We start from the raw sequence: 115,343 nt of genomic DNA on the forward strand, positions 1-115,343 counted from the left end.
AGATGCAAACCTATCTGCAGCTGACTGTGGAGCAGGGCGCGTTGTATGAGAATATCGTATCCGAGCTGCTTGGCAAGCTGGAGTCCCTTGGCGCCATGCAGCGACGCGGACTTATTCTCTCAACGCTGACCCGTCTGAAGCAGGTTTGCGATCATCCCAATCTGCTCATCAAGGAGGACGGGGCATTGTCCCCCACGGCGTGGGATCCGGAACGGTCCAACAAGGTGCTGCGGCTGCTTGAAATGACGGAGGAAATCGCCGCCGAAGGGGAGCGCTGCCTCATATTCACGCAGTATGTGGAGATGGGGGCTATGCTGAAGCGGCTGCTTGAAGAACGGCTGGGGGTCCCGACTCCTTATCTTTATGGAGGCGTGCCCAAGGCCGGACGCGATGCGATGATTGCCGACTTCCAGGACGAGAAGACCCCGGGCTGCGCATTCGTATTGTCGCTGAAGGCGGGAGGGATCGGACTTAATCTGACCGCTGCCAATCATGTCTTCCATTTCGACCGGTGGTGGAATCCTGCGGTTGAGAATCAGGCGACCGACCGCGCATTCCGCATAGGCCAGACGCGCAATGTGCAGGTGCATAAATTTGTCACGCTCGGTACGCTGGAAGAGCGGATTGACGATATGATTACGCGCAAGCAGGTGCTTAACGACCAGGTCGTGGGGCAATCCGAGAACTGGATTACGGAGCTGTCCACCGACGAGCTTCGCGATCTGTTTTCCTTGAGGAAGCATAAATTGAAGGGCTAGTCCACAACTGAAAGCGGGGTGAGCGGAAGGCATGGCAGAACAGCCAGACAATGGGAAGCAAGAGCTTCCTGTAGAAGAACAAGCTACAGCTATGGAGAGATCGCTGGAAGATGAAGCCAAAAAGCGGCGGAGCCGCACGCCTGGATCGCTCCATGCCGGCGATGAGCCTGGCGAAGAGCCTCCGCAATCAGCGGATGAGGCGGAGGAGCAGATTGGGCCGCCTGAAGCATCGCCGCACTGGAAATCCTTCTACCGGTCAGTCAGCAGGGCAGTGGCAGACATGCGACCGAAGCCTTAGGGGGCTCGGCCTATTGTATGAAGAGCTGCCCTTGGTTAATGGGAATCAAATTATAATGCGAGCAGACTCTTAATTCCGGACGCTTCCAGCGGCGAAATGACAAGGCTGCTCGTGATTTCCGTTTAACAGTCCGCCCGACTATACCCGAGGGAACCAACTGAACTTAAAGTGCGTACTTTCTATTTAAAGCGTTATCATCTATCATTTAGAATGAATCTATTTGCGAGGGAGAGATGATATTCGTTATGAAGTACACGTATTTAGGACGATCGGGATTAAAGGTCAGCCGGCTTTGCCTTGGAACGATGAACTTTGGCGTGGAGACAGACGAGAAGGATTCGTTTCGCATAATGGACGCAGCGCTGGACGCTGGAATTAATTTTTTTGACACTGCCAACGGGTATGGCGGAAGCGGACATCAGGGCCGTACCGAGGAAATTATCGGGAAATGGTTCAGCCAGGGCGGAGGCCGCCGCGAGCATACCGTTCTCGCTACGAAAGTATATGGCAATATGGGCGACAAAAGCGACGGACCTAATGATGAACGGGGATTATCGGCTTACAAAATTCGCCGTCACCTGGAGGGCTCGCTGCGCCGTCTGCAAACCGACCATGTTGAGTTATATCAAATGCACCATGTTGACCGCAATGTCAGCTGGGAAGAGCTGTGGGGCGCTTTTGAAACAGCCGTTTCGCAAGGGAAAATCGGCTATGTCGGCTCCAGCAACTTTGCCGGTTGGGATATAGCCGTTGCTCAAGGCGAAGCCAAGGCGAGAGGGATTCTCGGTCTGGTCTCCGAGCAGCATAAATATAATCTGCTGTGCCGTCTGCCGGAGCTTGAAGTGCTTCCGGCGTCGAAAAGCCTTGGGCTTGGCGTGATTCCATGGAGTCCGCTGGATGGCGGCTTGCTGGCGGGCAACGCACTGCGCGGCGGCGGCGGCAACCGGAGCGGCAATATGGAGCGTTTCGAGAAGTTCCGTCCGCAGCTGGAAGCCTACAAAGGCTTCTGCGATGAGCTTGGCGAGCGCGAGGATGTCGTTTCCCTGGCCTGGCTGCTGGCAAATCCGGCAGTTGCCGCACCGATCACTGGTGTGCGCACGCTGGAGCAGTTCGAACGGACGCTCCGAGCAGTCGAGCTAGAGCTGGATGAATCGGCATTGAAGCGGATCGATGAGATATTCCCGGGACCTGGCGGCGATGCGCCGAAGGCCTACGCCTGGTAATTGAATAGTTAATCGAGCCCGGCCCGCAGGAGGTTGCCTCCTGCGGGCCGTTTTATGTTTGGAGAAGCAAAAGGTCAACTTTATAGATGAGTACCTATGCCGCATGATATGTTGTACAATGATTTCAAAATTGCTCATCTAAATATGCCGGGAAAGACAGGTGCTTAACCGCCGGATCAGACGGAAAATGTCTCTGTCATTTTACTGGTCCTTGTGCGGCAGCCGTGATACATATCTGGGGAGGTGCCGGAATGAAAAAGGGTTTTGCGGTTTATGCGGGTGCTGCCTTGTTGATCGTTCTTGTTCTGTCAGGCTGCGGCTCTGGCAAGGAAGCATCGAACGCCCAGGTTGAAGCCAATCCCTCGGTTAAGACAATCAAGCTTTCGCTGCGGCATACGCAAATCAAGGAGACAAGCAAGGTGCGGCTGAGGATCTTTCAGGATGTGGTCGCCAAGACCGAACGCGAGAATCCCGGGCTGCATTTTGAGCTGGAGGGCATTGACGAGGTCGTGAACCGGGACCAGAAGCTGAAGGGGGAAATGGCTGTCGGCAATCCACCGGACATATTCGAAGTGTTCGGGGGTGCTGATCTTCATCTTTATGTAAAAGCCAACCGGATGCTGGATTTGACTCCGATCATCAGGGAGCTGGGTATAGCCTCCAAGTTCTCCAGCCTGGATGAATTCACGGTCGATGGCCGGGTCTACGGCCTGCCCTTCGGAGGCTACAGCGAAGGCATTTTTTATAACAAGAAGATCTTTGCCGATCTGGGCTTGTCGATCCCAACGACATGGAATGATTTGATTGCAACAGCCGATATTTTAAAAGCAAAAGGCTTGACCCCGTTCGCACTGGCTGCGAAGGATCCCTGGGCGGCCGGGATGATGTGGAACACGATCATGGAGCGGAACGTCGGGATTGATGGATTCGAAAAGCTGCTCACCGGTGAAGCCAGGTGGACCGATCCCGATTTTGTCCGGGGCTTTGAGGATTACGCGCAGCTTGTCAACAACGATTATTTCACCAACGGCTCGCTTGGGCTTCCTTACGCAGAGCAAAGCTCGAGATTCCTCAAAGGGGAAGCGGCTATGATATTTACGGGCACGTGGGATGTGAACCGTTTCACCGGAGCGGAAGCGGGCGGTTTGGACGGCAGCATCGGCTATTTTGCCTTTCCGGCGGTCGAAGGCGGCAAGGGGGATCAAACCTCTATTAATGCCAGCTACTCCAACGGCTTCGGGTTCTCGGCCAATCTGGGCAGCGGCCAGAAGGAGATGGTGAAGGCGTTTATCAAAAATTTCTACACCGAAGAGGTACAGAAGCGCACGCTGCTCAAAGATAAGCTGCTGCCCTCCATGAAGCTTTCGGATTTGTCCGGTATAGACCCGCTGATCTCGGAGGTGCTGAAGGCCATGGTGAATGCCAGCTCGTCCTGGAGAGCCTTCGACGCGATTTTACAGCCGGGCGTCAGCGCGGATATCGGGGTAGGCCTGCAGGAGCTGATCGGTCAGGTGAAGAGTCCGGAAGAGGTCGCGCAGCAGCTCCAGACCGCGCAGGACAAAGCCAATCATCCCTGATTTATCGAAAAGTGTCAAATATTGCCCGGGAAATCATGGAAGCGCCAGATAGAATCGGAATTAAAGGAGCCTGCCTGCGATGAATTTGCGGCCCAAGCTGCTGCTAGCTTTTATCGGATTGATTGTTGTTCCGCTGGTCGCTCTGGGGATTGCCTCCTTCGTCAATTCGGAGCGTCTCCTGGAGAAGAAATACAGCGAGCAAACGGAAATTACATTGAAGGCAGTCGGGGGCAATATCCGATATTTTTTCAAGGAGCTTGACCAATTGACGGATTCAAGCGTCACCAGCTCCTATGTGCAGGATGCGCTCCGCAGCTCGCTTGATCCAAGGGGAGATGCCAGCAGTCTTATTGCAATCGGCCAATATGAAAAGTCGCTTGGGTGGATTTTGTTTCAGAATCCAGCACTCAGCATGATCATGCTGTATGGCAAGGACGGCTCGATTTTCAAATCCTCGCGCAATGATCCGACAAATTTCCGCCCGATTTCCTATGAGCTGCTGCAGATCCACCCCATCTACAAGGATGTGATGAAGAAGAACGGCCTTCCTGTCTGGATCGGGCCATATGAACAGCAGGAGCTGACGGGCAGTGATCTTTCTTTGTTCACACAGATGCGGTTGGTCAAAGACTACGAAACCTTGAATGACCGGGGGATTATGATCACACAGGTCAAAACCAATGAAATTGACAGCATGCTTCAGGATTTCGCGCTGCCGAGCGAGGAGCAGACCAAGACGCGTTACCTGATTGTGAACCGGGACGGCCTGGTCATGCTGGACAGCCTTCATGCTCTGGAAGGCAAAGAGACGGATTCGCAGACGACTCTCAAGCTGCAGGGAACAGAGCGTTATGCCAGCCAGCGGTCATCCTTTGGCGATGAGGATTCTCTGGTCTCGGCTTACAATCTGGACCGTAATGGTTGGGTATTGGTATCCGTGAAATCCTGGCAGTCCCTGACCAGCGAGAATGTCAGATTCGTGCAGTGGATCGGCGGCATTACCCTGCTCTGCTTGATCTCGGCGGTGCTGTTCAATATTTTCTTCGTCAGCCGCGTAGCCAAGGCTATTATTCGGGTTGTCCGCAAGATGCGGCTGGTGGAGCAGGGTATGCTCGATATCCGCGTGCCGGCCGCCGGCCGCGATGAAACGGTACTGCTGGCACGCAGCTTCAACAGCATGGTGGAGACGATCAGCCGTTTGCTGCGCGAGGTGCGGACTGAGCAGGAGAGGAAACAGCGGGCGGAGATGATGCTGATGCAGGCACAGATCAAGCCGCATTTTCTGTTCAACACCCTGGAATCGATCAACGCAATGGCCGCTCAGAATGAAGGAGCCAAGATTATGCAGATGGTCCGCAGACTCAGCAATCTGCTTCGAACAAGCATGCATCAATCGGAGGTTATTACCGTCCGGCAGGAGATTGAGCATGTGCGAAGCTACCTGGAAATTCAGACATACAGATTCGAGGAGATCTTTACCTATACCCTGGATGTAGAGGAGGAAGTGCTGGATTACGAGGTGCTCAAGCTGACTCTGCAGCCGCTGGTGGAAAACTGCATTCAGCATGGTTTTGAAGGGCTTGAAGGGGTCGGTTTAATTGCGATTGCCGTAAGGCTCAGGGAAGGAGCCGTGGAGTTCGAGATTAAGGATAACGGAATCGGCATGAATGAAGCGGCGCTCAGACGCTTGGGCGGCGAGGAGCAGGAGAATCCAGGTCTGGCCGATGCTGCCGAGCTCGGCGAGCGGCGCGGACTTGGGCTGCGGAATGTAGCCGACCGTCTGCGAATTCATTACGGCCCTGCATACGGGCTGCGTTTATGCAGTCAGGAAGGGTACGGCACAGTTATCCGTATCCGGATACCGCGAAGCAGAGGTGATGAGATGTGAACGGAAAAGTTCTTCTGGTGGATGACGAGCGCCATATTACCCGCAATCTGGAGAAGGTTATTCCTTGGGAAACGCTGGGCCTGAAGATTGCCGGCACGGCGAGGAACGGAGTAGAAGCGCTTAAACAACTGCAGGCGGAGCCTGTCGATCTCGTCCTGTGCGATATCCGCATGCCTGTTATGGACGGGCTTGAGCTGATCCGCCATATCAGGGAACAGGGGATGAACTGCGATATTATTATGCTGTCGGGTTATCAGGATTTTGCGTATACCCGTACCGCCATGCAGCTCGGGGTCAAGGATTATGTGCTCAAGCCGATCCCCTACGACGAGCTGACAGAAGTTATTGCCCGCGTCATGGACGGACAGCGCGGCAAACGGCTGCAGGAGAAGGAAGAAGAACAGGGGCAGGGCTCCGAGGCGGCGGGTTCTTCCGATAAGCGGAAGCAGACGCAGCGATTGATGATTGAGGCCCGCGCCTATATGGACCTGCATTTGTTCCGTGACCTGAGTGTCGAAGAGGCGGCTACCCATGCAGGACTTTCCTGTTCGCATTTCAGCCTGCTGTTCAAGCAGACCTATGGCGAAACCTTTATTGAATACGTGACGCGCCAGCGTATGGAGAAAGCCAAGTCGATGCTTGTGCATTCCCCCAAAAGCGTTGCCCAGATCGCCAAGGAAGTGGGTTATGCCGAGCGCCGTTATTTCACGAAGGTATTTATGAGATACACCGGGGAGAATCCGACGGAATTCCGTCTGAATCATCCCGTAGGCTAGAGGTCCGGACGAAGGATCATAATAAAATAAAAAGCCGGCTTCGCAAGGAAGTCGGCTGATAGTCAGGTTTGAAATTTATTGTTAGGAATTTGGTGGATATTATTGATTGAAAAAGGCGTTTGTGATACAATATCGGTTATGGTATCATAATAAACTCATGTAGATTTATGATAGCACTTTATCAATTCTCTGTCAAGCGCGAAAAAGTGCTCGGAGCGGCCGCAAAATGGTTTCCATAGAGAGGGAGCTGGATTATGGAGAACGATTATCTAAAGCAATCAGATACGGATCTTACGCTTGAACAGACGAAGGAATTATTGATCGAGCAAGGCAAGAAAGGCTCTTCGCTCAGCGACAAGACAATTATTGAGAAGCTCGCTCCTTTTGACCAGGACACGCAGGATATCGATGATTTTTTTGAACAGCTGTCCGAGCTGGGAATTGAAGTGGAGCATGAAGCCGTCGACGATGCGCCGAAGGAGCCGGGCGACCGGGATCTGGACGAGCTGAATTACGGCGATGACCTGACACTGCCTCCCGGCATCAAGATCAATGATTCCGTCCGCATGTATTTAAAGGAAATCGGTCGTGTTCCGCTGCTCTCGGCGCTTGATGAGGTGGACCTGGCGAAAAGAATCAACCTTGGAGATGAAGAAGCAAAGCGCAGACTGGCGGAAGCGAATTTGCGTCTTGTTGTCAGTATAGCGCGAAGATATGTAGGGCGTGGCATGCTGTTCCTTGATTTGATCCAGGAAGGTAATATGGGTCTGATCAAGGCAGTGGACAAGTTTGATTATACAAAAGGCTTCAAGTTCAGCACTTATGCCACCTGGTGGATTAGACAGGCCATTACCCGCTCCATTGCGGATCAGGCCAGAACGATTCGGATTCCTGTTCATATGGTGGAGACGATCAACAAATATGTACGTATCTCCAGACAGCTGCTTCAGGAGCTCGGACGTGAGCCTTTCCCCGAAGAAATTGCCAAGGAAATGGAGCTGACACCGGAGAAGGTCCGCGATATCATGAAAATATCGCAGGAGCCGGTATCGCTTGAAACTCCTATTGGCGAAGAAAATGATTCCAATCTGGGCGACTTTATTGAGGATCAGGATGCGCCCGCCCCAGCGGATGCCGCTGCCTTTGAACTGCTGAAGGATCAGCTGAAGGATGTGCTCGACACGCTCTCCGAGCGCGAGGAGAACGTGCTTCGCCTGCGGTTCGGGATTGATGACGGGCGTACGCGGACCCTTGAAGAGGTAGGCAAAGTGTTCGGTGTGACCCGCGAGCGTATTCGTCAGATTGAAGCGAAGGCGCTGCGCAAGCTCAGACATCCGAGCCGGAGCAAGCGGCTGAAGGAATTTCTGGATTAGCATACAGGAGCGTGTTTTCTGATCCATCATTAGCCTGAGGGAGGGAATCGTATGGAAGCAGGTTTTGTCATACGTTGTCTGAATTGCGGCGAGGAATATAAAGTGACTCCCGGCAAGCGTGCATTCCGGAACGAGCGGATCGTGTTTGGCACCGATAATTACGGCGCTGATCAGATCTCCTGCGAATGTGGCAATGCTATCGAGGAGCACAGCAAATATGAAGGTGAATCCTTCGAAGGCGAGTTCCTGGTGGAGTGGCGGGATAACTCGAAATAAGAAGGGTATTTTATAGTTTTGCGACTAAAAAGTTGTTCCTGGCCATTCTAATGGCTGGGGACAACTTTTTTATTATTGATGATGGACGGGGGGCAGTGTCTTCCGTTATGATATAATCAAAGTATTGGATTAATTAAAATAATGGCAGGGGGCTATAAGCGGATATGGCGATCCCATCTTCACAGCGGCAGCTAAAGCGGATTAATGAATCCATTGTCCTACACGCCATAAGGCAGCAGGCCCCCATTTCCAGGGCTGCGCTTGTGGACTATACCGGCCTAAGCCCACAGACACTTACCAATGTTGTCCGCCGCTTTATGGAGGAGGGGCTGCTGAAGGAGACAGGTACGGCAGGGACCGGAGGGCGCGGGCGAAACCGGGTGCAGCTGGAGCTTCGCGCCGAAGGAGCTTATGCCATCGGGTTTTGCATGGAGCGTGACAGCTTGTCCAAGGCACTGGTCGATCTCCGGGGTCATGTGATCCATTATGAATGCGAGCCGATTCCTGCGCAGGAATCTCCAATGCAAACGATGGACCGTATGACCGCTTATGCGTCGTCCATCCTGAAAGGGGCCGAATATGCTTCCATCCGCGACAAAATAGTCGGGGTTGGAATCGGCACGCCCGGTCCGATCGACTACGTCCACGGAGAAGTGGTATCACCTCCTGATTATGAAGCCTGGTCCCGTATTCCGATCCGGGACCATCTGCACGGGGAGCTTGGCTGTCCGGTCGTGATCGACAACAGCTCCACGGTAGCGGCCATCGGCGAGCATTGGGCGGGGAGATGGGGGACGGATTCTTTTTTGTATGCGTATTGGGGGATGGGGATTGGCGGCGGTCTGGTTGCCGGCGATGAAATATATCGGGGGCAGAGCGGGAATGCCGTTGAGCTGGGCCATATTATCGTAGAGAGCAATGGGCGGCCATGCCTATGCGGCGGATATGGCTGTCTGGAGGCCTATGCTTCGATACCTGCTCTGCTGCGTGAGGCTTCGGCCTACGGTGATTTTCCGGATATACGCCAGCTAGTCCAAGCGGCAAAGCCGGGCACCGTGTTCATGGAAATCGTAAGCCGCGCTGCCGGATATATGGCACAGGCCATGGTCACAGCGGTCAATCTGCTTGATGTGGATTTAATCGTGCTGGGCGGGGATCATTTTCACCTGGCAGAGGAGATTTTTTTGCCGGTCTTGAGGGAGAGGGTGGAGGCGCAGCCGCTTCGCGCCAGAGTTGCTCAAGTGCGCATCGGTGTTTCTGCCCTGAAGCAGGAGGCCGGAGCGATTGGAGCAGCTTCGCTAGTGTTCCACGAGCTGCTGCTTTAGCCAACGAAAAAAGAGAGGATGATAAAAGATGAGTCTTCTTGCCGGAATCGACATCGGAGGAACCAAATGTGCGGTCAGTCTGGGACAGGAGCGCATGGGCGGAATTGATATCATCGCCAAGCAGCGTTTTGCAACCCCTCCAAGCCCTGAGCTTGCTCTTGCGCGCATCGAAGAAGCGTTGAGGCAGCTATTGGGTGAACTGGCGGGCACCAATGAAGAAAGTCATAAAAGCGGACCGGCTCTTGCAGGTATCGGAATCAGCTGCGGCGGGCCGCTGGACAGCAGGCGGGGGATCATATTGTCTCCCCCTAATTTGCCTGGATGGGATGGCATTGAGGTCGTGGACTATTTTTCCAGGCAGTTCCAGGTTCCTGCAGGATTGCAAAATGATGCCAATGCTTGCGCCGTTGCGGAATGGAAATGGGGCGCAGGCAGGGGGCTCGAGAATGTTATTTTTCTAACCTTCGGGACAGGGATGGGCTCAGGTCTGATCCTGAACGGCCGTCTGTACTCGGGAACCAATGACATGGCTGGTGAAGTCGGGCATATGCGGATTGAAGACGAGGGACCGGTCGGTTATGGAAAAGCTGGCTCGTTCGAGGGCTTCTGCAGCGGAGGTGGCATTGCCCGGCTTGCTCAGGCGAAAGCCGTCGAAGCCCACGCAAGGGGAGAGCGTCCGGCATACTGTCCGCAAGCGTCGGATCTGGCCGGTGTAACAGCGGAGCGTGTCGGCCTGTCGGCGCGGCAGGGAGATCCGCTTGCGGTCGAGGTGTTCCGCCTGGTGGGCAGCAAGCTTGGAAAAGCCCTGTCTCTGCTGATTGATGTTTTGAATCCGCAGCTGATTGTCATAGGCAGCATCTATGCGCGCCAGCAGGCGCTGTTGGATGAGACGCTCTTCGAGGTGCTGAAGGCAGAGACGCTGCCGTATTCCCTGAATGTATGCCGCATCGTTCCGGCTGCGCTTGGCGAGCAGATCGGAGACTATGCCAGCTTGTCCGTAGCGGCTTATCAACTGGAACAACTAAGAGAGGGGTAAACCTAATGGTAATCAAACCCGTATTTTCTGCTTTGTCGTCAAAATATCCGGAGCTTGACAGCTGCCTGTCCGATATCGGGAAGGCTTATGAGCTGCTGGAAGGCAGCTACAGCATGGGCGGCCAGGTGCTTGTGTGCGGCAATGGCGGGAGTGCTTCCGACAGTGAGCATATAGTCGGGGAGCTGATGAAGGGGTTTATGCAGAAGCGGCCAGTTCCGACGGCCTTTCGTGAGGAGCTCGGGGCTTTATTCCCGGGCGAGGAAGCGGAGATTTGTGATAATCTGCAGGGCGCGTTACCCGCAATTTCGCTGGTCAGCCATACAGCGCTGATGACTGCCTTCATGAATGACGTTTCGGCGGATATGGTGTTTGCCCAGCAGGTTTACGGCTATGGCAGACCCGGTGACGCTCTGATTGGTCTGAGCACCTCCGGCAATTCCCGCAACGTGATCCGCGCTCTTCAAGTAGCCAAAGCCAAAGGGATGAAGACGATCGGTCTGACGGGAGGAACAGGCGGAAGAATGAAAGAGCTGTGCGATGCGGTCATTTGTGTGCCATGGGACAGCACTCCCGATATTCAGGAGCGGCACCTGCCCATCTACCACGCCTTATGCATCGCACTGGAGGATCGTTTCTTCAGCCCGTACCCAGAATGAGCAAAAGGGCGTCAGCCCTTGTTAAAGCCATTCTCATAAGCGGCGATAACGGTATCGGACCAATTATTCCATTCTGCATCGATGGTGCACTTCTCCGGACGCGCCTCAAACCATTCGACCGAGCGGCGGATGCCTTCGGCAAATGACAGCTTTGCGTTAAACTCGGGCACGAGGCGTTTGATTTTGCTGTTGTCAAAGACGCTGCTGACGGCTTTGTCGCCCAGCAGGCCGCCGATCAGGTCAGGGGAGTAGGTGCACAGAAAATCGGACGAGATATGGACGGCAGACAGCTCCGCTCCGGCAGCCGCGGCAATGGATGCATACAGCTGATTCCAGCTGATGACTTCATCCGATGTAATATGGAAGGCTTCGCCAATGGCTTCGGGATGCCCCAGCAGCCCCAGGAAGCCTACGGCGAAGTCTGTGTTATGCGTCATGGTCCAGAGCGAGGTTCCGTCTCCGTGAATGATGATTTTTTTGCCTTGGCGCATACGGTCCACAAGGGTCCATGGATGCTGCCAGCTGCTTATAGAAGCGGGAATCATCGTATTGCCATACGTAAAGGAAGGTCTGACAATCGTGTAAGGGAAGCCGCTTTGCTCAAGTTCCGCAGCCAGCAATTCCTCGCAGGCGATTTTATCCCGGGAATACTGCCAATACGGGTTGGTGAGCGGAGTTTCTTCCGTGATGATATAGTGCTCGGGCGGCTTCTGGTAAGCGGATGCCGAGCTGATATAGACATACTGGGCGGTTCTCCCCTTGAAAAGCTTGATGCTGGTCTGAACCTGGTCCGGTGTGTAGGAAATCCAGTCGACGACGCTGTCGAACTGATGCTCCGCAAGCAGCGATGCCGCCGCTTCCGGATCGCGGATATCGCCCTGGATGACCTTGGCTCCCTCGGGCACCAGCTCATCGCGCTTGCCGCGGTTGAACAAATACAGGTCATGGCCCCGTTCAATAGCCAGTCTGGAGACTGCCTCGCTGATAATGCCCGTTCCACCGATAAACAATACCTTCATCTTCACATTCTCCTCTCTGTTATCCAGAAGGTATTCCCCGTTTCTGCTCCCAAACCCTTCTTTTCCGATCAACTTTTGCTTCCGTTTTCATTCATCAGCAGAGAGCTCGTCCAGCGTCTTGCTGAAGCTTGGCGCCATATGGGTCAGGAACCAGTCGATCTCCGGCATTCTCAGGAGGGCCAGAGACTGCTCGATTTGACCCTTGGCAACGGCAAACTCCCGGTTGCCGGAGGACAGCTCGGACAAACATTTGATATAGGCGTCGAGCAGATCGGCCGCCTTGAGGATCTTCAGCAGCTCGCGCTCCTGCCCGGCGTCCGGCCGGGGCGGCAAGCCGGCGGTACTGTCGGCCTCTACGCCTGCTTCTCCGGCCTCTGCGCCTGCTTCTGCTGCGTCTGCCGCCATCGAAGTCACATGCGCCGCTTTGCCGCTGACGAGCGGCGCATAAGCCGGCTGCAGCGCCTGGGGAACCATGCCGAGCAGCCTCTCGGCAGCCATGGCCTCAAGCTCGCGGAAATTCGCGAGCATCCTCGGGTTGTGATGCTTGACCGGCGTAGGGATATCGCCGGTGAACACTTCAGTGGCGTCGTGGAAAAGCGCCATCGACGCCGCTCTGTCCGCATTCAGCTTGCGCCCGAATATGCGGTTGCCGATCTCGCACAGCATGTGGGCGAGCAGGGCGACATGGTACGAATGCTCGGCTACATTTTCACGCGTCGTATTGCGCATGAGGCTCCAGCGCTCGATATATTGCAGACGGTACATATAGGCGATGAAATGACTGTCCATAGCTTGGTTACACTCCTTGAGAAACGATATGCTGCCATAGGTTGTATATGTTATTATATAGCTAAAAAACATACGCGACCAGTGAGAGGAGACAGCACTCATTTATGCATCAGTTCGAAGAAAGCGTCTATAAACTTGTTGTGGAAACCTCAACCAATCTTCCCGGAGATGTGCGCAAGGTCATTCAGGCGGCCCAGGAGGCCGAGGACCGCGCTACACGGGCCGGCTTATCCCTATCCACCATCGCAACCAATATCGAGATGGCCGAAGCCAATGTTTCGCCTATCTGCCAGGATACCGGCATGCCGACCTTTATCGTTCATACGCCTGTCGGAGCCAATCAAATCATCATGAAGCAGCAGATCAAAAACGCTATTGCCCGCGCCACCAAGGACGGCAAGCTGCGGACGAATTCCGTCGATTCCCTGACAGGCGCGAATACGGGAGATAATCTCGGTCCGGGTACGCCCGTTATCCATTTCGAGCAGTGGGAGAAGGACGATATCGATGTCCGTCTGATTCTCAAGGGCGGCGGCTGCGAAAACAAAAACATTCAATACAGTCTGCCCACTGAGCTTGAAGGACTGGGCAAGGCGGGACGCGATCTGGACGGCATCCGCAAATGCGTCATGCACGCGGTGTATCAGGCACAGGGCCAAGGCTGCAGCGCCGGTTTCATCGGCGTCGGGATCGGCGGCGACCGCACAACGGGCTACGAGCTGGCCAAGCAGCAGCTGTTCCGCCACGTTGACGATATGAACCCCGATCCGGAGCTCCGCAAGCTGGAGCATTATGTGATGGAGAATGCCAACAAGCTGGGGATCGGCACAATGGGCTTCGGCGGCCAAGTAACATTGCTCGGCTGCAAAGCGGGCGTCATGAACCGGCTGCCAGCCAGCTTCTTCGTCTCCGTCGCTTACAACTGCTGGGCCTATCGCCGCCAGGGCGTGCTGCTGAATGCGGATTCCGGCGAAATCAAGGAATGGATCTATCCAAGCGGTTCGGATACCCCGATGGTATCGCAGGCGGCAGATGCCGCTGCCGAGGCGGTGACAGGGCAGGAGGAGCGCCGCGAGGTCGTTCTGAACACGCCTTTTACAGAAGAACAGATGCGCAGTCTGAAGGTCGGCGACATCGTCGTCATCAATGGCGAAATGCACACAGGCCGGGATGCGATGCATAAATATCTGATGGATCACGATGCGCCGATTGATTTGAACGGTGCGGTTATTTATCACTGCGGTCCGGTTATGCTAAAGGATGAGGAAGGCTGGCATGTGAAGGCTGCCGGACCGACAACGAGCATCCGCGAGGAGCCGTATCAAGGTGAAATTATCAAGAAATTCGGCATCCGCGCGGTCATCGGCAAGGGCGGAATGGGTCCCAGGACGCTCGCCGCTTTGCAGGAGCATGGAGCAGTTTACTTGAATGCCATCGGCGGAGCGGCTCAATATTACGCGGAATGCTTCAAGCAGGTGAACGGCGTTGATCATATGGAATTCGGCATACCGGAAGCGATGTGGCATTTGAAAACAGAGGGCTTCGCCGCAATCGTCACGATGGATGCGCACGGCAACAGCCTGCACGCGGATGTCGAACAGGATTCCTTTGCCAAGCTGGCACAGTTTAAAGAACCGGTTTTTGTATAAAATATAAGCAATCATAATTCTCATGTTTAAACCGGATATTTACCTGATCCCTGGATGCAGATCCGAGGGATTTCTTTTTCCCCAAGCACAGGGCTTTGTGTTTATTTACAAAAGCTTAACAATAGAACACTTGGCATGGGAGCTTCTGTACAGGTACGATGAAGCTTGGAAGAAAAGCTTGGGGGTATAACGGGATGAATAGCTTTCGCACAAGGCTGACCATAATAATGATTACATTGATCGGCCTTTCGGTATTGGCTGCCGGTCTCTTTATGGGCAAAACCTTTAAGAATAACCATCTGGATGCGCTGCAGGATAATATGGTGCGAGAGATGAGAATCATTTTGGATCAAATGGAGTGGCGAGACGGGACGCCGGAGGAGCTGTATGGCTACTATACGCAGGAAGCCCAGCGGCTGAAGAAGATTACGGACTCGCGGGTTACCTTCATCAACGGCAGCGGCGTGGTGCTGGGCGATTCCGATCATGATCCCGAGACCATGGACAACCATCTGCAGCGAGCCGAGGTACAGGAAGCGGAGAAGTCCGGTGTCGGCAGATCGATACGCCGCAGCGATACGATTGATCAAAATCTGCTGTACGTGGCCATGCTTGTCGATCCGAAACGGCCGGATGCGGGTATAATCCGTCTGTCGCTCAGCCTCAAGGAGGTCGATGAGAGCATTACGCGGATCTGGACCACGCTGCTCGTGGGTCTGCTTATTCTGTTCGTAGTGGCGGTATTTATCAGCTTCCGTGTGGCCAGAGGGCTTACAAGGCCGCTGGAGCAGATTACCCGCGTCTCCAAGCGGATCAAAAACCTGGATTACCGGGCAAGAGTATCCGTGAAGGGCCATGATGAAATCGGGGAGCTTGGTCTGGCTATCAATGCCATGGCGGATGGTCTGCAGGTACAGATGGAACGTATTCATCAGAACGAAAGCCAACTGGCAAGCGTGCTTGACAATATGATTGACGGCGTTATGATGATCGACCGGGATGGAAGCATTGTGCTGATGAACCGCTGCGCCGAGGAGATGCTGGGCATTTCCTCGAAGGAGCTGGTCGGGCGGCATTATCTGGAGGCGAAGCAGCAGTATGAGCTGCTGCAAATTATCCAGGACGGACTTGAACGAAAAGAGCATCTGCGCGAGGAAATTACATTTTATTTTCCCGAAGAGCGTTTGCTTGATCTCAATCTCGTTCCGATCTTTCAGGATGAAGAGTTCGGCGGCGTGCTGCTGGTGCTTCAGGATGTGTCGGCCATCCGGCGGCTGGAACGGATGCGCAGCGAGTTTGTCGCCAATGTTTCGCATGAGCTGAAAACGCCGATTACGGCGGTGAAAGGCTTCGCCGAGACGCTTCTTGGCGGAGCGGTGGACGATCCGGAGACGGCTCGCTCCTTTCTGCAAATTATTTTTGACGAGAGCGACCGCCTGAACCGTTTGATCGGCGATATTCTGGAGCTCTCGAAGATAGAGTCGCGCCGTATTCCGCTGCAGTTCTCCCCTGTGGAGCTCTCGTCCTTTATCGACAAATCCATCAAGCTGATGTCCGCGGAGGCCGCACGCAAGCATATCGTCGTTTCTCTGAAAGCGGAGCCTGGAATCTACGCGGAGGCCGATGAGGACAGGCTGCGGCAAATCATCATGAATTTGCTCGCCAATGGAATCAGCTATACGCCGGAAGGCGGGCATGTGACGATTGTCGTCAGACCGGTAGCGGGTACCAGATATGTATCCGACGGGGAAGACTACGATCATATCCGCATCTCTATTTCGGATTCGGGCATCGGTATTCCCAAGAAGGATCTGCCGCGCATCTTCGAGCGCTTCTACCGTGTGGACAAGGCAAGATCACGCGGATCGGGCGGAACAGGCCTTGGCTTGTCGATCGTCAAGCATCTGGTGGAGCTGCATAAAGGCTCCATAACCGTTGAAAGTACCGTTGGTGTCGGCTCGACCTTCACGATCGTACTGCCGGTGCTGCAGTGACCTCCAGTTAACAAGGCTGGACGATTCTTCTCCATGAATGATATGATTAAGATATATAAGAAAGTGGAATCGCGCGTGGAGTCATGCGCGGAGGCTGGGGGTCTACATGTCGCAAAGAGTGCTGGTCATTGAAGACGAACCGACACTGGCGAGATTGCTCTCCTACAATTTAACGCAGGAAGGGTATGACACGACAGTTATCGATCATGGTGCAGAGGGTTTGCAAGTCGCGCTGCAGCGTTCGTTTGAACTGATTATTCTGGATATTATGTTACCGGGGATGAATGGATTTGAGATCTTAACGAGGCTGCGTCAAAGCGGCAACCGGACACCTGTTATCGTGCTGACGGCACGCAACGCCGAGGAAGAGGTTGTTCAGGGGCTCAAGCATGGCGCTGATGATTATATGACCAAGCCGTTTGGCGTTGCGGAGCTTCTGGCGCGGGTCTCGGCCGTGCTTCGCCGGACAAGTCAGGAAGAAGGCAAGCCAAGCGAGACGACAGGCAAGGTCATTACGGCAGGCGATTTGTCCATTTATCCGGAGCGGTACGAGGTTGTGCTGGGCGGGGATTCCATCCCCCTGCGTCCGAAGGAGTTTGAAGTGCTGCTGTATCTGGTGCAGCGGCCGGGCATGGTCATCACGCGCGATGATCTGATGAACGTCGTGTGGGGCTTTGATTATATCGGCGGCCAGCGTACGGTGGATGTGCATGTCAGCTCCCTGCGCAAGAAGCTGGAGCTTGGGCAGCAATCGGTTCAGATTGAATCCATCCGCGGCGTCGGCTACAAGCTTGTAATGCCAAAAAAGCTCGGATCATCGAAATAATCGGTGATCCGGGCTTTTTTCTGCCTTATAGCCTTATCGAGAATAATGTCCCAATGGAAGAAATCAACTTTGCCGCCTGAGGACGGCGAATGACATTTCTTCCTTCCTGGCGTTTATCCCCGGTTCCAGGCGAGCATCCGCTTCTGGAACTGCTTGGGCGAGCAGTCGTTGTATTTCTTGAACATTTTATAGAAATGGGCCATATTGGGCATCCCAATATGGTCGCCTACCTCGGATATGCTCAGATCCTTGGTCAGCAGTATCCGCTCGGCCCATTTGATCTTGCGGTAATTGACATATTCGGTAAAGGACAGGCCAATGGCCTTCTTGAAAAACTTCACGAAATAGTAGTAGCTCATATTGGCCATCTTGCTGACTTCTTCCACCTGGATGCGGTCCGTGAGGTGATCCTCAACAAAATCCAGCACGTTGCGAAGGCGCGCCCGATCAAAATCCTCGCGTTCGGCGAGCATTTTTTTTGTGTCGCTGCGGATGAGCAGCAGCAGCAATTTCTTGATAATCATGCTGACGGCCAGTTCGTAGCCGGTCTGCTTGAACGTGACTTCCTTAAGGATCGCCCGGATGCAGTCCGCGGCCTCCTTGTTGGCCTGCTCGTTCTCCTGGAAAATGTAATTCGCCCGGCTGAGCGGATTCTTCGTCTCGGAGAAAAAACGCATATAGGGCATTGTGCTGTGATCAAAAAATTGCTCAATGTCGAATTGGAGCACATTATAATTCAGCGGGACTCCCAGGCTGCGGTCGCGGTGCAGCTGGCTGGAGCCGATAATGGCCACATCGCCCGCTTCGAGGCGTACCAATTCTTCATCTATATAAACATCCAGAACACCCTCGTTGACAAGAAGCAATTCAATCTCCCGATGATAATGCCAGTTTATGGTGAAATCATGATTTCGCTGGGACTGATACACCCGAATCGACAAAAGAGGGTTTTCATAGTCTACTTTTTCGTTATAAACTTCCACGCTACCATCCCTTCGACGACAAAATCACATAAAAGCAGCGCCATTCCGAAGCTGGTTTTTTGTAGTCGGAATCGTCTATACTTATTCTAGTGTTTGTTGTGTCATGAAACAAGCAGCATGCAATAAAAAATATATGAAGTTCACATTATGGAGGTAGAATCAATGTCGAAGTTACGTATTGGCATCATCGGCTGCGGAGGTATCGCAAACGGTAAGCATTTGCCAAGTCTTGCAAAGGTACAGGATGCAGAAATTGTCGCATTCTGCGATATCGTAGTTGATCGTGCAGAAGACGCCAAAGAGAAATACGGCAGCTCTGAATCAAAAGTATACAGCAACTATCATGAATTGCTCAGCGATTCCTCGATTGATGCCGTTCATGTTTGTACGCCGAATGATTCCCATGCGGAAATTTCGATCGCCGCTATGGAAGCCGGCAAGCACGTATTGTGCGAGAAGCCAATGGCAAAGATAGCTGCTGACGCACGCCGCATGCTGGAAACCTCGCAGCGTACAGGCAAGAAGCTGAGCATTGGCTACAACAACCGTTTCCGTAGCGACAGCCGCTACCTGAAGCAGCTGTGTACGGAAGGCGAGCTTGGCGAGATTTATTATGCGCGTGCGCATGCTATTCGTCGTCGCGCCGTTCCAACATGGGGCGTTTTCCTGGACGAAGAGAAGCAAGGCGGAGGTCCGCTGATCGATATCGGTACGCATGCACTTGATCTGGTGCTGTGGATGATGGACAACTACAAGCCTAAGGCTGTTCTTGGACGTACTTATCACAAGCTGTCCCAAACCGAGAATGCGGCTAACGCTTGGGGATCTTGGGATCCGGCGAAGTTCACCGTTGAAGATTCGGCATTTGCCATGATTACAATGGAGAACGGCGCATCGATCGTAATCGAAGCCAGCTGGGCGCTTAACTCGCTTGATATCGATGAAGCGAAAGTTTCGCTCTCCGGTACCAAAGCAGGTGCGGACATGAAGAACGGTCTGCGCATCAACGGCGAGAAAAACAGCCGTCTGTATGTCAACGATATCGAGCTGAACAGCGGCGGCGTCGCTTTCTACGATGGCGCAAGCGAAGAGCCTTCCGTGCTGGAAATGCACACATGGGTAGACGCTATCCTGAACGATAAAGATGTACTGGTTAAACCGGAACAGGCTTTGGTTGTTTCCGAAGTTCTTGAAGCCATCTACGAGTCGGCACGTACCGGCAAAGCCGTTTATTTCGACTAAGTTTATTGCAGCAGCAACATGCCAGGAATCACAGGTTAGGCAGGCAAGCAGGGCTGTGAACCAGCCGGATTGTCCGGATTTGTGAAGTAAATCAAAAAGAGCTGAACCGTTATTTCTCAACGGCTCAGCTCTTTTTTCATATGTGACACCTTAATTGAAGGAGCTTCATTCTGGACTGATTTGATCAATGATAAAGGGCTGCATTCCTCGTTATGGACAAAGTCAGCGTTTCTTGCGCTTGGCGATTTCCCCGCTTACGACAAAACCAAGCTCTTCATTATCAAACACCATTAAAATATGAAGCAGGGCATCATCATCGATCACAGGGGCTTCTTCCTTCGGGAGGGACAAGGAGACGGCCTGGTTCAAAGCCTCGTTAGCCGCTTGATTCGGATAGGCGCGTATGTATAATTCCACAGGATCAAGATCATGATTGATGCACCATTGGGCGAAGGCGTCCACCATCATCTGTTCGTCCCGCTGATAGTTCGCTGCAACCCATTCTTCTATTTCTTTGCTGTTCATGAGCACACTCTCCTAGTGAAACAGATGATCCCATTATAACGAAAGCAGCGGCCAATCCACAATTGCTTTTGACTTTCCATAGAAACAGGACTCTATCCGCTGCCATGAGCTGGTATAGAGTCCTGTAAGGCTGCTATGCGAAAATCACTGGTCTGGTTGCTTCGGCTTTCTCCCGAACAGCCAGAAGATAAATACGATCGCGAAGGCAACAACAAGAAAAGGGGCGACGAATATCAAAAAATCCTCCATATGATTCCCTCCTAAAGTTTTACGGAGTAAAACTGCATTGAAAGCATAGGCTAAGTTTTACACTATTTTTATTTTCCCCGTTTGCCCTGAACGTACTTGGCATCGAACAGGAACAGCCGCATGAGCAGGTATAGGGATGGAATCAGCAGCAGCAGTCCAAGAATAAATACGGCAATCAGAGCAAGGGCCATAGGCTCGCTTGTGAAATTATCATAGATGGTTAAGTAAGGATACAATATATAAGGTAAATGCGCTGCTCCGTAGCCGAAGAATGCGAACCCAAACTGCAGCATGACGAAGATAAAGGAAAGTCCCAATCTTTTGCGTGTATATAACAGATAGACGGCGATCAGAAAACAGGCGAAAGACAGGACAAACATCCAGGCATAGGACTGCATCTGATGGAAATGCTCCGGGTTGTGGTTGCGGATTGCGAAGAAAACAAGCAGGCTGCTTAGTATGGTCGGTCCGCTCCAGGCGAGCGCATACTTGCGCACCACTTCAAAAGCATTGCGGTCATTCGCGCGATTGGCATAGTAGCTCAGGAACATTGCCGAGATATACAGCACACTTACCAGAGCCAGCAGTACGACAGTCCAGGAGTAGCTGCTGGTGAGCAGCCTGCTGAACAGGAAGCTGACCTTGCCATTGGCATCGACTGCGATGTAGCCGCCCTCGGAAATGGTCATCACGGTAGATAATGCCGCCGGTATAAGCAGGCCGCTTGCTCCGTAAAGCATGATATAGAAGCGGTTATTCTTCTTGGAGCCGTAAGCGCTGAAGGCATAATAAGCGCCGCGGACAGCCAGCAGCACAATCGCAACGCTCCCGGGAACCAGCAAGGCGGTTCCGTAATAATAGGCGGTATCCGGGAAGAAGCCGACGATGCCGACGAAGAAGAAGACGAGAAAGACGTTGGTTACTTCCCACACCGGCGACAAGTACCGTTCAATGATGTTTTGGATCAGATGGCGTTTGCCCGTAATCGTGCTGTAATAGCTGAAGAATCCGGCGCCGAAGTCGATGGAGGCCACAATGAGATAGCCGAACAGAAAGACCCAGAGTACGGATATGCCAAGCACTTCATAGCTCATTGTCCATCGCCCTCCTCAATCCCTCTGGCTTTCATTTCATCTTCCACATGATTGCTTTTGAACATCTTGATCAGCACGCGCACGGAGGTGAAGCCGAGCACAGCGTACAAGGCGGTGAACACGATCAGCATCGTATCCACATGATCCGAGGTTGTGGCGCCTTCGGAGGTCTTCATGATGCCATGCAGAATCCATGGCTGGCGTCCGACCTCTGCGAATATCCAGCCATGCTCGATCGTCAGCATCGAGACCGGGGCGGCAAGAACAATGGCGCGCAGCAGCCATTTGTTCGTGTAAGCAAGATGGCGTTTGCGCCACAGCACCAACATGAATACAATCGAGATCAGAACCATCAAGGCGACAAAGCCCATTTTGATATCAAACAGATAATGGATCCACAGCGGCGGCTCCTCGTCATCGGGAATATCGTTAAGCCCCGTAACTTCCGCGTTAGGCAGTCCATGAGCCAATATACTGAGGGCATAGGGGATTTTCAGCCCGTATTTAATGTTATTATTCGCATCCAGGATACCGCCTAGCACAAGGGGGGCCTGCGAAGAGGTTTCAAAATGCCATTCCATGGCGGCCAGCTTCTCCGGCTGGTAGTTTGCCAGGTATTTACCGGATAAATCGCCAATGACTGCGCTGCCGATAAGGAAAACAAAGGCGGATACCATCGTTATCTTCAGCGCTTTTTTGTGATAGACGTGGTTGCGGCCCTTGAGCAGCGAAAAAGCGGCAATGGCGGCAAGCGCGAAGGCGCATGTCGTGTAAGCAGTGATCAGGACATGCGAGACTTTGGTCGGCATAGCCGGGCTCAACATAGCCCCGAACGGCGAAATATCGGTAATCGCGCCATCTATGACCGTTACGCCGGCTGGCGCATTCATGAACGCATTGACGACCGTAATGAAGAATGCCGATGCGGATGATCCGATCACAACAGGCACGAGCAGCCAGAAGTGAACCATTTTATTCTTGAAGCGGTCCCAGGTGTACAGGTAGATTCCAAGAAAAATCGCTTCGAAGAAGAAAGCGAAGGTCTCCATAAACAGCGGCAGCGCGATGGATTGGCCGGCTACGCGCATGAAGCTGGGCCAGAGCAGACTGAGCTGCAGTCCGATAGCAGTTCCCGTCACAACGCCGACTGCCACGGTGATGACGAACCCGCGCGCCCAACGTCTGGCCAGGAGCAGGTAGTGAGCGTCATTGCGTCTGATACCGATCCACTCCGCGAGTGCGATCATAAGCGGCACCCCGACGCCGACCGTCGCATAAATAATGTGAAAAGCGAGGGTGAATGATGTTAGTATTCGGCTGTACATGACCGGATCGTATCCGCTAAGCAGCATGGTCGAATCCCTCCTGTTGTTAATAAAATAAAAAGAATAGTTGCAGCCCCATGTTCAATTTCGTTTTAAAATATGCGCCGGGATAAAGCGAGCAGCATTATGAACGCTACAGCGATGCATAATATGATTAAGCGTTTCTCCTGTTTTGCTATACGTTCGCCCGATTTATTCTGATCCTTGTCAACCATAGGTATCCCTTCTTCCTTAGTGATCCAATTGACTTATATTTATAGTATAAGCTGATTTGTGATTATTTTCACAATGAATTGTGACCAGTGGTTGACTAATTGTTGTCAAAGTGTTGAATGAAGGTTGTGTGTGGTGTCACAACAACAAAATAAATCTGCCAAGGGATTACACCTTCTTTTCTAGGTGCTGGTTGAGAATTTTGAACAAAACATCGATGCTTGCTCAATTTGAGGGTCATCCGGGTCATGAAGACAGTGACGGGTTCGATACAGTCTTTCGGAATAAAAGTTTATAATTTCAACTGACTTGTTTAGGAGATCTGGCAAATCTCACGTTATGCTGGCTATACGCTGAAATAGAAAAACGGTTGACATCAAACGGAAAATATAATATCTTGAATTAAAGATATTTAAAATAAAGATTAAAGGAGGGGATTTCGGGGCCAACACAATTGGATGAAGAACACGAAACATCACTTAAGGTATTCGTGCATGCGGGTAGCAGAGTCGATTTACGTCATATATCTTAAAAATAAGATAATTAACATAAAAATAAATGATTTAAAATGTTAGCTTTTGGATTGTTAATAATACGTCTGATAGTTGAGCCGATTGGAGAGTTTGTCGTAAAGAACCGCTTCTGAACTGTAACCGTAAGTCCGCAACCAATAATTCGAATCATATAGGAGTGATTAATGATGTCGTTACAAACAACAGGGATTCACCATATTACGGCTTTTGCAAGAAATCCACAGGAGAACATTGATTTTTACGCAGGCATTCTTGGTCTTCGGCTTGTGAAGAAAACCATTAACTTCGACGCGCCGGAGGTGTATCATTTGTACTTCGGGAACAAGGCCGGCAGCCCAGGCACAATCATCACCTTCTTCCCGTGGCCCACTTCCCGGAAGGGACGGGTTGGCGGCGGACAAGTAGGGATTACCACATTTGTTGTTCCGGTAGGCGCACTCAGCTTCTGGGAAGATCGGCTTAAGCGCTTTGGCATCTCGGTGATGAAGGCTTTCAGATTCTCCGAGCAGTATCTTCAATTCGCGGATAAGGAAGGGCTTCGGCTGGAAATCGTGGAACGGGCGGAAGGAACGAATAGCGAATGGTCATTCGGCGGGGTTCCCGCCGATAAAGCGATCAAAGGATTTGGCGGAGCCGTCCTCTTTAGTATCGACCCGGCAAAAACAATGATCGCCCTGGAGCATATTCTTGGCATGAAGAAAGTCGGTGAGGATCAAGGTTATGCGCGTTTTCAAACGTCAGCTGATATTGGAAACCTCATCGACGTGGCGGTAACCAATATGGAGTCGGGAGCCGGCGGCGCAGGTACAGTACATCATATTGCTTGGCGGGCCAAGGATTTTGACGAGCATGTACAATGGCAAAACCATGTGCTCCAATCCGGTTACCAACCGACTGAAATTAAAGACCGTCAGTATTTCAATGCGATTTATTTCCGGGAAGCCGGAGGGATCCTGTTCGAGATCGCTACGGATCCACCGGGATTTTCCAGAGATGAGGATGCAGAATTTCTGGGAGAGAAATTGATGCTTCCATCCTGGTTCGAACCCCGCCGCGCGCAGCTCGAAGCGAATCTGCATCCAATCCAAGTCCGTGAACTGGAGGATGGCAAGCAATGAAGGGAATGAGAAGAAAATCTTGTTTTCCGAACAAAGAGCATTACGATTTTCTGAACCAGGGCAGCATATCCGTATATTATGTTTATCGGGAGGAACGATATGATTTCTATAGATCCGGAAGTGCAAAGCGACAGGGATAATTATAAGCTCCTCATCGGCAGCGTCGTTCCGCGCCCGATTGCATTCGTTACCACGCTGTCGCAGCAAGGGATATTGAATGGCGCGCCATTCAGCTACTTTTCAATCGTTTCCAGCAGTCCTCCGCTTTTATCCTTATCAGTGCAGCGCAAGAATGGCGAGATGAAGGATACGGCACGAAACGCCATTACAACGGGCGAGCTTGTTGTTCACATCGTTGACGAGGCCAATGTCGAACATATTAATCAGACCGCAGCAACTTTGCCTCCTGACGAAAGTGAAGTGGTGCTTGCAGGGCTAACGCCGAGCGATAGTGAAGCGGTTAAGGTTCGTGGGATTGCAGAGTCAAAGTTTCGGATGGAATGTGTTCTTGAACATGCTATTGAACTTGGAGGGACGGAAGAAACACCGGGTTGTGACCTGTTGATCGCGCGCGTGGTCCGTTTTCGGATCTCGGAAGACATTCTGCAAGACGGGAGAATAGATGCGGCGAAGCTGGCGCCCGTCAGCCGTATGGCAGGAAATTTCTATGCGACCTTGGGCAAAATATTTACCCTTGAACGGCCGGGATAACTTGGCACGAAACGCTTATGTTGGCCAAGTGCCCGTTATTCAGTGTTACAAACTCGCTTCGACAATATGCCAAGGTCGATGCAACAAGTCCTCGATAATGCGGGAGGACTCTGGTTCGGAGGACAAGCTTGCTAATTAAGTTGTGAGTACCAAGACATCCGCTCAGCTGGTGCAGAAAAGCCATATCTTCTGATCGGCTGACAGCGGATGTTTAAAATCAAATGGTTATTGGAGGAGAAACAAAGATGGCACTTGATTGGAAAACAAAGAAGGTCGGATTGATAGTAGGAAGTTTAAGAGAAAACTCGTTCAACCGCATGATTGCTGCTGCTATACCCGAGTTGGATGATTCGATCGTCTACGAGTCGATATCCATAGCGGATCTCCCCTTGTACAACGAAGATACAGATCATGGAGACGGCCCTGAGCCCGTCCAATTCTTCCGCGAAGCAATTAAGCGGGTCGACGGTATCATTATTGTTAGCCCTGAGTACAATTCGGGTATTCCCGGTGTCTTGAAAAACGCTCTGGACTGGGCTTCGACTCCGACCAAAACCGCCGCTCTGCGCAGAAAGCCGGTCGGGCTGGTAGGCGCAACTCCAGGGGTCAAAGGTACGATCCTGTCGCAGCAGCAGATCAGACAGACGTTGGAGGCGACTCAAGCATTTGTGCTTCCTTTTCAAAAGATGTACATTTCGCAAGTAATGGATAAGGTGGATCTGGAACGGCGCCTATTGACCGACGAAGCTACCCGCAAGTATCTGAAGCGCTACGTACAGCAATTTATCCTTTGGATCGATCAAGTTCCTTCTTTGGATTAAGGGAAAAGGACAAGTGGACGATGCATTGCAATATTATTCCGGCGAGTAACCGATCGGGCAACAGGGTAAATTACCAGAGATGAGCAAATACTGCTCAACAAATCGAACGCAGGAGGACCTTCAATTATGAACCTTCGTAAAGCCGTATTAGCCGTAACGCTCTCCAGTCTTGTACTCACATCCGGGTTAGCCGCTCATGCTGACGCCCAAGAAGCGTCAGAGACGATACGGCAAGCGAGCGCGGAAGATGCGGTAAGGGCGCTGAGGACGCTAAACAGCTTCTATAAGCCAGCGCTGAATGGTCGGTTCCCCGGCTCGGTGAACGGGCTGAAAATAGGGGTAAGCACCCGTCGGACCGTCATTGGCAAGATCGGCCAGCCGGACAAGCCAAGAACGAACGCGGATGCGTTCGACATGTATCATGCGGAGATGGGGCACCCCGGTTACGCCATCGCCTACAAGCGGAACAGGATTCGCGAAATGCGCTACTTCGGGACGAATATCGAACGGCAGACGAATATTGGAGGCATAACGAAGCGATTGCTCATCAGGCAGTGGGGCGCGCCTTCCTACTCGGTCACCATCCGGAACGGATCCTTGGTGCAGCAGAAAATCACCTATTACCGCGGCAAATACAAACTCGCGTTTATTTTCAACACCAGTACGAATCTCGATCATATCAACCTGCTTAAGCGCTGAACGGGGATTTGCACGCACACAATACAGACTCGTCGGCTGAAAAGACGAGTCTGTACCTGAAAAAACGGGCAAAAAAGGCTGTATTAACCGGTTTGAATGCTGCAGCGTTGTCAACGAACCGAGGACACTAATTACCGAGCACATTGCTTATAAGTCTGAAGCAGGAACTACTGTCGAGGGACAAGAACATATATCTTAACGGAGCCGCGTAAATCGCGGCTTTTTGTTTTAACGGCATATATTCTAGTCTAAAGCGCAAAGCGCGCCTAATGATTTTTCCGGTACACCTTCGGAGACATGCCGTAGGCTTTGGTAAACTGGCGGGTAAAATAGTTGCTGTCGTTGAATCCGCTATTATATGAGATCTCCGAAATGGGCAGGTTAGTCTTCTTAAGCAAAGTACAGGCGTGTTCCAGACGAAGCTGGTGAAGATAGGCGAAAGGCGTCGTTTGGTAATAGAATTGGAAAATCCGGTTCAAATGTCTGACCGAGATATTGGATTCGGCTGCGATTTGCTCGCGTGAGAGTTGTTCCAGATAGTGATCTTCTATAAAGGAAATGGCATTTGCCAAATGCATCAGGTTGCTTTGAATCCCTTGCCGTTCCTGATTCTCGTACTGCCTCGACAAATAAACGACGAGTTCCATAAACCTGGCGCGCAGCATCGTCTGATAACCCTGCAGCCTGTTCTCAAATTCCTCGATCATGACGGCAACGAGGGACGTAACATATTCCAGATTCGAAAGCGGTAAGCTCAGTTTGCTATTGAAATGCTGAATATTGCGGTAAAACGGTTCCAAAACGAAAAGTGCCTGATAACCATTGGATGTTCTCAGGTCAGGACCAGCCGATCTTAAAAACTCCGGACGGTACATAATGTTACAAATCCGAAAATCATGCGGATTCTTGTATGCGTGGGAGGCCAGACCGTCAATGACAAAAACATCTCCTTTTTTGATGAAAGATTCTTCCGTATTCACGATATGCGTGGCGTTTCCGTGCAAAACAATGACGAGTTCGGAGAAATCGGCATGATGATGCAAATACATGTCTTCGTCATGCCCGCCGTACTGAATGTAGAACTGAAATTGCTCGTCTGTCGTAAACCAATTCAAATGAACGCTTCTCATGCGGGTCCCCCTTTCTTTACGGCTTGCAATAGCTGTGTCCTTATCATGCTATTTTAAGACCCTAAAATCAAGGATTGGGCAAATAGCATGGACTATAATGCTAGATGGGAGTGATTATGCAGAGGAGTGATACTGATTTGTCTGTTATACCGTTAGAGCACAACAGGTCTTCTAAGACAACACGCGGTTTCTGGTATCGCCTGGTTCAGCAGAAATACCTATATTTCATGTCCATCCCTTTTGTGATTTGGGTGTTCGTATTCAGCTATTTGCCGTTGTGGGGTTGGACGATGGCTTTTCAGAAGTTTCGGGTAGGCCGATCGTTTTTCGAGCAGAAATGGGTTGGATTCGATAACTTCCGCACGTTGTTTCAGGACGATCAGTTCTTCAATGCGCTGCGCAATACGCTTGCGATGAGCTTCATGGGGCTGGTTGCGGGCTTTACGGTTCCGATTGTTTTCGCCGTTCTCTTGAATGAAGTGAGGCTCTCATTCTTAAAGCGATTCGTACAAACCGTCTCGTATCTGCCGCACTTTGTTTCTTGGGTGGTCGTGGCAGGTATTGTTACGAAAATGCTTTCAACGGACAACGGCGTCGTCAATCAGATTCTGGTCGGCTTGCACTTCATCCATGAGCCCATCCAGTTCACGGCGAAGGAGAATCTGTTCTGGTACCTGGTCACCAGCGCGGACATGTGGAAAGAAACCGGCTGGAACGCGATCATCTACCTGGCGGCGATTGCCGGTATCGGTCCCGAGCTGTACGAAGCGGCGCGGGTTGACGGAGCAAGCCGGGTACGGCAGATTTGGCATATCACGCTGCCGGGGATCCGTTCCACAATCATCATTTTGCTTATTATGTCCATCGGTCACCTGTTTAGCATCGGATTCGAGAAGCAGTTCCTCCTTGGCAACAACCTTGTGAAGGAGAAGTCAGAAGTGCTCGATCTGTATGCCCTTAATTACGGCCTGGGCATGGGACGTTATTCGTTCGGTACCGCGATCAACATCTTCAACTCCGTCGTCAGCTTGATTCTGCTCTTTGTGGCCAACGGCATTTTCAAAAAGGTCACCAAAGAAAGCATAATGTAAGGAGGGTTTCGGATTGGAAAAACATACACGAATACATGCTTCGATACCGGATCGCGCCTTCGATGTCGTCGTCTATCTTGTCGTCATTTTAGTTGCCGTTTGCACGCTCTATCCGTTCCTGAACGTGCTGGCCATTTCGCTGAACGATTCAACCGACACGGTGAGGGGAGGCATCACGGTTATCCCCCGTCATATCACGCTTGAGAACTATTCGCTGATCTTCTCGTTCGACGGGCTTCTTACCGGCTTTAAAATATCGGTTCTGCGGACAGTGGTCGGAACCGTGCTGGGGCTCATCAGTTCATCTATGCTGGCCTACGTGCTCAGCCGTGCGGATTTTCAGGGACGCAAATTCATATCGGTCTTCCTTGCGCTTACGATGTACATTTCGGGAGGTCTCATTCCTTTCTACATTCTGATGAGGGATATGCATCTTCTGGGCACTTTCGCGGTTTACGTGCTGCCGGGACTTGTAGGCGCATTCAACGTATTTGTCATCCGCTCGTTCATCGACGGGCTTCCCTATGCGCTGCAGGAATCGGCGAAAATCGACGGGGCCAACGATTTCACGATCTATTGGCGCGTCATACTGCCGCTGACGACCCCGGCGCTCGCTACGATCGCGCTGTTTCTGGCGGTCGGCCAATGGAATTCCTGGTTCGACACGTACTTGTACAACGGCTCGAAGGAGCATCTGACTACGCTGCAGTACGAGCTGATGAAGGTTCTGCAGAGCACGCAGGTTGGCAGCAACGGCAATGTGAACGGAATGAACATGAACCAAGTCATGAACCAAATCTCGCCCGAATCTGTCAAGATGGCCATTACGATCATCGTCACGTTGCCGATTCTGGTCGTCTATCCGTTCGTGCAGAGATATTTCGTCACCGGCATGACCCTTGGCGCTGTTAAAAGCTAGCCGGACGCAACGAGACTGATATCGGCAGGGCAGCCTGATCAGATATGCATATCCAGAAGTTTAAATAGGGGGTATTACAATGGGAAATTTGAAACAAATTGCAGGGTTAGGCATGGCGCTGACGCTCTCGCTTGGCCTGCTGGCAGGATGCGGAGGGAATAACGGCAGCAGCGGAAGCAGCGCAGCCGGCGCCGACGGAGCAAACGATACGTCTCCGGTCACCTTCTCGTTCTTCAGCAGCGATCCGAACCCGAACTGGCAGAACATGCAGGATGAGGTCAGCAAAGAAATCACGAAGGAGACGGGCGTAACGCTGGATGCCGAATTCGCGGTCGGCGATCCGTCGCAGAAGGTGGCGCTGATCGCAACCAGCGGCGATTACCCCGATCTGATCAGTCCCAAGGGAGATCTGAACAAACTGGTCGACGCGGGAGCCATGCTCGATCTTACCGATCTGATCGACAAGTATGCCCCGAACCTCAAAAAGCTGTTCGGCGATCAAATGAAACGCTTGCGCTACAGCAACGACGATGAGTCGATCTACGTCATCCCGACCTATTCGGCCGTCGACGGGGTTACCTTCGTTGCGGGAAGCGGATTCGAGCTTCAGCACGGCGCCGTGAAGGAAGCGGGCTACCCGCAGGTCAAGACGCTGCAGGATTACGAGAATGTCATTCAATCCTATATCGACAAGCATCCGACCGATAAAGACGGGAACAAGAATATCGGCCTGGCCCTCAGCGCGGATGATTGGCGGACGTCCATCTCGGTCACGAATCCGGCTGCCGAAACGACCGGCAAATCGGGAGACGGCGAATATTACATCGATCCGAAAACCAACGAAGCGACGTATCACTACCGCACCGAAGGGGAAAAGGATTATTTCAAATGGCTGAACCATATGTTTAACATCGGTCTGCTCGATAAGGAAAGCTTCGTCCAGAAGTACGATCAATATTTGTCCAAGATTGCTTCGGGACGGGTGGTCGGACTTATCGACGTGGATTGGGACTATGCGGACGGCGAGAAGGCGCTTAAGACCGCGGGCAAGCTTGATCAAACCTATGGGCATTACTCGGTCATGCTGAACGATAGCTACAAGGACAACCGCTTCCAATCGACAGGCTTCATGGCCGGATGGGGCGTAGGGATCTCCACGAGCTGCAAAGATCCGATCCGCGCCATCAAATTTCTGGACTTCCTCGCCTCCGAGCAAGGGCAGGTTCTCAACAACTGGGGCATCGAAGGCAAGGAATACACTATGCAAGGCGGCAAGCGTGTCGTGCCGCAGGACGTTCAACAGCGTATTACGAACGACAATACGGCTTTCAGCAAGGAAACCGGAATCGGCTTCTATACCAATCTGGGCGCTCATTACGGCGACGGCGTGAAGGATTCGACCGGCAACTATTACACGAAGAACTTCCCGGAACAAATCGTCGAGGCTTATACGGCCGCCGACAAGGAAACGCTCAAAGCATACGGCGCGACGACCTGGATGGACTTGTTCCCGAACGAGAAGGACTTCCCGGTTAAAGCATGGGGCTCAGCGTGGAATATAGCCGTACCCGGCGACGATGACGTTACGATTCTGGCGAGCAAGATGCAGGACATCACGTTGAAAAGAATCCCGCAAGCCGTTATGGCGAAGCCGGAAGACTTCGATAAGATTTGGGATGCGTATCAGCAGGAGCTGATCGATGCCGGCGTCGAGAAAATGGAAAAGGGCTTTACGAATTTCGTTCAGGATCGCGTTAAGCTTTGGAATGAGTAACAGACCTGGCATACCTTCGGCCATGAAATATACGATCAGCGAGCAGCATTAATACGTAAAGCTAAGGAGAGCCTAGTATGAATTATCACAATCCCGTCATCAGCGGCTTTCATCCAGACCCCAGCGTCTGCAGAGTCGGTGAGGACTATTATTTGGTAACCAGCTCATTCGAATATTTTCCGGGCGTCCCGTTGTTTCACAGTAAGGATTTGGTGAACTGGGAGCAGATTGGCCATGTCCTGACACGGCCGGAACAATTGGATCTGCGAAAGGCCTGGAGTTCGGGCGGGATTTACGCGCCAACGATCCGTTATCACAATGGGGTTTTCTACGTGACCACCACGAATGTTTCGGAAGGCGGCAACTTTATTGTATTTACGGACGATCCGCGGGGCTCCTGGTCCGATCCCATCTATGTGGATCAACAGGGGATCGACCCGGATATGTTCTTTGACGAGGACGGCTCGGTCTACTACACGACTTCCCATGATGCTTCCGGGCAGGGCGCTTACCAAAGCCGAATCGATCCGAGGACGGGGGCGCGTTTGTCGGATATTGCCTGCGTGTGGAACGGGACGGGCGGCCAATATCCGGAAGCTCCGCATATCTATCGGGTCGGCGAGTGGTATTATCTCATGATTTCGGAGGGGGGCACGGAATACGGCCACATGGTCACGGTGGCGAGAGGCAGGAGACCGGACGGTCCATTCGAGAGCTGTCCGTATAATCCGATCTTATCCCATCGAAGCCTGCAGAAACCGATTCATGCGACGGGGCATGCCGACTTGGTTCAGACGCCGGACGGCAGCTGGTGGGCGCTATTCCTTGGAGTGCGGCCGATCGGGTATCCTATGCAGCATAATCTCGGTCGGGAAACGTTCCTTGCACCGGTCACCTGGACAGAGGATGGCTGGCCGGTCATCGGGGACAACGGAACGGTCTCCGAAACCATGCCGGCGGGCGGCCTTCCGCTGCAGCCGGTTCACGCTCCCGCGGCGAGAGACGATTTCGATGGTGCCGCTCTTGCTCCATGCTGGAACTTCCTGCGTTCGCCGGACCCGGAGAATTGGTCGCTCTCGGCGCATAGCGGCAGCTTAACGCTGTACGGATCCCCGGTCACACTGAATGAAATTGGCGCTGTGGCCTTCGTCGGCAGAAGGCAGCAGCATTTTGCATGCCGTACAGAGGCGCACCTGACGTTTGTGCCGCAGCACGACGATGAGGAAGCGGGTATCACCGTGTTTATGAATGAACGTTTCCATTACGAGATTGCGTTAACGCGGATCGCGGGTGAGCGCAAGCTTATATTCCGCAGAAGGCTGGGGACGCTGTGGAAGGTCGAGAACGAAGTGCCATGGTCGGCAGATTCGGTCGTGCTGACGGTTCAAGCGGACAAAATGCACTACAAGTTCGGTTATTCCGGCAGCGGGGAAGAGCCGGCTCAGATGGGTCTCGGGGAATGCGGGCTGCTGGCCACGGAAGTGGCAGGCGGGTTTACGGGTGTATTTATCGCCATGTACGCGACGGGCAACGGCGCTCGCTCCGCCTCGCCCGCGCATTTTGACTGGTTCGAGTATCACGTCTCCGAGTAGATCGTAGATGATGGCAGACGTAATTTTCTGTATGATTGATCCGAGGAGCGTGATACGATGACAACCGATAAGAGCTACCCGTATTGGAATCCCGGCCTGCCGCTTGAGGACCGCTTGAACGACCTGATCGGCCGACTGACGCTGGAGGAGAAGATCGGGCTCATGCCGCAGTACCAGATTGCGGTTAACCGGCTGGGCGTGCAGGCGTACAAACACGGCACGGAGGCGGCTCACGGCATGGCTTGGCTGGGAGAGGCAACGAGCTATCCACAGCCGATCGGCCTCGCCTGTACGTGGGACAAAGAATTGCTTAAGCGAATCGGGGGTGCGATCGGCGACGAGGCCCGCGGCTTCTACAGGAAGAATCCGTCTCATAACGGCCTGACACTGTGGGCGCCAACGGTCGACATGGAGCGTGACCCGAGGTGGGGGCGGACGGAGGAAGCGTACGGCGAGGATCCGGTGCTGGCCGGCAAACTGACCGCTGCGCTTACGCAAGGCATCCAGGGCGACCATCCGTTTTACTTGAAGGCCGTTGCCACGCTGAAGCATTTTATCGGCAACAATAACGAGGCGGGAAGAGGCGACGCATCCGTCAGCCTCGATCCGCGCAATCTGCGCGAGTATTATTTGAAGGCATTTGAAATCCCGTTCAAGGAAGGCGGCGCCCAGTCGATGATGACGGCCTACAATGCGATCAACGGCGTACCGGCGAATCTCAGCCGGGATGTGATCGACATCGTCAAGCACGAATGGGGGATGAACGGCTTTGTCGTCAGCGACGCGTTCGACGTGACAGGCACCGTGCGGGATCACCATTACGTGGAGACGCTGAAGGAGGCGGTGGCCCGCTCCATCCGGGATGGCGGCATCGACAGTATTACGGACGAAGCTGCCGTGGTCACGGAAGCGATTCGCGAGGCTCTCGCGGATAGGCTTCTAACAGAAAACGATCTGGATACAGCCCTTCGGAACACGTTCCGCGTCCGGTTCAGGCTCGGGGAATTCGACCCGGCGGAACGAAATCCCTATGCTGCAATCGACGAGTCGGCGATTCTCCGTCCGGCGCATGCGGAGCTGGCAAGGGAGGCTGCGCAGAAGGCCGTCGTGCTGCTCAAGAACGTCGGCCGGACGCTGCCGCTGCAGGCAGACAAGCTGAGCAAGGTTGCCGTCATCGGCCCGCTTGCCGATGTCGTGTACCCCGACTGGTACAGCGGCACGCTGCCTTATGCGGTTACGCCGCTGGAGGGAATACGCGAGCGGCTGGCATCTTCCGGGGCCAGAGCCGAAACCGCACACGCGAGCGGCACTCATCGCGTGCGCCTGAAGGCGGTTCGTACCGGAAGGTATATCCGGGTCTGCAACGATGAGAAGGCCGGGCTCGCCGCGGACGCGCTGCGCGCGGAAGAAGGCGACGTGTTCGAGATAACGGATTGGGGCTGGGGCAGCCATACGTTGATTGCGGAGCGGACTGGCCGTTACCTGACGACGGACGACAAAACCGTACAGGCGTCGGCTAACCGGATTTGGGAATGGTTTACGAAGGAAGTGTTCCAGATTCGGATGACTGACCGTCAAGGTGCGATCACGACCATTTCGACCTGGAACGGGATGCCCGTAACGGTCGACGAGGAGACGGGCGCGCTGCTCGTTGGTGACGGCCGTGCGGCAGAGACTGCAAATGCCATCAACGTCGGCGGCACGGCGGATGTCGGCGGATCGGACACTGACATGCGGGCCGACATGTTCGAGCTCGAATTCGTATCAAACGGTGTGGATGCGGCTGTTGAAGCGGCTCGCGGCGCCGATGCGGCGATCGTGGTAGTCGGCAATCATCCCTTGATCAATGGCAAGGAGACGATGGATCGGCCCGACATTACGCTGGCAGATTCGCAGGAAAAGCTGGCCCTTGCGGTGCTTGCGGCGAATCCGAACACGATCGTAGTGGTCGTCGGCAGTTACCCGTTTGCCCTGAACGCTTTGCAGGAGAGGGTACCGGCGATCCTGTATACGTCCCATGCAGGCCAGGAGCTCGGCCATGCCGTGGCGGACGTGCTGTTCGGCGACATCAATCCGGCGGGCCGGGTAAACATGACATGGTACAAGTCCATCGACCAGCTGCCGCCTTTCATGGACTACGACATCATCCAGGGCGGACGCACGTACCAATATTTCGAGGGCGAGCCGCTGTATCCGTTCGGACACGGTCTCTCGTACAGCGAGTTCCATTATGAACGCCTGCGGCTGCCTGTGAACCGGGTCGAGGCCGGAACGGACACGGACATCGAGGTTGCCTGCCGCGTGACGAACGCAAGCGGACGCGCGGGTGAAGAGGTCGTGCAGCTTTATGTACGGGCAGGGGCTTCCCGGGTCAAGCGCCCGAGTCTTCAGCTGGCGGACTTCAGACGGATCGTACTGGCCCCGGGCGAGACGGCGGAGGTGATGTTCCGTCTGCCGCTTGAATCGATGGCGATTTGGGATGTGACGCGCGAGCGATTCTGCATCGAGAGCGGGGAGTACACGGTCCTGCTCGGCTCTTCCTCCGGCGATCTGCGGCTGGAAGGCCGTCTGGCGGTCGCTGGCGAGACGATCCCGCCGCGCGATCTCAAGCAAGTGACCCGGGCCGTGAACTACGATGCGTATCAAGGGATCCATCTCGGCGAATGCGTCGAGAGCGGCAGCGCCGCCGTCGTAAGCGGCAAGGCGGGCTGGCTCGCGTTTCACGACGTTGAGCTCGGTGCAGGTCTCTCAGCGATCGAGATGCGGGTAACCGCCACGGAGAAAGCGATTGTCGAGGTTCGGTTGGACGGACCGGACGGACTGCTCGCCGGCAAGTGCGCGATTCCGGCCGGTGCAGGGCAGGACTGGCGGAGCGTCTCCTGCGGGCTGACGGGCGCCTCCGGCCGGCGCGATGTGTACCTCGTCCTGGATGGGCCGGCGTCACTTGGCTGGTTCCGAATGCTGGCCGATTGACGACGTAGTTTTTGGTCCATTTCTATCGTGCGGAGTGGTTCACCTACACAACGAGTACTTTCAACAAAATGGGCTCGTTAAGAAGAAGGCATGCACAGAGACAGCCCGGACTACTTTTTGTGGTAGAATGCCTCTCTCTCTTTGCAAAGGTACTGCGTTATGGTTTCAAGTTCGTATTTACGAATCATAAAATGTATGAGTTTAAAGCGCTCGGGGGCTGCCGGTGATTCTGGTGGCGTGTCCTCTCGAGCGCTTTGTGCTTTTTATAGAAAAATCGTTCTCTGCCTCTCCCGATCATGTCCAGGTCAAATCCTGCTTCTCCGAAGATTTCCGACATGTCTTGCCGGGCTGCAAGGCTAATACCGAAGCTAACTAAGCATCTTTCTATTCGGCTATGTTGCTGGCATCAAACCGGAACGGCGCTCCAGGCATAATTTGAGACAGAAATTTCGATCCCAATAGTGTTGCAACGAGAGCAGAAGCAGCGGTTGCTCCTCAGAGCGTTGAGATATCAATCAAAAAGTGGATATTTCTTGAAGCGTCAGATCGCGACAAAAAGCCGCATGGCTGCGGCTTTTTTCTTATTTTTCGATATCAATTCGATGCGAAGGGTCTTCTGCGTGTTATGCCCGAACGCTTTGATCGAATTTTGCCCGCAATCGGTTGGTGTCTTCTCTAGGCGGAAACCCGAACATGCGGACATATTCGCGGCTAAACTGCGATGCGCTTTCATAGCCGAGCCGGAACGCCACGTCGGCTGCATCCGCGAACTCGGATAATAAGAGATGCCGCGCTTCCTGCAAGCGCAGCCGTTTTTGAAACTGGATGGGGCTCATAGCGGTCACCTCTTTGAAGTGCCGGTGAAACGTAGAGATACCCATGCCTGCAGTCTCTGCAAGCTCTTCAATTCGCAATGATTTATCGAAGTTGGCGATAATGAATTCGATTGCGTCCCTAATTCGATAGGTACTGCTTCCTTCCATCGCGATTTGGGCCAACGCCGCGCCATACTGCCCTTGCAGCAGCTTGTACAGGATTTCCTTGGTGTAGATGGGAGCCAGGTACGGAATGTCGTGGGGCTGTTCCACCAACCGGACCAATCGCAGTAACGCATCCAAGATCGAGGATTCAATCTGGCCGACGAACATTGCCCGGGCTGCATTTTCTTTCTGGGCGAATTGAATGTCGGTGTCCTGCAACACCTCTAAAATTTGATTCTGCGTCATTTCCATTTTCAAACTCAAGTATGGGGCATCGGAAGAAGCTTGGATGATCTGGCCGACAACCGGCAATTTTATCGATGAAATTAAATAGTCGGAAGGACCATACTCGAATCGCTCTTGCGCCAGAAAGATCTCTTTCGAACCTTGGGCAATGAAACAGAAGGCGGGTTTGTAAACGCTATGGATCGGCTCGGTCACGTTGGAACGGCGAATAATAAATAAAGAAGGGATCGCGGTTTCGAAAACCCCGTCCTGACCGGAATGCTTCTCGATTAATTTGGCGACCTCATTCCGCTGTCGTTCAGTTGGATTAGACATCAGATTCCTCCACCTCGGTTCTATTTTCGTTTAATTATAAGGCAACCTTCGTTCATGCGTAAGTAGCAACGAGAGAATAAGGCAATGATTTGCAACAAAAGGGATAACGGCTTCCTGTTCAATTGCTGCATAATAAAAAGGGGCCAATTTACAGATCATATTAAAAAATCGGAGGATTTTATATGCAAAAAGTAATTTTAAACAATGGTGTTGAGATGCCTGTACTCGGTTTTGGTGTTTTTCAGATTTCGGATCAAAATGAGTGTGACCAGAGCGTTTATGACGCTATTATGGCGGGCTATCGACTGATTGATACAGCCGCCTCTTATCTAAATGAAGAAGCAGTTGGCAGAGCGATCAAACGGAGTGGCGTGTCAAGAGAGGAATTATTCATTACAACGAAGCTCTGGGTTCAGGATACTGGTTATGAGCGCACCAAAAAAGCATTTGAAAAATCCCTGAGAAGATTGCAATTGGATTATTTGGATTTGTATTTAATCCATCAGCCGTATGGAGATCTGTTTGGCTCTTGGCGCGCTATGGAGGAGTTATATCGTGAAGGTAAGGTCCGTGCAATTGGCGTAAGTAATTTTCATGAGGATCGGCTGATCGATTTGATTATCCATAATGAAGTTGTTCCTGCCGTAAACCAGGTTGAAACACACCCTTTTAACCAACAAATTGAAAATGCAAACTTCATGAAAGAGAATAAAGTTCAGATCGAATCCTGGGCGCCTTTTGCTGAAGGAAAAAATAACTTGTTCCAGAATGAGCTATTGGTATCCATAGCTGAGAAGGTTAATAAATCCGTTGCCCAGGTGGTCTTACGTTGGTTGACACAAAGAGAAATCGTTGTGATTCCAAAGTCTGTTCGTAAGGAAAGAATGATCGAAAACTTCAATATCTTTGATTTTGAATTAAGCCAAGAGGATATGGAGTCAATTGCTGCGTTAGATACGAAAAAGAGTTTGTTCTTTTCACATCGCGATCCTGAAAAGGTGAAGTGGCTCGGTACTCGTAAACTTGATATCTAATCTTCTATATTCTAAGGGGACGAATGAAGTCAGAAAAATTTACAACTGATAGGAGAAGGGATTATCAAATGTCAAATTCACAAGAATTGACGCGTGCACAAAAACTGCTCGGCGATTTTGCACCGAAAATGGTGCAACTTACCGATGACGTTTTATTCGGTGACGTGTGGGCCCGCAAAGAACTTTCACCGCGTGATCGAAGCCTGATTACGGTTGCATGTCTACTCACATCGGGGAATACGGTACAGCTAAAATCCCATTTGGATTTAGCCAGGCAAAACGGACTTTCAAAAGAAGAACTGGTTGAAGCGATGACTCATTTGGCGTTTTACGCCGGTTGGCCAAAAGCGATGTCTGCGATCATGGTTGCAAAAGAACTATTCAACACATGATTGATAGAGTGCTTGGAGAGGAGTCAATCAAATGGAAATACGTTCGTTGGGACAAACGGGATTAAAAGTAACGAATCTATGTGTCGGCACGATGACATTCGGACAACAAGCGGACAAACGAACCTCCTACGAGATACTCGATAAGGCGTTTACTGCCGGTGTGAATTTCATCGACACTGCAGATGTGTACCCCATTGGGAGGCAATCGGTTGAATTAGCAGGTACAACCGAATTAATTATCGGGGAATGGTTGCAAGGAAAACGAGACAAAATGGTTCTCGCAACCAAGTGTTTTGGTTTGATGGGCACTGGTCCTAATGATCAGGGGCTGAGTAGGAAGCACATCATGACTGCCGTCGAGGACAGTCTTCGTCGTCTGAAAACGGACTATCTCGACCTTTATCAAGCACACCAATTTGACCCAAACACACCAATAGATGAAACGCTGCGTGCGTTTGACGATCTCGTTGAACAAGGAAAAGTCCGGTACATCGGCGTATCCAACTGGCGCGCTTGGCAAGTGGCGAAGGCAAATGGAATTGCCGACAGAAAAAATTACACCCGTATAGCAAGTGTTCAGCCGCGCTACAATTTATTGTTTCGAATGATTGAGGATGACTTGATTCCGATGGCACTCGACGAAGGAATTGGCATCATATGCTATAACCCGCTGGCGGGCGGTATGTTAACGGGACGCTATAATAAAAGTTCTAACATCGAAGAGGGAACTCGTTTCGGACTCGGGAACAGCGCAGGTTCGTTTTATCAGAAGCGGTACTGGCAAGAGGCAACGTTCGGCGCTGTTGATTTGTACCAATCTTGGTGCCAGGAGCACAACTTTGATCCCGTTACGGCGGCTGTGCGCTGGGTTATACAACAGCAGGGAATAACATCCGCTATCATGGGTGCGAGTCGTCCAGAGCAATTGGACATGACTCTGCGTGCTGCAGATATGGATGCATTAACGGAAGAGGAATTGGCATGGCTCGATGGGCTTTGGTTTTCATTGCCTCGTCGTCGTGAGTTTAGTTAAGCTTCGTTCCGGTTCCTGGGAAATGTAAAAATAACGATAGGAAGAGTGAGCATTTCTCTTGCTATATCTTTTGCTATATTGAACAACCGAATGAAGCAGCCAGGAGGTCATTATGAAGATGCTTAGCGGAATCGGCTGTACGGAGGACGAGGCATTATTTTCGAGTCACTCCATCAGAAGCGTTGTCGAAGAGGTGGTAGTCGATGGAGAAAAGTTGATTCGTATTCATACAGCTTGGCGGTTAGAGAATGGTTCAATCCTGGTCTATGAGTATTCTTCCAGAAACCATCCCACAAGCAGTTTTTGCTTATATGACACTCTGGATGAATATAACGAATTATGCGATGATCTTTATTGGGTTAAGAAGAATGAATGGAATGATGATTAATTAAAGAGGGACCTCTCGATCCTGCAGTAGGGTAGAAAACAGATTTACACATCTCGTTTTTCGCTTTATTTTATTTGCTGGCTGTTAGCTTGGAGTTAACTCCATGCGGTAAACTTTGCATGTAACATATTAATAACCAGAGGAGTGTAGTGCTTGATGGATTATGTAAAACTCGGAAATACCGGATTGGACGTATCGCGGCTTTGTCTCGGGTGTATGGGCTTTGGCGATGCAGCGCGCTGGACTCACCCATGGGTACAAAAGGAGGAGCAAAGTCGTCAGGTTATTAAGAAGGCACTCGATCTTGGCATCAATTTTTTCGATACGGCAAACGTATATTCGGCTGGGACAAGCGAGGAATATGTTGGACGCGCTCTGAAGGATTGCGCGAATCGGGATGAAATTGTCATCGCGACAAAGGTGCATTTCCGCATGCACGAAGGTCCAAATGGAGCAGGGCTTTCCCGTAAGGCTATTATGAGCGAGATTGATAAGAGCTTGAAGCGACTGGGGACCGACTATGTGGATTTGTATCAAATTCACCGCTGGGACTATAGTACCCCAATCGAAGAAACGATGGAAGCGCTTCATGATGTCGTAAAAGCGGGAAAGGCCAAATATATCGGCGCTTCCGCTATGTTCGCGTGGCAGTTCCAAAAGGCACTGCATGTTGCTGAGAGCCACGGATGGACCCGGTTCGTGTCGATGCAAAATCATTATAACCTCATCTATCGGGAGGAGGAGCGCGAAATGATGCAGCTCTGCAAGGCGGAAGGGCTCGGTGTTATTCCATACAGCCCGCTTGCATCCGGCCGCTTGACGCGCGATTGGTCGGAGACAACGCACCGTTCTGAAACCGATAAGGTGCAGAAGTCGAAATACGATGCATTTGCGGAGGCGGATCGTGCGATCGTGGAGCAGGTTGCGGCGATTGCGGAGCAGCGCGGCGTCTCCCGTGTGCAAGTAGCGCTTGCCTGGCTGCTGCAAAAGGCACCAGTTACCGCACCTATCATCGGTGCCACGAAAGAATCACATCTCGAGAGCGCGGTCACTGCGCTAAAGGTCAAGCTAACTCCGGAAGAGATTGCGTCACTGGAGGAGCCGTATGTACCCCATGCCGTAGTAGGTGCGCTTTAATAATTCTCATCAGGTAAGCGCATTGGGAAGGCAACGAGTTGAACCTGGCATGGTGATGATCCATTGCAGAAGGCAGTGAGAGGTTTGGACTTTCGCGCGATACACTTTTATAGCATCTTTCATAAGAGAGTAATAGATCCGGATGCTTCATGCGTGGCATCTGCACCTGCAGCCCGGTCTGATTAGACCCATATGCCTTGTCCTCCTGAAACGCAAATCAATTAATATTAACCCAACGGATAATGGAATAAGGGAACTGCGCGAGACGGTTCAATTGCCGAAAGCCGAGAACAGACTACATGATAAATGTTGGAACAGCCTATTAATGTGAAGGAATTTGAGCTTATCCGTTCAGATTAGAGATACCAAGCTGATCGGCTCGAACGGATTGGTAAAATCGACGTTTTTCAACGATATACGCATCGCCACAAAGTGCCCTTCTCAGGGTACTTTATGGCGATGTGTATTGGAGTACAAAGTTTCGTATCCGATGCCGATTCCAGTTAGCGTTTCGGTATGAAGGAACTACATAGGTTGCAAACAAAGGTCTTTCGATTCCGGGTGTCGACCCCGCCGTGCCAAATTACCTTTGAGATGTGGACTGGCTGAGCCAATCCTCGAAACGCGTCGCGGTGATGCGCGGGTTTTCGCCCGGGTCTAGAGATTGATCGTTCAGCGCTGCACCGAAGTATCGCGCGTTGTCGTCTGCGACCACCTGACGTGTGTCCTGCGTTGCGCTCAGGAATTGACGGACGAGTTCGTCGAGACGCATCCGTTCTGGACCAGCGACCTCAACAATGCCGTTCACTGGCGCCCCGAGTGTGAAGTCGACCAGTGCGGCAGCAACGTCATCCGATACGATGGGCTGCACAAATACAGACGGCAAGCGAACGCTTTGCCCTTCGGTGGCTGTATAGGCGATGCTGTTGACGAACTCGAAGAACTGTGTCGCACGAACGATTGTATAGGGAATCTTTGAAGCCTTGATCAAATCTTCCTGGGCCATCTTCGCGCGGAAATAACCGCTCTGGAGAAGTCGGTCGGTGCCGACGACCGAGAGCGCAACGTGATGTCTCACTCCAGCGGCCGCTTCAGCGGCAAAGAGGTTTCGACCTGACGTCTCGAAGAACTCCATAACTGCCTTGTCCTCGAACGAAGGCGAATTCGCCACGTCGACGACAACCTGGGCACCGCTAAGCGCTTCAGCCAGCCCCTCGCCAGTGATGGTGTTGACGCCAAGGGAAGGCGATGCCGCCACTACCTCATGGCCAAGGCCATGAAGGTTGTTTACGAGCTTTGTTCCAATAAGCCCACTTCCGCCAATAACCACAATTTTCATGTTGATCCTCCTAGTTAGCAGCCCGTAAGCCGGAGCTCGTGATGTTTAAATTTGTTATTGCAAGAGATCAGCTCAGTCCTGCTTTAGTTAATCCAAATGCCGCGTCAGCCGAGCCCGGTACGTTCTTGAAGGCGATGTTTATACGGTTCCAGGCATTGATCGCCATAACCGAGAAGGTCAGGTCGGAGATTTCTTTTTCAGACAACTGCTCGCGAACGCGGTTATAGACATCGTCAGGCACACCGTGCTCGGGCAGTTTGGTCAGGATCTCGGTCCATGCCAGTGCGGCCCGTTCGCGGGGAATAAAAAGAGTCGATTCCCGCCAAATCGGGAGGTGATAGAGACGAAGCTCGCTCTCGCCATGAATCTTGGCCTGTTTGACATGCATGTCCAGGCAGAATCCGCACCCATTGATTTGCGAAGCCCTGATATGAACGAGATCGAGAATCTTCTCTTCAATTGCGCTATTGTTTTCGGCGTTGCTGAATTCCATCAGCTTTTTAAAAAGTTCCGGCGATTGCTGCATATAGTTTAGACGTTGTGTCATTGAATTGTACCTCTCTTTACTGTTTTAGTTTTATTGAAAGACCAGTCTTCTTCGTGTTCTTAGCTCGTGCCAGCAAAAGTAATGAAACAATCATAGAGCCGCTGTTACATTCATGGTGCTGTCACCTCCACCCGCGTTTTTACCATCGTACATATAACGACGCTGCGATTCATTCTGTGACAACGGAGCAGATGCTGCCAATTTGAAACCGGTCAGATTATGTTGATGCTTTACGCCGCTGCCGCAAACTGCCGATCATCCATAAAATCAAGGGAATGACAATGTAGACGAAGGGGTAAAAGTACCCGATCAGAAAAAAATTCTTAAGCGAATACGAAATCCGGATATGATGCGTGCTGTAGACCACGAACATCAGCCAGATAAAGGTCGTCAGGCAGGCGATAAGCTTCCAATTCTTGAAGCCGGTCCATTCGGATAACCCGTAGCTAAGGATGAACAAGCACACCGATAATTTAATAAAGGCGCCAAACAGCCAAAGCGGGATAAAAAAAGCATCGATATTCTGAACAAAATTGAAAATGGATACATACTTCGTAAGAGAGTATACAGGAAGTACCAATTGAGCGGCCATGTTTGGCCCGGCTACGAATAGAAGTACCAATGTGGTTAATACGCCCCAAACCATAGCAACCGCCGTTCCCCACAGGATCGCACGCGAGGCGGTTTGCTTGTTCTCGGCGAAAAAGAACAGCATGAGAATGATCGAAGGATCTATCATATAGTTGAACGAATATAAAGTGCCCTTCAGAATGTGAAACCAGCCCGAGTCTGCGTAGATAGGCAAAATTCTCTTCATATCCATATCATGGGAATTCAGAAAAAGCTGCGCGAATAACATGAAGATGAAAATGGGGCCAATGATCTCGGCGCAGCGGCTAATAGCCGTTATCCCCCCTCTATATACGGCATAAGCAACGAGAAACAACAAACACAGCAGGATGAGGATCATCGGTGTGTTATGGAGCATAACCAAATTTTGAAATTCTACTGTTCCTTTTGCGATGATGTTCATCTGCATGAACCAAAGGAGGAAATAAACCACGACGATTATTTTACCGAGCACGGTACCTAAGAGGTCTTTCACGAAATTTATTAACGTTTTGTCCTTGTTTTGCTTGCATACCCGGAGCATAATCCAGGTTGCGCCCATCATGATCAAGCCACCAAGGAGAATGGAAATCCAACAGTCCTGTCGTGATTCCTCCGCGGCTAACCGGATGGGAAGGTAGGAAAACACGATCATGGAGGAGATGCTGATCAGCCAGAACATCTGATAACCGCTTACTTTCATCCTTCGTGGCCACTCCCTGCCCTTATTCATTTTAGCGGCGCGCCGCTCACTCCGATTGAGCGCAGCTGAATATCCGCCTTGACGGTAACGTCGATTTTCTTGAAATTTTCGTCCCAGTCGTCTTTTTGCGAATTCCACCAGTAAGGGTATTTGCGATGGAGGTGCTCGCCGATGCCGAATACATCAGAACCCCATTGTTTGACTTTATCCATCGTAAGCTGGAATTCCTTTTGGAGCTGCTCGTCAACGTGCTTCTGGACCGCAATCATGTTATTTACCTCGGACATGTCAAGCGGGGTCGTGTTCTCAAGCAGATAAGCTTGCGCCTTAACGGTTAATATAATGCGTGTGGGACCATTGCCGCGAACGGATTGAATCCGCCGTTGAAGATGGGTTAATCGGAACGACAAGAAGCTCCTGCCGTCCTTCCATGGAATGGTTGCCCCTTGTGACGTTCCTTTCCCCGTCATCCAGGCGGCTCCGGAGCCTTCGGCATCGTTCAGTAATCCTGTAACTTTCAGCTTCTTGTTCAAAACGGCGAAACCGGACAGCACGGCGATCGGACTTGGTTCTTTCGTGCTTATCTTGAAATTTTCGATTTGGAGGATTGGCACTAGGGGCCTGATCCCTTCAGAAAGGCTGTCGATGATGAACTGCCTCGAAGAGTAGCTGTTCATCCCGTTGATCTGCATTTCTTTTCCGGCCGCAATGCTGGAGAGATGTTCCATGGGGGGCTCAAGCATAAGGAAATCCTTGGCGCGTCCTCCTTTAACCATAACGGTAATATCTCTTAGATTGTTCGCGGGGTCCCTGTTCAATTTATCGAATAACTTGCTTACGTCGTGCTTGTTGAAATACTCTTCGCTTATTGCGATGAGGATACGATGAATCGTCATTAATCTGCGGGATAGTTTTCTCTGGATATTCTGAATGGCTTCGAAAACATCCCTGCCTTTGGCGGATACGACGATGAAGTTACCCGAGCTGCCGGAGCTTCCTCCCTCGAAAGGGCCGCTCTTCTGAGAGGGGATTACGATCTGATGACTGACTTCGATCCCGCCGTCTTCTGTATGATCGATCGCGGTCCCCATGACGAAAGCCAATTGATTCGGTTCGATAATATCCGTGCAGCCGGAGGACGATAATAGGAGGAGGAGAGAGACGCACATCAGAAAAACGAATCGGTTCATTTCTGACGCCCTTTCTTATTCTGGCCGTTCTTGATCCAGAAGGGATAGCGGATAATCAGGTCTTTAATCCGTTTGCCGTCGAACGGGGCAACAGGGCTCAAATACGGCGTACCGAAGGATTCAAGCATGACCAGATTGATCAGCAGGAAGATAATGCCGAACGCAAAGCCGACGAAGCCGAGCATACCGGTAATGAACAATATGAGATAGCGGATTAAGCGAAAGGGAAGGGTGGCGCTGTATCTCGGAATCGTGTAAGATGCGATACCGGTCAAGGAAATAACGATAATAATCGGCGTCGATATGATGCCGGCTTCGACTGCGGCTTGTCCAATGACCAGTGCTCCGATGATGCTGACAACCGGCCCGAGCTGATTGGGCAGATGGACGCCGGCTTCCTGCAGGGCATCGAAAATGAACATCATGATGAAAACCTCGATGAAAGATGGAAACGGGGAGCTTTCCCTGGCGGTTGCGATACCGATCATGAGGTCGCTTGGAATCATCTCTGGATGAAAGGTCGAAAGTGCGACGTAAATAGCGGGCAAGGCAAATGAAATGAAGGTCATGACGTAGCGGATCAGCCGGGTCAGAATGACGAATACGAACCTCTCGAAATAGTCGTCTGCCGATTGAAGCCCTGACCAGAGGGTGATGGGAAGAATGAGGGCAAAGGGGGTTCCGTTCGTGATGAGAGCCATCTTCCCCTCCAATAATGATGCGGTCACGATATCCGGCCGCTCGGTATTCTGGATCTGGGGGAAGATGGAGAAGGAGCTGTTCTCAAGCCATTCTTCGATATAGGCGGAATCGATTACGCCATCCAACTCGATTTTCCCAAGCTTATCTCTTACTTCCGACAATACTTTCTCATCCGCAAGTCCTTTTATGTAGGTAAGAACAACTTCGGTTTGTGTGTATTTGCCTATGGTCTGCGATTCCATTTTCAGTTGAGGGTGGATAATTCTTCGTCTGATCAACGACGTGTTCGTCTGGATATTCTCGACGAAGCCTTCCTTGGAGCCGCGCAAGGTCGCTTCCTTCTTCGGCTCTTCAATGCTTCTTGTCTCATAGCCTTGAATCTGAGCGATGAGCGCGGATGCTTCGCCGTCCACCAGTATCCCCAGGCTGCCCTGCAGGATATGATTAACCAGATCCTCGAGCGAATCGTCCGTTTTTACATTGGATAATGGAAGCCATTCGCGTCGGAACATCTCGGAGAGCGTCTGCAGCCGATCGATACCTTGAGGCAAACCGTTGAAAATAAGGGGCTTCAGAACGTTATCCTCTATGCTTTGCATCCGATTCATTCCATCCAGATAAACAAGTAGAAGTACAGTTTCATCTTTTAACCTAAAAGAACGCAGTACAATGTCATAACAATGATTGAATTGCTCTCTGAGATAGGCTTCATTCATTTCGAGACTACTGTTTATGCTGCTCATGGATGATCCTCCCAGTGGATAAATATAACTTGTTGAATATTATGGACAAAGCGGAACGCACGTATGCAGGCTGCGGTTCACTCTTTAATCCTTCACAAGGGATACATATTAACAATAAAAAGGGAAATGTTATGTTTAGCATGCTTCCGGAGGCGAAACTATCTAGCCTGCAGTTGTCACAAAATAGTCTCTTATCTCGTTTAATTATTAGGGAGAACTATGCGAAAAATTAAAGTGAGTTATAAGTCTAGTTAATAACAGGCGGAGCAGGCGGAAATAGTCTGTAGAAGCGTAAGCGTTCGCCGCAGCCAGATTTTTTCACCGGACTTTAAGAAGATGGGGAAGGACGTGGATGGATGCAGGAGCTGTATAAGCAGTATAAAGGGCTGTTGTTTAAGCTCGCCTATCAACTGACCGGATCGGTTTCCGATGCGGAGGATGTTGTTCAGGACGTTTTTCTAAAAGCATATGATGTACCGCCGGAGAGGCTGACTGAACCGAAAGCTTATCTTTGCAAAATGGTCACAAATCGCTGTCGGGATCTATATAAATCGGCACGAAAGAAACGGGAGGAATATTTTGGAGAGTGGCTTCCGGAGCCTTTTCTTAGTTCGGATGATGATTTTATGGAATCGGTCGTCCGCGACGATCTCTTGTCTTATGCCATGCTTGTTATGCTGGAGCGGCTCACGCCATCGGAGCGGGTTGTTTTTGTCCTCCGTGAGGCGCTTGGCTTTGATTATCACGAGATTGCCGAGCTTATTGAAAAAAGTGATGCAAATTGCCGCAAGCTGTTCAGCCGTGCGAGTGCCAAGATGGGGATTGTTTCCGAAGAGCCCGTCCATCCCGAAGCAGCAACCGAGGAGTGGGTTCACGGCTTCCTCGCAGCACTCAAACAGGGTAACATGAATCAAGTCTTATCTATGCTTGATCCGGACGTTGTATTTGTCTCTGATGGAGGAGGCAAAGTGCATGCCGCTGCCGATCCGATTGAAAAGCGGGATCATGTTGCGCGTTTTCTTCTCGGTCCGGTACGCCAGGCTTCTATCATTGGAGGCGAAGCGGTTATGGATATGGGGCAAATTAATGGACAACCCGCCATTATTATTCGTTCAAGTGATGGCATTCATACGGTAGGGATGCTTCACGTCGAGGGGAATTTGATTCGCAATATATACTTTGTCCGAAACCCCGATAAACTGAAGCATGTAGGAAAATGAAGATAACTACAATATTGCAACTGATTCGAACAAGGTTGATACTGGCAGCGGCAGACTGGGACTATTTCGTCCTGATCTGCCGCTGTTTTCATGTAAACGCCGCGGGCCGCCCCTTCGCTTTCATTGGTAATTGACGTTGAGAACCATTATCAATTACTATGAATAGTGTAATATCCGATTAGGGATCGTTATTGGGGCGGAAAGCTGATGGTCCAGGACGGCAGGAATAGACAGGAGCAGTGAATTTCTTATGAAGGAGACAGAACTTGACCAGGCGGTCGCCAGTTCTCTTGATAGCATATGGTTAAAGCTAAGAGGGATCGAGCGGATTACCGAAAAAGAGAAGAAGATCGGGGCCGGGTCCAAACAAAACGACAATTATCTGTTTATTACTTCAAGAGGCAGCCGCGGCGGCATTGTGATTGACGGCTGCTATTGCTCGCTGCGACCGGGCTCGGTGTTTATTTGCTCGTCCGGGCAACGGGTGGAATGGATCGATAAAGAGCCGGACGACGGCATTTATGTGCTGCATTTTATGATGGGACAAATCCGTGAGCCGCTAAAGGAAACGACGACAGGCGAAGCGAGTGTCTGCCAGGCGCTCCGGATCCGGGGCGAGTATAATATCGTGCCGGCAGTCTCCATCCTCGATAAGTGCCAAATCATCGAGCAGGGCTGGAGCAGCGGGAGTGTGCCGGGTCGTCTATACAGCGATGCCGCATTTTTTGAGCTGCTGGGCATGACCTTGAACAGTATGCTTCAGAAGGAGGTTGAAGGGCTGGGACGTGCGAGACTGGAGTTGGAAACACGTTTTACCGAAACCATTCCTGTTGATCAATTGGCTGAGCTCGCGGGGATGAGCCGTTATCATTTTATGCGTTCATTCAAAGAAAAGTATGGAAAAAGCGTCGTTGATTACGCCACCGAGCTGCGCATGAACGAGGCGAAGCGATTAATGGCAGAGAAGAACAAACTTTCGCTTCGCGCCATAGCAGAGCGGGCAGGCTATCATAACGCCACCTATTTCAGCCGCCTGTTCAAGAAACAGGTGGGCTTTGCGCCTGTTGTTTATTTGCGGAACCGGGCCTGGAAAGTCGCCGCATACAGCTGGGCCAATATCGGTCAATTGCTTCCCCTGCAAATTATTCCGCACGCGGCGCCAATTGACCAGTACTGGAATGATTATTACCGAAAAAAATATCAAGCCGATGTCACGGTTCTTCTAAGCCACGATTACGAATTCAACCGGGAGGCGCTGCGCCGCTCTCCCCCGGACTGCATTGTCGCACTGGACTACAATATGCCGGCAGGGGAGAGGAAGAGGCTCGAGGAAATTGCCCCTGTACTGCTTATTCCCTGGGAAGGGACGGACTGGCGCGGGCATTTGCGGGTTGCTGCGGATTTTACGAACAAAGCGAGCGAAGCAGAGAGCTGGCTTTCCCAATACGATGAGAGGGCAGAAAGGGCCAGACAGGCGGTACCCGCTGTCTTAAGGGAGCGGGATACCCTTGTTCTGAAGGTGTCAGGCAGTCAATTATTGATCGTAGGCCGCCGCGCCGGGACCGTCCTTTATGATGATCTGCATTTCAGGGTTCCCCTGCCGCTGAAAGAAGGCAACAGCTGGCTGCGCGCGATTACGATAATAGAATTGGGAGCGTATGCGCCGGCGAATATAGTAATCAGTGTAAACGGCGATGCGGTATCGCAGGCCGCGTGGATGGAATTGCGGCAGACAGATGTGTGGCGCAGTCTGCCAGCCGTAAGCGGGAATGCGGTGTTCCATCTGCCAGGCTCTCCGTGGTTTGAGTTTCCATGGGGGGAATATTCCGCGTTTAGCCACGGGCGAATGCTGGCGGAAATGGCATCCGGCGCTTTGAGGGAAATAATGGGGTGAGCAAAAGCTTAAAGCTTGATGGTTGAAGCTTGAAGAAGCCAATGGGACGTATGGGACGGAGCTGCAGCTGGACTGACCGGCAGTTGCACAATTGTGCGATTTGGGATGACAAAGTAAGCACGGGCGTTTATTCACAAACAGGAGAAGATGATCTATACTTTATTTGATAATGATTATCAATATCAAATAAAGGGGATTATTGAATTTAGAACAGGAAACCGCCAGAGCAACATTAGGATATGGAATAGTCGGGGGAAGGCTGCATACGGTTCAATTCTGCTGCTCATGCTTGCTGTTATGCTGGCCGCTTGCGGAAGCGGCAATACCAATCAAACATCGGGCGGACAGCCCTCTTCCGGCACAAGCGGGGCTCAGGAGCAGACGGGCAGCGCTGCGCCAGCGGATTCCGCTGCGGCAGCGGACAAGCCTGCAGAGAGTGCACTCAAGACGGTTCAGCATGTTTACGGGGAGTCGGAAATTCCGTCACACCCTGAACGCATTGTAAGCATCGGACTGGAAGACATGCTATTGTCGCTGGAGGTGCCTTTGGTGCAGGCGAATGGCATGGAAGGATATTATTTATCCGAGCAGCTGCAAAAGCAGAACATTCCGGTTATTTATGCTGGCGGAGCGCTTAATTACGAAGCCATATTGGCTGCTCAGCCGGATTTGATTATCGCTGCCAATGGTTTTGCCGATCAGGCCGCATACGAGAAGCTTTCCCAAATTGCGCCTACAATTGCCTATGACCGCGATCAATGGAAAATCTCTATCGTGGAAATTGGCAAAGCTCTTGACCGGGATGATAAAGCGAAAGCGGTCATTCAAGCGTATGATGACAAATTAAAGCAGGCGCGGGAAACGATTGTACAAGCCGTCGGAGCGGACAAGACGGTTGCGCTGGTTCGGCCTTCGGAGAAGGAGGCACAGCTGTTCTTTCCGGATTTTGCATACGGGAGCGTGCTGTATAATGACCTGGGCTTGGCTCCGGCGTCCAGCGTCGTGGACCTTCAGAAAACAACGAAGGATACATGGGGCATCTCATTGTCGCTGGAGAAGCTGCCCGAGTTGACGGCCGATTATTTATTCATCACCGCAGGAGGGTCTTTGTCTTTGGCGGACGACTTTCAAAAGGCGATGGATACCATAACGGAAGTGGAGAATCTGCAGGTCTGGAAAGCGATTCCTGCCGTGAAGCAAAACCATGTGTACAAATTATCCGCGAGATACTGGATGCTCAGCGGTCCTATCGCCGACAGCATGAAAATCGACGATGTGACAGCCGCGGTTAGGGGCAAGCAATAACGGGACACTTGCATCTTTTAACAAGAAGGCCAAGGCCGAGAATACACTGTGTCGGATAGGTCCGTCCATATGAACGAGCTGTCATGCTGTTTGCTGATCCATTATTGTCATCATAGGAGAGTAGGAGAAATACCATGAACCTGAATCGCAAATTCATCCCAACGATAGCATTGACTCTACTGCTAACCATGCTGCTGGCCGCTTGCGGCGCGAATTCGACCAAGGAATCATCCGGCTCAAGCCCGGAGTCGGCCTCGACGTCCGAGGGCAGCGGACAGGCATCAACGACTGCCGCTTCGCCGTCGGCAGAGACGCAAACCCGGGTGTTCCGGGATTATGAAGGACGTGAAGTCACGATCCCGACGCACCCGCAGCGGATTCTTGTCAATCAATTTATGGGGCATCTACTGGCTGTAGGAGTTAAGCCGATAGGGGCGACCTCCAATCAATTGAGTCAATTCGAGGATTCGTCGTTCTTGAAACCGCTGGGGTTGTCCGCTGGAGTGGAAGACTTGGGCAACACGCTATCCTTGGAGAGAGCGCTCAGCCTGAATCCGGATCTGATCATTCTGCAGCAAAACGCCGTTGATGAACTTAAAAATTACGATGAATACTCCAAAATTGCTCCTACCGTCGTATTAAGCTATGGCTCCAAAACGATGTTCGAGCAATTGAGGGAAATTGCCGATATCGCCGGAGTGCCGGAGAAAGCGGAAGAGTGGATCGCACAGTACGAGGAGAAAGCCGCGCAATACCGTGAACAGTTGGCCGGCGTAATCGGTCCGGATGTGACATTTACGGTGATGGAGGCGTGGCCGAAGTCGGAAATTATGATTTTCGGTAACCTCTTTGGCCGGGGGACCTTCAGCCTCTATAATTCGCTGCAGTTGAAAGCACCGGCGAAGGTGCAGGAGGCGGTAATGGACAAGGAGCCGTCCTATCTGAAAGTATCGCTTGAAACGCTGCCTGAATATATTGGCGATTATGTCTTCTTGTCCGTGTACGACTGGCAGGACGGCGATAACGCCGGGCTTGAAGCTGATTTCAAAAATGCGCCGGTTTGGCGCAGCTTGCCTGCCGTCACCGAAGACCGGATCATCCAGGTCAATGTCAATGACTTTCTCCCCGGTGATCCCCTGTCTATCGAGAAACAAATGGAATCGCAGGTTCAACTGCTCCTGGAAAAATTCCAGAAAAAGAAATGAGAGGCAGGTCTGCTTAAACATGTTTACATCAAAAGTCGCGGAAATCGCGGCTTTTTTTTAACCTTATAGAATGTGTAAGTCACACATTTATCAATTTCTATATGGCCTGAAGGAAGAAACTTGCTGTGCCGCCAAAGGAAGGCGGCAGACGTTTCTTCTTGATTATTGTAATAAGCTTCTGGTTGTCGGACGATCAAGAACCTGACGCCCCTGCTTCGTCGGCAATCATAATGTCCACCTTCGTTCCTCCCTGTGTTCCGCTGAAGAAGCGTACTCGCACTCGAGATCCGTATACCAGAACCAGCCTGCGGTATACATTATAGATCCCGGTGTGCTTTTTAAAGTAGGGAGAGGCTCCGTCGACACCCTGTTCGAGTAATTGTCTGATCATATCCAGCACTTTGGGGTCCATGCCGATCCCCGTATTGAGAATCAGGAACCGGACGGCAGATCCCATCCGCTCGATGGTGATCTTCAGTTTGAACTCCCCCTCGGACAAGGCCGGGCTCCAGCCGTATTTTAACGCATTTTCCACGAACGGTTGAATGCTGAGCCGCATGATTGGCAGATCCAGCAGCGAGGGATCTATATTCCATTCCGTCTCAATCGAAAGCCCGTTGCGGTGGCGGTGAATGTTAAGGAAATCCCGGATAAAGGCCAGTTCTTCGCTTAAAGTTGCCCAGCCCGCGTCGTTGCGGACATTGTAGCGCATCATTCTCGACACGCTCTGAACCATGTCGCTCACGGCGTTTCCATTGTTAAGGATGGCGTACGATTCAATGGTCTCCAGCATGTTGAAGAAAAAATGCGGATTGGTCTGCGCCTGCAGCTGAAGCACCTCTTTCTCCCTTTCCTTCAGCTGCGCCTGATAAACCTCGCGCTCCATCTGTTCCAATTCAACGAGCATCCGATTATAGGTTTTCACGAGAAAGCTGATTTCATCTTTGCCTGCGGGCTGGGCCACCGGCTCATATTTGCCCCGGGACAAATTGCGCATGCCGCCGACCAGCCTGTCCATCGGTTTCAGGACAATACGCATGGTCGGGAAAGCGATTAGGCAGCAGAGCAGGAGCGCGGAAACCGCGATAAGCAGAGTCCATTGAAGCGACTGCCTCACGCCGCTTGTGATCGCATCCAGCGGCGTAACCCAAATCAGCTTCCAATCGCCGAAGTCCATATCCTCCAGAACGGCCTGATAAGATACATGCTGTGAAGTTAGCGTAAATTCCGGGTCCGCCGGATTGTTGCGTGCAACGGCTCCGCGTAGATGCTCCAGCAGTTTGTCATCCATCTTCTGGTTGGTTACGGTCGCTCCGCTGAGCGGATGGTACAGCAGAATTTGCCCGTCTTTGTCGGGAGAGGCGCCTTTCATCAATTGCCGGAAATAGTCTGCGCGTATGTCTGCAATCAACCAGGCGTAGATTTGTCCATTCGATAAGTCGATAACCGGACGGATAATCGAAAGGCTCTCTTCCTGCTGGCCCAGCACATAGCGGGTCGTATGGGCGGTACTCAGCACAGTTTTGCGAACCTCGGAAATGTGTGCGAAAAAAGGATCGTTTTCAAAAGGATAGATATAATTCATACTTCTCTGATAAGATTGGTAGAGTATCTTTCCGTGCAAATCCATATAGAGAACACCGAGCAGCTCTTTGTGCGATTGCATGAAGCTTTGCAGGAGGGGCCTGAACTCAAGGGCATAGCGGGCCTGCGAAACCATGTCGGCTTTGGGCGTTTTTATAAATTTCTGAAAATTAAGATCGATCAGCAAAGGATCGAGCGCCTGGCTGATGTCGCCGGTATATTGGGAAATGTTTTCTGCAACCAGCTGAGTGTACTGGGAGGTAATGTCGGCGGAATGATTCATGCTTGAGCGTATCATCGTCTCATACCACCCGAAGCTGGCCAGAAGAATCGGCAAAATCGAGATGGGAATGAGCACGCCGAGCAGCTTGAATTTTAGGGAAAGGCGGAATTTATTTTTATGAAGTTTCAGAATTGGTTGCATAGCTCTCTTGACCTCCAACTAAAACGATTGTATTACTCTGGATAATGTAATTGTACATGATTTTTTCAGCGAAAGAAGGGTCTTACATGAGAATTTGCGTGGTTGATGACGAGAAACAGGTGCGGGAAGGCATTATTCATAAGCTTCGGGACTGCCATCCTTACGCAGAGGTGTTCGATGTCGGGTTTGGACAAAGCGCGCTGGACAAGATATTCGCCGTGCAGCCTGATCTTCTGTTTGTCGATATCCGCATGCCGGAGCTGGATGGACTGGCGATCTTGCAGGCGGTGAAGCGCTTCAGACCACGAACGGAAGTCATTGTGCTGACAGGGTACGGGGATTTCGAATATGCGCGGGGCGCGCTCCAGGGGGGCGCTCTCGATTATATGCTCAAACCGGCTGACCGGGGGCAGATGAGGCGGCTGGCCAGTCAGGTATACGAAAGTATGTTTGGACGATTTGCGGAGCAGCTTGGCCGGCTGCTGAGACAATCTGCCTGGTCATCTGCGATCTCTCCTGTTTTTCATGGCGGCAATCTGTCGCTCTGGTTCGATGAGCGTGTCGGCAAAACCATACAATTCCGCGAGTCGGCGGGAGGAGGGGAAGCTGTTGGTCCAAGCGGGGGAGGATTCCCTATCGGGACGATTGCCTTCGAGTTTGGCGAGGCGGTTATCGTTCCATCGGCATCTAATCCGTCAGGAGCTGTCTTCTTTCGGGCGGAGGAATTCCCGGAGATATGGTCGGCTGAATATTCCAGCTGGGAGACGAGGATCTTTTTTGGCGTACAGCCGAATATAGTGGTAAATCCTGTGAAGGAGGTGTCACCGGAAGCAAACCAGGCCCGTCGGCAGATTTTGTATGCGGTGAAGGAAGCGAACCAGGAGCAGCTGGAGCGAACGGCCGATTTATGGCTGAATGCCCTGGAGGGTCTTCGAGTCGAGCTGTTAAGGCGGGAATGCGCGAAGCTGCTGTCTTTGCTGGACGAAGGCCTGCTGGGAGAAGCGGCGGAAACGCCTTATGCGGGACCGGTCCGGGACCGGGCGGCTGACATTGCGCTCAAGCGTGCCTGGCCGGAGCTGCGTGCCTGGCTGCGCGAAACGCTGCTGGAATATCTGCCCCCGGGCAAGAAGGCGGAGTGCGGATCACGGCCTGCCACGTGGGAGGAGATCATTCAGCTGCTGGAGGACGGGGAAAGCCCGGACTTGTCGCTTGAGGAAGCGGCTGCCCGCGCAGGCATTCATCCCGTTACGTTCAGCAGACTGTTCAAGCAGCGCATCGGCGTCAATTTTGTCCGCTATATGGTGGATCGTCGGATGAACAGGGCCAGTTTCCTGCTGCTGAACCGGAACGATTCCGTGGCGGCAGTAGCTGCGGCTGTCGGATATGCGGATTTGCGGCATTTCAGCCATTTGTTCAAACGGGCTTTTGGCATGACGCCGGGAGAATACCGTAAGCATCATGGCAGTTCCGGCAAGCCCCGCTAAAAAATTCACCTGCAGCGCTAAATAATTCCCGATGTTATCAGCCCTCGCATGCATTTATAATCATAGGAGGAAGATCAAGCGGAAGACGTAGACCCGTACGGCTACTAAACCTAGTTAATTGATCAGAAAAGTAAGCTATCGCTTGGCGACTGGACTACCGGAGAAGCGGAAGACGAATACAAAATTCCAGCAAGGGAGAATATCATCATGAAGAAAACCGCCTTCGTTATCCTGGCATCGGTTGCCGCCATTATTCTGCTTCTGACGGGCTGTGCTTCCAATAATACCGGGCAGTCCGGGTCCGGTGCATCCGACGTGAACGACCCCGGAGCGAAAGACCCTGTCACGATTACCTATTGGAGCCGCTGGCCCGAATCCAAGCAGGCGATTGAACAGACGATCGCTGAATTTGAGAAGGATTATCCCAATATTCACGTGGATTTTCCCGATATTGTCTCATCACAGTATACAACTCAACTGCAGGCTGCGATTTCCAGCAACAGTCTGCCCGATATATTTGCCAATTCCACATCTGTGCCTATTGATCAATTGAACCGTCTCGGACTCATCCACAATCTCGATGATGTGCTTACGGAGGAACGGAAGCAGCAGTTCTATGAGGGGACCTGGACGGAAGGCTATACGACGCTGGACGGCGGCGTCTACGCTCTGCCGCACTTCACCCCGCGCCGGTACTCGCACATGCTCTACTACAACAAAGACGTATTGACACAAGCGGGACTGACAGAGAACGACGTTCCGAAATCTTGGGAGGATCTGGAGATGGTCGGCGAGAGGATCAAGCAGGCCGGGAGCGATGTTTACCCGCTGATTCTCGGAATCAAGACGGATTGGCTTGTTACTGGATATGTCGGCCAGATGGCGACTGCGGTCAAGCCGGAGGTTGTACCGAACGACGGCTTCAATCTGCAGACGGGACAATATGAATTTGACTCTCCGGGCTATGTGGAGTCGATCGAATTCCTCAAGAAGCTGCAGGATGAGAAGCTCCTTCACCCGAACAGCCTGGTCATCGATTACCGCGAAGCCTCCAGCTTGTTCGCCGCAGGCAAAGCCGCATTCATCATCGACGGCACGTTCTTGTCCTCGGAGCTTCAGCAGAACAACAAATTTAACGATTTTGGCGTAGCTCCACTGCCGACCAAAGACGGCAAACCCTCCTATTATGCATTCCAGGGAGAGACGAAGGCTACGCTGCATGTCAGCAAGAATACGAAGCACTATGAGGAAGCCAAGCTGTTTCTGAATTACTATATGGACCATTTCTATGTAAACCAGCTGAAGCTTGGTGTGGAGGGTTCTCCGATTATCGAACAGAACAAGACGACCCAGGTCGACAATCCGCAGTTTCTCCAGGCGCAGGACATTCAAGACAAGGCGTTTATCTTGTCTCCCCATCCTTATACGCGCAATAAAGCGGCCGTGCAGGTCAATACCGAACTGAACGGCAAGAAGCCAAAAGAGAATGTCGGCAAAATTGTCGAAGGTTATCTGACCGGCCAGATTACGGATGTGAGGAGACAGCTTGCGCAGCTTAGCGCGGGTTATAACCAGTCTTTGAAGGAATCGATCCAGAAAGTGAGTCAATCCGGGCAGAAGATCGGCGAACAGGACTATCAATTCCCGAATTGGACGCCATTCACACCGTATTCAAGCGATCAATACAGCAATCTGCCCGAGTAAGCGAAACTTGCCGGCAGCCGAAGAAGCTTAGCGAAAGAGGGGGCTGGCGGATCGCCGGCTTTCTTTGAGGGAAGAAGATACGTACTTTGCCGCCAGAAGCGGTGAAGGCGTTTCTTCTGATCCTCCGTACCATAATAACGCTATTATGCCGTAACAAAGGGGTTGTAAAGCCATATGTCCACAACGGCTGATGCGAATATTTCAAGAGCCGAGGCCGCTCCGAATCGTTCCTTTTCCTCGATTCCACGCCGGAAAAGGGTACGGTATTTATGGGCGTATCTGTTTATATTACCGCAGCTGGTGTTCTTTGCAGTGTTTACGATTTATCCCATCGTGATGAGCTATGTGTATTCTTTTTACGAGTGGAGCGGTATCGGCCCTCTGGAGAATTTTGTCGCATGGGATAATTTTGCGAAGCTGATCCGGGATTCGTCATTCTGGAATGCTTTCCGGAACAGCCTGATTTATATTGGCGCGACAACGGCGATTTTGCTGCCGGCATCGCTGCTGCTGGCTCTGGCCCTCAATAAAGCTGTGTTCCGGGGCAAGGTATTTTACCGTACGATCTACTTCCTTCCTGTCGTCACCGCGGCATCCACGGTCGGCATTATCATGAAATTTATTTTTGGCAATGAGAATGCGCTGGTCAATGAGCTGCTGCTGCGGCTGGGGCTTCTATCGGAGCCTGTCCCCTGGCTGGGTCAAGCCGGAACGGCGATGGGCGTGCTTATTCTTGTCGGTTCATGGAAATTTTTCGGCATGGTGATGGTCTACTGGCTGGCTGGCCTGCAGTCGCTGCCTGGCGAGGTGTTCGAGGCGGCAAAGATAGACGGGGCCAGGAGTGATCAGGTGCTGCGTTATATCACACTGCCTCTGCTGAAGCCGGTAGCCGCCGTCGTGCTGCTGCTTACTGTCGTGAACAGCATGCATGTGTTCGACCTGGTAAAGACGCTGACCGCAGGCGGGCCATTCTACGCAACAGAGACGGTGGATCTGTATATCTACGACTATGCCTTCAATACGAGCGGCTTTCCCCAGATCGGGTATGCTTCTTCGGCAGGCATCGTATTCGGATTGATGATCTTCCTGCTGACCCTGCTGCTCGGCTGGCTGGCAAACGCGGCAAGGGACCGCAGCGACAAGCTGCTCAGCGGACCGGAAGGAGACGGATGATGAGACGAACTGCATTCAAGCACGGACCGAATCTGCTGCTGCATCTGCTGCTGCTTGCGCTGGGCGTCTTATGGGTCTATCCTTTTATATGGATGATCTTCTCCTCATTGAAGACGAATACCGAATATATCGCCTCAGGCATCAAGCTGCTGCCGGAGGCGGCACAGTGGGACAACTTTGCCCGCGCCTGGCGGGTCGGCCATTTCTCCACTTATTTTACCAATTCGGCAGTTATTACGGCCTCAACGGTTATTATTGTCGTCGTGCTGTCGGCACTGACCGGATATGCGCTCGGAAGGGTCCGTTTCCCGGGCAGCCGGTTCCTGATACTGGCTTTCACGGTAACGATGTTCATTCCGAAGGGCTACACGATTATTCCGATCTATCAGATCATCAAGCATCTCGGCTTGCTGAATACGATGCCCGGCGTCATTCTGGCCGAGTCGTCCGGCGCCCATGTGCTCTTCATTCTGCTGTATGCGGCGCATTTCCGCGCGTTTCCCCAGGAGCTGGAGGAATCGGCGGAGATCGATGGGAGCGGGTTCTTCCGGACCTTCCGGCAGATCATGCTTCCCCTCTCCAAGCCGATCATCTCCACGACGGTAATCATGCAGTTTATCTGGACGTGGAACTCCTTCTTCGTCCCGCTGATATTCACGTTGAACAAGCCGGAGCTGCGGACGCTGGCCGTCGGCATGTTCTCCTTCACGGGAGAAAATACCGTCGATTGGACAGGAATGGCTGCAGGGGCTGCGATCTCGCTGATACCGGTTATCCTCGTGTTCATTGTATTCCAGCGTTATTTCATCAACGGCATTGCCGGTTCGGTCAAAGGTTGAACCGGATCATGGCGGCCAAGCGACCTCAAAATCCTATAAATCCGAGGAGGAAACGAATATGCCTGCAAAACCGCATATTGTCATCTTCAATCCCGACCAATGGCGGGCCGATGTCATGGGCCATCTTGGCAACATAGCCGCGGTCACGCCGAATCTGGACCGGCTGGTGCAGACCGATGCGGTGTCCTTCCGCAACGCTTTCTGCCAGAATCCCGTTTGCACGCCAAGCAGATGCTCGTTCATGAGCGGCTGGTATCCTCATGTCGGCGGACACCGCACCATGTTCCATATGATGCAGGAAGACGAGCCGGTACTGCTGAAGAGTCTTAAGGACGAAGGCTATACCGTGTGGTGGGGCGGCAAAAATGATCTTGTTCCGGCCGAGAACGGGTTCGAAGCTTACTGCGACATCAAGTTTCAGCCGGAGAAGAAGCCGCGGCCGGAGACAAATCTGCATTTCTCCGACGGGTGGCGCGGCGATCCCGAGAGTGATAATTACTACTCGTTTTATGCCGGTAAGCTGGAGAAGGCGCCGGACGAGGCGGCTTATTACGATGGAGATTGGGCGAATGTACTCGGGGCCATCGACTTTATCCGAAATGCCCCGCAGGATAAGCCGCTCTGCATTTATTTGCCGCTGCTGTATCCGCACCCGCCTTATGGCGTCGAAGAGCCCTGGTTCAGCCTGATCGACCGCGACAAGCTGCCGAAGCGGACGCCCGCGCCGGATTGGGAGAAGAAGCCCAGTCTGCTAAAGGGTATCTTCGAGCGGCAGAAGCTGCAGGGGTGGACAGAGGATCGCTGGCAGGAGCTGCGCGCCACTTATTACGGTATGTGTGCACGGGTGGATCATCAATTCGGAATGCTGCTTGATACGCTCAAGGAGACGGGGATCTACGATGATACGGCGGTGTTCTTCTTCTCCGACCATGGGGATTTTACGGGAGATTACGGACTGGTTGAAAAAACGCAGAACACGTTCGAGGATTGCCTCACCAATGTCCCCTTTGTCATTAAGCCGCCTAAAGGAGTGGAGATCCAGCCTCGCGTCAGCGAGGCGCTGGTCGAGTTGATCGATTTCCCCGCAACGGTTGAAGCACTGGCCGGATTAACGCCCAAGCACACCCATTTCGGACGTTCGCTGCTGCCGGTGCTGGCAGGAGAGAAGGACGAGCACCGGGATGCGGTGTTCACCGAAGGGGGGCGGCTGTTTGGCGAGACGCAGGCGATGGAGCTGGAGAGCACATCGATGGGAACGTCTTCCGGTCTGTATTGGCCCCGCGTCGGACTGCAGCAGCTTGAAGGTCCAGAGCATACGAAAGCGGTGATGTGCCGAACGCGCGACTATAAATATGTGAGACGCCATTATGAACGCGATGAGCTGTATGATCTGAAGCGCGATCCCATGGAGACGGACAACCGGATTGACGATCCCGATTTACAGGAGGCAGCAGCCTTTCTCAAGGAGAGGCTGCTCACATTCTATCTGGAAACGGCCGATGTCGTTCCACTGAAGACCAATAGGCGGAGCTGAGAATTTTCCAAATTACAGATCAATTTTCACGCCCATGGCTTGTCTGCATTTTCCGCCAGAAGATGTGACGATGGACTGCAAAAATAACCGCAATGATCGTATCCAGGTTATATTCTTACGCGAAGCAGCACTAAAATATCGCCAAAAAAGCCGGCAGACAGACACTCTGTTTAAGTGTCTTCTGCCGGCCTCTTTTCATTCCTCCTGTTATTCCCGTACTTTGCCCGGTTCATTTATACGCCGCATTACTTGTTGGCGTGCCGGAAATCCTCATCCCATTTGTACTTCTCATTATAAATGCTCATAACCTCTTCATATAAAGGACTGGGACTCGCGTGCGGGCTGCTCTGGATGACCCGGTAAAGCCGCAGAAAACGGTCCCTGGGAAGCTTGCGCGCATAGCGCTGCACCAAATACGGATAAAGCGTGATGTACCGCTTCATTCTGACCGCGGCGCCGGCAACGCCGGTGAGGATGCTCTCGCCATGCTCCATCTTCAGAATCTGGGCCTCATGCAGTAAAATATACCTGAACGTATTTTCTTTCAGGAGGTCCCGCCTGATTTTCGCGAGCTCGCCAATATATTCGACAAGATCGGGGTTAAAATGGTCCATCAAGAGCGGGTCCAGCATAAGGTCCATATCCTTGCGCAGCACGAACGACTGAAGCAGCAATATTTGCTCGGCCCGCAGCTGGTCGGTGTGAACGAGCGCCCCGATTTCACGCAGCATTTCATAGGCAAGCGGTTTATCGCCGCTGTGAAACACCTTGATGGCCGACTCCCGGTCATGAACAAGGCCGGCAAAGAGGCTATAGGCCTCCTTATGAAATAATTGTTCCAGCTGCCAGAGCAGAAGGGCAGAGGCCGACCGTCTCTGGACTATCCAGAGTACAGCGAGCAGCAGTAGGCCTCCTGCAGCGAGCAGACCGCTCTGCATCATGGATTCGCTCAACGTCAAGCCGGCGAGCATGATGATCAGTATAATGATTCGCACGCTCCAGATCGAGCGCTGCAGTATCGCGGCAGCTCTCTTCTCGACGCTTTGCAGGGCCGTTTTGCCGCATGCCGGGCATTCTGCGTCTCCCAGAACGGTAAAATAATTGCAGCTGCGGCATATTTTAAGCTTAGAATAAGGATAGCGTGTTTTAATATAAGGGTTAAGTCGTACCGGAAGCTTCTTCATCATTCGCGGTCACGCTGCCCGCTGCTTCTCAGAATGGAAAAGACAAGCTTGCTCAACTGCTCGGGAGACGGGGCTTTTCTCACGCGCGAACGGTAGATAAGGGCTTTGATAACGACAAAAAGAAACAAAAGTCCAAGGCAGGCGTATGTAACCATGTGTTGTTCCTCTCATACAGTAAAAGTGATTTCCTGGAATCTATCAGGTATACTTATTTTGATAGTATATCATTATACTGGGAGCAGATACTAACCGTTACTATTGAACTAGATTGCGAGACCTATTCGCGCTAACGCAAAGGAGTACATTTATATGAGTCCACTCAAACGTTTTTCACGCCGTCTTATTATGGTCTCGGCTGTTCTGCTGATGCTGCCGCTGGGCAGCCTGTCCAGGGTTCATGCGGCGCAGGGCGCTTCTCAAATCGACGCGGTGCTGGTGCTCGATGTAAGCAATTCGATGAGCGCGAGCGATCCGGGCAAAATCGGCAACGAAGCGATGAAGATGTTCATCGACATGCTGTCGGCGCAGGGCGATCAGGTTGGAATCGTTGCCTATACCGACAAGATCCAGCGCGAAAAAGCTTTACTGGAAATTCAATCGTCAGAAGATAAAGAGAGCTTGAAGGGCTTTATCGACCAACTGGACCGCGGCGCCTATACGGACGTGTCCGTCGGAGTCAAGGAAGCCATGCAAATTCTGGATGACGGAGCCGACCCCGGTCATGAGCCGATGATTATATTGCTTGCCGACGGCAATAACGATTTTGATGATAATTCCGGCCGAACGCAGGCCCAGTCCGATGCGGATATGCAGAAAGCCGTCAAAGAAGCGAACGACAGCGGCGTACCGGTTTATACGATCGGATTGAACGCCGACGGGAAATTAAACAAGGAAGCGTTGGCCAAGATAGCGGATCAAACCGGCGGCAAGTCGTTCTCAACCGATTCGGCGGATGATCTGCCGCAAATATTAAGCGAAATTTTCGCCAGCCATCTCGATTTGAATGTCGTTCCGGTCGATTCGTTTACCGCTGACGGGAGCTACCAGAACGTGAAGATTTCCGTTCCCAACGCGAATGTGCTGGAAGCGAACATTTCCATTATGTCCGCCCAGCCGATTGAGGCGAAGCTGGTCGACCCGTCCGGCAAAGCCATCGCGATTCCTTCGGATAATGTCCTGCTGTCAAAGTCAAAAAGCTATTCCTTAATCAAGCTGCTGAAGCCCTCCGAAGGCGACTGGACGCTGCAGGTTAAGGGGGTTAATCGCGATAAAATCGACATTAATCTTATCTTCAACTATGATTTGAGCCTGGCGATGGACCCGCTTGCTTCGACCGCCTATTCGAAGGGTGATGAAGTGCCATTCAACTCTTACCTGGTCAGCGGCGGACAAAAACTGGAGGATCAGGCACAATATAGCAACATGAAGGCAGTTTTACTCGTTAAAGACGTAGACACCGGCAAGTCCGAGGAAATCCCGATGGACAATGCCGGCGATCATTTCGAAGGCACCTACAAAATCGCCGACGAGCATAACTATGAAATCAAGGTAAGGGCCGAGGAGGAAAGCTTCTTCCGGGAGACCGATGCGGTTTCCATTACGGCCAAAGAGGGGGCAGCGGGACACACGAATCCGGCCAAGCCGGCAGATGAGGCAGGGAAGCCATTCCCCATGGTGCCTGTCATAGCAGGTGTCATCGGATTGGCGGTTTTGCTTGCGGCAGCTTATTACGTGCTGCGGCTCTTGAAGCAGGCGAACCGCGGCTTTGTCGGACAGCTCGTCATTGAAATCCGGGATGAGAACACAGGCGACAAAACGTCGCCGCAGTACAAGAAGCTGTCAGCCTTCAAGGGCAAGCTGCTGCTCCACCAGCTGCTGCAGCTGGCGCCTGAATTGAAGGAAACCGAAAAGGTGATTCTCAAACCGGGCAGCAATGACCGCATCGTGCTGCATAACGCCTCCTCCTGCACGATTGAGAAATCGGGACGCGCCGTTGATGCGGACCGCGCATTGGAAATGAAGAGCGGCGACCGCATTACGGTGACGCTGACGCAGGTGGACAAAACGATATTCATCGAATATCTCGTATAAATAGAGCCCAGGAGGTAGTAAAGAATGAAACCAATCGTAAGAGAGCATATACAGCAGCTTGACGTTTCGCTCGGCGGGGGCATTGTCAGCGAGAAAATCCGGGTAAACACGATCGACAACCCGATTTTGATTATTGGACTCGGCGGTACCGGCATTGATGCGCTGCTGCGCCTGAAATATCAGATTAACCGCCGCTTCAAGCTGCCAGAGGATCCGGTTTCCAAGCGAAAACGCGATAAGCCCGACAATGTGGAATTTCTTGCCTTCGAAACGAATGAACAGGACCGCAATAAAAAGTATAAGGGGATCGGACTGGATCCCATTAACGAATTCGTGCTGCTCTCCAACGCGGAAGTCGGGGGACTGCTGCAAAACCGCAGTATTCTGGAGCCGTACATTACCGACTGGCTGTCGCCGGAGCTGAGCATTACCGACGGGATGAACGGCGCCGCGGGCGTACGCCAGGCAGGACGGCTGCTGTTGTTTACGAAGATCAACCAGGTCGTGCAGAGCATCGACAAGAAAATCAAGACGCTGTCCGTCGGCACGAACAAGAAGCTGATGGTCTTTCTGCTTACAGGCTTGTCCGGCGGAACGGGCAGCGGCTGCTTCCTTGATATTTCATATATCGTCAGAGGAATTATAGAGCGCGATCATGGCGCTGCAGGCATTGACCGGGTCAACACTCTTGGTTATTTGTTTACGCCGGACATTAATCTTGCCAATAAAAGCCTGAGCGACCATACGCGCGAGTACATCAAGAAGAACGGTTATGCCGCGTTGAAGGAATTGGACTATTGGATGAATGTGGACAGCCGCGGAGAACGGTTCAAGCAGCAGTACGGCAATATTCTGACCGTCAATTCGCCTCTCCCGCCCTTTAATCTATGCCATCTCATTTCTGCCACCAACGCGGAGGGCAAGCTGCTGGAGAATGCCTACGATTACTGCATGAACGTGACGGCGGAGAATATTACGAACTTTATCTCCAGCGAGGAAAAGCAGTCCGGCGAAGAATTCGCCATTCACGACTATATCAGCAACATCCGGACGAACATCGCCCAAATGAACAAGATGTACCCCGCTAATTACGATTACAACATCATCGGAGCTTCATCGGCGGTGCTGCCAATCGAGGAAATGACGACCTATTTGGCCTACCGGCTCTTCAATAAAATGGACAAAATGTTCGAGAAGGCGCCAAGCCAGGATGACGTGGAGAAATTTGCCCGCAAGCTTGGAATCGATCTGGATACGATGATGAAGACATTCGATTCGCGCGTGCCGGAGCCGCTGCCGGGATTCGAGAACAGCGAGCGTCTAAGCTACAACAACGTGATCAAAATGCAAGCCGTGAACATGGATACCGAGCTGGAGCAGAACTTCCTGGCTCGCGCGCGCGAGGAATATATCAAAGCCAAGAAACAGCTTCCAGGCGAAATCGTCGGGCAATTTACCGATCAAATCCGCCGTACCTTCCTTCATCCGGAGCAGGGGCCGTTCTACGTATCCCGTCTTCTGCACACCGAGAAAGGCTTTTGCCTGCTGAAGATGCTGCTTTCCTATATTGAGACGCTTCGCGAAGGGCTGTCGCGGCTTCCACGGGAGATTGAAGCGGCCAGAGAGCAGGCCGAGGAGCGCATGGGCGATGCGAAGAGCGCGTTCGTGTCCAAGGACAAGAAGAAGAACAATTATATTGAAGCGAAAATCAACGAGTACTGGCTGCATGCCGATGTCGAGCGCATGGAGCAGCTGATTGAATTTTATGAGGATCTGCACCAGCTGTTGAATAACGAGAACAACCGGATTTACAACGTGTTTACGGAAATTTTAAATGTGCTTAATTCGATCTTTGCCAAGAACGGCGACATTCTCACCAACGGGGAAGAGCAGGCCGACCATAAAGGGAATAAAACCTATTATTGGAATATCGTCGGCGTGCCGGACATTTCCGATGTGATCAGCCGCTTGATGGACAAGAAGGATGGGGACGACCTGATCCGCGACTTTACGCAGGAGCTGCTGGATCATTCGAATCTGTGGGTGAAGGAGCAGGAGATCGATATCGTCAGCTCGATCTCGGAGTTTCTGACCGATAAATTCGGCGACCTCATTACAAAATCGATGGAAGAATTCCTCGTCATGAAATATGGAAACGATGAATCGATCGAGAAATTCGTCGAGCGCCATATCGCGAGCAAGCTGGATGAAGAGGCCGTGCCGGTATTCCACTTGAGCAACAGCTCGGGCAATCTGCATGTGCCGTCATGGGGCTTCGTGTCGGTGCCGCTGCAGGCGCCGAGCATTTTGCGGGGGATTCGGAACTATCAGAACAACTCCATCGGCAAATCGCACTTCACGATCAAGGAAAGCGAAGTCAAAAACCGGATTTTCTGGCTGAATACGAGAAATGGCGTGCCGCTGTTCGTTTATACGCCGCTTAAGGTATATGAGGAAAGCTATGAACGGACCATTCTGGACAAGGAAGGCATCGGACGCCATCTGGTGCAGACCGACCGGGTCAACTGGACGTATCTGCCGTCGCCGATTCCCGAGAAATCCTGGGGGGATACGTACGTCAATTCACGCGTGAGAAGCTATAATGCAAGGGTTCGGGCCGAGTTTGCCAAAGCGGAGGGCTACCGCATCATTGAGGAGAAGGGCATCGACAACAACACAAGCAGCCGGTACTCCGTCCGTTTCACGAAGCCTTTTCAGCTGGCGGATGCGTTGAAACCATTTAATATGCTGCTGGATGCGGCAAAGCCGAATCTGGGTGAGGTCAAACGCGCGCTGAACGAGCTGAACCGGCTGCTGTCCGAGGGGCTGGAGCCCGAAGCGGCGAAGGATATATTCGGAAGCTTCACGGAGGAGCTTGCGCAGGAAAATCTGATCCGTTCCCCGGAGCTGCTGGGTCGGGTGCGCGACGAATTGGCGAAGTATGAGTCCATTTCGGTTAAGTCAAGAGAGCTTGAGCAGCTGCTTCATCAGCATCAGGATGAGGAAAAATGGCTCGATCAGTTTATCGAGGCGCTGTATACGGAGACGATCATCAGGAAGGGTGCGCTATATGTTTACGACCGCGAGCCCGAGGAAGAAGCCTGGGCGCCTTTCGCTAATTTAATGAAGAGCAGCAGCTATGTCGAGCATGAGGTGTTCGAAAGCTTCCGTCAGCTGGACGAGAAGAACCGCAGCACGCTTATGCGCAAGGCGGCGCGGCGTGTAACGGAGCTCACGGCAACGGAGGATACTTCAAAGCTGCTGGCCAAGCTGGAGGAGCTGCTGGGCATATTCCTTGACGCGCGCGAGCGTCTCGAATACGAGAAGGTGGAGCTTGCCAGCGGCGAGGAGATGCACCGGTTCTATAGGGAAATGACGACAAAGCTTAATGAAATCCGCAGAAAGCTGAAATAGCGATGAGAGCCCTGCTGGATCGATTCGCAGCCGACTACTCGGCCGCCGAGCAGCAGCTCAGCGGCCTTGAGGATGATCAGAGCAGCATTTACTATCCTACCGTTTTTCTATATATCGGCGATGAGGCGGGGCATGCGATTGAACCGATGATCCGCTCGAATAAGCTGAAATGGGATAACAATGCCGGCGTTATTTACTTCCATGTTTCATCAGGCGGGACAAATGACAGCATCGGGGCGGAGAATGAAGCTAACTCCGCATCAGCATACCGAGAAGCTGATCATGGCCCATCCGCCCCCAAGGTTATGCGGGTTGCCTTATCCGGATTAGCGGCAGGTGAGCGGGATAACCGGACCAAGCGCAAGGATATCGGAGCGGCTTTCCATGGGGCTGGGCGTCACTTGGACGATCTCAACCGGGCGCTGCGGCAGGTTAGCGATACGATTGCGGATTACGGCCGCTTGTACGCCTCCTTCGACCGCCTTCATCTTGCCGTTATTACCAGGGTGGAGGACCCGCTAAATGTGCTTGTTCCGGAAATATCGCTGCTTGCGCAGTCGATTTTCTTGCAGCTGTTCAAATCGGTGCAAATGGATTTGTACGCATTGATTAGCGAGCGGGAGCAAGCGGAGACGTTCGGCTATGCCAGCGCGGCGGGAATCAGCTTCCTGCGGGAGCTCGAAGGGATGCAGCGGCCGGATTACGCATACTCCGCGCAGCTGCAGGTGACCGGCGACGGCTTGACAATCCCGGTTATTCACAAGCCGTCTCCGCTGTTTGATCTTGTTTATGTATTATCCGACCGCAACGAGCGGGGCATTTCGACCCTTAATGGAATGCAGGATAACTATGAGATCATGTGCCATATGCTGCTGCTGAAAAACAGAAAAAGAAGGGATGCGCAGGTCCAGTCTCATGATGCAAGCTACAACAATTCGTCCTTCAGGAACAGCCTGATGGCCGAATCGGGGAGACAGGGCTTCGTCTCGGCGGGACTGGCCAAGGTCAAGCGTCCCAATTATTCGATCGCTTTAAACGTGCTGTACCACTTTCTCAAGCAAATCCTGGTGCGGCTGCAGAGCGCGCCTGAACCAGGCATGAAGGAGAAGCTGGCATTGTTCGGACTGGATGCGGCTGCAATTGAGACGCGGGTGGCCGACCTCGTTCCAGACGAGGATCATCTTGCCGATATGACGGGACTCCTGACGAGCGGCATCCGGTACGATCAGCTGCGGCGCATGTCGCTGCGCGAGGCCGAGGATGCTTTGTTCGGGGACGGCTGCGCGGACTTCTTCCGCAAGCATTTCATCCGGCCGGCCGAGGAGCGCATCGGGTTAATAAAAGCCGGGGAAGAGCTGCGGCGGGCCGTTAGCCGCAATATGCAGGAGCATCCGCAGTTCAGCTTCTTTCAGGTGTCCGAATGGACCGACGAGAAGAATGAGGCCGGCAGTGTGCTTGAGGCAGTTCGCGCCCGGCAGCGAGATTTGGTCCGGGAAATCGATCTCGCCCGGGAGGAGCTTGACCGCACCCGCGAAATACGTGCTGAGGATTTGAAATTTCAACGGCTTCCATTCATGGACAAACATAATTTACGTGCCTTTATACATGCTTTTTTCGATACGGTCTACCGTTTGCGGTGGCAGCTGCTGCGGTTTGAGACAGAGCTGGCCTTGTACCGGAGGCTATCAGGCGAGCTGGAGCGTCTGCACGAGGAATACCGCAGCCGTGTTGTTCGAATGGCCGCACTGGAAGCAGAGTTTAATGCGGCGGCGCAGCAAAGCATCCAATTGGCGGATGATTATATCGGGCAGAATATTTTCGATTATTACGAGCGGGTAACCGGCAGCGTCATGCAGGATATCGAAGAGAAGCGCGGCGCAGGGGCATTCTTCGAGGAGCGGCTCGTGGGCCGTGTAATGGAGCTTCTGGATCAGGGAGAACACGCGTTTATAGAGCAGTTGACCGGTATATGCCGCAGGCACATCCTGACCGCCGAGCCCTTTGCCCAGACCTTCGAGGAGGAGCTGCTGCAGCGGGCGAACGTATCTGTTGCCTATCATAATCAGCAGGCTGTATCGAGGGATGAGCTGTTCCACCGGCTGTACCGGACGCTGGAGGATAACGCGGCGATTCATATCCGTCTGCTTGACTATACGCATGAGCATCGTTATGAGGAGAAATATTTGTTCGGAGACCGGGAGAGCGAATTTATCCGTTATGCTCTTGGCGTGGACGAAACGTCACGGATCTACAAGCTGGGCTGTGTGCACGAGAAGCGCAGCAGCGGGGTGGAAAAATTAAATATAATGGGCGGCTTTCATTTGGAAGATTTGATGTATTATCGAAACGGTAAGGTGTATTATGAAGCCTATTTGCAGAATGGGTATGAATTTCACACGATTGATCCGTCTCTTCTGCCTGAGCTCCGCTGACCGGTATATATCGATAATCGCAGTCCACTAGCAAGTGAAAGGGTGCTGTCATCATGCAACGAAAAATAAATATGCTTCTCCTGTTGTTCAGCATAATCGGCGGCGCAATCGGATTCGCGTTCGGTGAAGTGATACTGGGGGCGCTGCTGGAGAGCTGGCCGCGCTTTATCGTCATTGGCCTCTACTTTGGCGTTCTTGCCTTGTGCATCGGCCTGGCCTGCCTGCTTGCGGAAATGATCGCGCCCCGGTTGAACGGGTCTTCCTGGCGGCAGCGCTATACCGACTTATCCTGGAAGCTGCTCGTCCCGGCTACCCTTATTCTGCTGTTTGCTGTCGGCGGCCTGCTTCAGCTGCTCTACGGGCTGCAATTCGGCGGCGCGAAGCAGGTGAAGGATATTGTGCTGGTCGTCGACAATTCGGGAAGCATGCTGGAGACCGATCCGGACAACGAGCGATATGCGGCAGCGAAGCAGCTGATCAACAATATGGACAGCGATAACCGGGTGGCTGTAGTCGCCTTCAGCAATACCGCTGAATTGATCCAGCCCTTTGTCAGTCTGGGCACGCAGGACGAGAAGAATTCGGTGAATGCCGTAATCGATTCGCTCAAGCCAACTGACGGAGGAACGGATTTCAGCCTTGCGCTGACGGAGGCAATGAAGACAATCGAGGGCAAGGAAAATGCCAAACGCGGCACGTTGGTCATTCTGCTGTCAGACGGCTTCAGCGAATCCAATATCGACGAGCAGCTTGCGGCCTATCAAGAGCAGCAGATTGCCGTCAATACGGTGGGTCTCAGCGTTGTTGATGCCAGAGGCTCAGCTTTGCTGCAGCAAATAGCCGACTCCACCGGCGGCAGCTATTACGATGTGTCGGAAGCAAGCGGACTCGCTCTCGTATTCCAAAATATATACGACAAAATCGATAACCGGACGCTGCTGACAGAACGGACCGATACGATGGCGGATAATACGTTCTACACGCTGCTGCGTATTTTGTCGCTGGGCATTGTTGGAGCAGCCGTAGGAGTCTCGCTGGGACTTGTGTTCGACAACCGCTTCCTTGCGGTAAGCTTCGGCAGCGGGGGTCTCGCCGGCGGCCTGCTGGCTGGCTTTATTCTGGATAACGGCCTGTCCGGGCAGTCATTCACGGACGGTTTCTGGCGGTTCATCGCTGCGCTTGTGCTGGCGGCCATCATCGGTTTATTTACACTCATTGTTCCGGTGAGCGAGAATAACGGCACCAAGCCGCGGGGCGGCGGACGAAAAGGCAGCAGCCGCGACATTCCCGCCGCGGGCATGGGCGGACGGACGAAGGACAGCCGCAGCCATGGATTTTAATTGATGCGGGAGGCGGAATAGATGCAGTTTACCGATGCGAAGGAAGGTTCTCCGGTCATCAGCGGCTTGACCCGCACAGTCGAGGAGGAGCGCTTCACGCTGCGCTGGATTTGGCCGCGGGACATCGATGCGGTTTACATCCGGAAGACCCCTGCCGAGCAGGCGGAATCCGCAGCCGGGGATACAGGAAACGTAAAGCTGTACACGAGGGCGGAATATAAAGCGAACAACGGCTATCACAGCCGCCTGGAAGGCATCGGGCGTTATGTCCTTACGGTATTTGCCTGCCGGGAGGGGAGCGGCGGCCCGCAGCTTATCCGGCAGCCTGACGGCGGGAACAGGATCGAAATCAGTGCCGGCAAGGCTAAAATTTATTATTCGCTCTTGGATAAAGGCGGTTTTCTGAGAAAATTCAAAGCGATTCAAATTCAGGTGACGACCGAAGTTCCGATCGCGAAGGACGTGCTCTGCTACGTCAAGAAGCAGGGTGGTTACCCCGCAAATAAAGAGGATGGGATGCTGTATCCTTTTGTCGCGCCGTTCCCGGCGGGAAAAACCATCCTGCCTGCCATTGAGGTGGGCAAACAGGATTTTATCCGGTTGTTTTTCACCGATGGCCGGACCCACGGGCAAATGTACGAATTGATTTCAGTGTAAAGGAGGAAAAAGCGTATGGGTATTTTCGATCTTTTCAAAAAAAAGCCGGAGGCGAAGACGCGGCCGTTGTTCTATGATATCGTCTGTCCCTACTGCTTCAGCAAATTCACGCCGGAGGAGGTCGTATTCCGCGCTGCCCATTCCCGTGAGGACGATGAAGATTATGCCCTTGGAGAAGACGAGGAGCTGAACAAATACCGCGAGCGTTTTGGTCTTGATTCCGTGCATGACATGGAAGCGGTGCTTCGTCCGCAGGACGTGCCTGAAGAGCATCGGATTTACTCCAATCACGTGCTTACAGGAATCAATGACCGTTACGGCGAGCTCACGCGCAGAAGGCTTTGCCCGAGATGCCATAATGAGCTTCCGGTGACCGCCGGCAAAACTCCGAGCAATATTATTTCCATTATAGGCGCTTCCCAGGTGGGGAAATCGGTGTATATGACCGCCTTGATCCATACACTGCAGAACACGACGGCGGACCACTTCAACGCGGCCTGCATGCCGCTCAACGCGGAGATCAGCCGCAAGTTCCGCACCTATTACGAGGAGCCGTTATTCGAGCGCGGCGATCTGCTTGCATCCACCCAGAAGGAGAAGATGCAGGAGCCGTTTATCTTCCAGTTCGTCTTCAAGGACGACGAGAAGCCGCCGCTTACGCTCGTATTTTTTGATGTGGCGGGCGAGGGGATGGTCGAACAGGATTACCTCGGTCTGCACGGTCAGCATATCAAGAACTCGGCAGGCATCCTGCTGATGGTCGATCCGCTGCAAATCCGTTCGATCCGCGAGAAGATCAGAATGAATCTGGGCGATAAGCCCGGAGAATGGGTTTCCCAATACGATGAGCCGCGCGACGTCGTGCTGACCATGTTCGGCGATTTTATAGCTTATCAGGAAAACAACAAAACGGATATTCCGACAGCCGTCGTGCTGACGAAGAGCGACATGCTTCATTCCCTTAAGGATGAGGATGGCGAATATATTAAATCGAACAGCAATGTTTTTAATAATATGGTGCACCGCAATTATTTCAATCTGACTGAATTCGAGAATATTGACGGCGAAATCCGCCGCTTCATTGAGAAGGTCGATCGTCCGTTCAAAGGCACGATGGACGTTTATTTCAAGGATACGGCTTATTATGCGGTATCCGCTCTGGGCAGCAATCCCGTGGACCAGAAGCTGCAAACCGTCGTGAGTCCCATCCGGGTCGACGAGCCCTTCATTTGGCTGCTTTATAAGCTGAACTATATTGAGGGGAGAAGAGAATAGTGCGCGATTCTACGCCCGGCAGGATGATCCAGCAGCAGATGTATGCAAGGGAAAGACGCGGTATTTTCAGATCCACGGAAGGCTATGACACAATTGCCAAATCCGACGGCCTGGACCCTTCATTTATCAAAAAAGTGCTCCATCCGCTCTGCGTATACGATGCGCCTACCGAGCTGGCAGCGCGCGGCGAGAAGGACGATGCCGCATATCCCGAGACGGTGCATTTGCTGCATCTGGAGAATGGCGACGTTCTGCTTGGGCGCAGTGTTTACAGGGCAGCGGATTTCACCGGACTTCGCAGCGCGTTCTTTACGCACAACTACATCATACCAAAGGATCATGGCGCGGATTCGGCTGGTGAATATGAGGACTGGCTGCAAGCATCCTTCGCCGATCATTATGATATCGATAGCGGTACGGAGATTGCGGAGCTGGGCAGACTGCCGGTTCAGGCGCCGGCTGCGGGCAGAACGTCCTATCGTTCCCTATTGGCGCGTCTGAATATTGGAGAGACGCCATTCAAGCAGCTGCTGTATGCGGTAATGGCCGCGGTCGGCGGCAAGAAGAAGGTGTATGTTGCGCTTGATGTGCCGATCAAGCAGCTGCCGGACCTGGCCAAGCAGCTGCTTGGGCTGCTTTATGCGAGCTTGCCCTATGCCTACCGCAGGCAGCTTGGTTTTATCACCTATGCGAAAGAGCCGCAAAGCCGGAAATCGGTGCATCTTACGTTTGTGGAGCAGGGAAGCCTGCGCCTGGGGGACCGGAGCATCGAGAAGGATTATATATTGGATTTCGCCAGCGGCAGGCTGATGAATGTCGATCTGGACGGAACGGATCAGCCGTACCTGGACTTCGCCTGGGACAATTTGGATCGCCTTGAGCGCGCGGACAGCTTCTATCCATTTGCCGAACGGATGCTCGAAGACATGGAACCGGAACGCCAAACCGCAGCGGCCAGCTATCATGAGCTGTGCGTCATTTATCAAATTGAGGAAGGCAGCGAATCGCTGTATGAAACGCATAAAGCAGCGGTGCTGCACGGCTTGCTCGATTATCTGCAGCCAACCGGCTCGCTGGATTCCAAGATGCGGCTGAATGATTTGTTCCTGTCCTGCTTTGACTATGAATTTGACCGGGTACGGCAAGGACAGGTTCCGGAGCCGTTCATAATGGATGTCTTTAAGGATTACTATCGGATCGACGGCAAACATATCGAAAGCAAGCTGGTCTCTTTCATCATCCTGGCACTCAACAATGCGAATATGCAGAACGAACAGGAAGCAGCCGCCTCCTTCTATGCGGCCGTGGAAAGCCATTCTGCCTTAAGCAGGGCATTCTTCGCAAAGCTGCTGACTGATGCGAGATTAGCGGGCAGCCTGTTCATTCCTTTTCTGGAGATAAAGCTTCAGGCTGCGGCTGGAGCAAAAAGTGTGCTTGAGCTGGTTGGGCAGTGGGGAAGCGTTCATCCGGGACTTTTTGGCTATGAGCCGTTCCATGCGCTGGTCCGCCAGCAGTTGACTGACAGGCTGGCCGAAGAGGGCCATTCGATACCGGCGGCAAACAGGACGTTCGGGCAGCTGCGCGGGCTGACTGGGGAAGAATGGTCAGGAACCGGGAAGCAGCCGTCTTCACAGGAAGGCGTTGGCCTGGTTCAGGAGCTGGAGCTTGCCGTCTATCGCGCGATGCTCAGTGAGCTTGACCTGGACAAGCTCACCGAAGATCAGCTTGCGTCAGCAGAATTCCTTGAGTTCCAGGGTCAGCTGCAGCGCTGGAACGGACAGCTGCAGGATCCCCGGCAGAAATCCGCAGCCGCTGGACTGCTCGCGGTTTATGAATGGTTCACACGGCCGGAGCCGACAGCAGCATTATTCGACCGGCTGTCTCCGGCTGAGATCGACCGTGTGCAGCAGGCAGGACGCCGGCTGTTGGCAGCTCATCTGGGACCGGCTGAGTTTCCGCGTCTTGTGCTGGCATTTCTGCGCAGTCCGGACATGGAAACGGTGGATTATGCGGGGCTGATCGATTATTTGCAGCGGAACGCCCCGAACAGGGAGCTGGTATACCGTTTCTTCCAATGGTCGGAGAATCATCCGGATTTCATGAGATCCAGAGGCTTTGTGCCTTCCTACTCGAGTGCTATCGTCGGTTACTTTACGAAGGTTGACCGGAATGCTTTCAAAAAGCGGGCGAATCGGAAGCAGCTTTTCGACATGGCGGGAGCATCTCTCACTGCCGTGTATAAACAGGCTGAGCGGGGGCTTGCCTCGCCTCTTGGCAAATTTTTTCGCCGGAGCCGGAAAACGACGATGATTACAAGCATTCTGGCCTTAGGTATTATTCTGGTTGCCGCCGGATTCATCCTTTCATTATCCGGCAAAGGCGATTCGAACCAGGAGGCTGCGAATTTGCCTGAGGCGCAGCCTCCGGATGAGACAGACATCGTCCAGCAGGATACGCTTGTATACGCAGAACAAACGGCGGTATCCGAGGGGCAGGCAGCATCGACCTCCCTTGTGTTCTTGTTCAAGGACGCAGCAGCCTGCACCCAATTTAAGCCGGGTTCATTAACCATACAGTCGGCGGGTGGTGAAGCGGTTGAATATACGGAGCTTACCATTACTCCTGCTTGCGGCACAGTTGCCGCGAATGATGGCACGGACGATAGTCAAGATGGCACGGACGCTAATCAAGCCGATGATCCGGCAGTGACGGACTCCACGAATCCAGATGCGGATCTGCCTGTGGAATCTCCCGATTCAGATGCCGGTACTGAGACTAACGCGGGCAGTAACGACAAGACTGACACTCCGGCTGACGGTGCTGCTGGATCGGAGGTCAACGCAGAAGCCGGCTCTCAGCCAGAGAACGGCAGCAATGCCACGACTGGGCAAGAAGGCTATCCCAATCGGGTTGTTGTTCGCCTTGGCAAGCAGACCGATATTCCGGTTGACAGCATGATTCGGGTGGGAGAAGTGGAATACGAGCTTTCCGTGTTGAATGATACTAATCAATAAAATACGCCTATTCTCCGGATGGAACTTGCGAGTGCTGCACAGTTAGGCCAGGACCTGTAAGGGCTGCCTGGCCTTTTTCTATGAAAGAAAGGTTCAAAATATGTGTTTGACATTAATCAAACGATCGTTTAATATAAAAACCATGAGACATGAGGTCCATAAACATATGAGCTGGGACGCTATAAGAGCAAAATAACATTTTATTAATTAATCGAACAATCAATAATTATATAAAAAGAAAGGATGTATTTCATGAAAACGACAAGCCTTGAGGAAGTTCACAGAATTTTTAATGTCCAAAAAGCCAAATATTCACCTTCCAATTCCCCCAGCTACGAGGAAAGAATGGACCGTCTGAAACGGGCCGACAAGCTGATCCGAGATCACTGGCCCGAATTCATCCAAACGCTGCAGGAGGATTTTGGCAGCCGCGATTCCGATCAAATATTCGGCGCGGATATTCTTTCACCGCTTTTTCACGGCAAGCATGTCCGGGATCATCTGGCCAAATGGATGAAGCCGGAACGCAAATCCTCCGGGCTGCTTGGGCTGGTGGGGCAGAAAACGTATATTCTGAACGAGCCTCTTGGCGTGATCGGCATTGTGACGCCTTTTAACGCCCCTGTCTGCCTTGCTTTTGACCCGGCGATTGAAGCATTGGCCGCAGGGAACAGCGTAATGATCAAAGTGACGGAAAGCACGCCGAGGACGGCCGATTTCATGCAGAAGCTGGTGGCAAAATACTTCAAGGAAGAAGAGATGGCGGTCGTGACGGGAGAAGCGGATGTATCGGCCTGCTTCGCTGCACTGCCCTGGGATAAAATGGTTTTCACAGGGGGCTCGGAAATCGGTAAAAAAATTCTTGCGGCAGCAGCGCCGAATTTGACTCCCGTTGTCCTTGAGCTTGGAGGCAAATGTCCGGTTGTGGTCCTTCCGGATGCCGATATCCGTGCGGCGGCTCCCCGAATTTCGCTTGGACGTACTGGCAATGCAGGGCAAGTTTGTCTTGCCGTCGATTACGCGCTCGTACCGGAGACTAAGCTGGAGGCATTAATCCGGCAAATTGTGGAGGTCGATCAGAAAGCCTTCCCGACTATGATAAACAACCCCAAGGTATCCTCGATTATCAATCAGGCCGGCTATAATCGCATTGTCGGTTATATTGAGGAGGCAAAGGCGGCGGGCTGCCGGATCATTCAAGTGAATCCGGCCAACGAGAAGCTCCCCGATCCCGAAACCCGCAAAATTCCGCTCACCATTGTGGTAAACCCTGGCGAAAATCTGCAGGTCTCCAAATATGAAATATTCGGCCCTGTGCTCTCGATCTATTCCTACAAACATCTGGACGAGGCGATCGCATTTATTAACAAGCATGAGAAGCCGCTTGGCTTATATGTTTTTGGCAAAAACAAAAACGATATCCGCAAAGTCGTCTCCAGTACATCAAGCGGAGGTGTTACGGTGAACGACTTAGCCCTGCATGCGGGCTCCAATACAATGGGTTTCGGCGGCGTAGGCTACAGCGGCATGGGCAGATACAAAGGAGGCATCCTTGGCTACAAGGCCTTTTGCAATGAGAAGGCGGTGTACGAGCAGGGGCTCATGGGCAGATTCACGGCCTCGTTCCTTGTCCCTTTCGCCACTGACAGACCGCGCAGCATGATGCGCAGAATGGTTGGCATCAAATCTCAGCCTCGCTGAAGAAAATCCGTTTCCGGTTGAATCTATCAACCCGCCGGCTGCTGCTATAAGCAGACTGGAGCAGATGATATCGGGGGAGAAAGCAGTATTAAGAGAATACCAGCCAACCGGCGGCGCGGAATTGGGCTTTTCCACTTCAAGGTCAAATACACAATCATGACGGATAATCCCCACATACAATGTAGAGCATTCAACAGGAAAGAGGGCACAAGTTGTCATTGGATGGTTGCCAATGCAAACGTGTTGGGGGATTCACCGGCATTGGCGTAATCCATGGTTAAACGGCGAAGACCGTTTCCTCTTGTACTGAAACAAAAAAGCCTCACATCAGGGAATCAATGCAAGGCTCTGATGCTTTATTATCGATTTCTGCTGCGTTTCTTGACCTGTTTATGGTATTGAGCCGCAGCTGCACGTGGCCGGTGCTGGGATTTTCCTTTCCCGGTACCGGCATTTTTTTGAGTGCGGTTCGATATCGTGGCTGTCGGTCCCATGAAGGAGTTGAACATTTTAAACATCGGTCCTATCTGCGAGAAAAAACCAAACATCTGTTGAAATTTCCCCATCATGGACATGATCCCGTCAAGACCGCCCGCTCGATTCTGGGCTTGAGCGGCAAATACCGGAGCAGATGGGGATTGTGGCGCAGCCGACTGATCGAGGGCATTCGAAGGTCCGCCCTGGGTCGGCAGAAAAGCTTTGGTTTTGGCTTTTTTGCTTCTTTGCACTTCAATCACTTCCTTTTTAACATGATTAGTTTTACTTTCGTTAATCCCTTAATAAGGACGATCATGACAAGATATGCCGGGAGCCGGCAATCGGTATGGTTGATTAACTACCTGGACTTAAATATGGTCCTTCGCCATGATATGTTCGCTGGTTGTTTTGACGGCCCGTTATATGGGTGAATCAACGGGAGTGGTTGGTATAAGGTGTGTCGATTCGCCCTTGCGGCGCATAATATATAGCAAAAAACGAATACTTGCGAGGGATTGGAATGAATTTTAATCCGAATCAACTTTTCGATTGGAGCAAGTTCCTCCAGTCCTTTACTGGAGAAGAATCTATATTTTCCGCCTCGAATAACAACGATAAGGTCGAAGCCTATATGGAGCAGGTCGGGGAAAAAATCCAGTCAATGGTAACCAAGTCGTTTCCCATGAGCGCGCAGCCGGCACAGAAGGCCAAAGTATTCGAGACCCATAAATCCGTTTTCGTCCGCTGGAAGGTTCCCAAGAAAGTCGATCCCTTCAAAATCCGGATTCATGTCAACAACCAGCGGGTTCGTTTATCGAATATAGCCAATCACAAAAATTTTTCCATTCAGCTTCCATCACAGGTGACAACAAGAGGCTGCCATGCCAAAATTCATAAAGGCATACTTGAAATCCGCTTGCCAAAATCCTTAAAGCGATTAAAGGAAAAAGAGATCTTTATTTACGATTTGTAGGCTGAAATCCCTTATGAACCTTCCTACCATCCAAACATACAAATCTAGCAATATACAATCCTTCCTATCAAGGCTTGCATAAAGTAGATGATAGACAGGAAGACGAGCTGCAGGCATCAATCAAGCTGCGCTTCTTATCCTGGACTAACGTCTTCATAAGGGAGGATTTACAGATGGCAGTGAGCAGAGAGCAGATCAAGAAGCTTTGCGGAAATCAGGTCTACGCCTTGAAAAAGGACGGTTCGATGGTTTCCGGCAAGCTGGTTCAGATCAAGGGAAACCGCTTGATTATTGCACAGGAAAAAGGCAAAAACGTAAAAACAAAAGCGTTTCTTCCACTAGTGCTGTTTGATTTACTGGCAATCGGCACGGAACCCTTTGGTTTTGGGGGCGGATTTGGCTTTGGTCCGTTTGGCGGATTCGGGGACCCCTTCTTTTTCTAAAAAATGGCGGCTGTTCTCTCGGGCAGTATGAAGTGCGGGAGGCGGCTGCCGCTTCTTTTCGGCAGATAAGAAAGTACATCAAGGCCTAAGATGAGACTCGCCGCGAACTGGTATAATCAACATACATAAATCTAATAATGCTTGAATGACTATTTATTCCATATTGCTTACCAGGGGGAACACTCGAATCTATGGCTACCTATCAATTTAATCCGGCTTCTCCGACGGAATCCCCGCCCCGGCTGCATCTTCTATTCTGGGGCAAGGAGGATTGCCTGCCTGGGCATGCGGCGGGACCGGGAACACGGGATGTCTACAAAATCCATTTTGTTCATAAGGGCAAAGGAATTGTACGCCGGGGAACCAATACGTTTGAGCTTGCGGCCGGGCAGGCTTTTCTCATTTATCCCCATGTCGTCTATTATTATGAAGCGGATGCTGATGATCCCTGGACGTATTCCTGGATAGGTTTTCAGGGAACGGACGTTCCCGGGCTGCTGGACCGGACGCAGCTCTCCGATCTGCAGCCGGTATTTGTCATGGATAACAAGATCATGCCCGTGCTGTACGATCAACTAACAGCAGCAGACTCTGCAAGTCCCGCCTACGATCTGAGATTGATGTCCGTATTCTATGAGTTCCTGGCTGCCTTGCTGGAGTCCAGCGGGACTGAAGGCGCGCTCTCCACCCTGTCAGGCAGACAGGAGGAGTACGTTCAGCAGACGCTGGAGTTTCTGCACAGCCATTACAGCGAGGACATTTCGCTCGCCAGCCATGCGGACAGGCTGGGGCTCAACCGCAAATATTTAAGCGCGATATTCAAGAAGGCGCTGGACATACCGCCACGTGAATATCTGCTGCATTACAGGATGGAAAGAGCCAGCGAGATGCTTCTTGCCGGCAAACTGACGGTTGGCGAGGTTTCCCGGTCTGTAGGGTATCAGGATCCGCTGCTGTTCTCCCGCATGTTCAGGAAAGTGAAGGGAATCCCGCCGAGGAGATACCGGGAAGAATATAATACAATCGGACATTAATCCATATAAGGCTTCCATTGCGTTATAGGCCAAGCCTCCTCTAATCCTTACAATATAGTAGACAATACAAAAGGAGTGATTCATGTGGTTTATCAGGCGGATGCCAAGCGTTATGAAAAAATGACATATCGGAGAAGCGGAAGGAGCGGTCTTAAGCTCCCTGCCATCTCACTTGGGCTTTGGCATAATTTCGGAGGAATTGACAAGATAGAGAATGGAAGGCAAATGGTAAGAAGAGCTTTTGATCTGGGTATTACTCATTTCGATCTTGCGAATAATTACGGTCCTCCCGCCGGCTCTGCCGAGGAAAGCTTCGGGAAGATTCTGAAGGATGATCTCAAACCCTACCGGGATGAAATCATCATCTCTACCAAAGCGGGCTATTACATGTGGCCCGGACCCTATGGAGAGTGGGGCTCCAAGAAAAATCTGGTCGCCAGTCTCGATCAGAGCCTGACCAGGATGGGACTTGATTATGTGGATATTTATTACCATCACCGTCCAGATCCCGATACGCCGCTTGAGGAGACGATGTCGGCGCTTGATTTGATTGTCCGTCAGGGCAAAGCGCTTTATGTCGGCCTTTCCAACTATTCACCGGAAATGACGCTTGCCGCCTCCCGAATTCTGAAAGGGCTCGGCACACCCTGCCTGATCCATCAGCCGCAGTACTCCATGCTGGCCAGAAATCCGGAGCATGGGCTGCTTGATGTTCTGGAAGCGGAGGGTATTGGCTTAATTGCCTTCTCCCCGCTCAGCAAAGGGATATTGACGGACCGTTATTTGAACGGGATTGCTGCAGATTCCAGAGCTGCCGGGCCGAGTGTGTTCATGAGTCCGAACGATCTGACTGAAGCTGTACTGGGGAAAGTGGCCAGATTGAACGAGCTTGCTGCCGGACGCGGCCAAAAGCTTTCCCAGATGGCCTTGGCCTGGACGCTCCGCGGCGGCAAAGTCACCTCTGCTTTAATTGGAGCGAGCAAGGTGAGTCAAATCGAGGATGCCGTGGGGACTGTGGGCAATCTATCCTTCACGGATGAGGAACTCGCGCAGATCGAGCAAATATTGGCCGAATAGCTCCATTTTCTTTGAAGTTCCGTTCTCTGGTTTTTCGGCGGGCAAGGTTTAAACCATCCATCCTTCGGTGATGCTGTTAAATAGCCGAAGCAGAACGGGAAGCGAGTGACACCGATGATGGAACCCAACGAAACCCAAGACGCGAATGAGAAGCTGAGCGACATTCTTGAACAAAATTTGTTTAACATTAAACGTGAAATTGGAAACAGCTTTGATATCAAGATCCGAACCTTTCAAAAACGGCTGTCGGACGGCTCCATGCTTCACGCCGGCGTTGTTTATACGGAAGGGATATCGGCCCTGCAATCCAAGATCAGCGATCTGTTCAGCGAAACCGAAACTGCAGGGAGTCTCTGTCTGCAGCCTTCTGAATGCATGGATGCCATGAAGCAAAGCATACTCACCGACGCCAATATTATTGATATTTTCAGCCTCGGGGAGCTCTTTCATTATCTGCTGGCGGGTTACTGCATCGTGATGCTGGACGGGACGCACAGAGCGCTCGCCGTCGACACGGTTGATGTTAAAGCCCGTCCGGTAGAGGAGCCGAGCGTTCAATCGGTCGTTCGAGGACCGCGCGAAGGCTTTAGCGAAGTGCTTAGCTGGAATACGGCCATGCTGCGGAGGAAAATCAAAAGCCGTAATCTATGGATGGAATCCCGCGTACTAGGGCGGGAAACGCAAACGACTATTGTGGTTGCCTATGTGAAAGGGATCGTCAATGACGATGTGCTTGAAGAAGTAAGGAAGAGGCTCGACCGTATCGATATCGACGCCATTCTGGAAAGCAATTATATTGAGGAATTCATACAGGACAAGCAGTTAACTTCTTTTCCGACCGTATTCAACTCGGAGCGGCCGGACGTCGTTGCGGCTCAGCTGTTGGAGGGAAAGGTGGCCATTCTGGTGGATGGCACCCCTTTTGCGCTGGTCGTACCGGCACTGTTTGTCCAGTTCTTTCAATCGCCAGAGGATTATTATCAGAGGGCGGATTTTGCCACCTTGATCCGGATTCTCCGGTTTATTTCGTTCCATCTGACGATGCTGACTCCTTCCATCTACATCGCGCTTACAACCTTCCAGCAAGAGCTGCTGCCTACGACACTGATTTTTAATCTGGCAAGCCAGCGCGAGGGCGTGCCCTTCCCCGCTTTTCTGGAAGCCCTCATTATGGAGGTTACCTTCGAAATATTGCGGGAAGCGAGCGTCCGGATGCCCAAAACAGTCGGACAATCCATATCGATCGTCGGAACGCTAGTCATCGGCCAGGCTGCTGTCGATGCCGGACTGGTTACGGCAGGAATGGTTATCGTCGTGTCGATCACCGCCATTTCCAACTTTGTCATGCCTGCGTTTAATATGGGGATAGCGGCGCGGATTCTGCGTTTTGCCCTGATGGCGCTCGGAGCCACGTTCGGTCTATTCGGCGTGTTTCTCGGGATTATTCTCATTACGGTGCGATTATGCAATCTCAAGTCATTCGGCGTGCCCTACATGTCTCCGATGGCTCCCATTCATTTTAAAGATCAGAAGGACAGCCTGTTCCGGTTGCCTCTTCCCTGGATGATGCTGCGCCCTGGAAGCATGAAGACAAAGAATCGTGTGCGGCAAAAGCATTATGCTGACGGGCCGGAGAGCGAGTCATGATGCTGCGGCATGTGTGGAGGCTGGTGGCGGTTTCATGTCTGGTGCTTGTGCTTTCAGGCTGCTGGAGCCGGCATGAGCTCAATGAGCTGGCGATTGTTGTCGGGATCGGGATAGACAAGGAGGGCGAGGATTACAAAGTATCGGTTCAGGTTGTTAATCCAGGCCAGGTGTCAACGCGCAACGGAATGTCAAACATCCTGAAGCCTGTCGTTACTTATGCCAATACGGGCCAGACGGTGCCAGAAGCGATTCGTAAAATATCGCTGCTGTCTTCCAAGCGCTTGTACTTTGCCCACTTGCGGATGGTTGTGTTCGGGGAGACATTGGCTCGTCAAGGCATCCATAGGTCCATCGATTATATTTCCCGCAATCCCGAGATGCGCAATGACTTTTTTCTAGTAGTGGCTAAAAAATCGACACCCGAAGAAATACTGAGCACCTTCAGCTCCATGGATCCGATACCGGCTAACAATATATATATGAAGCTGAGCAATTCCGATAATCTATGGGCCGCAACAGGCCAAATTTCACTTGACCGCCTGTTGATGGACTTGATGACAACCGGCAAGAATCCGACTATGACCGCTATAAAAATCGCTGGCGATAAAGGAATGGGCTTCAGACAGATGAACAATAACAGCATCAGGCCTGCGGCCGTTCTGGAATACGAGGGAATGGCCGCTTTTAATGGGGAACGGATGGTAGGCTGGCTGGATGAAGACCAGACAAAGGCACTCAACTATTTGCAGGATTCCGTTCGTCAGACGCTTGGTGTTGTTCAATGTCCGGATGGCGGTTATGCTTCGCTCGATATAACGCATTCCAGGACGACAATCAAGGTGGGACGCGAAGGTCAACTGCCTGTCATTAACGCAACGGTCCGGCTTCAGCTGGACGTATCCGATGTGGAATGCCAATTGGATATGAGCAAAGTGGAGACGATTGATATATTCCGCAAGGCGGGAGAAGAGAAAGTTGTTGAGTTGCTGGAAAAGGGAGTGGAGTATGCCCAGAAGAAGCTTCGCTCGGATATTTTCGGTTTTGGCCAGGAGGTTCACCGCCAGCAGCCTGCCATGTGGCACCGGATCAAGGATTGGAATACCGTATTTCCCGACATTAAAGTACATATCCATTCCATTGTTGAAATGAGGAAGATCGGAAGCACCGCTCAACCCATTCAAGAGGAAAAGAGGAAGTAAAAATGGCAGCGGGTAGCATATTTGGTATTTTGCTGGCGGCATGCGTGATTTCTATTTTTGAAATCAGGCTCATCCGGAAGAAGGGAGGCAAGCTGGAAGTAACGGTTTTCATCGTGCTTTTATCTGCCGCCTGCGGCTTGTTCATTGCCCAGAAGCTCCATGTGCCGATTCCTAATCCATTGGTCGGGATTGAAGCCTTGTTCAAGTGGGCGGGGCATTGAAATGAAAGCAATCGGATCGAGGGAGGGGTACCATGATTGGAAGCGAGCGTATAAGCATTCGGGCATTTACGATATTAACGTTCTTTTTCATGATCGGCACTTCGATTCTGATTGCGCCTAACGGACTTGCTCTCGCCGCCAAGCAGGATGCGTGGCTGGCTGCCATTGCCGGGATTGCCATCAATCTGGTCCTTGTCTGGCTGTATGCTGTTCTGGGAGAACGCCACTCCGGCCAAACATTGGTCGAGTACAGCCAGACATTGCTCGGTAAATGGGCAGGGAAGCTGGTCGGGCTGCTGTTCACGCTGTTTTGCTATCTGCTTGCCGCATTAATGCTCGGAGATATGGGGTACTTCATGAGCTCGCAGATTATGACCGAAACGCCGATCGAAGCGCTGCAGATATTGTTTGTAGTTTGCATTGTGCTGGTCGTGCGCCAGGGCTTTACAGGATATTCGCGCGCATCCGAAATCCTGTTTATATGGGTTGTCCTCCTGTTAATATTGTTTACCGCTCCGCTTTTGCCCATATTTGACTCTGGCCGCCTGAGGCCGGTGCTGGAGTTTGGCTTGATGCCCATTCTTGACGGAGGGAGCCATTTTTTTGCGTTTCAGGAGATGGCGGTGCTGCTCATGGTTTATCCGTTTGTCGTCTCGGGCAAGGGACGGAAAAATGCGTTTGCGATTGGCACGGCGCTGGGCGGATTTGTCTTGATTCTTACTACCCTTGGCAGCATAGGCGTGCTGGGAGACGCTTTAACGGCGAACAACCTCTATCCGGTCTATACGCTGGCCAAGAACATCAAGTTCGGCCGGTTTATCGAGCGTATCGAGGGCTTGATGATTTTTATCTGGGTTTGCTCGATTTTTTTGAAAATTACGCTTGTTTTCCATTCCAGCATAATCGGCTTCTCCCAGGTGACCGGCATCGGAGACAGGAGGGTATTTTTGTGGCCGCTGGCGATCGGGATGATTGTGCTGTCGCTCGCCTGTTATACGAACATCATCTATGTGGAATACTTTCTAATCACTTATTGGTCCGCTTTCGCTACAGTGTTTCTGGTCGCTGTACCCGCCCTGCTGCTGCTGGTCTCCCTGATCCGGAAGAAGAAGGCGTCGTAGGTGCTTGCCAGCGGTTGTTCCTGTGGTAATATGGGTATATGCCATCGGGAAAATCTAAGGAGGCGCAAGCATGAAGATCAAAATGAGTGACCTGCCGGGCATCGGCAAACGAATTTCCATGACGACAGCGAATGACGATCAGGTTGTCCTGATTGTTCACCATACCGGTTTGCGGGAGCTTTATTTTTTTGACGAGGACGAAGAGGAATGCAGGACGAGCTTCTCCTTGACAGCGGATGAAACGAGAGAGCTTGGGGCTCAATTGCTTGGGGCGACTTATCAGCCGGTGGATCTAGACCAAATGAGAATGTTCAAAAATAAAATCATGATCGAGTGGGTGGAGGTTGGTCCGAACTCCGCGCTTGCCGGCAAACCGATCAGGGAATCCAAGATCCGTACCAAAACCGGTGCTTCTATAACCGGGGTTGTGCGCGGTGATGAGGTAGTTGCCGTGCCGGATGCGGATTTCGTCATACAATCCGGAGACACGCTTATGATGCTGGGAAGCAATGAACAGATCGCAAAGCTGGCGCAGGTATGCAAAGGTCTGGGGGGACTGTAGCCGATGGAGCATTTGCCGCAGCTTCTGGGAGCGGGTATCCTTCTCCTCTCCTTATACCTGGCTGCAATTTCCGGAGCCCGTTTCCGGGTTCCGGGTATTATTCTTTATATCCTGGTCGGGATATTGGCCGGAGTCTGGCTGCGCGATTCCCATCTGCTTCATTCGGCGGGTGAGTTTGGCATCGTCCTGCTGTTTTTTCTGCTGGGTCTGGAATTTTCCTATGGCCGGTTGAAATCGATTGCGGGGAAGGTCTGGCCGGCCGGAACGCTTGATGCTGCCCTTAATCTGCTGGTTACAATTGGCATCTGCTTCGCTTTCGGATTGGAGCTTGTACCTTCCCTGCTGATCGGCGGCGTGGTATTTGCTACCAGTTCAACGGTAACAGCCAAGCTGATGCAGAGCACCAAGCGGATGGCGAACGCAGAGTCGGAATTTATGCTCGCCCTGCTCATATTCGAGGATCTGGTTGCGCCTCTTTTTGTCGCGCTGCTCATCGGAATTGTGGAGGGACAGGATCTATCGCCGGCTTTTTTCCTGCTGGTGCTTGGCAAAGTCGCGCTGCTTGCGGCAGGAGCCATTCTTATCGGAAGATTTGTGTTCTCAAGGCTGCATGATTTCTTCGACCGGATATTCTCGGAGGATTATTATATTGTCCTGACTGTCGGATTGGCTTTGACTTACGGCGGTCTTGCCGTTTATTTGGGTCTGTCTGAAGTGCTTGGAGCTTTCCTGGCGGGGATGATGCTGTCCGGCGTTAGGAAAACGGAAGATATCGAAACCAAGATACTGCCGGTGCGCGACCTGCTGCTGCCCTTGTTTTTTGTATACTTCGGCACAACGGTGTCGCTAGGCGAGCAAATTCCATACATAGGTTTGTTTATTACACTGCTTTTATGGTCGACGGCGGCAAAAATCATCACGGGTTATTACGGCGGAAAGTGGTATGGCCTTTCGAAGAAAGCCTCTCTGCGGGCCGGATTGTCTCTGACAACCCGGGGAGAATTCTCGGTCGTAATCGCCAGTCTCGCGACCGGCTCCATCAAGCTGCTGTCCGGCTTGTTCGTTCTGGGCTCAGTTGTCCTGGGGATTGCTTTGTTCCAGCTCGCCCCGTGGCTTACCCGGAAGCTGCTTGGCAAACCTGCCGGATCGAAGATGCGCGCTGGGACGAAATAATGTCAGGGTCTGCCGGCAAAGGGAGGCTGGAAACTGCTTCAGCTTCATGAGCAGAGGCACGAGCCAATCCAGCAAACCTTTACGCAGCTTTTGCCCGCCTGTCCACCGAACAGAAGAGTTCTTCAAGAACCGCTGCAGGATTATATGCGTATGGATGATAGTAGGACGTGCTTCATTATGGAGAAAACGTCGACGGGATAACGAAGATGCAGCATGTTGGCGAGGCTTTTGCCACAATTCGTTCCTCTGTCCACCAGGTGTCGGAGCAAATGCAGGAGGTTTCCGCGACGACCGAGCAAATTTCTGCGGGGATGGAGCAAATTACCGCCTCCATAGACGGTATGGTTAGCATAGCCAAAGTCGCAACGGATAATTCCCAGACCGTGGCCAGCTCGTCGGAGGAGCAGTCCGCGATTATGGACAGCATTACCTCATCGGCCCAATCGCTTACCCGGATGATGCGGGAGCTTAAGGAACTGGTCAAAGTATTTCAAACATAGATCAACTTAACCTAAAGCAACCATAACCCCCGGAGCTTAAATGAATGCCTGCCCGGCATTTCATTTAAGCTCCGTTTTTTTATAGGATGAAAGGTTAAAACCCGCCATATTTAGCTCCTTTTCTGAGGGAAGATAACCAGCTGCTCTGCCAGCGGACGGTGGCAGCCGTTTCTTCTTGCTTTAGCGGAAACGCATCCGGAACTCCTTGGGCTTGAACCCGGTATAGCGGCTGAAGCAGCGGATAAAGTAAGGGAAGGAGCCGAAACCCGTCTCCTCGGCGATTTTGCCAACGGCATGATTGCTGTGGATGAGCATGCGTTTGGCCTGTTCGATTCTGTGGCGGGTTACATATTCCAGCGGTGTGCAGCCGAAGGCCTTCTTCATGCAGACGGCGATATAATTAGCGTGAAAATGAAGCTCCTCCGACATCCGCTTGTAGCCGAGCGGCTCCTTGTAATGCCGCCTGAGGAATGCTGCCGCCTCGTCGGCAATGGCCAGATAAGGGCTGGCGGCGGACATGCCGCTCTCCTCCTGAAGCTGCAGAAGAAGCTCCTGAAACAGCTGCTGCTGAGTCCACCTTGCAGAGACAGACGGCTGGATCTGATGCAGCTGGAGCTGCCTGATCCGGTCGGTCATCGCTTCGGGATCAAGCAGATTTCCGAACCTCGGGAGATAGAAGGCAAACGATTCCGTCTGCATATCTGAATAGTCCTGCTGCGGGGGAGTGAATGGCTGCGGCTCCTTCTCATCGCTCCATGAACCGAATGTCTGAAAGTGAAGCCAATAGAAGCGGGTTTCCTCCTCGCAAGGCGTTGTCGTCCGGTGGGCGCGATCCGGGCGGAGAAGGACGAAGTGCCCTGCTGAAACGGAATAGACTTCTCCCGCTTCTTCCAGATGAAGGCATCCTCCAGTCACGACCAGCAGGTCGAATACGCCAATGCCGGAGCGGCTCGGGTGCCTGCCTCCGATCGGATAGGTATCTTCGCCGCAGACGATAAAATGCGGCATGGGTGGAGAGATGAATTGGAGCATGGCAAGCACCTCCTTCTTGAATGAGCTTCCTCTATAATAAGCTCTTCCCGCTGTTCACGCAAAAGAAAGGCACTCCTCATGATGTTGTGATTGGATAAAAACCGGTTGTATTCGGATATCTGAATTTCATGCCATACATGTTATATTCGAGCAGGAATGCATATGCGGGAAGGGGAGATGGCAATGAACCTGAGGACGGCTTTTGAAGCGCTGCCGCTTGGACGTATCAAACCTGCCGGTTGGCTGCGGAATCAGCTGCGGATACAAGCGGACGGCTTTACGGGACATCTGGATGAGCAGTGGGCCGATGTCGGTGCGAACAACGGCTGGCTCGGCGGCAAGGGCGAGAGTTGGGAACGGGGACCTTATTACGTTGATGGGCTGCTGCCCTTGGCTTACCTCCTGGAGGATGAACAATTGATCGCCAAGGCGAACCGCTGGGTAGAGTGGTCGCTTGCCAGCCAGAAGGAAGACGGCTCATTCGGGCCGGAACGCATTGAAACGGTCAATAATGATGTGAACAAGAGACAGGACTGGTGGCATTACATGATCATGCTGAAGGTCATGACCCAGCATGCCGAAGCTGTCGGCGACACGAGGATCATACCGTTCCTCACGTCCTTCTTCAAATATGTTCACTCGACGATCACAGAGAACCCGCTTCAGGGATGGGCTGAGGCCCGCGGTGCGGAAATGCTGCTCAGTATTCAATGGCTGTACAAAAGAACAAACGACGCTTTCCTGCTTGAGCTGGCCCGGCAGGTAGCGGGGCAGACCATAGACTGGACGGAGGTATTCCACGATTTTCCATTCTGGCGCAAGGTGGAGGAATGGGATTGGAAAACCCATGTCGTCAACGTGGCGATGGGGATCAAAACACCCGGGGAATTGTACGAACTCAGCGGTGAGCCTCTGGAGCGGGAGGCCGTGCACCGCGGCATTGACAGCCTGATGACCTATCATGGACAAGCGCATGGCATGTTCTCCGGTGATGAATGGCTCTCCGGCACCCACCCGAGTCAGGGCGTGGAGCTTTGCGCCGTTGTGGAGTACATGTTCTCGATGGAGCAGCTGACACGCATATTCGGTGAAGGAAGATTCGGCGACATTCTGGAGAAGGTGGCGTTTAATGCCCTGCCTGCAGCGATTTCCGGAGACTGGACTTCACATCAATATGATCAGCAGGTGAACCAGATTGTCTGCAATATCGCACCACGCAGCTGGAGCAACGGACCCGATGCCAACCTGTTTGGTCTGACACCGCATTTCGGCTGCTGTACGGCCAATATGCATCAGGGCTGGCCCAAGCTGGCATCCCATTTATGGATGCTGGACGGCAAAGGTGGATTGGCGGCTGTATCCTATGCGCCTTGTACAATCAGCACGCAGGTAGGGGCAGGTGTTGAAGCGAAACTGGAAGTCAGCGGGGATTATCCATTCCGGGATGAGGTCGCCATCATGATCTCCCTTGCGCGGCCGGAGCGTTTTGCGATTTCATTTCGCATACCGGAATGGTGCACGTCGCCGGTCCTGACGGTGAACGGTGAACCTGTGGTCCTTCAGTCTGTGAACGGCTATGCGAGAGTAGAGCGCGAGTGGGGGGATCATGACAGGCTTCTTCTGCATCTGCCCATGGAGGTCAAGACGGTATCGCGTAATTTATACGCGTTCAGCGTGGAACGCGGACCACTGGTGTATGCACTTCCGATCCAGGAGAACTGGCAGCTGCTCACCAGACGCGAGATGTTTCACGATTGGGAGATTTACCCGGGTTCGGCATGGAAATACGGTCTTCTCTCCGATACGGATTATGAAGTAAGCTTGGCGGATATTCCTTACCAGCCCTTCGACGCGGCGAACGCGCCCGTTCGGTTGAAGGCAAGCGGCCAGCTTGTCCGCGAATGGAAGATGGAGGGCAACAGCGCCGGAACGCCGCCGCTTCATCCCGATACGGAGGGACAGCCTGTAATGGAGCTTGCTCTTGTTCCATACGGCAGCGCAAAGCTGCGGATCGGGGAGTTTCCCCTTATCGGCAAGCGCAAGCCAGGAACGCGCTAACAGGATTTTATGGAAAAAAATGAACGCAGCCGCCAGTGGACAGCAAGAGCTGTTTATTCTTGACCATTTCCGTTTAATATATGAAAATAAAGTCCATTCAGAAGAAAAAAGGCGCACTTATGGTCAAAGGTTTGGTATAATAAGAGAGTAAGACGAATGGATGACAAGAAGGAGGCTGGCCCATATGGCACGATATTTGTTCGCTTTTGAAGTGAAATCGTCCGGTAAAAAAGGTGAATTCAGCTGGTCTGCTGAAACAGAAGAGGAAGCGCGCGCGAAAGTGCTGCTCAAAATCGCCGATTTCGAATTTTCGGAGGTTGAGGATATCCAGCTTGGCGACTTGCTTGAAGTACGGACAACGACCGGAGATCAATATTATGAATGCGAAGGCTGCAGCGCTTAAATATAACGCTGCCTTCCTTCCATTAGTTGATAGGATGGGAACATATCCGCATTACCTGAGACAAGCAAAATAAAACCGGCCCAATGTCCAACGACACGGGGCCGGTTTTATTTTGCAGATTAGCCCAACCGGCAAGAGGATCAGATCATCCGGCTCCACTGCCGGTATTTGCCCGGCGGCAGACCGGTATGCTCCTTGAACCATTTGGTAAATGCATGAATGGAGGCGGCACTGAGCCGGTCGGCAAGCCGGGCGAGAGGTTCATCGGAATGAATGAGCGCATGTTTGGCAAGCGCAAGCTTCTCCTTCATAAAATAATCATAAGGCGCAAGGCCCGTCTCCCTGCGGAAAACCCGGCTGATATAATCGGGATGGTAGGAGGTCCATGTTTCGAGCCAGCCCCTGTCGTATTTATCCTCGGCATGCCGATGCAGTTTCTCGGCAACGAGACGGACGATTGGACTGCCGGTGGCACGGCCCAGATGGGGAAGCTGCTCCCCCTGCTTGATGGAGATGATCAGCTCCAGAAACAATGATCTCAGCAGGAGGGGGATATAATCATAATCCATCCGGTAAAGCTCCACGATTCTGGCAAACCGCGATTCAATACGATCCAGATGAAGCGACTGCTTATCCCCGAGCATCAGGGAATCCTCTTCCTTGTCGCTTTTAATCATCATGGTATTTGGTATTGGCGCAGGGGATTCATCTGAGTCCACTTCAATGACCGATATCGCTTTGACGCCCCCGCGGGCAGGCAGCGGAGCCTGCCAGGAGAAATGGATGCCGTACAGAATGAACGGGTCCTGCGGGTCGGCTGTAAAGGTATGGACAACATGGGGCCCATAATAAAATAAATCCCCTGGCTTCGCCTCGTACGCTGCGGATTGAATGACGGCTTGCCCCTGCCCGGAAACGACCAGAATAAACTGATAATCCGCGATATACCGCGGACCGAATGAGCCTCCTGGATCGCCTTTATACAGATTGGCATATGAAACGACAGGCGTCAGCTCGTTCCACTGCACGCATGCGGCCTTCAATCCCACATCGAGCACCCCCTTCGATACAAAAGTCGGCAAACGTTAAGAATCCGTCTGAGTAAAACAAATACAACCCCATGCAACTAGCATATAGTGTAAGTAAGAAATCGGCAATGAACAATTATCTGTTCGAAAGGGGTACATCTATGAGCGAAAACAACCCGCTTCAGGACACGGCTTTGATGCCGGCAACCCGTAAATTTGAGGACGCGACACCCCTTCTGGAGCAGCCCGTGAAGCTTCTGGAGAAGGCGAATGAAAAGGGATATCTGTTTTTCAAAGGTTTTTTTGCCAGAGAGAGCATTATGTATGTCCGCAGAGCCATTCTGCAGATTCTGCAGGAGCAGGGACTGCTTGATCCCGGTCATCCGCTGATGAGCGGTTATGCCGACCAGGCCGCGCTTGACCGGTTGAGCGAGGAGGACGCGAACTGGAACGGCGTCGGCGTGCCGTACGAGGTTTATCTTGCCGTGCAGAAGCTGGAGAGCTTCCATGCCCTGACCCATGAGCCGAAGCTGCTCTCCCTGTACGAGGTATTATTCGGCGCCAGAGTGATTCCGCATCCGCGCAATATCGCAAGGGTTATGCTGCCGCACAGGTTTGCGCATGCAACGCCGCCGCATCAGGATTTTCTGCACATCCAGGGCGATTATGACACCTGGACGTGCTGGATCCCGCTGGGCGACGTGCCAAGAGAGCTCGGCGGCTTGTCCATTCTCGAAGGCAGTCACAAGGCCGGCCTGCTCGGAGTGACCGGCAATCCAGGGGCGGGAGGCCTGGAGTCGATTCTTTGCGGCTTAGGCTGTGAATGGGCAGAGGGCGATTATGAGACCGGCGACTTCGTTACCTTTCACAGCCTGACGGTTCATAAGGCGCTGCCCAATAAGCAGCCCGGCCGCGTAAGGCTGTCCTGCGATTACCGGTTTCAGTCCGTCGCGCATCCGATTGAGCATGCCTCGCTCCTGCCCCATGGTCCTTTCAGCTGGGATGAGCTGTATGAGGGCTGGGAACGCAAGGAGCTGCAGTATTACTGGAAGCAGGAGCAGTTCGAGTATACTTCGTTCGACGAGTCGATACGCTGGCAGAAGGATAAGATTTGTTAGCGCTGCCTTAAGGTGAACGCCGCTTCTGTGATTGAATCGCGGGGCGGTGTTTTGTTTGAGTTGGTTTCTGATTGCCAAATCGTGGATGCAGGTAAATTTAGGTCCTTCGAACCCTCGGTCTGAAAGTTTAAAATTGGTATAGTATGGTTAATTTGTTTTTGTGCTGCGTATTTATGACGGGGCTGCGGAATGAGGATTTTCTTATTACATATGGTTGAGAAGGGATGATGGCTGGTGAACAAGAAACGTTTGATGAACAACACAGCTCGTCTGGCGCTTGCGGTTAGCCTTGTCTTTGGAGCTTCGCTCGTGACCAAGGCGGAAACAACCCATGCCGACGATATGGGCTGCTACGGCTGGTTCGATTTCGTCTACAAATCGACGGGAGATTTGAATTTTGCCAATTATCATTTTATGGTCTGCTGCGGCGAAGCCGTCGCTCCGAAGCTGCATAAGGCCGGCGAGCTGATACCGGGCAATCCGATTATTCCAGGTCCGGGCGTGTCATTTGAACCGCTCAATCCAGCCGGCCCGCTTGTGCCGATTGCGCCAATCGGCGGCCCTGTATCGCCCATTCGCGGCGGATTCACACCCAGAGTCGCACCTTGATCAACGTTCTATAAAAGAAAGGAGTGGAGGACCGGCATCAAGCCAGTCCCCACTCCTTTTTAGCTTCCGCCATCGTTTTGACCGGCGTTTTCAGAGCTGTCTCATGCGCCGTGGGCTTTTTGCCGATCCAGCGTCCGTCGACCGGCTCGCTTGCCAGCTGGTACCTTGTATCGCAGCTGATGCGGATCCGGTCGGTCACATTGACGGTGGAGCTGTGCATGGTGAACATGCCGAAGAAAATCGCATCCCCCGCTTCAAAATGACTTGTAGCCCAGCGTCCGCCATATTTCTCGATAAGCTCCAGCGGATCCCGGGAGAACGAGCCCTCCGTTCTGTCGCGGTCGACATCCATCTGCCCATAGGTGCTGCGGACATGCTCCCAGCGGTGCGAGCCGAGCAGAATCGCAAGCGTGCCCATCTCGATCGGGGTATCGCCGACAGGAGTCCACAGCGTATACAGATTTGGCGTTCCCCTGCCCATATAGACGATGTCGTAATGAGCGTCGGTTGAGCCGCCGGTTGCGATGGCGCGGAGCCATTTGTAATCATAGGTGGATGCCGCTCCGCCAAGATAATTTGTGAAGAAATTCATCACCCGGGGTGAATTGACCAGATCCAGGAAGGCCGGTTTGTCCGTATTGGTGCCCCCTAGGAAAGCGCTTTTGTTATCGGGGCCGACAAGTCCAGCCTCCGGATCGGCATCGGGCGCCAGCCTGCCGCTCTGATGAAGCTGATTCAGAATTTCGGAACGGGACTGCAGCACCTGATTGCGGTCATGAAACCCCCGAATAAATATATATCCGTCCTCTTCCATCCTGGCCTGCAAAGCCGCCGCATCCTCGCGGATATCGTTGGATTCGCGCAGCGCCGTCAAATACGGGCCTTCCATTTCCAGTTGATGCACTCCCATGCTTACCTTCATTTGATCATCTCCTTTGTCTTCAAGATATCAAAACAGGCCGCTCCTTTCCCATGTCTGAATGTTGGATCAATTTGTATATTTGTGTTATAAGAGGGATAGCTGATTACGAGCAAGAAGTCCGAAGCGGAGTGAGAATATGGCGCTGCCCAACATCGATCGTTATATGGTTCCCAAGTATATGAGCGACTTGTATATGAGTTATTACGGGAGCCAGTCCTGTCCTCCGGGATGGCTCTATGGGCCGGCAATGCGGGATCATTATTTATATGTCCTGGTCATGAACGGGCGGGGGCTGTACCGGGTAAGAGACAGGGATTATCCGCTTGCGGCGGGTCAGGCCTTTGTGCTGTTCCCGGGGGAGCTTGCTATGTACCGGGCAGATGACCTGGAGCCGTGGGAATATACATGGTTCGGGTTTAACGGGGAGCTGGTGAGTGTCTTCCTGACGCAGGCTGGGATCGATGTTGATCATCCGGTGATCACGCATCTGCAGCCCGACCGGCTTCATCGCTTGTTTGCAGAGCTGTTCGGTTATGAAGGCGGGGATGAGCGGAGGGATGAGCTTTTCTATACCGGATGCCTGAGCGGAATGCTGGCGGAAATTTGCCGGGGCGAGAATCGGGACGGCAGATCGGGCGAGAGAGGACAGGGTGAGCAGTATATCCTGCAGGCCCGGAGCTTCATTCAGCAGCATTATGACAAAAACATCCAGATTCAGGATGTCGCCTCCTACGTAGGATTGGATCGCAGCTATTTGTCGAAGCTGTTCAAGACCAGAACCGGCATTTCGCCGTACGAATATGTGATGAGCCTGCGATTGTCCAAAGGCAAGCAGCTTCTGCAGGAGACGGATCTGCCCATCGAGCATATTGCCCTGCTGCTGGGCTTCAAGGATACCTTCCATTTCTCCAGCTTCTTCAAACGGAAAGCCGGGCAAGCCCCGCTGCATTACCGCCAGAGGCAGTGGAGCAAGGAATAGCCGCATAAGAAAGCTCGAGTTACAGCTGGCGGTGGTTCCGGTCGTCTGACCAGGTGCGGAGCGGAAGCCACAACAATTGAAGCGGTGAGCTGTCCCTTGGCTGTCCATTCAGCCGTTTCCAGCAGGAGCGAAACGCGGTTGAAGGGCATTCAGTCGCCGGTATTCACTCGGTGTGAAGCCTGTTTTCTTTTTGAAAATGATCAGAAAATATTTCATGTCCTGGTAGCCGACCTGCTGGACGATTTCCTGGACGCTTTGTCTGGTATGGGCCAGCAGACTGCAGCTTTTCTCGATTCTTTTATTCTGGACATAGCTCGTGAAGGTGCAGCCCAGCTGGCTTTTGAACAGCCGGTGAAAATGCCTTTCGCTCATTCTGCAGGCCTCTGCCAGCTGACGGGCGGTGAGGGGTTCCGCAAAATGAAGATCGATATACTGTACGGCCATATCGAGAGAATCGTTCGTCCCCCTGGCGAGGTCAGCCGAATGGCCTTCTCCCTGAAGATGACGCTCCAGCATGACGGCGAGCTCAAGAAACAGGCTGTACAGCCTGGCGATATATCCCGGTCTACGCTGCATGTACTCGCGGTAAGCCAGCTGGAACCAGGCTCCTATCTGCCCGTCATGATCCCGGAGCCGATGCCATATTGAGCCGCCGCCGGGCTGAATCCGCAGCAGCTGCATGGCACCAGCCAGCGAACCGATACCGGGAAAAGAAGCCAGCTCCTCCGCCAGTCGCTCCGGCTTGAATATGCAGTTGTACACGATAAGCGGGTGGTTCGGCTGCGGGCTTGTGGGGCGGAACACATGCGAAACTCCAATAGGGAGGATGAACAGATCGTTCTTGGCTACCTGCATGACATCTTCCTCCACATAATGAAAGCCCGAGCCTTCATCGATATATGCCAGCTCCATAAAGTCATGCTGATGCAGCTGCAGCCGGAACGACTCGTTCACGCGGTTGAAGAAGAAGGGCAGGGCATCCTCCTCAAATAAGGTCCACGGCGTCAAATCAATCGGGGTTTGCACCATATGCGAGTCACTCCTCATAGGAAGTAATAGATAAGCTCGGCCTGTTCTCAAGCTTTCATGTCATTATACCCCCGTGAATATGGCAGGAACAACCGTATTTATTCTGATTCAATCGCTTACAATGGACGAGAGGAAAGACGAGCTTCCGTAAAGACCGGAGATGGATATCGCCGGAGCGGGGGAAGCTGGTTTTCGTAAGAGCGGTCAAAATTTTTGATCGGGATTCTTGGCATTTTGCATAGGAAAGGTTGGGAGAAGGATGAGCAAGGAATGGTCTGCCCAGTGGATATGGGGAGGGGAGGAGGAGAGCCCGCGCAATGAATGGCGCTGCTTCCGCCGCAATTTCGAGGTCCCGGAAAATCCCGGTGAGACGGAGCTGCGCATTAGCGCCGATTCCCGGTATGTGCTGTATATTAACGGTACCCAGGTTGGCCGCGGACCTGTCCGCTCATGGCCCAAGGAACAGTTTTATGACACTTATGAGGTCGGTCATCTGCTCAAAGCCGGCAGGTCCAATACGATTGCCGTGCTCGTTATGCATTTTGGCGTAGCCAATTTTTATTATATCAGAGGGCGCGGCGGCTTGATTGCCGAGCTCGGGAGCAGGCAGACAGACCGTGCAGGCGGATTGATCGTGGCGACGGATGACTCATGGAAGACCTCGCGGCTGGAGGCGCAGGATCCCTGCTCTCCCCGGATGGCATGCCAGCAGGGGTTTGCCGATATTTACGATGCCCGCAAATGGGATGAGAGCTGGAATCAGAACGGCTTCGACGATACGGGCTGGGCCTCTGTCAATTCCATCGGCGCGGTCGGCAGCGGTCCGTGGAAATCGCTTGTGCCGCGGGATATTCCGTTTCTGACGGAAGAGAAGATGATGCCTTCCCGGATAGAATCGTTCCAATGGGTGAAGACGCCCGCCTGGACAGGCGCGTTTGATCTGAGGGCCGCATTTATGCCCGGCACGGTGGATCATGCCGACAATTCGGCCTACAGCGGCTATCTGGCGACGCTTCTGACCTTGGAGCGAAGCGCCAAGGTAACGCTTGGGTTTGCCGGCGGTCTGCGCACGGAGAATGTTTTTGTAAACGGCATCCGCTGCGGGGACTGGTACGGCGTACTGCCCGAGAGATTCAGCGATTTGCAGCTGGATGCGGGCGAGCATCTGCTGTTGATCGATATCTCCGCAAGCGATCATGGCGGCAGCTATCACATCGCAGTGGACAGCGCCGAATTCTTCGAGCTCCGCTCGCCGATCAGCGGCGGGAGCGCCGGGGAGACGCCTTTTGCCATGATCGGTCCGTTCGACACGGTCGTCAATGTGACGTATAAGGGCGTCCGCCGCCTGGATCTGGAGCAGCCGCAGTATCAGGCTGCCGCCGGAATCAGGAATAGGAAGGATATGGATGCCTTCCGGGACTGGACTAAGCCGCTGCCTGCCGCCTATTACAACGAGCAGGATGTGCTTGGAGCCAATATGTGGCGGACAGACGTCATCCGCGGCAATGTGACGGCACAGCTTGAGCAGGGTATTATCGCTTCGCCGGAGCCGGGCCTGGTTCCTGTATCCGCAGATGGATACGACAGCGAGCTTGTGATCGATTTCGGCAAGGAATGGTCAGGGTTTATCGGCTTTGAGGTGGAGGCGGAGGAAGGCGCCGTCATCGATCTCTACGGTCTGGAATATATGAACGGCGATTACCGTCAGCATACCTATGGTCTGGATAACACGATCCGGTACACTTGCCGGGAAGGCCGCCAGCAGTATTTGTCGCCGGTACGCCGGGGCTTCCGGTATCTGATTCTAACCGTGAGGGGAGCCGCCAAGCCGGTTAAGCTGTATGATATATATGTCAATCAGAGCAACTATCCGGTAACGGAAGCGGGCGCTTTCCAAAGCTCCGATCCGCTGCTGAACCAGATTTGGGAAATCAGCCGCCATACGACGCGGCTGTGCATGGAAGACACCTTCGTGGATTGTCCCGCATATGAGCAGGTATTCTGGGTGGGAGACAGCCGCAATGAGGCTCTGGTCAATTTCTATGTCTACGGAAGCCTGGATATCGTCAAGCGCTGCCTGAATCTGGTGCCCGGCTCAGCCGACATTACGCCGCTTTATCTCGATCAGGTGCCAAGCGCATGGAACAGCGTTATCCCGAACTGGACCTTCTTCTGGGCAATCGCCTGCGCGGAGTATGTCGAGCATACGGGAGACCGTGCATACGCAGCTGAGATCTGGCCGGCTGTGCGCCATACGCTGGAGCATTATTTGACCCACATCGACGATTCGGGATTGCTGAATATCAAGGGCTGGAACCTGCTGGACTGGGCTCCTATGGATCAACCGGATGAAGGCATTGTCACCCATCAGAATATGTTTCTCTATAAGACCCTGCGCAAAGCGGACGGGCTTGCGGCTGCGGCGGGTGAAGCAGGCTCCGCATTCCCGGGTGCGGCGGATTCGCTTCTTGCGGCGATTAACGAACAGCTGTGGGATGAGGAGCAGCAGGCCTATCTGGATTGTATTCATACGGACGGAAGACGCTCGGATATCTTCAGCATGCAGACCCAGGTCGTCGCCTCTCTGTGCCGCATCGCCGAAGGCGAGCGGAAGGAACGGGTTGCAGCTTATCTCGTGCAGCCACCGAAGTCTTTCGTTCAGATCGGCAGTCCGTTCATGTCCTTCTTCTATTACGAAGCGCTGGCGCAGGCGGGTCACTACGGGCTGATGCTGGAGGATATCCGCGCCAACTATGGCCAAATGATCGAGCATGGCGCTACGACCTGCTGGGAAATGTATCCGAACTTTGCCGAGAACCGCGCTTCAGCCGATATGCTGACACGCAGCCACTGCCATGCCTGGTCGGCGGCTCCCGGTTACTTCCTCGGCGAAAGCATCCTCGGCGTGAAGCGGGTGGAGGACGGCTGGCGCCGCGCGGCAATCGCGCCCCAGCCATGCGGTTTAAGCTGGGCCAAAGGCAAGGTCCCTCTGCCGCAGGGCGGACGGATTGAAGTTGAATGGCATGTGGAAGGAAATCTCATAAAGCTGAGCGTTTCCGCGCCGGAGGATGTCGAACTGGATATCTTGATTCCCGAAGGACTCACCGGCGAGGTTCACATCGTTAAAACCACGGAGAACGGTTCTCTGACTCTCATATAAATTCATATGGTCTGACCACACTCACTCCACCCTTAAGACGCGCGCCTGAGAGGGCGTGCTTTATCCTTTACGTTTGCAGCATATTAAACTCCGGCCTCTGTTCCTGCGGCCGGAGTTTTTGCCGTTCCGGGCTTTCAGTGATTAATTGGAGCGGAACAGAGGATGCAAACTTATAAAGAAACACATGTGTACAACTTTGTACCGTGCATAAATCGGAAGATCGCTCCCGCATAGTCAGCCAAACGTTTCTCGCCGGACTTCCGAATATAGACGACCCCGGCCAAATAATAGGCAACGCCCAGCTTATTTTGCGCTATTTTTGTTTAATTTGGGATAGAGGGCAAATGCTATCATTACCTATTTACTGCCGGGCTGAAGGCGGGAAGGACGATTTCGCTTATGGAGATTTTTCTGCTTGTCTTGTTTTTGCTGGGTCTGATCGCTTTATCCAATATGATCAACCGCTTGGTCTTCTTCATCCCGGTTCCATTAATTCAGATCGCGCTTGGCATGATAGTTGCGGTTATCCCTTTCGGATTCGAGATACCGCTGAGCCCTGACCTGTTCTTCGTGCTGTTTGTCGCACCGCTATTATTCAATGACGGCAAACGGATACCGCGCGATGAACTGTGGAATATGCGAGCTCCCATCCTGCTGCTTGCGCTGGGGCTCGTGTTTGCCACGATGCTGGTGGGCGGGCATGTCATTCACTGGCTGATCCCGTCCATTCCGATGCCGGCAGCCTATGCGCTTGCGGCGATTTTGTCTCCGACGGATGCGGTATCCGTCAGCGCGATTTCCGGACGGATCAAACTGCCGAAAAGTATTATGCGGCTGCTTGAGGGAGAGGCGTTGATGAATGACGCTTCAGGCCTGGTTGCTTTCAAATTCGCCATTGCCGCCATGGTTACGGGCTCGTTCTCCCTTGGGGAAGCCGCTGCAAGCTTCCTGCTGATAGCGCTTGGGGGACTGCTGTGCGGTGCGGCGGCGGCTTTTCTCATTATCCGTTTTCGGGTATTTCTGCGCCGTTATGGGATTGAAGACATCACCATGCATATGCTCCTCCAGATCCTGACCCCTTTCGCGATCTATCTGATTGCCGAAGAAATTCATGTGTCGGGAGTGCTGGCGGTTGTGGCAGGGGGAATTGTCCACGCGATCGAGAGGGACCGCTCGGAGTCGCTGACGATGAAGCTGCAGTTCGTCTCGGCCAGCACCTGGTCAGTTATTCTGTTCATTCTGAACGGGCTGGTTTTTGTTATTCTGGGTCTGCAAATACCAAGCGTGCTCGCTGCGATTTTCAAGGATAAAGCCTTTAATAATGTTCAGGTTATGGGCTATATTATCGTCATTTCCCTTACCTTGATCGTGCTTCGTTTTCTGTGGGTCTATCTGTTCAGTGCGTTGGTTAACCGCGAGCAGAATGGCCGGAGGTTCAAGGCTGCCTTGTTAACCTCCTTGTCCGGCGTACGCGGCGCGATTACGCTTGCAGGCGCATTCTCGATCCCGCTGTTTCTTGACGATGGAACGCTGTTTCCCGAGCGGTCGCTCATTATTTTCCTAAGCGCAGGCGTTATCTTGTTCACGCTAATTGTCGCGAGCTTCATCCTGCCGCTGATCCCTATGGAGAAGACGCCGCAGCAGAAGGGGCAGCAGAGCCAGGAAGAGCGGTTGAAGCAGGCCAAAATTCAAATTATGAACGCGGCTGTCAGCGCCATCAAGGAATCCATGCAGGAGGATAATAAGGCGGCGGCGATGACCGTTATTACGGATTACCGCAGACAGCTTCTGCATATCCGCTCGGAAGGGTCGAGCACCAAAGAAGGGGCTGAGGTCCGCGCAATGACCAAGCGTCTCCATCTTTATGCGCTTGCGGTGGAGCGGCAAACCGTGAAGCGGCTGTTCGAACAGGGGGAAATCCATCCGGGAGCCGTGCGGCGTGTTCAATTCATGCTTAACCAAACGGAGCTGATGCTCACCAACCGGGTTAAATATGCGGCTGTACTAACGGTTGTCGTCGCAAGAAAACTGATCGTGAAGCTCATGGGCCATACAAAAGAAGCGCTCACGGACGAGGATATACGGACATTGACAGAAGTCAAAAAGCAGGCTGCCGAAGCCGCTGTCGCCGCTGTTGAAGAAATGACGGATAAAAATAATAAGTCAGCTGCGCTTGCGGTCATCTCCCACTATCATGAGATGATTGAGCGTTTGAACAGCGGCATGCATGGTCGGAAGAAAACGCATCAGGCAGCACTGGATGTGAAGGGGATTCACATCATGGCGATTCAGACCGAACGCGATGAAATTCAGAGTCTATACGAGAAAGGGGAGATCACGCACGGAATGGCCAATAAATTGAGGATGTTCAGCAACTTCCGCGAAGCCTCCTTCTTCGAGGAAGAGGAGTTCGCGTGATGATCTGATATCCGGACCAGCCGCCGCGTAATAAGAGAAACCAGGATTGTGAATAATAGGATGGCTTGCCCCTTTATGCCGATTCAGCATCCAAAAGGAGAATCCTATGAAAAGCAATCTAGCCTGGTTCATTTCGGAGTGGAAATCCGTTCTCAGATCGCCCATGCTGTGTGTATCGCTTATCGGCGTCATGTTCATTCCCGTGCTGTACAGTGGGATGTATTTGTGGGCGTTCTGGGACCCTTACGCCCATATTGAGAAAATTCCGGTTGCCGTCGTCAATGAAGACCATCCCGTCGACTATGAAGGCAAAACCTATGCGATCGGCAATGATTTGACCGATGAGCTGAAGAAGGATCATGCTTTCGACTGGGCATTCATCACCCGGGAGCAGGCCGAGCAGGGGCTGCGCAGCAATAATTATTATTTCAGCATTATGATCCCGGAGGATTTCTCGAAGCGGGCCACGACGCTGACGGCCAATCAGCCCACTCCCCTCGAGCTCACAGTGGTAAGCAATGAAGGGCTTAATTATTCCGTATTCAAAATCGGCCAGTCCGGCGTGGAGAAAATTCGCCTCGAGCTGTCGAATCAGCTGAGCGAAAACTATGCTGCAACGATATTTCAGCAGCTTGAGCAGCTGAAGAACGGGCTGCAGCAGGCGAGCGGAGGGGCAGCCGATCTTGGCGACGGCCTGAAGCAGCTGTCTGCCGGCACCTCGCAGCTGCTCGGCAGTGTCAAGGGACAGCAGGATGCAGTGAGCAAGCTGGATGAAGGCGGAGCCAGCCTGAAGGAGGCAGCGTCGAAGCTCTCAGCAGCCTCCCGGCAGCTGCAGACAGGAGCAGCGGAAATTGCCCGGGGAATCGCGCCCTTCGGCAAGGGCTTGTCCACGGCCGCGGCAGGTGGCAAGAAGCTGGAACAAGCCGCGAGCCAGCTTGCTTTGGGGATGCAGGGGATCAATACGCTGCTGAAGCAGTTCATCAGCGGGCATCCTGATCTGGCCGCTGATGAGAACATGGTCAAGCTGTCCGCAGCAGCAGCGAAAACATCGGCTGGGCTTGATCCCTTGGTGAAAGGCTTGAAGAGCCTGAATGCGGGCGTTGAGGAGCTAAGCGGCAAAGAGGGGCAGCTGGCAGCGGGAACCGCCCAAATCAGCGGAAAGCTCAGGGAGCTTTCCAAAGGGGCGTCTGATCTGAGCAAGGGAGCGCAATCTGTATCGGCAGGCATTCATGAGATCCGGGAAGGGTGGGACGGACTGATTGGCGGACTTGAGAAGCTCTCTGAAGGAGAAGCCAAACTGATAGAGGGCAGCAGCCAGCTCGGCTCTTCCTTAAGCGAAGGCGCGGATCAATTAAGCCGGCTTCATGCCTCGCAGCCGCTGTATGAAATGATGGCGAATCCCGTCAGGCTGAAGGAGGAATCAATTAACAAGCTGCCCAATTACGGGACAGGCATGGCGCCTTTTTTTCTCTCCATCAGCCTTTATGTGGGAGCGCTGCTGCTCAGTACGGTTTTCCCTCTACGGACGCCGGCTTCTCCTGCGCCTTCGGGATTTATCTGGGGCTTGACCAAATACAGCTTTCTCGCGGTTGTTTCTATCGTTCAGGTGCTGCTGATGAGCCTGATTATCATCCATGCAGTCGGACTGCACCCGCTGAACCAGCCGTACTTTGTGCTTTTCGGGCTGCTGGCGAGCTTCGTGTTCATGGCATTGATTCAGCTGCTGGTGACCGCGGGTGATAATGTGGGGAGATTCGTGGCCGTCATTCTGCTCGTGCTCCAGCTGACGGCTACCTCGGGAACGTTTCCTGTCGAGCTGGGACCGCAAATCCTGCAGCGCATTCATGCTTTTCTGCCGGTATCGTACACGGTTGACGGATTCCGCAATATCATATCAACCGGCGATTACGGACTGGTGAGGATGGACTCGCTGATTTTATTATGCTTCGGGGCGGGAGCTCTGGTGATTACGATTATTCTGCTCTCCCTGTACAGCAGGGTCACACCCGTTGAAGGGAAATAATCTGCTGCCCGCTCATTCCCGATAGAAAAGATTTACGGGTCATGCTATCTTAATAAAGCGGGATTCACGAAATGTCCGACAATATCTCCGGGAGGTAAGTCCATCCATGCCTTTGTCATTTCCAATGCTTACGAATGAAGAGCGGGTTCGCCGTCTGGAACCGCCCAAGCGGACAGTAAGAGCTGTCCTCGATACGGATACGTATAATGAAATCGATGATCAGTTCGCGGTTGTTTATGCGTTGTTGTCTCCGGAACGTCTGAAAATGGAAGCGTTTTACGCAGCGCCCTTCCACAATGAGCTGTCCGATGGCCCGATGGACGGCATGGAGAAAAGCTACAAGGAATTAACGAAAATTCTGGGCTTGATGAACAGCGGGATCCCGGCTTATCCCGGATCGGATCGTTACTTATCCGGACCGGAAACGCCGGTGGAGAGCGAGGCCGCCCGCAATCTCGTAGAGCGCGCCATGGCTTCATCGGAGGACGATCCCCTCTATGTGCTTTCGATCGGCGCAATTACCAACGTCGCCTCAGCCATCCTGATGGAGCCGCAGATCATCCGCAAAATCGTTGTGGTATGGCTGGGAGGGCATTCTTTTCAGTGGAACGATACCAGGGAGTTTAATTTATTTCAGGATATTCATGCCTCACGGACGATTATGGACTGCGGCGTGCCGCTGGTGTTGATTCCGTGCATGGGCGTAACAACCCATCTGCTGACCACTCTCTCGGAAATACGGGATTATGTGAAGGACCAAGGTGAAATCGGCCGTTATTTATATGAGGTCTATCGGGATTGCATAACGGATCATAAAGGCTCGTCAAGGGTCATTTGGGATATTTCCACCGTGGCCTTCATGAATAATGAGAACTGGACGCCAAGCTCGCTTGTTCCAAGTCCCCATATTTCGGAGGATTTCCGATGGGGCATGGATTCGTCAAGGCATCTCATCCGTTATGTGAACCATATTCATCGCGATCCGGTTTTCAAGGATTTATTCGCCAAGCTTCAGACAAGAGGACAATAATTCATCCGCGAGAGCAGCTGGCTGCTTGGCAGTTCTTCCATTAGTACGAGCAGCTGTTCAGTCTGAAAAGCACCTCCAGGCCGTTTTACAGGTCGGGAGGTGCTGTTTTTCGGGAATGTTAATGGTACAATACATCTAAATGTTGTTAAATTGTCCTTCCTGGAGGAGAAAATGAATTTATTATTCGAGCCTGTTTCACTGAATGGCATGTCTTTACTGTGGGGTCATAAATCCTACTCGGACAGCAATTTCCGCGGGTTTTATCATTGGCATCAATGCTGTGAGATGCTGTTTGTCCATGAAGGCCAGGGAACCGTAATCGTGGAACAACAGACCTATGAAATCAAGCGGGGCATGCTGTTTTTCTTCCAGCCCTTTCAGCTTCACAAGGTGTATGCGAACGTGAGCGCAGAGCGTCCTTATGTCCGCTCGATTATGCATTTTGATCCGGTTCGGATATCGGCGGGGCTGCAGGCATTCCCCGAACGCCAAAGCCTGTTCAATCTGTTGTGGCAGGGGCAGACGAACCGCCAGGCGTATGATTTGACCGGGAATTTTGAATATATGAGCGGTATTTGCGATTTTTACGAGAGAGCGCACAGGAGCGGGAAAGGGGAGAATGAGGAAGAGATCACGCTGCTGATGCTGCAGCTGCTGTCCTGCATTCAGGCGGCCGGCAGCAGCAGTCCGGATGAAGCATTCATGAACATCGCACCAAGGCCGCTCAAATACTCAGAAGCGGTAATGCAGCGGCTGGAGAACAGCTATGCGGAGGAATTCGATCTGGAGCAGTTGGCAGGGCAGCTGCATCTCTCCAAGTATTACGTTTCCCGTGTGTTCAGACAGGAGACCGGCAGCAACATAACGGATTATTTGACCGCCAGAAGAATCAAGCAGGCCTGCCGTTTGCTGCAAACCACGTCACTGCCCATCGACCAGATCGGCAGCGAGGTTGGCTTGCCGAACGTCTCCTATTTCATCCAGCTGTTCAAGAAAGTCGTCGGCGTCACACCGCTGAAATTCAGGAAGAAGAGCTGAGTTGATATTCATATATTTGTATTCAAAGGCTGGGACCCTTGTTTGGATATCGTTATTGCGATAGAATAACGATATATCAAACCGTTCAGGAGTGATCTTTTATGCCAACCATCAGACCAAGTTCAGATCTGAGAAATAAGTACAATGAGATTTCTGATTTCTGTCATAAATATTCCGAACCTGTCTATATCACTAAAAATGGCCAAGGCGATTTAGCTGTTATGAGCATAGAGACTTTTGAGAAGCTCGTGGGCAAATTTGAGCTTTATAAGCTTCTTGATGAGGGACTGGATGCAATGAAAGAAAATAAAACAAGATCATTTCGAGACGCTTTACATGACATTAAGAAAGGGCTTCCGGAGTGATTGTCTATAATATTGTAATCACCGAGCCAGCTGAAGATGATTTGAAAAGGTGTATTGATTATATTGCAATAGAACTCAGAGAACCTGCAGCTGCTCGACATTTATTGGAAAAAATAAGCGGGGCTATCGATGAACTGGAGCAAATGCCTCTGCGTAATGCTTTGATTGGTGATGAGAAATTAGCAGCTCAAGGTATACGGAAGTTATTAGTGGATAACTATATGATCTTCTACGTGGCTTCGGAAGAAGCGGGGACTGTGACCATCGTAAGAATTCTTTATAGTAAGCGTGATTGGATCAACCTGTTATAAGGATAGCGTCATTAATTTACATTTATAGTGATCGGTAAGAATATTTCGACCAACCATTGGAGATTAAAAATTTGATAAAAAAAGCGTAGACAGGATGTAAATCCATCAACGCTTTTTTTATGCACAAACATATGGATGCTTATAGTTAATAAGCTGCTTCAGTCTCCAGGAACCGGCCGATGCCGTGGGACGTAAGTGAATTGCCAAAATGTCCTTCTTCCGCTAGGATAAGAAACAGAGATGGATTCATAGGCTGACAGATTCCAAATACATACAGATCGGATGAGTGATGATGAAAAAAATCAAGCTTTTGCAGCAGGTAGCGCAAGAAGGTGTCGTCGCCGTACTCAGAGGCGAATCCCCTGACGAAGTCATCGAAATGGCGAATCAATGCATTGCCGGCGGCATCAAGGTCATTGAAATCACGATGACAGTTCCGTTCGCGCTGCGGGCGATTGAGAAGCTGGCAATGTCGTATTCCAGCGATACGAAGGACCCGTCGAAATTCGCGATTATCGGGGTGGGCACGGCGCTTGACCCGGAAACCGCAAGGGCTGCCATTCTGAGCGGCGCCGAATTTGTGGTAGGGCCATCGCTGAATCCGGCTACGGTTACCTTATGCAACCGGTACCGTGTACCGGTTATGCCCGGCTGCATGACCATCAAGGAGATCCAGGAGGCACTGGAGCTGGGCGTGGATATCGTCAAGCTGTTCCCAGGCAACCTCTATTCGCCGGCCATGATCAAGGCGATCAAAGGTCCGGTGCCGCAAGCGAATATCATGCCGACTGGCGGCGTATCGCTTGACAATCTGGGCGACTGGATCAAAGCAGGCGCGGTGGCCGTCGGAATCGGCTCGGATCTCACAAGCGAAGCGGTGAAAAGCGGTAATTATGATCTGATCGCAAGCCGCGCAGGCCAATACATCGAAGCCTACCGCAGTGCGAAGAACGCGGGATAATTCTTTTTTTAAATATCAGTCAGAAAGGATAAAATGCGGCTTCTGCTTTTCTGATATTTTTGAGGAAGAAACTAACTTTGCCGCCCAAAGACGGCGAAGCCGCTTCTTCTTGCTTACTCTTGCTTCAAACCTGAAACTTCTTGTTTAAATAAGGGAGCGGCGGATTCGATCTGCTGCTCCCTTATTTTGTTCGCCTTTAGAGCATTCACAGGGTTCACAGCTAATAAGGGAGGAAACCAACTTTACCCTAAAGACGGCTTCAGCCACTTCTTCCGGCTTGGCGCGATGCGTCAGGAAGAGCCAACATTGGAATAAGGCTGCTTTTATTGTAAACTAAAAAAGATTAGCGACGGCAGAGGTGGAGTAGACGCGGATGTTCATATATACACATTTATATACAATAATTACCATGCTTAATATACCTCTTGCCATTACGGTCATATTCCTGGAGCGCCGCAATATCGGGGTGACCTGGGCGTGGCTGATGGTCCTGCTGTTCTTGCCGGTGGTCGGATTCGCCGTCTATTTATTGTTCGGTCAGAACCTCAGCAAGCAGAAGCTTTACAATATCAACAGGCGCAGCCGTATCATGATGGCGGCTCTGATTGAGAACCAGCGCAAGGATTTCCGGGAAAATCATATCACATTCACCGATCCCGCCATGGCGGATTACCGGGGTATGATCTTCATGAATCTGTCCAGCGGCTATGCGCTGTATTCGCAGAACAACAGCGTGGATATCTTCACGAACGGAACCGATAAATTCGAGTGCCTGTTCAAAGAAATCGAACAAGCCCGCGAGAGCATCCATATGATGTATTACATCGTACAGAACGACGCTCTTGCCAGGCGCATGGCGGAAGCCCTCACCCGCAAAGCCAAAGAGGGCGTTCAGGTCCGTTTCTTGTATGACGATATCGGAAGCTACCATCTCCCACGGCATTTCTTCGACGGGCTGAAGCAGGCGGGGGGCCAGGTCTCGGCGTTTTTCCCGTCCAAGATCCCCTATTTGAACTTCCGGGTGAATTACCGCAATCACCGGAAGCTTGTAATCATTGACGGCGTCATCGGGTACATCGGGGGATTCAATATTGGCGACGAATATTTGGGTATTGACCAGCGCTTCGGCTTCTGGCGGGATACTCATCTGCGGTTGATAGGCAATTCCGTTCAGCAGATGCAGTCGCAATTTTTGCTGGACTGGAATCTGGCTTCCCCCTATATCGTCACCGGATCCGAGCCCGGTATGTTTAAAGAGGCGGAGGCATGCGGAACCGTCGGCATCCAGATTGTATCGAGCGGCCCCAATCAGACGTTGGAGCAGATCAAGAACGCGTATATCAAGATGATCAATTCCGCGAGGAAAAGCATTTATATCCAAACGCCGTATTTCATTCCCGATGAAAGCCTGCTGGACGCACTCAAAATGGCGGTTCTGTCAGGCATTGACGTCCGAATGATGATTCCCAGCAAGCCGGATCACAAAATGGTCTATCTGGCCTCCTTCTCTTACCTTGGCGATTTGATGGAGCAGGGGATGAAATGTTATCTTTATGAGAAGGGATTTATGCATGCCAAGACGATTGTCGTGGACGGCAATATAGCCTCGGTCGGCACGGCGAATGTGGATATCCGCAGCTTCAAGCTCAATTTTGAAGTCAACGCCGTTATCTATGACACGGGCACGGCAACCCGGTTGAAGGAGATTTTCGAAGCAGATATGCTCGACAGCAGGGAACTGACCTACGAGGAGTACAAGAAAAGGCCGTTGTTTCAACGGTTTAAGGAATCCTGCACACGATTGCTGTCGCCTATATTATAAAAAAGAAACAGGAAGCAGACAGGAGCTTGATCATCATGATGGAGAAGAAAATGGTAATGGAATGGGCAAGGCTGCTCATGAATTATAAATTCGCCTTGGACGAAGTGGAAACCAAGCTGACGATATTGAATGAGGAACTGCAATTTGTGCAGCATTATAACCCGATCGAGCATTTGAAAACCCGGATCAAAACGCCAGAGAGCATCTCCGAGAAGCTGCTCCGCAAGGGTCTGGAAGTGACGACAGCGAATGCGATTGCCCATATCCGGGATATCGCCGGGGTCAGAGTGACCTGTTCCTTCTCGGCCGATGTCTACCATGTGTATGAAATGATCAGCAGGCAAAGCGACGTTCAGGTTCTGGAGGTCAAGGATTATATCCAGAACCCCAAGCCCAACGGCTATCAGAGTCTGCATGTTATTATCCAGATCCCGGTATTTTTGTCCGACCGCATCGAGCATGTGAATGTGGAAATCCAGCTCCGTACGGTGGCCATGGATTTTTGGGCCAGTCTGGAGCATAAAATTTATTATCAATTCCATGAGGATATGCCGGAGTCGATCCGAGAACAGCTGAAGGATACCGCTCATATGATTGCCAGTCTGGACCAGCGGATGATGGGGCTGAACGAGGAAGTCAAGCGGCTGGCGAATCCTTTATCCGGACTGCTCCGGTCGTAAACCGTGCTTTTTGCGGAATTCTGAGGGCGTACACCTCATGGTTTGACGAAAGACCTTGATGAAGTAGCTGAGATTGTCAAAGCCGACATCCATCGCAATGGCGGAGATCTTCTTATCGGAAGCGGACAAGTATTCCCCGGCCTTCCTGATCCGGTAGGCATTCAAATACTCAATCGGTGTCGAGCGAGTCATGGACTTGAAGAAGCGGTTGAACTGACCTTCGCTCATCGGGATCTGGTCAGCCAACTCGCGCAGGCGGATCGAACGATGGTAATGATTATGCATGTAGACGATAACAGTCTTCAGACGGTCGACACGGGTGGCATCGGAATGGAGGGCTTCGCTGCGGTCGCATGCCCGGCCTTCCTCCCCGGACAGCTCGCCGAGCATCAGCATCAGCAGCGCCTTGATCCGGATTTCAAATCCGGGCTGTCTTTTGTGATAAGCTTCGATAATCGTATGGAGATGGACAAGCAGACCTTTCTCCCAACCGGATGCAGGAAGAATCCGGCGGGGGAAGGTTTTTTTGCGTTCAAGCAGCGGGGAAATATAATCCTTCTGAACGGCATCGAAGCTGCCGCTTTCCAGCCACCCGGCGTCAAAAACAATGGCGGTCATCCGGCATGGCGTATCGCCCAGTACGTCCAATGCGGCATGAATGTCTCCGCCATCGATAAACACGGCCTCGCCGGCCTTTACCGTAAAATACTCGGTGTCCACCTGGAACAGCACCTTGCCCTCCAGCACAAGGAGAAACTCGGTTTCCTCATGCCAATGGCAGTCAAAGCCTTTCCCGCCGGGCATGTACTGGTTCTCATATACACCCAGAGGCAGCATCGTATCGCCGTGCAGCCGGTTCTCCTTAAGCAGAGGCCGTATGATTTGATCCATAGCAACAGCTCCTTGACGGAAAATGGGATCTTTGGATTAGTTTTGAGTCTATATGCGCATGATAATGTCGTAATTGTGTTATAAAAAGTCGTGATTCTATTAGTTTTGTCTATTTAATATCAGTATAATGCGACTATGCAGGATTTTAAAGTGTAAATTCAATGACCCTTGAAAGGAATGAGACTTAAGGTGAAATTTACAGACGGCAATTGGATGATTCGCGAGGGGTATCAGGTGCTTGGCGCTGTGCAAGCGCATGCAATCGACCAGGAGGATAACAGACTGACCGCTTATGTGTCCCCTCGGCCGATCGTGAACCGTTCCAGCATGCTCGATACGATGCTGCTGACGGTGCGTTTCCATTCCCCGCTTCCGGGGGTAGTCGGAGTCAAGCTGATTCATCATGAGGGAGTTGCAGCCCGCGGTCCGGTATTCGAGCTGTCGGAGCAGACCGGCGCGCATGTGACGATCGAGGAGAACGACGAGGCCGTGCTGCTGAAGAGCGGCGGACTTACGGTGCGGATCAGCAAGGGCCCCGAATGGGGTGTGGATTTCTATAGAGGCTCGCAGCGCATTACAGGGACCAGGCAGAAGTCGATGGCCTATATTACGGATCCGGCCAAGCAGGCGTTCATGCGCGAGGAGCTGGATTTGGGCGTAGGGGAATATGTATACGGACTTGGCGAGCGCTTCACGCCGTTTGTGAAAAACGGTCAAATCGTCGACATCTGGAACAAGGACGGCGGTACCAGCTCGGAGCAATCCTATAAGAACATTCCCTTCTATGTGTCGAGCAAAGGCTATGGAGTGTTCGTCAATCATCCGGAGCTGGTCTCTTTCGAGGTCGCATCCGAGAAGGTCAAGAAGGTACAGTTCAGCGTGACCGGCGAGTCGCTGGAGTATTTCGTAATTGACGGGCCTACGATCAAGGACGTTCTTGGCAAATATACCGATTTGACCGGGAAACCGGCGCTTCCTCCGGCCTGGACGTTCGGCCTGTGGCTGACGACCTCCTTCACGACGAACTATGACGAGGCGACGGTGAACAGCTTTGTCGAGGGAATGGCCGAGCGCGATCTGCCGCTTCATGTCTTCCACTTCGATTGCTTCTGGATGCGCGAATTCCACTGGACGGATTTCAAATGGGATGAGCGGGTATTCCCCGATCCGGTGGGGATGCTGAAGCGGCTGAGAGAGAAAGGGCTTAAAATATGCGTATGGATCAATCCCTATATCGCCCAGCGTTCCCGGCTCTTTGAAGAAGGCAGGCAGAACGGCTACCTGGTGAAAAAAGCAAATGGCGACGTGTGGCAGTGGGATATGTGGCAGCCGGGCATGGCTCTTGTCGACTTTACAAACCCTGCAGCCTGCAAATGGTATGCCGGTTATCTGGAAGAACTGGTCGATATGGGCGTGGACAGCTTCAAGACCGACTTCGGCGAAAGAATCCCGACAGACGTCGTGTACCATGACGGCTCGGATCCCGTTAAGATGCATAATTACTATACCTACCTGTACAATAAAGTGGTCTTCGAAGTGCTGGAGAATAAGCTCGGCAAACAGGAAGCGGCGGTATTCGCCCGCTCGGCAACGGTTGGCGGACAGAAATTCCCTGTTCACTGGGGCGGGGACTGTTATGCGGATTATGAATCCATGGCAGAGAGTCTGCGCGGCGGCCTGTCGCTTGGAATGTCGGGCTTCGGTTTCTGGAGCCATGATATCGGCGGCTTCGAGAATACGGCACCGCATCAT

96 protein-coding genes (2 of these 96 cut by a window edge) are annotated in these 115,343 nt (G+C 52.3%); 73 read left to right on the plus strand and 23 right to left on the minus strand.

Annotated features, from left to right (window positions below; translation table 11 throughout):
* From AC0YOA_RS30140 to AC0YOA_RS30190, 11 genes are all read left to right on the plus strand, one after another.
* Positions 1–758, plus strand: partial view of a DEAD/DEAH box helicase gene (locus tag AC0YOA_RS30140; protein ID WP_475789769.1) — the final stretch only. Its footprint begins 2,278 nt before the window's first position; the window shows 758 of its 3,036 coding nt (coding positions 2,279–3,036); its start codon lies off the left edge, out of view; the stop codon is at positions 756–758.
* 31 nt (positions 759–789) lie between these two features.
* Positions 790–1,056 carry a hypothetical protein gene (locus AC0YOA_RS30145; RefSeq protein ID WP_475789770.1) on the plus strand — a complete coding sequence of 89 codons (267 nt, stop codon included), beginning with the start codon at positions 790–792 and terminating at the stop codon, positions 1,054–1,056.
* Positions 1,057–1,301: 245 nt separating this feature from the next.
* Positions 1,302–2,279 (plus strand): aldo/keto reductase, encoded by a 978-nt coding sequence (locus AC0YOA_RS30150; RefSeq protein WP_475789771.1) that lies wholly within the window; start codon positions 1,302–1,304, stop codon positions 2,277–2,279.
* Between the two features lie 251 nt (positions 2,280–2,530).
* A complete protein-coding gene (locus AC0YOA_RS30155) occupies positions 2,531–3,856 on the plus strand; it encodes an ABC transporter substrate-binding protein (RefSeq protein WP_475789772.1) in 1,326 nt (441 codons plus the stop codon).
* A gap of 79 nt (positions 3,857–3,935) precedes the next feature.
* A complete protein-coding gene (locus AC0YOA_RS30160; protein ID WP_475789773.1) occupies positions 3,936–5,744 on the plus strand; it encodes a sensor histidine kinase in 1,809 nt (602 codons plus the stop codon).
* On the plus strand, positions 5,741–6,520 hold the full coding sequence (locus AC0YOA_RS30165; protein WP_475789774.1) for a response regulator transcription factor: 780 nt from the start codon (positions 5,741–5,743) through the stop codon (positions 6,518–6,520). The genes AC0YOA_RS30160 and AC0YOA_RS30165 overlap by 4 nt, the downstream gene beginning before the upstream one ends.
* 254 nt (positions 6,521–6,774) lie before the next feature.
* Positions 6,775–7,893: an RNA polymerase sigma factor RpoD gene (gene rpoD / locus AC0YOA_RS30170; RefSeq protein WP_475789775.1), complete on the plus strand. Its 1,119-nt coding sequence runs from the start codon at positions 6,775–6,777 to the stop codon at positions 7,891–7,893.
* Positions 7,894–7,944: 51 nt separating this feature from the next.
* Positions 7,945–8,169, plus strand: coding sequence for a hypothetical protein (locus tag AC0YOA_RS30175; RefSeq protein ID WP_475769216.1), 225 nt, complete (start codon positions 7,945–7,947; stop codon positions 8,167–8,169).
* Between the two features lie 164 nt (positions 8,170–8,333).
* Positions 8,334–9,494, plus strand: a complete 1,161-nt coding sequence (locus tag AC0YOA_RS30180; RefSeq protein ID WP_475789776.1) for an ROK family transcriptional regulator — start codon at positions 8,334–8,336, stop codon at positions 9,492–9,494.
* 28 nt (positions 9,495–9,522) lie between these two features.
* Positions 9,523–10,530, plus strand: coding sequence for an ROK family protein (locus AC0YOA_RS30185; RefSeq protein ID WP_475789777.1), 1,008 nt, complete (start codon positions 9,523–9,525; stop codon positions 10,528–10,530).
* Between the two features lie 5 nt (positions 10,531–10,535).
* Entirely contained in the window at positions 10,536–11,186 is a 651-nt protein-coding gene (locus AC0YOA_RS30190) for a D-sedoheptulose-7-phosphate isomerase (protein ID WP_475789778.1), read from the plus strand.
* 11 nt (positions 11,187–11,197) lie between these two features.
* Here the strand turns inward: AC0YOA_RS30190 and AC0YOA_RS30195 are convergent, their stop codons facing one another.
* Entirely contained in the window at positions 11,198–12,205 is a 1,008-nt protein-coding gene (locus AC0YOA_RS30195; protein ID WP_475789779.1) for an SDR family oxidoreductase, read from the minus strand.
* An 87-nt stretch (positions 12,206–12,292) separates the two neighbouring features.
* The gene (yfbR, locus tag AC0YOA_RS30200; protein WP_475789780.1) at positions 12,293–12,994 is read right to left on the minus strand and encodes a 5'-deoxynucleotidase; all 702 of its coding nucleotides are present in this window, start codon (positions 12,992–12,994) and stop codon (positions 12,293–12,295) included.
* A gap of 104 nt (positions 12,995–13,098) precedes the next feature.
* Between yfbR and AC0YOA_RS30205 the strand changes: the two genes are divergently transcribed.
* From AC0YOA_RS30205 to AC0YOA_RS30215, 3 genes are all read left to right on the plus strand, one after another.
* Positions 13,099–14,643 (plus strand): fumarate hydratase, encoded by a 1,545-nt coding sequence (locus AC0YOA_RS30205; RefSeq protein ID WP_475789781.1) that lies wholly within the window; start codon positions 13,099–13,101, stop codon positions 14,641–14,643.
* A 194-nt stretch (positions 14,644–14,837) separates the two neighbouring features.
* Positions 14,838–16,637: a two-component system histidine kinase PnpS gene (pnpS, locus tag AC0YOA_RS30210; protein WP_475789782.1), complete on the plus strand. Its 1,800-nt coding sequence runs from the start codon at positions 14,838–14,840 to the stop codon at positions 16,635–16,637.
* 106 nt (positions 16,638–16,743) lie between these two features.
* On the plus strand, positions 16,744–17,463 hold the full coding sequence (locus AC0YOA_RS30215; protein WP_210037282.1) for a response regulator transcription factor: 720 nt from the start codon (positions 16,744–16,746) through the stop codon (positions 17,461–17,463).
* Between the two features lie 113 nt (positions 17,464–17,576).
* Here AC0YOA_RS30215 and AC0YOA_RS30220 read toward each other — a convergent pair whose 3' ends face one another.
* Positions 17,577–18,446 carry an AraC family transcriptional regulator gene (locus tag AC0YOA_RS30220; RefSeq protein WP_210037283.1) on the minus strand — a complete coding sequence of 290 codons (870 nt, stop codon included), beginning with the start codon at positions 18,444–18,446 and terminating at the stop codon, positions 17,577–17,579.
* A gap of 162 nt (positions 18,447–18,608) precedes the next feature.
* Here AC0YOA_RS30220 and AC0YOA_RS30225 point away from each other — a divergent pair, with 162 nt between their 5' ends.
* Complete coding sequence (locus AC0YOA_RS30225; protein WP_210037284.1) at positions 18,609–19,688, plus strand: Gfo/Idh/MocA family protein; 1,080 nt, start codon at positions 18,609–18,611, stop codon at positions 19,686–19,688.
* Between the two features lie 222 nt (positions 19,689–19,910).
* Here AC0YOA_RS30225 and AC0YOA_RS30230 read toward each other — a convergent pair whose 3' ends face one another.
* From AC0YOA_RS30230 to AC0YOA_RS30245, 4 genes are all read right to left on the minus strand, one after another.
* A complete protein-coding gene (locus tag AC0YOA_RS30230) occupies positions 19,911–20,213 on the minus strand; it encodes a hypothetical protein (RefSeq protein WP_210037285.1) in 303 nt (100 codons plus the stop codon).
* 144 nt (positions 20,214–20,357) lie between these two features.
* Positions 20,358–20,462, minus strand: coding sequence for a cytochrome bd oxidase small subunit CydS family protein (gene cydS / locus AC0YOA_RS30235; RefSeq protein ID WP_475769225.1), 105 nt, complete (start codon positions 20,460–20,462; stop codon positions 20,358–20,360).
* Positions 20,463–20,530: 68 nt separating this feature from the next.
* Positions 20,531–21,556 carry a cytochrome d ubiquinol oxidase subunit II gene (locus tag AC0YOA_RS30240; protein WP_475789783.1) on the minus strand — a complete coding sequence of 342 codons (1,026 nt, stop codon included), beginning with the start codon at positions 21,554–21,556 and terminating at the stop codon, positions 20,531–20,533.
* Positions 21,553–22,908 (minus strand): cytochrome ubiquinol oxidase subunit I, encoded by a 1,356-nt coding sequence (locus AC0YOA_RS30245; protein ID WP_475789784.1) that lies wholly within the window; start codon positions 22,906–22,908, stop codon positions 21,553–21,555. The genes AC0YOA_RS30240 and AC0YOA_RS30245 overlap by 4 nt, the downstream gene beginning before the upstream one ends.
* Before the next feature lie 886 nt (positions 22,909–23,794).
* On the opposite strand from AC0YOA_RS30245, the gene AC0YOA_RS30250 reads away from it, so the two are divergent.
* The 4 genes from AC0YOA_RS30250 to AC0YOA_RS30265 all read left to right on the plus strand — a co-directional run bounded on the left by AC0YOA_RS30250 (position 23,795) and on the right by AC0YOA_RS30265 (position 26,976).
* On the plus strand, positions 23,795–24,745 hold the full coding sequence (locus AC0YOA_RS30250) for a ring-cleaving dioxygenase (protein WP_475789876.1): 951 nt from the start codon (positions 23,795–23,797) through the stop codon (positions 24,743–24,745).
* A gap of 99 nt (positions 24,746–24,844) precedes the next feature.
* Positions 24,845–25,456, plus strand: coding sequence for a flavin reductase family protein (locus tag AC0YOA_RS30255; RefSeq protein ID WP_475789785.1), 612 nt, complete (start codon positions 24,845–24,847; stop codon positions 25,454–25,456).
* A gap of 245 nt (positions 25,457–25,701) precedes the next feature.
* Positions 25,702–26,277, plus strand: coding sequence for an NADPH-dependent FMN reductase (locus AC0YOA_RS30260; RefSeq protein WP_475789786.1), 576 nt, complete (start codon positions 25,702–25,704; stop codon positions 26,275–26,277).
* Between the two features lie 126 nt (positions 26,278–26,403).
* Positions 26,404–26,976, plus strand: coding sequence for a YjgB family protein (locus AC0YOA_RS30265; protein WP_475789787.1), 573 nt, complete (start codon positions 26,404–26,406; stop codon positions 26,974–26,976).
* A gap of 266 nt (positions 26,977–27,242) precedes the next feature.
* Here the strand turns inward: AC0YOA_RS30265 and AC0YOA_RS30270 are convergent, their stop codons facing one another.
* Positions 27,243–28,106, minus strand: a complete 864-nt coding sequence (locus AC0YOA_RS30270; protein ID WP_475789788.1) for a helix-turn-helix domain-containing protein — start codon at positions 28,104–28,106, stop codon at positions 27,243–27,245.
* Between the two features lie 227 nt (positions 28,107–28,333).
* On the opposite strand from AC0YOA_RS30270, the gene AC0YOA_RS30275 reads away from it, so the two are divergent.
* The 5 genes from AC0YOA_RS30275 (at position 28,334) to AC0YOA_RS30295 (ending at position 36,455) form a co-directional block, all read left to right on the plus strand.
* Entirely contained in the window at positions 28,334–29,197 is an 864-nt protein-coding gene (locus AC0YOA_RS30275; protein WP_475789789.1) for an ABC transporter permease, read from the plus strand.
* A gap of 13 nt (positions 29,198–29,210) precedes the next feature.
* Complete coding sequence (locus tag AC0YOA_RS30280; RefSeq protein ID WP_475789790.1) at positions 29,211–30,116, plus strand: carbohydrate ABC transporter permease; 906 nt, start codon at positions 29,211–29,213, stop codon at positions 30,114–30,116.
* Positions 30,117–30,195: 79 nt separating this feature from the next.
* Entirely contained in the window at positions 30,196–31,890 is a 1,695-nt protein-coding gene (locus AC0YOA_RS30285; RefSeq protein WP_475789791.1) for an ABC transporter substrate-binding protein, read from the plus strand.
* A gap of 77 nt (positions 31,891–31,967) precedes the next feature.
* The gene (locus tag AC0YOA_RS30290) at positions 31,968–33,482 is read left to right on the plus strand and encodes a glycoside hydrolase family 43 protein (protein WP_475789792.1); all 1,515 of its coding nucleotides are present in this window, start codon (positions 31,968–31,970) and stop codon (positions 33,480–33,482) included.
* 57 nt (positions 33,483–33,539) lie between these two features.
* Positions 33,540–36,455 (plus strand): glycoside hydrolase family 3 protein, encoded by a 2,916-nt coding sequence (locus AC0YOA_RS30295; RefSeq protein WP_475789793.1) that lies wholly within the window; start codon positions 33,540–33,542, stop codon positions 36,453–36,455.
* A gap of 623 nt (positions 36,456–37,078) precedes the next feature.
* Here the strand turns inward: AC0YOA_RS30295 and AC0YOA_RS30300 are convergent.
* Positions 37,079–37,996 (minus strand): AraC family transcriptional regulator, encoded by a 918-nt coding sequence (locus tag AC0YOA_RS30300; protein WP_475789794.1) that lies wholly within the window; start codon positions 37,994–37,996, stop codon positions 37,079–37,081.
* A gap of 182 nt (positions 37,997–38,178) precedes the next feature.
* Between AC0YOA_RS30300 and AC0YOA_RS30305 the strand changes: the two genes are divergently transcribed.
* The 5 genes from AC0YOA_RS30305 (at position 38,179) to AC0YOA_RS30325 (ending at position 41,980) form a co-directional block, all read left to right on the plus strand.
* Positions 38,179–39,030, plus strand: coding sequence for an aldo/keto reductase (locus tag AC0YOA_RS30305; protein ID WP_475789795.1), 852 nt, complete (start codon positions 38,179–38,181; stop codon positions 39,028–39,030).
* A gap of 68 nt (positions 39,031–39,098) precedes the next feature.
* On the plus strand, positions 39,099–39,422 hold the full coding sequence (locus tag AC0YOA_RS30310; RefSeq protein WP_475789796.1) for a carboxymuconolactone decarboxylase family protein: 324 nt from the start codon (positions 39,099–39,101) through the stop codon (positions 39,420–39,422).
* 31 nt (positions 39,423–39,453) lie between these two features.
* Positions 39,454–40,455: an aldo/keto reductase gene (locus AC0YOA_RS30315; protein WP_475789797.1), complete on the plus strand. Its 1,002-nt coding sequence runs from the start codon at positions 39,454–39,456 to the stop codon at positions 40,453–40,455.
* 112 nt (positions 40,456–40,567) lie between these two features.
* Positions 40,568–40,843 (plus strand): hypothetical protein, encoded by a 276-nt coding sequence (locus AC0YOA_RS30320; protein ID WP_475789798.1) that lies wholly within the window; start codon positions 40,568–40,570, stop codon positions 40,841–40,843.
* A 156-nt stretch (positions 40,844–40,999) separates the two neighbouring features.
* The gene (locus AC0YOA_RS30325; protein WP_475789799.1) at positions 41,000–41,980 is read left to right on the plus strand and encodes an aldo/keto reductase; all 981 of its coding nucleotides are present in this window, start codon (positions 41,000–41,002) and stop codon (positions 41,978–41,980) included.
* Between the two features lie 583 nt (positions 41,981–42,563).
* On the opposite strand, the gene AC0YOA_RS30330 is transcribed toward AC0YOA_RS30325, so the two are convergent.
* The 5 genes from AC0YOA_RS30330 to AC0YOA_RS30350 form a co-directional block, all read right to left on the minus strand.
* Positions 42,564–43,319 carry an SDR family oxidoreductase gene (locus tag AC0YOA_RS30330; RefSeq protein ID WP_475789800.1) on the minus strand — a complete coding sequence of 252 codons (756 nt, stop codon included), beginning with the start codon at positions 43,317–43,319 and terminating at the stop codon, positions 42,564–42,566.
* 67 nt (positions 43,320–43,386) lie between these two features.
* Positions 43,387–43,866 (minus strand): carboxymuconolactone decarboxylase family protein, encoded by a 480-nt coding sequence (locus AC0YOA_RS30335; protein WP_475789801.1) that lies wholly within the window; start codon positions 43,864–43,866, stop codon positions 43,387–43,389.
* 217 nt (positions 43,867–44,083) lie between these two features.
* Positions 44,084–45,178, minus strand: a complete 1,095-nt coding sequence (locus AC0YOA_RS30340; RefSeq protein ID WP_475789802.1) for a GerAB/ArcD/ProY family transporter — start codon at positions 45,176–45,178, stop codon at positions 44,084–44,086.
* A gap of 26 nt (positions 45,179–45,204) precedes the next feature.
* Complete coding sequence (locus AC0YOA_RS30345) at positions 45,205–46,368, minus strand: Ger(x)C family spore germination protein (RefSeq protein ID WP_475789803.1); 1,164 nt, start codon at positions 46,366–46,368, stop codon at positions 45,205–45,207.
* Positions 46,365–47,813, minus strand: a complete 1,449-nt coding sequence (locus AC0YOA_RS30350) for a spore germination protein (RefSeq protein WP_475789804.1) — start codon at positions 47,811–47,813, stop codon at positions 46,365–46,367. The genes AC0YOA_RS30345 and AC0YOA_RS30350 overlap by 4 nt, the downstream gene beginning before the upstream one ends.
* Before the next feature lie 356 nt (positions 47,814–48,169).
* Between AC0YOA_RS30350 and sigJ the strand changes: the two genes are divergently transcribed.
* The 4 genes from sigJ (at position 48,170) to AC0YOA_RS30370 (ending at position 53,437) form a co-directional block, all read left to right on the plus strand.
* Positions 48,170–49,033 (plus strand): RNA polymerase sigma factor SigJ, encoded by an 864-nt coding sequence (gene sigJ / locus AC0YOA_RS30355; protein WP_475789805.1) that lies wholly within the window; start codon positions 48,170–48,172, stop codon positions 49,031–49,033.
* 250 nt (positions 49,034–49,283) lie between these two features.
* On the plus strand, positions 49,284–50,927 hold the full coding sequence (locus AC0YOA_RS30360) for an AraC family transcriptional regulator (RefSeq protein WP_475789806.1): 1,644 nt from the start codon (positions 49,284–49,286) through the stop codon (positions 50,925–50,927).
* A gap of 147 nt (positions 50,928–51,074) precedes the next feature.
* On the plus strand, positions 51,075–52,232 hold the full coding sequence (locus AC0YOA_RS30365; RefSeq protein ID WP_475789807.1) for an iron-siderophore ABC transporter substrate-binding protein: 1,158 nt from the start codon (positions 51,075–51,077) through the stop codon (positions 52,230–52,232).
* A gap of 134 nt (positions 52,233–52,366) precedes the next feature.
* Positions 52,367–53,437 carry an ABC transporter substrate-binding protein gene (locus AC0YOA_RS30370; protein WP_475789808.1) on the plus strand — a complete coding sequence of 357 codons (1,071 nt, stop codon included), beginning with the start codon at positions 52,367–52,369 and terminating at the stop codon, positions 53,435–53,437.
* Between the two features lie 193 nt (positions 53,438–53,630).
* Here the strand turns inward: AC0YOA_RS30370 and AC0YOA_RS30375 are convergent, their stop codons facing one another.
* Positions 53,631–55,445, minus strand: a complete 1,815-nt coding sequence (locus AC0YOA_RS30375) for a cache domain-containing sensor histidine kinase (RefSeq protein WP_475789809.1) — start codon at positions 55,443–55,445, stop codon at positions 53,631–53,633.
* 86 nt (positions 55,446–55,531) lie between these two features.
* On the opposite strand from AC0YOA_RS30375, the gene AC0YOA_RS30380 reads away from it, so the two are divergent.
* From AC0YOA_RS30380 to AC0YOA_RS30400, 5 genes are all read left to right on the plus strand, one after another.
* Complete coding sequence (locus tag AC0YOA_RS30380) at positions 55,532–56,929, plus strand: response regulator transcription factor (RefSeq protein ID WP_475789810.1); 1,398 nt, start codon at positions 55,532–55,534, stop codon at positions 56,927–56,929.
* Positions 56,930–57,136: 207 nt separating this feature from the next.
* Positions 57,137–58,633 carry an ABC transporter substrate-binding protein gene (locus AC0YOA_RS30385; RefSeq protein ID WP_475789811.1) on the plus strand — a complete coding sequence of 499 codons (1,497 nt, stop codon included), beginning with the start codon at positions 57,137–57,139 and terminating at the stop codon, positions 58,631–58,633.
* 174 nt (positions 58,634–58,807) lie between these two features.
* The gene (locus tag AC0YOA_RS30390) at positions 58,808–59,806 is read left to right on the plus strand and encodes a carbohydrate ABC transporter permease (protein WP_475789812.1); all 999 of its coding nucleotides are present in this window, start codon (positions 58,808–58,810) and stop codon (positions 59,804–59,806) included.
* Positions 59,803–60,645, plus strand: a complete 843-nt coding sequence (locus AC0YOA_RS30395; protein ID WP_475789813.1) for a carbohydrate ABC transporter permease — start codon at positions 59,803–59,805, stop codon at positions 60,643–60,645. The genes AC0YOA_RS30390 and AC0YOA_RS30395 overlap by 4 nt, the downstream gene beginning before the upstream one ends.
* A 58-nt stretch (positions 60,646–60,703) precedes the next feature.
* Positions 60,704–62,179 carry a sulfatase family protein gene (locus AC0YOA_RS30400; RefSeq protein WP_475789814.1) on the plus strand — a complete coding sequence of 492 codons (1,476 nt, stop codon included), beginning with the start codon at positions 60,704–60,706 and terminating at the stop codon, positions 62,177–62,179.
* A gap of 245 nt (positions 62,180–62,424) precedes the next feature.
* On the opposite strand, the gene AC0YOA_RS30405 is transcribed toward AC0YOA_RS30400, so the two are convergent.
* Together AC0YOA_RS30405 and AC0YOA_RS30410 are read right to left on the minus strand one after the other, a co-directional pair.
* The gene (locus AC0YOA_RS30405) at positions 62,425–63,366 is read right to left on the minus strand and encodes a hypothetical protein (RefSeq protein WP_475789815.1); all 942 of its coding nucleotides are present in this window, start codon (positions 63,364–63,366) and stop codon (positions 62,425–62,427) included.
* Positions 63,363–63,518 carry a hypothetical protein gene (locus AC0YOA_RS30410; protein ID WP_475769261.1) on the minus strand — a complete coding sequence of 52 codons (156 nt, stop codon included), beginning with the start codon at positions 63,516–63,518 and terminating at the stop codon, positions 63,363–63,365. The genes AC0YOA_RS30405 and AC0YOA_RS30410 overlap by 4 nt, the downstream gene beginning before the upstream one ends.
* Before the next feature lie 154 nt (positions 63,519–63,672).
* On the opposite strand from AC0YOA_RS30410, the gene AC0YOA_RS30415 reads away from it, so the two are divergent.
* The 8 genes from AC0YOA_RS30415 to AC0YOA_RS30450 all read left to right on the plus strand — a co-directional run bounded on the left by AC0YOA_RS30415 (position 63,673) and on the right by AC0YOA_RS30450 (position 79,287).
* Positions 63,673–65,454 (plus strand): vWA domain-containing protein, encoded by a 1,782-nt coding sequence (locus AC0YOA_RS30415; RefSeq protein ID WP_475789816.1) that lies wholly within the window; start codon positions 63,673–63,675, stop codon positions 65,452–65,454.
* Between the two features lie 24 nt (positions 65,455–65,478).
* The gene (locus AC0YOA_RS30420) at positions 65,479–68,868 is read left to right on the plus strand and encodes a tubulin-like doman-containing protein (protein WP_475789817.1); all 3,390 of its coding nucleotides are present in this window, start codon (positions 65,479–65,481) and stop codon (positions 68,866–68,868) included.
* A 2-nt stretch (positions 68,869–68,870) separates the two neighbouring features.
* Positions 68,871–71,300, plus strand: coding sequence for a transcription initiation factor TFIID (locus AC0YOA_RS30425; RefSeq protein WP_475789818.1), 2,430 nt, complete (start codon positions 68,871–68,873; stop codon positions 71,298–71,300).
* A gap of 53 nt (positions 71,301–71,353) precedes the next feature.
* Positions 71,354–72,640 carry a vWA domain-containing protein gene (locus AC0YOA_RS30430; RefSeq protein WP_475789819.1) on the plus strand — a complete coding sequence of 429 codons (1,287 nt, stop codon included), beginning with the start codon at positions 71,354–71,356 and terminating at the stop codon, positions 72,638–72,640.
* Between the two features lie 21 nt (positions 72,641–72,661).
* Positions 72,662–73,297 (plus strand): beta-mannanase, encoded by a 636-nt coding sequence (locus AC0YOA_RS30435; RefSeq protein WP_475789820.1) that lies wholly within the window; start codon positions 72,662–72,664, stop codon positions 73,295–73,297.
* 15 nt (positions 73,298–73,312) lie between these two features.
* Complete coding sequence (locus AC0YOA_RS30440) at positions 73,313–74,572, plus strand: TRAFAC clade GTPase domain-containing protein (RefSeq protein WP_475789821.1); 1,260 nt, start codon at positions 73,313–73,315, stop codon at positions 74,570–74,572.
* Positions 74,572–77,586 (plus strand): GAP1-N2 domain-containing protein, encoded by a 3,015-nt coding sequence (locus AC0YOA_RS30445; RefSeq protein ID WP_475789822.1) that lies wholly within the window; start codon positions 74,572–74,574, stop codon positions 77,584–77,586. Before AC0YOA_RS30440 ends, AC0YOA_RS30445 begins: the two co-directional genes overlap by 1 nt.
* 252 nt (positions 77,587–77,838) lie before the next feature.
* Positions 77,839–79,287, plus strand: coding sequence for an aldehyde dehydrogenase family protein (locus AC0YOA_RS30450; protein ID WP_475789823.1), 1,449 nt, complete (start codon positions 77,839–77,841; stop codon positions 79,285–79,287).
* A gap of 359 nt (positions 79,288–79,646) precedes the next feature.
* Here the strand turns inward: AC0YOA_RS30450 and AC0YOA_RS30455 are convergent, their stop codons facing one another.
* Positions 79,647–80,015 (minus strand): hypothetical protein, encoded by a 369-nt coding sequence (locus tag AC0YOA_RS30455; RefSeq protein ID WP_475789824.1) that lies wholly within the window; start codon positions 80,013–80,015, stop codon positions 79,647–79,649.
* Between the two features lie 269 nt (positions 80,016–80,284).
* On the opposite strand from AC0YOA_RS30455, the gene AC0YOA_RS30460 reads away from it, so the two are divergent.
* The 11 genes from AC0YOA_RS30460 to AC0YOA_RS30510 all read left to right on the plus strand — a co-directional run bounded on the left by AC0YOA_RS30460 (position 80,285) and on the right by AC0YOA_RS30510 (position 89,714).
* On the plus strand, positions 80,285–80,737 hold the full coding sequence (locus AC0YOA_RS30460) for an Hsp20/alpha crystallin family protein (RefSeq protein WP_210037333.1): 453 nt from the start codon (positions 80,285–80,287) through the stop codon (positions 80,735–80,737).
* Between the two features lie 173 nt (positions 80,738–80,910).
* Complete coding sequence (locus tag AC0YOA_RS30465) at positions 80,911–81,180, plus strand: hypothetical protein (protein ID WP_475789825.1); 270 nt, start codon at positions 80,911–80,913, stop codon at positions 81,178–81,180.
* Between the two features lie 191 nt (positions 81,181–81,371).
* Positions 81,372–82,214: an AraC family transcriptional regulator gene (locus AC0YOA_RS30470; protein ID WP_475789826.1), complete on the plus strand. Its 843-nt coding sequence runs from the start codon at positions 81,372–81,374 to the stop codon at positions 82,212–82,214.
* A 120-nt stretch (positions 82,215–82,334) separates the two neighbouring features.
* Entirely contained in the window at positions 82,335–83,291 is a 957-nt protein-coding gene (locus AC0YOA_RS30475) for an aldo/keto reductase (RefSeq protein WP_475789877.1), read from the plus strand.
* Positions 83,292–83,405: 114 nt separating this feature from the next.
* Positions 83,406–84,938 (plus strand): spore germination protein, encoded by a 1,533-nt coding sequence (locus tag AC0YOA_RS30480; protein WP_475789827.1) that lies wholly within the window; start codon positions 83,406–83,408, stop codon positions 84,936–84,938.
* A complete protein-coding gene (locus tag AC0YOA_RS30485) occupies positions 84,935–86,137 on the plus strand; it encodes a Ger(x)C family spore germination protein (protein WP_475789828.1) in 1,203 nt (400 codons plus the stop codon). The genes AC0YOA_RS30480 and AC0YOA_RS30485 overlap by 4 nt, the downstream gene beginning before the upstream one ends.
* Before the next feature lie 2 nt (positions 86,138–86,139).
* Positions 86,140–86,358 (plus strand): hypothetical protein, encoded by a 219-nt coding sequence (locus AC0YOA_RS30490; protein ID WP_210037339.1) that lies wholly within the window; start codon positions 86,140–86,142, stop codon positions 86,356–86,358.
* Between the two features lie 32 nt (positions 86,359–86,390).
* Positions 86,391–87,479, plus strand: coding sequence for a GerAB/ArcD/ProY family transporter (locus AC0YOA_RS30495; RefSeq protein WP_475789829.1), 1,089 nt, complete (start codon positions 86,391–86,393; stop codon positions 87,477–87,479).
* A 70-nt stretch (positions 87,480–87,549) separates the two neighbouring features.
* Positions 87,550–88,041, plus strand: coding sequence for a cation:proton antiporter regulatory subunit (locus AC0YOA_RS30500; protein ID WP_475789830.1), 492 nt, complete (start codon positions 87,550–87,552; stop codon positions 88,039–88,041).
* Positions 88,042–88,044: 3 nt separating this feature from the next.
* A complete protein-coding gene (locus tag AC0YOA_RS30505; protein ID WP_475789831.1) occupies positions 88,045–89,214 on the plus strand; it encodes a cation:proton antiporter in 1,170 nt (389 codons plus the stop codon).
* 167 nt (positions 89,215–89,381) lie between these two features.
* Entirely contained in the window at positions 89,382–89,714 is a 333-nt protein-coding gene (locus tag AC0YOA_RS30510; RefSeq protein WP_475789832.1) for a hypothetical protein, read from the plus strand.
* A gap of 180 nt (positions 89,715–89,894) precedes the next feature.
* Here AC0YOA_RS30510 and AC0YOA_RS30515 read toward each other — a convergent pair whose 3' ends face one another.
* Positions 89,895–90,746, minus strand: coding sequence for a helix-turn-helix transcriptional regulator (locus AC0YOA_RS30515; protein ID WP_475789833.1), 852 nt, complete (start codon positions 90,744–90,746; stop codon positions 89,895–89,897).
* A 183-nt stretch (positions 90,747–90,929) separates the two neighbouring features.
* On the opposite strand from AC0YOA_RS30515, the gene AC0YOA_RS30520 reads away from it, so the two are divergent.
* On the plus strand, positions 90,930–92,804 hold the full coding sequence (locus AC0YOA_RS30520) for a beta-L-arabinofuranosidase domain-containing protein (RefSeq protein WP_475789834.1): 1,875 nt from the start codon (positions 90,930–90,932) through the stop codon (positions 92,802–92,804).
* A 184-nt stretch (positions 92,805–92,988) separates the two neighbouring features.
* Complete coding sequence (locus AC0YOA_RS30525) at positions 92,989–93,207, plus strand: hypothetical protein (protein ID WP_210037345.1); 219 nt, start codon at positions 92,989–92,991, stop codon at positions 93,205–93,207.
* Between the two features lie 140 nt (positions 93,208–93,347).
* On the opposite strand, the gene AC0YOA_RS30530 is transcribed toward AC0YOA_RS30525, so the two are convergent.
* The gene (locus AC0YOA_RS30530) at positions 93,348–94,256 is read right to left on the minus strand and encodes an AraC family transcriptional regulator (RefSeq protein WP_475789835.1); all 909 of its coding nucleotides are present in this window, start codon (positions 94,254–94,256) and stop codon (positions 93,348–93,350) included.
* A 140-nt stretch (positions 94,257–94,396) separates the two neighbouring features.
* Between AC0YOA_RS30530 and AC0YOA_RS30535 the strand changes: the two genes are divergently transcribed.
* Together AC0YOA_RS30535 and AC0YOA_RS30540 are read left to right on the plus strand one after the other, a co-directional pair.
* Positions 94,397–95,353, plus strand: coding sequence for a phytanoyl-CoA dioxygenase family protein (locus tag AC0YOA_RS30535; RefSeq protein ID WP_475789836.1), 957 nt, complete (start codon positions 94,397–94,399; stop codon positions 95,351–95,353).
* Positions 95,354–95,587: 234 nt separating this feature from the next.
* Positions 95,588–95,962, plus strand: coding sequence for a hypothetical protein (locus AC0YOA_RS30540; RefSeq protein WP_475789837.1), 375 nt, complete (start codon positions 95,588–95,590; stop codon positions 95,960–95,962).
* Between the two features lie 37 nt (positions 95,963–95,999).
* Here the strand turns inward: AC0YOA_RS30540 and AC0YOA_RS30545 are convergent, their stop codons facing one another.
* On the minus strand, positions 96,000–96,884 hold the full coding sequence (locus AC0YOA_RS30545) for a phytanoyl-CoA dioxygenase family protein (RefSeq protein WP_475789838.1): 885 nt from the start codon (positions 96,882–96,884) through the stop codon (positions 96,000–96,002).
* A 136-nt stretch (positions 96,885–97,020) separates the two neighbouring features.
* Between AC0YOA_RS30545 and AC0YOA_RS30550 the strand changes: the two genes are divergently transcribed.
* Positions 97,021–97,863, plus strand: a complete 843-nt coding sequence (locus tag AC0YOA_RS30550; protein ID WP_475789839.1) for an AraC family transcriptional regulator — start codon at positions 97,021–97,023, stop codon at positions 97,861–97,863.
* Positions 97,864–97,971: 108 nt separating this feature from the next.
* On the opposite strand, the gene AC0YOA_RS30555 is transcribed toward AC0YOA_RS30550, so the two are convergent.
* Positions 97,972–98,892 carry a helix-turn-helix domain-containing protein gene (locus AC0YOA_RS30555; RefSeq protein ID WP_475789840.1) on the minus strand — a complete coding sequence of 307 codons (921 nt, stop codon included), beginning with the start codon at positions 98,890–98,892 and terminating at the stop codon, positions 97,972–97,974.
* 259 nt (positions 98,893–99,151) lie between these two features.
* Here AC0YOA_RS30555 and AC0YOA_RS30560 point away from each other — a divergent pair, with 259 nt between their 5' ends.
* The 10 genes from AC0YOA_RS30560 (at position 99,152) to AC0YOA_RS30605 (ending at position 112,700) form a co-directional block, all read left to right on the plus strand.
* Positions 99,152–102,052: a family 78 glycoside hydrolase catalytic domain gene (locus AC0YOA_RS30560; RefSeq protein WP_475789841.1), complete on the plus strand. Its 2,901-nt coding sequence runs from the start codon at positions 99,152–99,154 to the stop codon at positions 102,050–102,052.
* A 399-nt stretch (positions 102,053–102,451) separates the two neighbouring features.
* The gene (locus tag AC0YOA_RS30565; protein ID WP_475789842.1) at positions 102,452–104,470 is read left to right on the plus strand and encodes a Na+/H+ antiporter; all 2,019 of its coding nucleotides are present in this window, start codon (positions 102,452–102,454) and stop codon (positions 104,468–104,470) included.
* Between the two features lie 106 nt (positions 104,471–104,576).
* A complete protein-coding gene (locus AC0YOA_RS30570) occupies positions 104,577–106,493 on the plus strand; it encodes a YhgE/Pip family protein (RefSeq protein WP_475789843.1) in 1,917 nt (638 codons plus the stop codon).
* A gap of 106 nt (positions 106,494–106,599) precedes the next feature.
* The gene (locus AC0YOA_RS30575) at positions 106,600–107,523 is read left to right on the plus strand and encodes a nucleoside hydrolase (RefSeq protein ID WP_475789844.1); all 924 of its coding nucleotides are present in this window, start codon (positions 106,600–106,602) and stop codon (positions 107,521–107,523) included.
* 171 nt (positions 107,524–107,694) lie between these two features.
* Positions 107,695–108,561 (plus strand): helix-turn-helix domain-containing protein, encoded by an 867-nt coding sequence (locus AC0YOA_RS30580; RefSeq protein WP_475789845.1) that lies wholly within the window; start codon positions 107,695–107,697, stop codon positions 108,559–108,561.
* 101 nt (positions 108,562–108,662) lie between these two features.
* Positions 108,663–108,926 (plus strand): type II toxin-antitoxin system Phd/YefM family antitoxin, encoded by a 264-nt coding sequence (locus tag AC0YOA_RS30585; RefSeq protein ID WP_475769294.1) that lies wholly within the window; start codon positions 108,663–108,665, stop codon positions 108,924–108,926.
* Positions 108,923–109,237, plus strand: a complete 315-nt coding sequence (locus AC0YOA_RS30590) for a type II toxin-antitoxin system RelE/ParE family toxin (RefSeq protein ID WP_475789846.1) — start codon at positions 108,923–108,925, stop codon at positions 109,235–109,237. Before AC0YOA_RS30585 ends, AC0YOA_RS30590 begins: the two co-directional genes overlap by 4 nt.
* A 292-nt stretch (positions 109,238–109,529) precedes the next feature.
* On the plus strand, positions 109,530–110,198 hold the full coding sequence (locus AC0YOA_RS30595) for a bifunctional 2-keto-4-hydroxyglutarate aldolase/2-keto-3-deoxy-6-phosphogluconate aldolase (RefSeq protein ID WP_475769371.1): 669 nt from the start codon (positions 109,530–109,532) through the stop codon (positions 110,196–110,198).
* 373 nt (positions 110,199–110,571) lie between these two features.
* Positions 110,572–112,020 carry a cardiolipin synthase gene (gene cls, locus AC0YOA_RS30600; RefSeq protein WP_475769297.1) on the plus strand — a complete coding sequence of 483 codons (1,449 nt, stop codon included), beginning with the start codon at positions 110,572–110,574 and terminating at the stop codon, positions 112,018–112,020.
* Between the two features lie 35 nt (positions 112,021–112,055).
* Entirely contained in the window at positions 112,056–112,700 is a 645-nt protein-coding gene (locus AC0YOA_RS30605; protein WP_379112840.1) for a GTP pyrophosphokinase, read from the plus strand.
* Here the strand turns inward: AC0YOA_RS30605 and AC0YOA_RS30610 are convergent.
* A complete protein-coding gene (locus AC0YOA_RS30610) occupies positions 112,677–113,591 on the minus strand; it encodes an AraC family transcriptional regulator (RefSeq protein WP_475789847.1) in 915 nt (304 codons plus the stop codon). The genes AC0YOA_RS30605 and AC0YOA_RS30610 overlap by 24 nt on opposite strands.
* A gap of 189 nt (positions 113,592–113,780) precedes the next feature.
* Here AC0YOA_RS30610 and yicI point away from each other — a divergent pair, with 189 nt between their 5' ends.
* Positions 113,781–115,343, plus strand: the 5' portion of a protein-coding gene (yicI, locus tag AC0YOA_RS30615; RefSeq protein ID WP_475789848.1) for an alpha-xylosidase. The gene runs 765 nt beyond the window's last position; only the first 1,563 of its 2,328 coding nucleotides appear in the window; it begins with the start codon at positions 113,781–113,783; its stop codon lies beyond the right edge, outside the window.

The sequence above is a fragment of the Paenibacillus sp. JT22N12 genome (assembly GCF_056269365.1).

Coding starts and splice junctions, on each gene's coding strand:
- AC0YOA_RS30145 (WP_475789770.1), top strand. CDS start 790: ATGGCAGAACAGCCAGACAATGGGAAGCAAGAGCTTCCTGTAGAAGAA.
- AC0YOA_RS30150 (WP_475789771.1), top strand. CDS start 1,302: ATGAAGTACACGTATTTAGGACGATCGGGATTAAAGGTCAGCCGGCTT.
- AC0YOA_RS30155 (WP_475789772.1), top strand. CDS start 2,531: ATGAAAAAGGGTTTTGCGGTTTATGCGGGTGCTGCCTTGTTGATCGTT.
- AC0YOA_RS30160 (WP_475789773.1), top strand. CDS start 3,936: ATGAATTTGCGGCCCAAGCTGCTGCTAGCTTTTATCGGATTGATTGTT.
- rpoD (WP_475789775.1), top strand. CDS start 6,775: ATGGAGAACGATTATCTAAAGCAATCAGATACGGATCTTACGCTTGAA.
- AC0YOA_RS30175 (WP_475769216.1), top strand. CDS start 7,945: ATGGAAGCAGGTTTTGTCATACGTTGTCTGAATTGCGGCGAGGAATAT.
- AC0YOA_RS30180 (WP_475789776.1), top strand. CDS start 8,334: ATGGCGATCCCATCTTCACAGCGGCAGCTAAAGCGGATTAATGAATCC.
- AC0YOA_RS30185 (WP_475789777.1), top strand. CDS start 9,523: ATGAGTCTTCTTGCCGGAATCGACATCGGAGGAACCAAATGTGCGGTC.
- AC0YOA_RS30190 (WP_475789778.1), top strand. CDS start 10,536: ATGGTAATCAAACCCGTATTTTCTGCTTTGTCGTCAAAATATCCGGAG.
- AC0YOA_RS30195 (WP_475789779.1), bottom strand. CDS start 12,205: ATGAAGGTATTGTTTATCGGTGGAACGGGCATTATCAGCGAGGCAGTC.
- yfbR (WP_475789780.1), bottom strand. CDS start 12,994: ATGGACAGTCATTTCATCGCCTATATGTACCGTCTGCAATATATCGAG.
- AC0YOA_RS30205 (WP_475789781.1), top strand. CDS start 13,099: ATGCATCAGTTCGAAGAAAGCGTCTATAAACTTGTTGTGGAAACCTCA.
- pnpS (WP_475789782.1), top strand. CDS start 14,838: ATGAATAGCTTTCGCACAAGGCTGACCATAATAATGATTACATTGATC.
- AC0YOA_RS30215 (WP_210037282.1), top strand. CDS start 16,744: ATGTCGCAAAGAGTGCTGGTCATTGAAGACGAACCGACACTGGCGAGA.
- AC0YOA_RS30225 (WP_210037284.1), top strand. CDS start 18,609: ATGTCGAAGTTACGTATTGGCATCATCGGCTGCGGAGGTATCGCAAAC.
- AC0YOA_RS30230 (WP_210037285.1), bottom strand. CDS start 20,213: ATGAACAGCAAAGAAATAGAAGAATGGGTTGCAGCGAACTATCAGCGG.
- cydS (WP_475769225.1), bottom strand. CDS start 20,462: ATGGAGGATTTTTTGATATTCGTCGCCCCTTTTCTTGTTGTTGCCTTC.
- AC0YOA_RS30240 (WP_475789783.1), bottom strand. CDS start 21,556: ATGAGCTATGAAGTGCTTGGCATATCCGTACTCTGGGTCTTTCTGTTC.
- AC0YOA_RS30245 (WP_475789784.1), bottom strand. CDS start 22,908: ATGCTGCTTAGCGGATACGATCCGGTCATGTACAGCCGAATACTAACA.
- AC0YOA_RS30250 (WP_475789876.1), top strand. CDS start 23,795: ATGTCGTTACAAACAACAGGGATTCACCATATTACGGCTTTTGCAAGA.
- AC0YOA_RS30255 (WP_475789785.1), top strand. CDS start 24,845: ATGATTTCTATAGATCCGGAAGTGCAAAGCGACAGGGATAATTATAAG.
- AC0YOA_RS30260 (WP_475789786.1), top strand. CDS start 25,702: ATGGCACTTGATTGGAAAACAAAGAAGGTCGGATTGATAGTAGGAAGT.
- AC0YOA_RS30265 (WP_475789787.1), top strand. CDS start 26,404: ATGAACCTTCGTAAAGCCGTATTAGCCGTAACGCTCTCCAGTCTTGTA.
- AC0YOA_RS30270 (WP_475789788.1), bottom strand. CDS start 28,106: ATGAGAAGCGTTCATTTGAATTGGTTTACGACAGACGAGCAATTTCAG.
- AC0YOA_RS30275 (WP_475789789.1), top strand. CDS start 28,334: ATGTCCATCCCTTTTGTGATTTGGGTGTTCGTATTCAGCTATTTGCCG.
- AC0YOA_RS30285 (WP_475789791.1), top strand. CDS start 30,196: ATGGGAAATTTGAAACAAATTGCAGGGTTAGGCATGGCGCTGACGCTC.
- AC0YOA_RS30290 (WP_475789792.1), top strand. CDS start 31,968: ATGAATTATCACAATCCCGTCATCAGCGGCTTTCATCCAGACCCCAGC.
- AC0YOA_RS30295 (WP_475789793.1), top strand. CDS start 33,540: ATGACAACCGATAAGAGCTACCCGTATTGGAATCCCGGCCTGCCGCTT.
- AC0YOA_RS30300 (WP_475789794.1), bottom strand. CDS start 37,996: ATGTCTAATCCAACTGAACGACAGCGGAATGAGGTCGCCAAATTAATC.
- AC0YOA_RS30305 (WP_475789795.1), top strand. CDS start 38,179: ATGCAAAAAGTAATTTTAAACAATGGTGTTGAGATGCCTGTACTCGGT.
- AC0YOA_RS30310 (WP_475789796.1), top strand. CDS start 39,099: ATGTCAAATTCACAAGAATTGACGCGTGCACAAAAACTGCTCGGCGAT.
- AC0YOA_RS30315 (WP_475789797.1), top strand. CDS start 39,454: ATGGAAATACGTTCGTTGGGACAAACGGGATTAAAAGTAACGAATCTA.
- AC0YOA_RS30320 (WP_475789798.1), top strand. CDS start 40,568: ATGAAGATGCTTAGCGGAATCGGCTGTACGGAGGACGAGGCATTATTT.
- AC0YOA_RS30325 (WP_475789799.1), top strand. CDS start 41,000: ATGGATTATGTAAAACTCGGAAATACCGGATTGGACGTATCGCGGCTT.
- AC0YOA_RS30330 (WP_475789800.1), bottom strand. CDS start 43,319: ATGAAAATTGTGGTTATTGGCGGAAGTGGGCTTATTGGAACAAAGCTC.
- AC0YOA_RS30335 (WP_475789801.1), bottom strand. CDS start 43,866: ATGACACAACGTCTAAACTATATGCAGCAATCGCCGGAACTTTTTAAA.
- AC0YOA_RS30340 (WP_475789802.1), bottom strand. CDS start 45,178: ATGAAAGTAAGCGGTTATCAGATGTTCTGGCTGATCAGCATCTCCTCC.
- AC0YOA_RS30345 (WP_475789803.1), bottom strand. CDS start 46,368: ATGAACCGATTCGTTTTTCTGATGTGCGTCTCTCTCCTCCTCCTATTA.
- AC0YOA_RS30350 (WP_475789804.1), bottom strand. CDS start 47,813: ATGAGCAGCATAAACAGTAGTCTCGAAATGAATGAAGCCTATCTCAGA.
- sigJ (WP_475789805.1), top strand. CDS start 48,170: ATGCAGGAGCTGTATAAGCAGTATAAAGGGCTGTTGTTTAAGCTCGCC.
- AC0YOA_RS30360 (WP_475789806.1), top strand. CDS start 49,284: ATGAAGGAGACAGAACTTGACCAGGCGGTCGCCAGTTCTCTTGATAGC.
- AC0YOA_RS30365 (WP_475789807.1), top strand. CDS start 51,075: ATGATCTATACTTTATTTGATAATGATTATCAATATCAAATAAAGGGG.
- AC0YOA_RS30370 (WP_475789808.1), top strand. CDS start 52,367: ATGAACCTGAATCGCAAATTCATCCCAACGATAGCATTGACTCTACTG.
- AC0YOA_RS30375 (WP_475789809.1), bottom strand. CDS start 55,445: ATGCAACCAATTCTGAAACTTCATAAAAATAAATTCCGCCTTTCCCTA.
- AC0YOA_RS30380 (WP_475789810.1), top strand. CDS start 55,532: ATGAGAATTTGCGTGGTTGATGACGAGAAACAGGTGCGGGAAGGCATT.
- AC0YOA_RS30385 (WP_475789811.1), top strand. CDS start 57,137: ATGAAGAAAACCGCCTTCGTTATCCTGGCATCGGTTGCCGCCATTATT.
- AC0YOA_RS30390 (WP_475789812.1), top strand. CDS start 58,808: ATGTCCACAACGGCTGATGCGAATATTTCAAGAGCCGAGGCCGCTCCG.
- AC0YOA_RS30395 (WP_475789813.1), top strand. CDS start 59,803: ATGATGAGACGAACTGCATTCAAGCACGGACCGAATCTGCTGCTGCAT.
- AC0YOA_RS30400 (WP_475789814.1), top strand. CDS start 60,704: ATGCCTGCAAAACCGCATATTGTCATCTTCAATCCCGACCAATGGCGG.
- AC0YOA_RS30405 (WP_475789815.1), bottom strand. CDS start 63,366: ATGATGAAGAAGCTTCCGGTACGACTTAACCCTTATATTAAAACACGC.
- AC0YOA_RS30410 (WP_475769261.1), bottom strand. CDS start 63,518: ATGGTTACATACGCCTGCCTTGGACTTTTGTTTCTTTTTGTCGTTATC.
- AC0YOA_RS30415 (WP_475789816.1), top strand. CDS start 63,673: ATGAGTCCACTCAAACGTTTTTCACGCCGTCTTATTATGGTCTCGGCT.
- AC0YOA_RS30420 (WP_475789817.1), top strand. CDS start 65,479: ATGAAACCAATCGTAAGAGAGCATATACAGCAGCTTGACGTTTCGCTC.
- AC0YOA_RS30425 (WP_475789818.1), top strand. CDS start 68,871: ATGAGAGCCCTGCTGGATCGATTCGCAGCCGACTACTCGGCCGCCGAG.
- AC0YOA_RS30430 (WP_475789819.1), top strand. CDS start 71,354: ATGCAACGAAAAATAAATATGCTTCTCCTGTTGTTCAGCATAATCGGC.
- AC0YOA_RS30435 (WP_475789820.1), top strand. CDS start 72,662: ATGCAGTTTACCGATGCGAAGGAAGGTTCTCCGGTCATCAGCGGCTTG.
- AC0YOA_RS30440 (WP_475789821.1), top strand. CDS start 73,313: ATGGGTATTTTCGATCTTTTCAAAAAAAAGCCGGAGGCGAAGACGCGG.
- AC0YOA_RS30450 (WP_475789823.1), top strand. CDS start 77,839: ATGAAAACGACAAGCCTTGAGGAAGTTCACAGAATTTTTAATGTCCAA.
- AC0YOA_RS30460 (WP_210037333.1), top strand. CDS start 80,285: ATGAATTTTAATCCGAATCAACTTTTCGATTGGAGCAAGTTCCTCCAG.
- AC0YOA_RS30465 (WP_475789825.1), top strand. CDS start 80,911: ATGGCAGTGAGCAGAGAGCAGATCAAGAAGCTTTGCGGAAATCAGGTC.
- AC0YOA_RS30470 (WP_475789826.1), top strand. CDS start 81,372: ATGGCTACCTATCAATTTAATCCGGCTTCTCCGACGGAATCCCCGCCC.
- AC0YOA_RS30475 (WP_475789877.1), top strand. CDS start 82,335: ATGACATATCGGAGAAGCGGAAGGAGCGGTCTTAAGCTCCCTGCCATC.
- AC0YOA_RS30480 (WP_475789827.1), top strand. CDS start 83,406: ATGATGGAACCCAACGAAACCCAAGACGCGAATGAGAAGCTGAGCGAC.
- AC0YOA_RS30485 (WP_475789828.1), top strand. CDS start 84,935: ATGATGCTGCGGCATGTGTGGAGGCTGGTGGCGGTTTCATGTCTGGTG.
- AC0YOA_RS30490 (WP_210037339.1), top strand. CDS start 86,140: ATGGCAGCGGGTAGCATATTTGGTATTTTGCTGGCGGCATGCGTGATT.
- AC0YOA_RS30495 (WP_475789829.1), top strand. CDS start 86,391: ATGATTGGAAGCGAGCGTATAAGCATTCGGGCATTTACGATATTAACG.
- AC0YOA_RS30500 (WP_475789830.1), top strand. CDS start 87,550: ATGAAGATCAAAATGAGTGACCTGCCGGGCATCGGCAAACGAATTTCC.
- AC0YOA_RS30505 (WP_475789831.1), top strand. CDS start 88,045: ATGGAGCATTTGCCGCAGCTTCTGGGAGCGGGTATCCTTCTCCTCTCC.
- AC0YOA_RS30515 (WP_475789833.1), bottom strand. CDS start 90,746: ATGCTCCAATTCATCTCTCCACCCATGCCGCATTTTATCGTCTGCGGC.
- AC0YOA_RS30520 (WP_475789834.1), top strand. CDS start 90,930: ATGAACCTGAGGACGGCTTTTGAAGCGCTGCCGCTTGGACGTATCAAA.
- AC0YOA_RS30525 (WP_210037345.1), top strand. CDS start 92,989: ATGGCACGATATTTGTTCGCTTTTGAAGTGAAATCGTCCGGTAAAAAA.
- AC0YOA_RS30535 (WP_475789836.1), top strand. CDS start 94,397: ATGAGCGAAAACAACCCGCTTCAGGACACGGCTTTGATGCCGGCAACC.
- AC0YOA_RS30545 (WP_475789838.1), bottom strand. CDS start 96,884: ATGAAGGTAAGCATGGGAGTGCATCAACTGGAAATGGAAGGCCCGTAT.
- AC0YOA_RS30550 (WP_475789839.1), top strand. CDS start 97,021: ATGGCGCTGCCCAACATCGATCGTTATATGGTTCCCAAGTATATGAGC.
- AC0YOA_RS30555 (WP_475789840.1), bottom strand. CDS start 98,892: ATGGTGCAAACCCCGATTGATTTGACGCCGTGGACCTTATTTGAGGAG.
- AC0YOA_RS30560 (WP_475789841.1), top strand. CDS start 99,152: ATGAGCAAGGAATGGTCTGCCCAGTGGATATGGGGAGGGGAGGAGGAG.
- AC0YOA_RS30565 (WP_475789842.1), top strand. CDS start 102,452: ATGGAGATTTTTCTGCTTGTCTTGTTTTTGCTGGGTCTGATCGCTTTA.
- AC0YOA_RS30570 (WP_475789843.1), top strand. CDS start 104,577: ATGAAAAGCAATCTAGCCTGGTTCATTTCGGAGTGGAAATCCGTTCTC.
- AC0YOA_RS30575 (WP_475789844.1), top strand. CDS start 106,600: ATGCCTTTGTCATTTCCAATGCTTACGAATGAAGAGCGGGTTCGCCGT.
- AC0YOA_RS30580 (WP_475789845.1), top strand. CDS start 107,695: ATGAATTTATTATTCGAGCCTGTTTCACTGAATGGCATGTCTTTACTG.
- AC0YOA_RS30585 (WP_475769294.1), top strand. CDS start 108,663: ATGCCAACCATCAGACCAAGTTCAGATCTGAGAAATAAGTACAATGAG.
- AC0YOA_RS30595 (WP_475769371.1), top strand. CDS start 109,530: ATGAAAAAAATCAAGCTTTTGCAGCAGGTAGCGCAAGAAGGTGTCGTC.
- cls (WP_475769297.1), top strand. CDS start 110,572: ATGTTCATATATACACATTTATATACAATAATTACCATGCTTAATATA.
- AC0YOA_RS30605 (WP_379112840.1), top strand. CDS start 112,056: ATGATGGAGAAGAAAATGGTAATGGAATGGGCAAGGCTGCTCATGAAT.
- AC0YOA_RS30610 (WP_475789847.1), bottom strand. CDS start 113,591: ATGGATCAAATCATACGGCCTCTGCTTAAGGAGAACCGGCTGCACGGC.